This window comes from Quadrisphaera sp. DSM 44207, assembly GCF_900101335.1.
In the GTDB taxonomy this organism is placed as follows: domain Bacteria; phylum Actinomycetota; class Actinomycetes; order Actinomycetales; family Quadrisphaeraceae; genus DSM-44207.
In genome coordinates, this window is record NZ_FNKA01000004.1 from 1 (window position 1) to 110,565 (window position 110,565).

Annotated in this window: 116 protein-coding genes, 1 tRNA gene and 3 pseudogenes (1 of these 120 only partly in view); 49 read left to right on the plus strand and 71 right to left on the minus strand. The window is 76.4% G+C overall.

Going from position 1 to position 110,565, the window contains the following annotated elements; genetic code table 11:
- The 16 genes and pseudogenes from BLS82_RS16840 to BLS82_RS14000 form a co-directional block, all read right to left on the minus strand.
- Positions 1-132 (minus strand): annotated as a pseudogene (locus BLS82_RS16840) (lipoyl synthase); the annotation flags it as partial.
- Positions 129-797 carry a 2-oxo acid dehydrogenase subunit E2 gene (locus BLS82_RS13930; RefSeq protein WP_092867484.1) on the minus strand — a complete coding sequence of 223 codons (669 nt, stop codon included), beginning with the start codon at positions 795-797 and terminating at the stop codon, positions 129-131. The pseudogene BLS82_RS16840 and the gene BLS82_RS13930, both read right to left, overlap by 4 nt.
- Positions 794-1,651: a class II fructose-bisphosphate aldolase gene (locus tag BLS82_RS13935; RefSeq protein ID WP_092867114.1), complete on the minus strand. Its 858-nt coding sequence runs from the start codon at positions 1,649-1,651 to the stop codon at positions 794-796. Before BLS82_RS13935 ends, BLS82_RS13930 begins: the two co-directional genes overlap by 4 nt.
- Positions 1,652-1,664: 13 nt before the next feature.
- Positions 1,665-1,907, minus strand: coding sequence for a biotin/lipoyl-containing protein (locus BLS82_RS13940; protein ID WP_092867116.1), 243 nt, complete (start codon positions 1,905-1,907; stop codon positions 1,665-1,667).
- Between the two features lie 46 nt (positions 1,908-1,953).
- Entirely contained in the window at positions 1,954-3,018 is a 1,065-nt protein-coding gene (locus BLS82_RS13945) for an alpha-ketoacid dehydrogenase subunit beta (protein WP_092867118.1), read from the minus strand.
- Positions 3,018-4,001, minus strand: coding sequence for a thiamine pyrophosphate-dependent dehydrogenase E1 component subunit alpha (locus BLS82_RS13950; protein ID WP_218123959.1), 984 nt, complete (start codon positions 3,999-4,001; stop codon positions 3,018-3,020). The genes BLS82_RS13945 and BLS82_RS13950 overlap by 1 nt, the downstream gene beginning before the upstream one ends.
- Positions 4,002-4,097: 96 nt before the next feature.
- The gene (locus tag BLS82_RS13955; protein WP_143028868.1) at positions 4,098-5,618 is read right to left on the minus strand and encodes an FGGY family carbohydrate kinase; all 1,521 of its coding nucleotides are present in this window, start codon (positions 5,616-5,618) and stop codon (positions 4,098-4,100) included.
- Positions 5,615-7,288, minus strand: coding sequence for a glycerol-3-phosphate dehydrogenase (gene glpD, locus BLS82_RS13960; RefSeq protein WP_218123960.1), 1,674 nt, complete (start codon positions 7,286-7,288; stop codon positions 5,615-5,617). The genes BLS82_RS13955 and glpD overlap by 4 nt, the downstream gene beginning before the upstream one ends.
- Entirely contained in the window at positions 7,285-8,748 is a 1,464-nt protein-coding gene (pepD, locus tag BLS82_RS13965) for a beta-Ala-His dipeptidase (protein ID WP_092867122.1), read from the minus strand. The genes glpD and pepD overlap by 4 nt, the downstream gene beginning before the upstream one ends.
- Positions 8,745-9,830: a sugar-binding transcriptional regulator gene (locus tag BLS82_RS13970; RefSeq protein ID WP_092867124.1), complete on the minus strand. Its 1,086-nt coding sequence runs from the start codon at positions 9,828-9,830 to the stop codon at positions 8,745-8,747. Before BLS82_RS13970 ends, pepD begins: the two co-directional genes overlap by 4 nt.
- 46 nt (positions 9,831-9,876) lie before the next feature.
- Positions 9,877-10,887, minus strand: coding sequence for an ABC transporter permease (locus BLS82_RS13975; protein ID WP_092867126.1), 1,011 nt, complete (start codon positions 10,885-10,887; stop codon positions 9,877-9,879).
- Between the two features lie 15 nt (positions 10,888-10,902).
- A complete protein-coding gene (locus BLS82_RS13980; protein ID WP_218123961.1) occupies positions 10,903-12,453 on the minus strand; it encodes a sugar ABC transporter ATP-binding protein in 1,551 nt (516 codons plus the stop codon).
- A 44-nt stretch (positions 12,454-12,497) separates the two neighbouring features.
- Positions 12,498-13,517, minus strand: a complete 1,020-nt coding sequence (locus BLS82_RS13985; RefSeq protein WP_143028869.1) for a substrate-binding domain-containing protein — start codon at positions 13,515-13,517, stop codon at positions 12,498-12,500.
- Positions 13,518-13,637: 120 nt separating this feature from the next.
- Positions 13,638-14,507 (minus strand): HAD-IIA family hydrolase, encoded by an 870-nt coding sequence (locus BLS82_RS13990; RefSeq protein ID WP_092867132.1) that lies wholly within the window; start codon positions 14,505-14,507, stop codon positions 13,638-13,640.
- Positions 14,504-16,075 carry a xylulokinase gene (locus BLS82_RS13995; protein ID WP_092867134.1) on the minus strand — a complete coding sequence of 524 codons (1,572 nt, stop codon included), beginning with the start codon at positions 16,073-16,075 and terminating at the stop codon, positions 14,504-14,506. The genes BLS82_RS13990 and BLS82_RS13995 overlap by 4 nt, the downstream gene beginning before the upstream one ends.
- Complete coding sequence (locus tag BLS82_RS14000) at positions 16,065-17,555, minus strand: iron-containing alcohol dehydrogenase (protein WP_092867136.1); 1,491 nt, start codon at positions 17,553-17,555, stop codon at positions 16,065-16,067. Before BLS82_RS14000 ends, BLS82_RS13995 begins: the two co-directional genes overlap by 11 nt.
- A 303-nt stretch (positions 17,556-17,858) precedes the next feature.
- Between BLS82_RS14000 and BLS82_RS14005 the strand changes: the two genes are divergently transcribed.
- Entirely contained in the window at positions 17,859-18,818 is a 960-nt protein-coding gene (locus BLS82_RS14005) for a sugar-binding transcriptional regulator (RefSeq protein WP_176819116.1), read from the plus strand.
- A gap of 35 nt (positions 18,819-18,853) precedes the next feature.
- Here the strand turns inward: BLS82_RS14005 and BLS82_RS14010 are convergent, their stop codons facing one another.
- Positions 18,854-19,597, minus strand: a complete 744-nt coding sequence (locus tag BLS82_RS14010; protein ID WP_092867140.1) for a phosphoglyceromutase — start codon at positions 19,595-19,597, stop codon at positions 18,854-18,856.
- Positions 19,598-19,753: 156 nt separating this feature from the next.
- Here BLS82_RS14010 and BLS82_RS14015 point away from each other — a divergent pair, with 156 nt between their 5' ends.
- Positions 19,754-22,333: a helix-turn-helix transcriptional regulator gene (locus BLS82_RS14015; RefSeq protein ID WP_092867142.1), complete on the plus strand. Its 2,580-nt coding sequence runs from the start codon at positions 19,754-19,756 to the stop codon at positions 22,331-22,333.
- 59 nt (positions 22,334-22,392) lie between these two features.
- On the opposite strand, the gene mshA is transcribed toward BLS82_RS14015, so the two are convergent.
- On the minus strand, positions 22,393-23,697 hold the full coding sequence (gene mshA / locus BLS82_RS14020; RefSeq protein WP_092867144.1) for a D-inositol-3-phosphate glycosyltransferase: 1,305 nt from the start codon (positions 23,695-23,697) through the stop codon (positions 22,393-22,395).
- Between the two features lie 38 nt (positions 23,698-23,735).
- Here mshA and BLS82_RS14025 point away from each other — a divergent pair, with 38 nt between their 5' ends.
- Positions 23,736-24,560, plus strand: coding sequence for a class I SAM-dependent methyltransferase (locus BLS82_RS14025; RefSeq protein WP_092867146.1), 825 nt, complete (start codon positions 23,736-23,738; stop codon positions 24,558-24,560).
- 44 nt (positions 24,561-24,604) lie between these two features.
- Here the strand turns inward: BLS82_RS14025 and BLS82_RS14030 are convergent, their stop codons facing one another.
- The 3 genes from BLS82_RS14030 to BLS82_RS14040 form a co-directional block, all read right to left on the minus strand.
- The gene (locus BLS82_RS14030; RefSeq protein ID WP_218123962.1) at positions 24,605-24,943 is read right to left on the minus strand and encodes a DUF2516 family protein; all 339 of its coding nucleotides are present in this window, start codon (positions 24,941-24,943) and stop codon (positions 24,605-24,607) included.
- A gap of 82 nt (positions 24,944-25,025) precedes the next feature.
- Complete coding sequence (gene dtd / locus BLS82_RS14035; RefSeq protein ID WP_092867148.1) at positions 25,026-25,517, minus strand: D-aminoacyl-tRNA deacylase; 492 nt, start codon at positions 25,515-25,517, stop codon at positions 25,026-25,028.
- On the minus strand, positions 25,514-26,521 hold the full coding sequence (locus BLS82_RS14040) for an asparaginase (RefSeq protein ID WP_092867150.1): 1,008 nt from the start codon (positions 26,519-26,521) through the stop codon (positions 25,514-25,516). Before BLS82_RS14040 ends, dtd begins: the two co-directional genes overlap by 4 nt.
- Positions 26,522-26,712: 191 nt before the next feature.
- Between BLS82_RS14040 and BLS82_RS14045 the strand changes: the two genes are divergently transcribed.
- Positions 26,713-28,440: a putative bifunctional diguanylate cyclase/phosphodiesterase gene (locus BLS82_RS14045; RefSeq protein ID WP_092867152.1), complete on the plus strand. Its 1,728-nt coding sequence runs from the start codon at positions 26,713-26,715 to the stop codon at positions 28,438-28,440.
- Positions 28,441-28,472: 32 nt separating this feature from the next.
- Here the strand turns inward: BLS82_RS14045 and BLS82_RS14050 are convergent, their stop codons facing one another.
- From BLS82_RS14050 to BLS82_RS14075, 6 genes are all read right to left on the minus strand, one after another.
- Positions 28,473-29,024 (minus strand): RsiG family protein, encoded by a 552-nt coding sequence (locus BLS82_RS14050; protein ID WP_143028871.1) that lies wholly within the window; start codon positions 29,022-29,024, stop codon positions 28,473-28,475.
- Positions 29,025-29,034: 10 nt separating this feature from the next.
- Positions 29,035-30,345 carry a glycosyltransferase family 9 protein gene (locus BLS82_RS14055; RefSeq protein WP_092867156.1) on the minus strand — a complete coding sequence of 437 codons (1,311 nt, stop codon included), beginning with the start codon at positions 30,343-30,345 and terminating at the stop codon, positions 29,035-29,037.
- Positions 30,342-31,598: a glycosyltransferase gene (locus BLS82_RS16650; protein ID WP_218123963.1), complete on the minus strand. Its 1,257-nt coding sequence runs from the start codon at positions 31,596-31,598 to the stop codon at positions 30,342-30,344. Before BLS82_RS16650 ends, BLS82_RS14055 begins: the two co-directional genes overlap by 4 nt.
- A complete protein-coding gene (locus tag BLS82_RS14065) occupies positions 31,586-32,629 on the minus strand; it encodes a glycosyltransferase family 4 protein (RefSeq protein ID WP_092867158.1) in 1,044 nt (347 codons plus the stop codon). The genes BLS82_RS16650 and BLS82_RS14065 overlap by 13 nt, the downstream gene beginning before the upstream one ends.
- Positions 32,630-32,705: 76 nt before the next feature.
- A complete protein-coding gene (locus BLS82_RS14070; RefSeq protein WP_092867160.1) occupies positions 32,706-33,224 on the minus strand; it encodes a heme-binding beta-barrel domain-containing protein in 519 nt (172 codons plus the stop codon).
- A gap of 193 nt (positions 33,225-33,417) precedes the next feature.
- Positions 33,418-34,566 carry a CAF17-like 4Fe-4S cluster assembly/insertion protein YgfZ gene (locus BLS82_RS14075; RefSeq protein ID WP_143028872.1) on the minus strand — a complete coding sequence of 383 codons (1,149 nt, stop codon included), beginning with the start codon at positions 34,564-34,566 and terminating at the stop codon, positions 33,418-33,420.
- A 444-nt stretch (positions 34,567-35,010) separates the two neighbouring features.
- Here BLS82_RS14075 and BLS82_RS14085 point away from each other — a divergent pair, with 444 nt between their 5' ends.
- On the plus strand, positions 35,011-35,844 hold the full coding sequence (locus tag BLS82_RS14085; RefSeq protein WP_143028873.1) for a hypothetical protein: 834 nt from the start codon (positions 35,011-35,013) through the stop codon (positions 35,842-35,844).
- Positions 35,845-37,871: 2,027 nt separating this feature from the next.
- A complete protein-coding gene (locus BLS82_RS14095; RefSeq protein ID WP_092867168.1) occupies positions 37,872-38,516 on the plus strand; it encodes a LysE family translocator in 645 nt (214 codons plus the stop codon).
- 36 nt (positions 38,517-38,552) lie between these two features.
- Here BLS82_RS14095 and BLS82_RS15845 read toward each other — a convergent pair whose 3' ends face one another.
- Together BLS82_RS15845 and BLS82_RS14100 are read right to left on the minus strand one after the other, a co-directional pair.
- Positions 38,553-38,693, minus strand: a complete 141-nt coding sequence (locus BLS82_RS15845; protein ID WP_176819117.1) for a hypothetical protein — start codon at positions 38,691-38,693, stop codon at positions 38,553-38,555.
- A 165-nt stretch (positions 38,694-38,858) separates the two neighbouring features.
- Entirely contained in the window at positions 38,859-39,602 is a 744-nt protein-coding gene (locus tag BLS82_RS14100; protein WP_092867170.1) for a hypothetical protein, read from the minus strand.
- A 166-nt stretch (positions 39,603-39,768) separates the two neighbouring features.
- Here BLS82_RS14100 and BLS82_RS14105 point away from each other — a divergent pair, with 166 nt between their 5' ends.
- From BLS82_RS14105 to pstB, 8 genes are all read left to right on the plus strand, one after another.
- Positions 39,769-40,542, plus strand: coding sequence for a winged helix-turn-helix transcriptional regulator (locus BLS82_RS14105; protein WP_092867172.1), 774 nt, complete (start codon positions 39,769-39,771; stop codon positions 40,540-40,542).
- Between the two features lie 90 nt (positions 40,543-40,632).
- Positions 40,633-41,673 carry a mycothiol synthase gene (mshD, locus tag BLS82_RS14110; protein WP_218123964.1) on the plus strand — a complete coding sequence of 347 codons (1,041 nt, stop codon included), beginning with the start codon at positions 40,633-40,635 and terminating at the stop codon, positions 41,671-41,673.
- 76 nt (positions 41,674-41,749) lie between these two features.
- Entirely contained in the window at positions 41,750-44,020 is a 2,271-nt protein-coding gene (locus BLS82_RS14115; RefSeq protein WP_218123965.1) for an RNA degradosome polyphosphate kinase, read from the plus strand.
- Positions 44,021-44,048: 28 nt separating this feature from the next.
- Entirely contained in the window at positions 44,049-44,993 is a 945-nt protein-coding gene (locus BLS82_RS14120) for an NUDIX hydrolase (protein WP_092867178.1), read from the plus strand.
- 168 nt (positions 44,994-45,161) lie between these two features.
- On the plus strand, positions 45,162-46,286 hold the full coding sequence (gene pstS, locus BLS82_RS14125) for a phosphate ABC transporter substrate-binding protein PstS (protein WP_092867180.1): 1,125 nt from the start codon (positions 45,162-45,164) through the stop codon (positions 46,284-46,286).
- A 115-nt stretch (positions 46,287-46,401) separates the two neighbouring features.
- Complete coding sequence (pstC, locus tag BLS82_RS14130; RefSeq protein ID WP_092867182.1) at positions 46,402-47,343, plus strand: phosphate ABC transporter permease subunit PstC; 942 nt, start codon at positions 46,402-46,404, stop codon at positions 47,341-47,343.
- The gene (gene pstA, locus BLS82_RS14135; protein WP_092867184.1) at positions 47,343-48,416 is read left to right on the plus strand and encodes a phosphate ABC transporter permease PstA; all 1,074 of its coding nucleotides are present in this window, start codon (positions 47,343-47,345) and stop codon (positions 48,414-48,416) included. The genes pstC and pstA overlap by 1 nt, the downstream gene beginning before the upstream one ends.
- A 44-nt stretch (positions 48,417-48,460) precedes the next feature.
- On the plus strand, positions 48,461-49,240 hold the full coding sequence (pstB, locus tag BLS82_RS14140) for a phosphate ABC transporter ATP-binding protein PstB (RefSeq protein WP_092867186.1): 780 nt from the start codon (positions 48,461-48,463) through the stop codon (positions 49,238-49,240).
- 193 nt (positions 49,241-49,433) lie between these two features.
- On the opposite strand, the gene BLS82_RS15850 is transcribed toward pstB, so the two are convergent.
- Positions 49,434-49,577, minus strand: coding sequence for a hypothetical protein (locus BLS82_RS15850; protein ID WP_176819118.1), 144 nt, complete (start codon positions 49,575-49,577; stop codon positions 49,434-49,436).
- Positions 49,578-49,716: 139 nt separating this feature from the next.
- On the opposite strand from BLS82_RS15850, the gene BLS82_RS14145 reads away from it, so the two are divergent.
- Positions 49,717-50,409 (plus strand): HAD family hydrolase, encoded by a 693-nt coding sequence (locus tag BLS82_RS14145; protein WP_092867188.1) that lies wholly within the window; start codon positions 49,717-49,719, stop codon positions 50,407-50,409.
- A 4-nt stretch (positions 50,410-50,413) separates the two neighbouring features.
- Here the strand turns inward: BLS82_RS14145 and ppk2 are convergent, their stop codons facing one another.
- Positions 50,414-51,442 carry a polyphosphate kinase 2 gene (gene ppk2 / locus BLS82_RS14150; RefSeq protein ID WP_255378358.1) on the minus strand — a complete coding sequence of 343 codons (1,029 nt, stop codon included), beginning with the start codon at positions 51,440-51,442 and terminating at the stop codon, positions 50,414-50,416.
- A gap of 145 nt (positions 51,443-51,587) precedes the next feature.
- On the opposite strand from ppk2, the gene BLS82_RS14155 reads away from it, so the two are divergent.
- A complete protein-coding gene (locus BLS82_RS14155) occupies positions 51,588-52,223 on the plus strand; it encodes a winged helix-turn-helix domain-containing protein (RefSeq protein ID WP_176819119.1) in 636 nt (211 codons plus the stop codon).
- 271 nt (positions 52,224-52,494) lie between these two features.
- Here BLS82_RS14155 and BLS82_RS15855 read toward each other — a convergent pair whose 3' ends face one another.
- Positions 52,495-52,668, minus strand: coding sequence for a hypothetical protein (locus BLS82_RS15855; RefSeq protein WP_176819120.1), 174 nt, complete (start codon positions 52,666-52,668; stop codon positions 52,495-52,497).
- Between the two features lie 148 nt (positions 52,669-52,816).
- On the opposite strand from BLS82_RS15855, the gene BLS82_RS14160 reads away from it, so the two are divergent.
- Positions 52,817-53,848: a PHP domain-containing protein gene (locus BLS82_RS14160; protein WP_092867190.1), complete on the plus strand. Its 1,032-nt coding sequence runs from the start codon at positions 52,817-52,819 to the stop codon at positions 53,846-53,848.
- Here BLS82_RS14160 and BLS82_RS14165 read toward each other — a convergent pair.
- From BLS82_RS14165 to BLS82_RS14195, 7 genes are all read right to left on the minus strand, one after another.
- Positions 53,832-55,727 (minus strand): EAL domain-containing protein, encoded by a 1,896-nt coding sequence (locus BLS82_RS14165; RefSeq protein WP_092867192.1) that lies wholly within the window; start codon positions 55,725-55,727, stop codon positions 53,832-53,834. The two genes, BLS82_RS14160 and BLS82_RS14165, sit on opposite strands and share 17 nt — an antisense overlap.
- 147 nt (positions 55,728-55,874) lie before the next feature.
- A complete protein-coding gene (gene galE / locus BLS82_RS14170; RefSeq protein WP_092867194.1) occupies positions 55,875-56,894 on the minus strand; it encodes a UDP-glucose 4-epimerase GalE in 1,020 nt (339 codons plus the stop codon).
- An 11-nt stretch (positions 56,895-56,905) separates the two neighbouring features.
- Positions 56,906-57,106: a hypothetical protein gene (locus BLS82_RS14175; protein WP_143028875.1), complete on the minus strand. Its 201-nt coding sequence runs from the start codon at positions 57,104-57,106 to the stop codon at positions 56,906-56,908.
- A gap of 317 nt (positions 57,107-57,423) precedes the next feature.
- Positions 57,424-59,238, minus strand: a complete 1,815-nt coding sequence (locus tag BLS82_RS14180) for an IlvD/Edd family dehydratase (protein WP_176819121.1) — start codon at positions 59,236-59,238, stop codon at positions 57,424-57,426.
- A gap of 38 nt (positions 59,239-59,276) precedes the next feature.
- Positions 59,277-60,509: a fumarylacetoacetate hydrolase family protein gene (locus BLS82_RS14185; RefSeq protein ID WP_092867497.1), complete on the minus strand. Its 1,233-nt coding sequence runs from the start codon at positions 60,507-60,509 to the stop codon at positions 59,277-59,279.
- The gene (locus tag BLS82_RS14190; RefSeq protein WP_092867198.1) at positions 60,506-62,116 is read right to left on the minus strand and encodes an aldehyde dehydrogenase (NADP(+)); all 1,611 of its coding nucleotides are present in this window, start codon (positions 62,114-62,116) and stop codon (positions 60,506-60,508) included. Before BLS82_RS14190 ends, BLS82_RS14185 begins: the two co-directional genes overlap by 4 nt.
- The gene (locus tag BLS82_RS14195; protein WP_218123966.1) at positions 62,113-63,231 is read right to left on the minus strand and encodes an Ldh family oxidoreductase; all 1,119 of its coding nucleotides are present in this window, start codon (positions 63,229-63,231) and stop codon (positions 62,113-62,115) included. The genes BLS82_RS14190 and BLS82_RS14195 overlap by 4 nt, the downstream gene beginning before the upstream one ends.
- A gap of 202 nt (positions 63,232-63,433) precedes the next feature.
- Between BLS82_RS14195 and BLS82_RS14200 the strand changes: the two genes are divergently transcribed.
- From BLS82_RS14200 to BLS82_RS14215, 4 genes are read left to right on the plus strand one after another with little or no spacing between them, the layout of a single operon-like run.
- Complete coding sequence (locus BLS82_RS14200) at positions 63,434-64,888, plus strand: Nramp family divalent metal transporter (protein ID WP_092867202.1); 1,455 nt, start codon at positions 63,434-63,436, stop codon at positions 64,886-64,888.
- A 7-nt stretch (positions 64,889-64,895) separates the two neighbouring features.
- The gene (locus BLS82_RS14205; protein ID WP_092867204.1) at positions 64,896-65,876 is read left to right on the plus strand and encodes a sugar kinase; all 981 of its coding nucleotides are present in this window, start codon (positions 64,896-64,898) and stop codon (positions 65,874-65,876) included.
- A gap of 7 nt (positions 65,877-65,883) precedes the next feature.
- Positions 65,884-66,852 (plus strand): dihydrodipicolinate synthase family protein, encoded by a 969-nt coding sequence (locus BLS82_RS14210; RefSeq protein ID WP_092867206.1) that lies wholly within the window; start codon positions 65,884-65,886, stop codon positions 66,850-66,852.
- Complete coding sequence (locus BLS82_RS14215) at positions 66,833-67,789, plus strand: C-terminal binding protein (RefSeq protein WP_092867208.1); 957 nt, start codon at positions 66,833-66,835, stop codon at positions 67,787-67,789. Before BLS82_RS14210 ends, BLS82_RS14215 begins: the two co-directional genes overlap by 20 nt.
- Before the next feature lie 32 nt (positions 67,790-67,821).
- Here the strand turns inward: BLS82_RS14215 and BLS82_RS14220 are convergent, their stop codons facing one another.
- Positions 67,822-70,383 carry a DEAD/DEAH box helicase gene (locus BLS82_RS14220; protein ID WP_092867210.1) on the minus strand — a complete coding sequence of 854 codons (2,562 nt, stop codon included), beginning with the start codon at positions 70,381-70,383 and terminating at the stop codon, positions 67,822-67,824.
- A gap of 131 nt (positions 70,384-70,514) precedes the next feature.
- Between BLS82_RS14220 and BLS82_RS14225 the strand changes: the two genes are divergently transcribed.
- From BLS82_RS14225 to BLS82_RS14235, 3 genes are read left to right on the plus strand one after another with little or no spacing between them, the layout of a single operon-like run.
- Positions 70,515-71,399 carry an ABC transporter ATP-binding protein gene (locus BLS82_RS14225; RefSeq protein ID WP_092867212.1) on the plus strand — a complete coding sequence of 295 codons (885 nt, stop codon included), beginning with the start codon at positions 70,515-70,517 and terminating at the stop codon, positions 71,397-71,399.
- A 60-nt stretch (positions 71,400-71,459) separates the two neighbouring features.
- Positions 71,460-72,254, plus strand: a complete 795-nt coding sequence (locus tag BLS82_RS14230) for a hypothetical protein (protein ID WP_218123967.1) — start codon at positions 71,460-71,462, stop codon at positions 72,252-72,254.
- A gap of 48 nt (positions 72,255-72,302) precedes the next feature.
- The gene (locus BLS82_RS14235) at positions 72,303-72,977 is read left to right on the plus strand and encodes a DedA family protein (protein WP_092867214.1); all 675 of its coding nucleotides are present in this window, start codon (positions 72,303-72,305) and stop codon (positions 72,975-72,977) included.
- A gap of 311 nt (positions 72,978-73,288) precedes the next feature.
- On the opposite strand, the gene BLS82_RS16550 is transcribed toward BLS82_RS14235, so the two are convergent.
- The 6 genes and pseudogenes from BLS82_RS16550 to BLS82_RS16150 form a co-directional block, all read right to left on the minus strand.
- Positions 73,289-73,429, minus strand: a complete 141-nt coding sequence (locus BLS82_RS16550; RefSeq protein ID WP_255378359.1) for a hypothetical protein — start codon at positions 73,427-73,429, stop codon at positions 73,289-73,291.
- Positions 73,430-73,592: 163 nt separating this feature from the next.
- Positions 73,593-73,883: pseudogene (locus tag BLS82_RS16845) on the minus strand (VOC family protein); the annotation flags it as partial.
- A 72-nt stretch (positions 73,884-73,955) separates the two neighbouring features.
- Positions 73,956-74,365, minus strand: a pseudogene (locus tag BLS82_RS16850) (YchJ family protein).
- Positions 74,362-74,607 carry a DNA glycosylase AlkZ-like family protein gene (locus BLS82_RS16140; protein WP_218123968.1) on the minus strand — a complete coding sequence of 82 codons (246 nt, stop codon included), beginning with the start codon at positions 74,605-74,607 and terminating at the stop codon, positions 74,362-74,364. The pseudogene BLS82_RS16850 and the gene BLS82_RS16140 overlap by 4 nt, the downstream one beginning before the upstream one ends.
- A 27-nt stretch (positions 74,608-74,634) precedes the next feature.
- On the minus strand, positions 74,635-74,772 hold the full coding sequence (locus BLS82_RS16145) for a hypothetical protein (protein WP_218123969.1): 138 nt from the start codon (positions 74,770-74,772) through the stop codon (positions 74,635-74,637).
- Positions 74,769-75,167 (minus strand): DNA glycosylase AlkZ-like family protein, encoded by a 399-nt coding sequence (locus tag BLS82_RS16150; RefSeq protein WP_218123970.1) that lies wholly within the window; start codon positions 75,165-75,167, stop codon positions 74,769-74,771. The genes BLS82_RS16145 and BLS82_RS16150 overlap by 4 nt, the downstream gene beginning before the upstream one ends.
- A 164-nt stretch (positions 75,168-75,331) precedes the next feature.
- Here BLS82_RS16150 and BLS82_RS14255 point away from each other — a divergent pair.
- A tRNA-Lys gene (locus BLS82_RS14255) sits at positions 75,332-75,404 on the plus strand.
- A 354-nt stretch (positions 75,405-75,758) separates the two neighbouring features.
- On the opposite strand, the gene BLS82_RS14260 is transcribed toward BLS82_RS14255, so the two are convergent.
- Positions 75,759-76,187, minus strand: coding sequence for a nucleotidyltransferase domain-containing protein (locus tag BLS82_RS14260; RefSeq protein WP_092867216.1), 429 nt, complete (start codon positions 76,185-76,187; stop codon positions 75,759-75,761).
- Between the two features lie 15 nt (positions 76,188-76,202).
- Entirely contained in the window at positions 76,203-76,379 is a 177-nt protein-coding gene (locus tag BLS82_RS15860; protein ID WP_176819122.1) for a hypothetical protein, read from the minus strand.
- Between the two features lie 325 nt (positions 76,380-76,704).
- Here BLS82_RS15860 and BLS82_RS15865 point away from each other — a divergent pair, with 325 nt between their 5' ends.
- The 3 genes from BLS82_RS15865 (at position 76,705) to BLS82_RS14275 (ending at position 78,587) form a co-directional block, all read left to right on the plus strand.
- The gene (locus BLS82_RS15865; RefSeq protein WP_176819123.1) at positions 76,705-77,157 is read left to right on the plus strand and encodes a serine O-acetyltransferase; all 453 of its coding nucleotides are present in this window, start codon (positions 76,705-76,707) and stop codon (positions 77,155-77,157) included.
- Positions 77,158-77,230: 73 nt separating this feature from the next.
- Positions 77,231-77,737: a mycothiol transferase gene (locus tag BLS82_RS14270; RefSeq protein WP_092867220.1), complete on the plus strand. Its 507-nt coding sequence runs from the start codon at positions 77,231-77,233 to the stop codon at positions 77,735-77,737.
- A 37-nt stretch (positions 77,738-77,774) separates the two neighbouring features.
- Positions 77,775-78,587: a dienelactone hydrolase family protein gene (locus BLS82_RS14275; protein ID WP_176819137.1), complete on the plus strand. Its 813-nt coding sequence runs from the start codon at positions 77,775-77,777 to the stop codon at positions 78,585-78,587.
- On the opposite strand, the gene speB is transcribed toward BLS82_RS14275, so the two are convergent.
- Positions 78,559-79,536 carry an agmatinase gene (speB, locus tag BLS82_RS14280; protein WP_255378360.1) on the minus strand — a complete coding sequence of 326 codons (978 nt, stop codon included), beginning with the start codon at positions 79,534-79,536 and terminating at the stop codon, positions 78,559-78,561. The genes BLS82_RS14275 and speB overlap by 29 nt on opposite strands.
- 208 nt (positions 79,537-79,744) lie before the next feature.
- Between speB and BLS82_RS14285 the strand changes: the two genes are divergently transcribed.
- From BLS82_RS14285 to BLS82_RS14300, 4 genes are all read left to right on the plus strand, one after another.
- Positions 79,745-80,350 carry a helix-turn-helix domain-containing protein gene (locus tag BLS82_RS14285; RefSeq protein WP_255378361.1) on the plus strand — a complete coding sequence of 202 codons (606 nt, stop codon included), beginning with the start codon at positions 79,745-79,747 and terminating at the stop codon, positions 80,348-80,350.
- A gap of 114 nt (positions 80,351-80,464) precedes the next feature.
- Entirely contained in the window at positions 80,465-81,157 is a 693-nt protein-coding gene (locus BLS82_RS14290) for an SDR family NAD(P)-dependent oxidoreductase (RefSeq protein ID WP_092867226.1), read from the plus strand.
- Complete coding sequence (locus tag BLS82_RS14295; RefSeq protein ID WP_092867228.1) at positions 81,157-81,747, plus strand: SDR family oxidoreductase; 591 nt, start codon at positions 81,157-81,159, stop codon at positions 81,745-81,747. The genes BLS82_RS14290 and BLS82_RS14295 overlap by 1 nt, the downstream gene beginning before the upstream one ends.
- A gap of 19 nt (positions 81,748-81,766) precedes the next feature.
- Positions 81,767-82,594 (plus strand): DUF389 domain-containing protein, encoded by an 828-nt coding sequence (locus BLS82_RS14300; protein WP_092867230.1) that lies wholly within the window; start codon positions 81,767-81,769, stop codon positions 82,592-82,594.
- Between the two features lie 3 nt (positions 82,595-82,597).
- On the opposite strand, the gene BLS82_RS14305 is transcribed toward BLS82_RS14300, so the two are convergent.
- From BLS82_RS14305 to BLS82_RS14350, 12 genes are all read right to left on the minus strand, one after another.
- Positions 82,598-83,251 carry a cyclase family protein gene (locus BLS82_RS14305; RefSeq protein WP_092867232.1) on the minus strand — a complete coding sequence of 218 codons (654 nt, stop codon included), beginning with the start codon at positions 83,249-83,251 and terminating at the stop codon, positions 82,598-82,600.
- 10 nt (positions 83,252-83,261) lie between these two features.
- Complete coding sequence (locus BLS82_RS14310) at positions 83,262-84,626, minus strand: purine-cytosine permease family protein (RefSeq protein WP_092867234.1); 1,365 nt, start codon at positions 84,624-84,626, stop codon at positions 83,262-83,264.
- A gap of 71 nt (positions 84,627-84,697) precedes the next feature.
- Positions 84,698-86,131: a 4-aminobutyrate--2-oxoglutarate transaminase gene (gene gabT / locus BLS82_RS14315; RefSeq protein WP_092867236.1), complete on the minus strand. Its 1,434-nt coding sequence runs from the start codon at positions 86,129-86,131 to the stop codon at positions 84,698-84,700.
- 104 nt (positions 86,132-86,235) lie between these two features.
- Positions 86,236-86,394, minus strand: coding sequence for a hypothetical protein (locus BLS82_RS15870; protein ID WP_176819124.1), 159 nt, complete (start codon positions 86,392-86,394; stop codon positions 86,236-86,238).
- Between the two features lie 59 nt (positions 86,395-86,453).
- Positions 86,454-86,615, minus strand: coding sequence for a hypothetical protein (locus BLS82_RS15875; protein ID WP_176819115.1), 162 nt, complete (start codon positions 86,613-86,615; stop codon positions 86,454-86,456).
- 78 nt (positions 86,616-86,693) lie between these two features.
- Complete coding sequence (amaP, locus tag BLS82_RS14320) at positions 86,694-87,269, minus strand: alkaline shock response membrane anchor protein AmaP (RefSeq protein ID WP_092867238.1); 576 nt, start codon at positions 87,267-87,269, stop codon at positions 86,694-86,696.
- Positions 87,266-87,817 (minus strand): DUF6286 domain-containing protein, encoded by a 552-nt coding sequence (locus tag BLS82_RS14325; protein ID WP_218123972.1) that lies wholly within the window; start codon positions 87,815-87,817, stop codon positions 87,266-87,268. Before BLS82_RS14325 ends, amaP begins: the two co-directional genes overlap by 4 nt.
- On the minus strand, positions 87,814-88,233 hold the full coding sequence (locus BLS82_RS14330; protein WP_092867240.1) for an Asp23/Gls24 family envelope stress response protein: 420 nt from the start codon (positions 88,231-88,233) through the stop codon (positions 87,814-87,816). Before BLS82_RS14330 ends, BLS82_RS14325 begins: the two co-directional genes overlap by 4 nt.
- Positions 88,230-88,418: a hypothetical protein gene (locus tag BLS82_RS14335; protein ID WP_092867242.1), complete on the minus strand. Its 189-nt coding sequence runs from the start codon at positions 88,416-88,418 to the stop codon at positions 88,230-88,232. Before BLS82_RS14335 ends, BLS82_RS14330 begins: the two co-directional genes overlap by 4 nt.
- 32 nt (positions 88,419-88,450) lie before the next feature.
- Positions 88,451-88,723, minus strand: coding sequence for a hypothetical protein (locus tag BLS82_RS14340; protein ID WP_176819125.1), 273 nt, complete (start codon positions 88,721-88,723; stop codon positions 88,451-88,453).
- Between the two features lie 5 nt (positions 88,724-88,728).
- Positions 88,729-89,097 (minus strand): hypothetical protein, encoded by a 369-nt coding sequence (locus BLS82_RS14345; RefSeq protein WP_092867244.1) that lies wholly within the window; start codon positions 89,095-89,097, stop codon positions 88,729-88,731.
- Positions 89,094-89,555 (minus strand): Asp23/Gls24 family envelope stress response protein, encoded by a 462-nt coding sequence (locus BLS82_RS14350; protein ID WP_092867246.1) that lies wholly within the window; start codon positions 89,553-89,555, stop codon positions 89,094-89,096. Before BLS82_RS14350 ends, BLS82_RS14345 begins: the two co-directional genes overlap by 4 nt.
- Before the next feature lie 59 nt (positions 89,556-89,614).
- On the opposite strand from BLS82_RS14350, the gene BLS82_RS14355 reads away from it, so the two are divergent.
- From BLS82_RS14355 to BLS82_RS14375, 5 genes are all read left to right on the plus strand, one after another.
- The gene (locus BLS82_RS14355) at positions 89,615-90,268 is read left to right on the plus strand and encodes an RNA polymerase sigma factor (RefSeq protein ID WP_092867248.1); all 654 of its coding nucleotides are present in this window, start codon (positions 89,615-89,617) and stop codon (positions 90,266-90,268) included.
- Positions 90,265-90,939, plus strand: coding sequence for an Asp23/Gls24 family envelope stress response protein (locus tag BLS82_RS14360; protein ID WP_176819126.1), 675 nt, complete (start codon positions 90,265-90,267; stop codon positions 90,937-90,939). Before BLS82_RS14355 ends, BLS82_RS14360 begins: the two co-directional genes overlap by 4 nt.
- Before the next feature lie 118 nt (positions 90,940-91,057).
- A complete protein-coding gene (locus BLS82_RS14365) occupies positions 91,058-91,546 on the plus strand; it encodes a PGPGW domain-containing protein (RefSeq protein ID WP_176819127.1) in 489 nt (162 codons plus the stop codon).
- A gap of 120 nt (positions 91,547-91,666) precedes the next feature.
- A complete protein-coding gene (locus tag BLS82_RS14370; RefSeq protein ID WP_092867504.1) occupies positions 91,667-92,023 on the plus strand; it encodes an ankyrin repeat domain-containing protein in 357 nt (118 codons plus the stop codon).
- Positions 92,024-92,062: 39 nt separating this feature from the next.
- Positions 92,063-92,518 (plus strand): ATP-binding protein, encoded by a 456-nt coding sequence (locus tag BLS82_RS14375; protein ID WP_092867254.1) that lies wholly within the window; start codon positions 92,063-92,065, stop codon positions 92,516-92,518.
- Here BLS82_RS14375 and BLS82_RS14380 read toward each other — a convergent pair.
- Complete coding sequence (locus BLS82_RS14380; RefSeq protein ID WP_092867256.1) at positions 92,446-92,841, minus strand: DUF6941 family protein; 396 nt, start codon at positions 92,839-92,841, stop codon at positions 92,446-92,448. The two genes, BLS82_RS14375 and BLS82_RS14380, sit on opposite strands and share 73 nt — an antisense overlap.
- A 36-nt stretch (positions 92,842-92,877) precedes the next feature.
- On the opposite strand from BLS82_RS14380, the gene BLS82_RS14385 reads away from it, so the two are divergent.
- The gene (locus BLS82_RS14385) at positions 92,878-93,327 is read left to right on the plus strand and encodes a ChaB family protein (protein WP_092867258.1); all 450 of its coding nucleotides are present in this window, start codon (positions 92,878-92,880) and stop codon (positions 93,325-93,327) included.
- Between the two features lie 46 nt (positions 93,328-93,373).
- On the opposite strand, the gene BLS82_RS14390 is transcribed toward BLS82_RS14385, so the two are convergent.
- From BLS82_RS14390 to BLS82_RS14400, 3 genes are read right to left on the minus strand one after another with little or no spacing between them, the layout of a single operon-like run.
- Complete coding sequence (locus BLS82_RS14390; protein ID WP_092867260.1) at positions 93,374-93,556, minus strand: hypothetical protein; 183 nt, start codon at positions 93,554-93,556, stop codon at positions 93,374-93,376.
- Positions 93,557-93,608: 52 nt separating this feature from the next.
- Positions 93,609-94,547: an NAD(P)H-hydrate dehydratase gene (locus tag BLS82_RS14395; protein WP_092867262.1), complete on the minus strand. Its 939-nt coding sequence runs from the start codon at positions 94,545-94,547 to the stop codon at positions 93,609-93,611.
- On the minus strand, positions 94,522-95,316 hold the full coding sequence (locus BLS82_RS14400; protein WP_092867264.1) for a histidine phosphatase family protein: 795 nt from the start codon (positions 95,314-95,316) through the stop codon (positions 94,522-94,524). The genes BLS82_RS14395 and BLS82_RS14400 overlap by 26 nt, the downstream gene beginning before the upstream one ends.
- Positions 95,317-95,449: 133 nt before the next feature.
- Here BLS82_RS14400 and BLS82_RS14405 point away from each other — a divergent pair, with 133 nt between their 5' ends.
- The 3 genes from BLS82_RS14405 (at position 95,450) to BLS82_RS14415 (ending at position 98,564) form a co-directional block, all read left to right on the plus strand.
- Complete coding sequence (locus BLS82_RS14405; RefSeq protein WP_092867266.1) at positions 95,450-96,316, plus strand: hypothetical protein; 867 nt, start codon at positions 95,450-95,452, stop codon at positions 96,314-96,316.
- Between the two features lie 78 nt (positions 96,317-96,394).
- On the plus strand, positions 96,395-96,913 hold the full coding sequence (locus BLS82_RS14410) for a Fur family transcriptional regulator (RefSeq protein WP_092867268.1): 519 nt from the start codon (positions 96,395-96,397) through the stop codon (positions 96,911-96,913).
- On the plus strand, positions 96,906-98,564 hold the full coding sequence (locus BLS82_RS14415; RefSeq protein WP_092867270.1) for a catalase: 1,659 nt from the start codon (positions 96,906-96,908) through the stop codon (positions 98,562-98,564). Before BLS82_RS14410 ends, BLS82_RS14415 begins: the two co-directional genes overlap by 8 nt.
- Positions 98,565-98,737: 173 nt before the next feature.
- Here the strand turns inward: BLS82_RS14415 and BLS82_RS14420 are convergent, their stop codons facing one another.
- Positions 98,738-100,495, minus strand: coding sequence for a serine/threonine-protein kinase (locus tag BLS82_RS14420; RefSeq protein WP_176819128.1), 1,758 nt, complete (start codon positions 100,493-100,495; stop codon positions 98,738-98,740).
- A gap of 380 nt (positions 100,496-100,875) precedes the next feature.
- Between BLS82_RS14420 and BLS82_RS14425 the strand changes: the two genes are divergently transcribed.
- From BLS82_RS14425 to BLS82_RS14450, 6 genes are read left to right on the plus strand one after another with little or no spacing between them, the layout of a single operon-like run.
- Entirely contained in the window at positions 100,876-102,405 is a 1,530-nt protein-coding gene (locus tag BLS82_RS14425; RefSeq protein WP_092867274.1) for an MmgE/PrpD family protein, read from the plus strand.
- On the plus strand, positions 102,405-103,310 hold the full coding sequence (prpB, locus tag BLS82_RS14430) for a methylisocitrate lyase (RefSeq protein WP_092867276.1): 906 nt from the start codon (positions 102,405-102,407) through the stop codon (positions 103,308-103,310). The genes BLS82_RS14425 and prpB overlap by 1 nt, the downstream gene beginning before the upstream one ends.
- Positions 103,307-104,416 carry a bifunctional 2-methylcitrate synthase/citrate synthase gene (locus BLS82_RS14435; protein ID WP_092867279.1) on the plus strand — a complete coding sequence of 370 codons (1,110 nt, stop codon included), beginning with the start codon at positions 103,307-103,309 and terminating at the stop codon, positions 104,414-104,416. Before prpB ends, BLS82_RS14435 begins: the two co-directional genes overlap by 4 nt.
- Before the next feature lie 54 nt (positions 104,417-104,470).
- A complete protein-coding gene (locus BLS82_RS14440) occupies positions 104,471-105,274 on the plus strand; it encodes a LamB/YcsF family protein (protein WP_255378363.1) in 804 nt (267 codons plus the stop codon).
- Between the two features lies 1 nt (position 105,275).
- Positions 105,276-105,941 (plus strand): 5-oxoprolinase subunit B family protein, encoded by a 666-nt coding sequence (locus BLS82_RS14445; RefSeq protein WP_092867284.1) that lies wholly within the window; start codon positions 105,276-105,278, stop codon positions 105,939-105,941.
- Complete coding sequence (locus tag BLS82_RS14450) at positions 105,938-106,888, plus strand: 5-oxoprolinase subunit C family protein (RefSeq protein WP_092867286.1); 951 nt, start codon at positions 105,938-105,940, stop codon at positions 106,886-106,888. The genes BLS82_RS14445 and BLS82_RS14450 overlap by 4 nt, the downstream gene beginning before the upstream one ends.
- Here the strand turns inward: BLS82_RS14450 and BLS82_RS15880 are convergent.
- The 3 genes from BLS82_RS15880 to BLS82_RS14465 are packed head-to-tail and all read right to left on the minus strand — an operon-like array spanning position 106,818 to position 108,023.
- Positions 106,818-107,159: a DUF8129 domain-containing protein gene (locus BLS82_RS15880; protein WP_092867288.1), complete on the minus strand. Its 342-nt coding sequence runs from the start codon at positions 107,157-107,159 to the stop codon at positions 106,818-106,820. The genes BLS82_RS14450 and BLS82_RS15880 overlap by 71 nt on opposite strands.
- Before the next feature lie 38 nt (positions 107,160-107,197).
- Entirely contained in the window at positions 107,198-107,530 is a 333-nt protein-coding gene (locus tag BLS82_RS14460; RefSeq protein ID WP_092867290.1) for a DUF8129 domain-containing protein, read from the minus strand.
- Positions 107,531-107,585: 55 nt separating this feature from the next.
- Positions 107,586-108,023, minus strand: coding sequence for a hypothetical protein (locus BLS82_RS14465; protein ID WP_092867292.1), 438 nt, complete (start codon positions 108,021-108,023; stop codon positions 107,586-107,588).
- 138 nt (positions 108,024-108,161) lie between these two features.
- Between BLS82_RS14465 and BLS82_RS14470 the strand changes: the two genes are divergently transcribed.
- Both BLS82_RS14470 and BLS82_RS14475 read left to right on the plus strand, forming a co-directional pair.
- A complete protein-coding gene (locus BLS82_RS14470; protein ID WP_369811102.1) occupies positions 108,162-108,443 on the plus strand; it encodes a DUF3140 domain-containing protein in 282 nt (93 codons plus the stop codon).
- Positions 108,444-108,451: 8 nt separating this feature from the next.
- Complete coding sequence (locus tag BLS82_RS14475) at positions 108,452-109,498, plus strand: DNA topoisomerase IB (protein ID WP_092867296.1); 1,047 nt, start codon at positions 108,452-108,454, stop codon at positions 109,496-109,498.
- Positions 109,499-109,528: 30 nt separating this feature from the next.
- Here BLS82_RS14475 and BLS82_RS14480 read toward each other — a convergent pair whose 3' ends face one another.
- Together BLS82_RS14480 and BLS82_RS14485 are read right to left on the minus strand one after the other, a co-directional pair.
- Positions 109,529-109,894 (minus strand): metallopeptidase family protein, encoded by a 366-nt coding sequence (locus tag BLS82_RS14480; protein WP_092867298.1) that lies wholly within the window; start codon positions 109,892-109,894, stop codon positions 109,529-109,531.
- Between the two features lie 96 nt (positions 109,895-109,990).
- Positions 109,991-110,565 carry the 3' portion of an aldo/keto reductase gene (locus BLS82_RS14485; protein ID WP_092867300.1) on the minus strand. It continues 286 nt past the right edge of the window, so only the last 575 of its 861 coding nucleotides appear in the window; its start codon lies off the right edge, out of view; the stop codon is at positions 109,991-109,993.

Genomic DNA, 110,565 nt, shown 5'->3' on the forward strand with positions numbered 1-110,565 from the left:
GGACTTCAGCTCGGTGTACTCCGGGCCCATCCGCGCCCGCGTCTTGATCCACTCCGGCTTGCGCTCGATCGGAACGGCCGCGTTGCGCGCCTCGACGCGCAACAACCGCCGACCATCAGGAACCAGGGTCACCGACCGGACTCCAGCCGGTCGCGCAGCGCGGTGAGGAAGGCGGCTCCCGTGGCGCCGTCGATCGCCCGGTGGTCGCAGGTGAGGGTCATCTCCGCGACGGGTCGCCAGGCGGGGTCGCCGTCGTTCCACACCTGCCGCTGGCGGGTGCTGCCCACGGCGAGGATGGCCACCTGCGGCACGTTGAGGATGGCGTCGAACCGGTCGATCCCCAGCATCCCGAGGTTGGAGACGGTGAAGGTCCCCCCGGTGACGTCGGCCATGGCGAGCGCGCCGGTGCGGGCGCGCTCGACCACCTCCCGCCGCTTCGCGGCGATCCCGGCCAGGTCGAGCGCCTCGACGCCGTGGACCACCGGGACCACCAGGCCCGCGGGCGTGGCCACCGCGATGCCGAGGTTGGCCTGCTCGAAGGTGGTCACGGCCTCGTCGGCGTAGTGGGCGTTCAGCGCCGGGTGCTCCCGGAGCGCGCCGGCGCACGCGGCGAGCAGGGCGTCCGTGACCGTCGCGCCGGGCGCCCGGCCCTTGACCGCCACGGGCGTGGTCATGTCGACCTCGACCGCGAGGTGGAAGACGGGGGCCTCCCACGCGGCGACCATGCGCCGGGCCGCGGTGCGCCGGATCCCCTTCAGGGGGGTCGTGGTGCCGGCGGGCGTCGCGGTGGTGGTCATGCGGCCACCGCCGACCCGGCGCGCCCGGCGCACCCGTACAGGCGCATCTTGGCGACCGTCGCCTCGATCATGCGCGAGCGGCCCTCGGCCATCGCGTCCTCCAGCTGCCGGTCGCCCTGGGCCCACACGGCCTCGATCCCGGAGCGGAAGGCGTGGCGGAGGTCGGTGTCGGCGTTGAACTTGCGCACCCCGGCGTCGGTGGCGGCGCGGATCTCGTCGTCGGGGACGCCGGAGGCCCCGTGCAGCACCAGCGGGACGCCGGTGACCGCCTTGATCTCCTTGATCCGCGCGATGTCGAGCGGCTGCGGCTCGGACAGGGGCACGCCGTGGACGATGCCGACCGAGACGGCCAGCCAGTCGACGCCGGTCTCGGCGACGAACCGCTCCGCCTCGGCGACGTCCGTGTAGTACGACGCCCAGTCCACCTCCTGGTCGGCGTCGGGGATCTTCCCGAGCTCCGCCTCCACGGGGATGCCGAAGTCGTGCGCGACCTCGACGATGCGCTTCGTGGTGCGGATGTTCTCCTCGAAGGGCAGGTGCGCGCCGTCGTACATGATCGACCCGAAGCCCAGCCGGATGGCCTCGAAGACCTCGTCCCACGGGCCGTGGTCGAGGTGGATGACCATCTCGGCGTCGGACTCCTCCGCCACCCGCCGGGTCAGCTCGTACGCCCTGCGCAGGCCCATGTGGGGCACGATGGCGCGCCCGACCTGCAGGAACACGGGCGCCCCGGCCTGCTCGGCGGCTCGCACGAGGGCCTGGGTGGTCTCCTCGTTGTGCATGTTGAAGCCGCCGACGGCGTAGCCGCCGGCCTTCGCCTGCTCGACGACCCTCCTCGGGTCGGCCCAGACCACGGTCCCGCCCCCGTCAGTCGGTCTCGATGACGGCGACGACGGTGCGGACCTCGACGGTCTCGCCCTCGGGCACGACGATCTCCGAGAGCGTGCCGCTGGCCGGGGCCTCGAGGGTCTCCTCGACCTTCTCGGCCTCGACCTCCGCCAGGGGCTCGTCCTCGGAGACGGTGTCACCCACGGACTTCAGCCAGCTGCTGATGGTGCCCTCGCTCATGCCCATCCCCCACTGCGGGAGCAGGACCTCGACCCTCGCCATGTTCGCCCCATCTCTGTCGTCGGTGTGCTGCGGCCGTGCGGGTGGTTCAGCGCGGCGCGCTGGTGGAGAGCTCGTCGTCCGCGCGCTCCGGGGACGCCGGCAGCTGCACCCGCTCCCCCAGCACGCGGCGGACCGCGTCGGCGATGGAGGTGCGGCTCGGGTAGAGCTGCTTCTCCAGCGCCGGGCTGAAGGGGATCTGCGTGTCCGGGGTCGTCACGCGCACGATCGGCGCGCGCAGGGACTCGAACGCCTCCTCCGCGACGATCGCGGAGATCTCCGCGGCCGCGCCGCAGGTGCGGTGGGCGGGGTCGGCGACGACCAGGTGACCGGTGCGCTGGACCGACCGCACGACCGCCTCGGCGTCCAGGGGGACGAGGGTGCGGGGGTCGACGACCTCCACGGAGATCCCCTGCTCGGCCAGGGCGTCGGCGGCCTTGACCGCCTCCGGCACGGCGCTGGAGACGGCCACGACCGTGATGTCGGACCCCTGGCGGACGGTGCGCGCCTGTCCGAGGGGGATGCGGTACTCCTCCTCGGACACCTCCTCCTTGGTGCCCCAGAGCAGGCACGCCTCGAAGGTCAGCACCGGGTCGTCCGTGTCGATCGCCGTGCGCAGCAGCCCCTTGGCGTCGCTGGGGCACGCCGGAGCGATGATCTTCAGGCCCGGCACGTTCATGAACATCGGGTAGGGCCGGTCGGAGTGGTGGGCGCCGGTGTTCAGGCCGTAGAACATCGCGGAGCGGAAGACCACGGGGATCGAGGCCTGGCCCCCGAACATGTACCGGTTCTTGGCGGCCTGGTTCACGAACTGGTCCATGGCCATGTACAGGAAGCTGGAGTAGGACAGGTCCACGATCGGGCGCAGGCCGGTCATGGCCGCGCCGATCGCCACGCCGACGATCCCCTCCTCGGAGATGGGGGTGTTGCGGATGCGGTCGCGCCCGTACATCTGCAGGAAGTCGCCCTTCTCGGCACGGGACTTCCCGCTCCCTCCGGTGGTGCCGTAGACGTTGGCCTCGACGTCCTCCCCGATGATGACCACGCGCTCGTCGGCCTCCATGGCCTCGCGCTGGGCGGCGCCGATGGCTCCGAGGTAGCTCATGACGGTCATCAGCGGGCTCCGATCGGCTCGGTGTAGAGGTCCTGGAAGGCGATCGACGGGTCCGGGAACGGGCTCTCCTCGGTGAAGCGCACGGCCTCGTCGACCTCGGCGAGCACCTCGGCCTCGAGGGCGTCCATCTGCTCGGCGGTGGCGACGCCGTCGTCGACGAGCCGCTGCCGGAGGATCATGAGGGGGTCGCGCTCGACCCACTGCGCCTTCTCGTCCTTGTCCCGGTAGTCGACGCCGATCCGCAGGCCCTCGGAGTGCTCGTTGAAGCGGTAGGTCACGACCTCGACCAGGCTCGGGCCCTCCCCGCGGCGGGCGCGGTCGACGGCGGCCTTCACCGCCTCGTAGACCTCCAGGACGTCCTGGCCGTCCTCGACCCGCACCCCCGGCATGCCGAAGCCCGCCGCGCGCTCGGCGATGACGCCCGAGGTGACCGTGTGCGCCGGCGTGGACAGGGCGTACTGGTTGTTCTCGCACAGGAAGATCACGGGCAGGTCCCACGCGCCCGCCATGTTCATCGACTCGTACAGGCAGCCCTGGTTGGCGGCGCCGTCCCCGAAGAACGCCAGGGCCACCCGCCCGTTGCCGAGCACCTTGCTGGAGAACGCCGCGCCGGTGGCGATCGGGATCGAGGACCCCACGATGCCGGACTCGCCGAGGCTGCCGACCTTGAAGTCAGCCAGGTGCAGGGAGCCGCCCTTGCCGCCGCAGACACCGCCGGCCTTGCCCACCAGCTCGGCCATCAGCGGGCCCAGGGGGGAGCCCTTGCCGATCGGGTGGCCGTGGCTGCGGTGGTTGCCGCTCATGTAGTCCTGGTCGCCGAGGGCCATCGTGGCCCCGACCACCTGCGCCTCCTGGCCGATGCTCGTGTGCACCGTGCCGGGGATCGCTCCGCGCTTGACCATCTTCGAGGCCCGCTCGTCGAACCGGCGGATCCGCAGCATGCGCCGCTGCATCTCCACCAGGGTCTCGGGTGAGAGCTCCATCGCTCCTCCTCGCATATTCATTCGATGTCAGCATCACGATGCTAGTGGACCACGCAGGGAGCCACAAGGCCCGCGAGGGGCGGGCGGGCGGGAGGGCTAGGGCGCGGCGGCGGCCCCCACCGGGGTGCGCCCGCGCACGGACGCGACGGCGTCCTGCCACCCCGCGTACAGCTCCTCGCGCCGGTCGGCGGGCATGGAGGGCTCGAAGACGCGCTCGGCGCGCCAGCCGCCCTCGACGTCGTCCGGCACCCTCCACACCCCGGCGCCGGCGCCGGCCAGGTAGGCCACGCCCAGGGCCGTGCGCTCCAGCTGGTCGGGCCGGACGACGGGGATCCCGCTGATGTCGGCCTGGAACTGGCAGAGCAGGTCGTTGCGCGTGGCCCCGCCGTCGACCTTCAGCTCGGGCACGGGCACGCCGCCCCGCACGAGCGCGTCGATGTTGTCGCGGGTCTGGTAGGCCATCGCCTCCAGCCCGGCGCGCACGACGTGCTCGGCGCCGCTCTCCAGGGTCAGGCCCACGATGCTGGCCCGCGCCTGCCGGTCCCAGTGCGGTGCGCACAGGCCGGCGAAGGCCGGCACCAGGTACACCCCGCCGCTGTCCCCCGCGCGGCGCGCGAGGGCCTCGACGTCGTCCCCCGGGCCGAAGACGCCCAGCCGGTCCCGGAGCCACTGCAGGGTCTGCCCGCAGGAGAAGACGACGCCCTCGGCCTCGAAGTCGGTGCGCCCCTGCACCGTCCAGGCCACGCTCGAGGTCAGCCCCGGCAGGTCGACCGGCGCCTGGCCGCAGTTGGCGGTCAGCACCCCGGCGGTGCCGTAGGTGTTCTTCACGGAGCCGACGGTGAAGCACGCCTGGCCGAACATCCCCGCCTGCTGGTCGGCCAGCACGGCGGTGACCGGCACGGGCGGCCCTCCGGGGCCGCCGAGGACCGCGGGGTCGACCTCCCCGAAGCGGCTGTCCGAGGCGACGGCCGGCGCCAGGAGCTCCAGCGGCACGTCGCAGGCCGCGCACAGCTCCTCGTCCCAGGCCAGCTGCCCGAGGTTGAACAGCGCCGTCCGCGAGGCCTCGCTGTGGTCGGTCAGGTGGGACCGGCCGCCGGTGAGGTTCCACAGCAGCCACGTGTCGACCGTCCCCGCCGCGAGCTCCCCGCGCAGCGCCCGCTCCCGGGCGCCGGGCACGTTCTCCACCAGCCACGCCAGCTTGCCCGCGCTGAAGTAGGAGTCGTTGTTGACCCCGGTGCGCTCGCGCACGACCGGGTCCAGCCCCGCGGCGCTCCAGCGGCGGACGAGGGGGTCGGTCTGCTTCGACATCCACATCACCGCGTTGTGGACGGGCTCGCCGGTGCGCCGGTCCCAGACCATCGCCGACTCGCGGTGGGTCGTGATGCCGACCGCGGCGATGTCGGCCCCGCTCGCGCCGACCTGGGCCATCGCCTGGCGCATGCTGTCGTGCTGGGCGCGCCAGAGGGCGACCGGGTCGAACTCGACCCACCCGGGCCGCGGGAAGATCGGCACCAGCGGGTTGCGGGCCTCGCTGACGATCCGGCCCTCGGGGTCCACCAGCACCGTGCGGGCGCTGGTGGACCCCTCGTCCAGGGCCATCACGTACCGGGGGCTCATCGCCGTGCGCCCGCAGGGGCCGGGTCCGCCGCCCGACCCGGCACGGCCAGCCGCTCCAGCCACTGCCGGTAGCCGGCCACCTCGGCGCGCTGGCGCTCCTCGTCCCACCCGAGCCGGTCACCGAGGACCGCCGCCGCCCGGTCGACGGTCTCCAGGCCGTGCCCGGGCTGGAACGCCAGCAGGACGCGCCGCGCCATCACGTCGGCGAGGCTGACCGCCAGCTCGCGCCGGACGGCGAAGAGCAGCTCCGCGCCGATCGCCCCGGACTCCGGGTCGAAGACCTCCAGCAGCTCGGGGTCGCCCGCCGCGCAGGCCACGACGTCCGCGGCCCGGGCCCCGTACAGGCCGAGCAGGCGGTCGGCGGTGCGCTCGGACAGCCCGGCCCGGGACAGCAGCGCGGCGCGCACGGCGCCTCGGTCCCCGACCGCGCCCGGGAAGGGGATCTTCTGCGTCACGCAGGGCGGGGCCTTGCGCCCGAGCCTGGTGAAGACGTCGTCGACCGCGTCCTCGGCGAGCTGGCGGTAGGTCGACAGCTTCCCGCCCACCACCGTGACCAGGCCCTGCAGCTGCGGGCCGTGGTCGTGCAGGACGTGGGTGCGGGTGACCTTCGACTCCGGCACGCCGGGGGCGTAGGGCAGGGGCCGCACTCCGGAGTAGGTGTAGAGGACGTCGTCCTGGGTCAGGTTCGCCCCGGGCACCAGGCTGTTGACCTCGTTGAGCATGTAGGCCATCTCGTCCGCGTCGCAGCGGGCCTGCACCGGGTCCTCCTCGAACCGGATGTCCGTGGTCCCGATGAGGTAGCGCTGCATCCACGGGATGACGAGCACCAGGCGCCCGTCGCGGCGGGACTCGTAGTAGACGACGTCCGCGGGCGCCCCGGGGAAGGGGTCCACGACGAGGTGGCTGCCCTTGGTGCCCCCGTTCAGCCGCGGCTGCTCCGGGGCGCCGCGGCGGAAGACCCGGTCGATCCAGGGGCCCGCGACGTTGTAGACGACGGGCGCCCGGACCTCCCCGACCTCTCCGCTGCGGGTGTCGACGAAGCGGACGCCCTGGACCCTCCCGCCCTCGACGAGGACCTCCTCGACCCGCGCCCGGGTGCGGATGACCGCCCCGTCCCCGACGGCGGCCACCGCCAGCTCGACGCACAGCCGCTCGGCGGCCTCCACCTGGCCGTCGGTGAACAGCGCCGCCCCGCTGAGCCCGTCGCGGTTGATCCCGGTGAACCGCTCCACGGTCTCCCGCAGCGAGAGGATGCGGTGGCTCGGGGACTTCTTGTCGAAGGACAGGACGTCGTAGAGCACCATCCCGAGCCGGATCATCCAGCCGGGGCGCTTGTTGTGCCGGTAGAACGGCATCATCAGCCGCACCGGCTCCACCAGGTGCGGCGCCACGCGGAAGAGCAGCTCGCGCTCGCGCAGGGACTCGCGCACCAGGCCGACCTCGTAGTGCTCCAGGTAGCGCAGGCCGCCGTGGACCAGCCGCCCGGACCACGCCGAGACCCCGCTGCACAGGTCGTCCTGCTCCAGCAGCGCCACGCGCAGGCCCCGCAGGGCCGCGTCGCGGGCGATGCCCAGCCCGTTGATGCCCGCGCCGACGACGACGACGTCGAAGGGCGCGGACAGCTCGTCGACGGCGGGAGGGCGCGCTCCCGCGCCCGGTGCGGCGCTCACCGGCCCAGCCGCCCGACGACCTCGCGCACCAGCGGCCACACCTTCGCGACCGACCGGTGGCTGACGGTCTCCTTGGGGTTGTGCAGGTCGTGCAGCTCCGTGCCGATGGAGATGGTGTCCAGGCCCAGGGTGTTGCTGAAGATCCCCAGCTCGAGGCTGCACTGGGACACCTCCACCTCCGGCTCCTCGCCGATGACGTCGCGGTAGGCCTCGGAGGCGACCTTCAGCAGCGGCGAGTCCGGCTCGTAGGCGAACTCCGGCGCGTCCAGGCCGTACTGCTCGACGCCCACCCCGCCGCCGGCGAGGGCGGCCAGCGCGCGCACCCGGTCGAAGACCTCGTGCTTGCGCGAGGTCAGCGCCGAGGTGATCGTCGACATCAGCCGGGCGCCGTCGTCCGTGGTGCGGATCGTGCCGAGGTTGTTCGACGTCTCCACGCGCCCGGGCACCGCCAGGTTCCAGCTGATCACCCCGTTGGGGACCAGGGAGACCAGCCGGGCGAGGCGGGCGCCGGCCTCCGCCGAGAACACCCGCTCCGGCTGCTCGGCGGGCTCCAGCTCCAGGCGGATGCCGGGGTCGGCCCGCTCGTACTCCCGCTCCAGCTCGCCCTGCACGCGCGCGACCACCTCCTCCACGCCCGCGACGTCCTCGGGGCGCAGGGCGAGGACGACCTGGGCGTCGGCGGGGATGGCGTTGTTCTGGGCGCCGCCGGTGGGGTCGGCGATCCGCACGTCGAGCTCGTCGAGGGCCCGCGTCAGCACGCGCGCCAGCACCAGCAGGGCGTTCGCCCGCTCCAGGTGGATGTCGAACTCGCAGTGCCCGCCGGCGAGGCCCCGGACCTTCAGCAGCCGGGCCTCGGGATGGGTGGCGGGCGCGTCCTCCCACTGCGCGGGGACGTCGATGGTCATCGTGACGTCGCCGCTGCAGCCGGCGAGGATCTCCTTGTCGGTGATCCAGTTGAAGTCGATCATCCGCTTGCCGGTCAGCTGCGAGGTGTCGAAGCGCCCGGCGCCGTACTTGCCCTTCTCCTCCATCGCCGTCAGGACGGCCTCCAGCGGGGGGTGCGGGATGTCCTTCGAGTCCAGCAGGGCGAGGATGTAGGAGACGCCGATGCCGTTGTCGGCGCCGAGGGAGGTGCCGTCGGCGGTGATGTAGTCGCCCTCGACGACGAGCCTGATGGGGTCGTTCTCGAAGTCGATGCTGACCCCCTCCTCCTTCTCGCACACCATGTCCAGGTGCCCGTGGAGGATCAGGGGCGGGGCGTCCTCCAGGCCGCCTTGTCCCGGCTTCCTCACGAGCACGCAGTGCATGTCGTCCTTCACGGCCTCCAGGCCGCGCTCGCGGGCGAAGCGCACCACCCACTCGGCCACGCGCTCCTCGTTGCCCGAGCCGCGGGGGATGCCGGCGAGGGTCTCGAAGAACGAGAGGACCTCTCGCGGCTGCAGGGACTCCAGGACGGTCATCGGTGTGCTCCTTCTCGAGTCGTCAGGTGGTCAGCGGGTGGTCGTCGGGAGGTGGCGGTCAGGGGGTGGCCGGCGCGCGCGGCGGGCGCCCGCGGCGGCGGGCCGTCGCGGCGCGGCCCGGCCAGCAGGTGCCGGGCGGAGGCGGCGTCGGTGACGAGGACGTCGACCCAGCCGCCGGCGAGGGCGGCGGCCAGCGGCTCGTGCTTGCTGGCACCGCCCGCGACCGCGACCCGGCGCCGGGCCCCGCGCAGCTGCTCGAGGGTGGCGCCGACGACGAGGTCGTCCAGCGGCGTCGGCACGGCGCGGCCGCGGGCGTCGACCAGGCGCAGGTCCAGCTGGCCCACGGCGCCCCGCTCGCGGGCCGCGGCGAGCTGGTCCGCGCTGAAGAAGCCCTCGCCCGCCAGGCCGCTGTGGAAGTCCACCGGCCCGATCCCGACGAAGGCCACGTCGAGGCGGTCCAGCAGGTCCAGCGCGCGGCGCACGTGCGGGTCGCGCAGGCGCGCCCGGCGCAGGGCGGGCGTGGCCACGACGCCCGGGGTGCGCAGGAAGACGGGCTCGGCGCCCAGCGCCTCCGCCAGGCGCTGCGTGGCGCGGGCGGCCTCGTGCTGCAGCAGCGGCGGGCCCAGGTCGCCGAGCATCTCCACCACGTGCGCGGCGCCGGTGCGCCGCACGCCGTCCAGGGAGGCCGCCATCGCCCGCAGCGTGGAGCTCCAGGGCGTGAAGCCCACCACCGCCCGCTCCAGGGGGACGTCGGCGAGCAGCCGCGCGGCCGCCGGGCCGAGGGCGGTGGCGACCGCCCCGTCGCCACCGGGGACCTCCACGACGTGGACCTCGCTGAGGCCGTGCAGCTGCTCCAGCCTCTCCTCCAGGTCCGGGTGCAGCCCCTCGGGCACCGCGACGACGGTGCGCACGATGCCGTGGTCCTCGGCCTGGCGCAGCAGGCGCGAGACGCGCGCCTGGGACGTGGCCAGGCGCTCGGCGATGTCCCGCTGCCGCACGCCGTCGACGTGGTAGAGCCGGGCCGCGACGGTCATCGCGCGCAGCAGCTCCTGGCTGGGCCGGCTGGCCGGCGCCTCGCTCATGACGGTCCTCCTCGACGCGCCCGGGTGGCCCGTGCTGGCCCGACGCTCAGGCGCGGGTCCTCGCCCCGCGGCGGTCGGTGACGACCGCCGCGATGATGGCGACGCCGATGACGACCGGCTGCAGGTTCGGCGACACGTTGAGCAGCGCCATCCCGTTGTTGAGGACGCCGATGATCAGCAGGCCGATGAAGGTGCCGAGCATGCTGCCCGACCCGCCGGCGAGGCTCGCGCCGCCGATGACGACGACCGCGATGACGTTGAGCAGGTCCGCCGTGCCGGCCGTCGGCTGCGCGGAGTCGAGCCGGGACCCGACCACGACGCCGGCGACGGCGGCCAGGACGCCGGCGGTGACGTAGACGCGGATCGTCAGGGCCCGGACGCCGATCCCCGACAGGCGGGCGACCTCGGGGTTGCCCCCGATCGCGTACAGCGCCCGGCCGCTCGGGCGGTAGCGCAGCCAGAAGCCGGCGGCGAGGTAGATGGCGACGAGGATGACGCCCTCGATCGGGAACCCGAGCACCTCGGCGCTCGTCAGCGCGAGGTACCACGACGGGAAGCCGGTGATGGGGTTGCCGTCGGTGATGAACAGCGCCAGGCCGGCGGCGGCCGACATCGTCGCCAGCGTCGCCACGAACGCCTGGATCCGGCCGTGGGTGACGAGCAGCCCGTTGATCAGGCCGATGAGCGCGCCGACGCCCAGGCCGGCGAGCACCGCCACCCCGAAGGGGATGCCGTGGACCTCGTGCATCCAGGCGCTGGTCATCAGGCTCAGCGCCAGGGTCGACCCGACCGACAGGTCGATGCCCCCGATGATGATCACGAGGGCGGCGCCGACGGCCATGATGCCCACGTCGGAGACCTGGCTGACGATGTTGGTCAGGTTCCTCACCGTGAGGAAGTACGGCGACAGGAAGGACATCACCACGACGATCACCACCAGGCCCACCAGGGGGCCGGGCAGGGAGCGCAGGGCGCCCAGCGCCCGCTGCGCCGGCGACGGCGCGGTGGTCGTGGTCCCCGTCCCGGTGCCGCGGGGAGCGGTCTGCTGCATCGTCATGGGGTCCCCAGCTGCTCAGGTGCGGACGGCCGGCGCAGGGCCGGCGGACGGCTCGGAGCCGCCGGCGGCGGCGAGCGCGGAGCGGCTGACGGCGAGCGCCATCACCGCCTCGGGGGTGGCCTCGGCGCGGTCGAGGACCCCCTGCTGGCGCCCCGCGGACATCACGAGGACGCGGTGGCAGAGGCCCAGGACCTCCTCCAGCTCGGAGGAGACCACGATCACGGCGACGCCCTCGGCGGCGAGGGAGCGCAGGATCTCGTAGATCGCCTCCTTCGCCCCGACGTCGACGCCGCGGGTGGGCTCGTCGATGATGAAGACCCGCGGCCGCTCGACGAGCCACTTGGCGAGCAGGACCTTCTGCTGGTTGCCCCCGGACATGCTGGCCACCGGCAGGTGCATCCGGCCGCGGATGTCCAGCTCGGCGCTCTTGCGCTCGCCGACGGCGCGCACGGTCCGGCTGGTCAGGAGGCCCCGCACGGCCAGGGCCTTCTCCCACGGCAGGGTGATGTTCTCCGCCGCCGAGCGCGGGAGGTTCAGGCCCTGGCCCTTGCGGTCCTCGGGGACCATGACGATCCCGGAGGCGATGGCGGCCCGCGGGTTCCCCGGGGGCACCCGCCGGCCGCCGACGAGCACCTCGCCGCCGTCGAGGGCGTCCACGCCGGCGAGGGCGCGCACCACCTCGGTGCGCCCGGCGCCCACCAGGCCGGCGAAGCCGAGCACCTCCCCCGCGGAGACGGTGAAGTCGACGTCCGCGAAGGCCCCGCGGCGCCGCAGCCCCCGCGCCTGGAGCACGACCTCCTCGCGCCGGGGCCGGGGCGCCACGTGCTGGTAGCTGAACTCGCGCCCGACCATGGCGTTGACCAGCTCCTGCTTGGGCACGTCCCCGGTCTCCCAGGAGGCCACGCGCCGGCCGTCGCGCAGGCACACGACGCGGTCCGCCACCTCGCGCACCTCGTCGAGGCGGTGGGAGATGTAGACGACGCCCGACCCGGCGTCCCGCAGGGCGCGGATCTGCTCGATGACGCGCTCGGTCTCCGACTCCCCGAGCGCCGCGGAGGGCTCGTCGAAGACGACGTAGCGCGGCGCGCGGCTGATCGCCTTCGCGATCTCGATCTCCTGCTGCGCGGCGATCGACAGGCCCCGCACCGGCCGGCCGGGGTCGATCCCGACCCCGAGCCGGGCGAGCACCTCCGCCGCCTCGCGGTCGATCCGCCGCCGGTCCACGCGCCCGCCGCGCACCGGCAGGCGCCCGAGGAAGATGTTCTCCGCCACCGTGAGCTCCGGCAGCAGCCGGATCTCCTGGTGGATGAGGGCCACCCCCTGGTCGAGCGCGTCCGCGGGGGAGGACGGCGCGTACGGGCGCCCGTCGAGCGTCATCGTCCCGGAGTCCGGCTGCACGACGCCGGTGATGATCGAGCTCAGCGTCGACTTGCCGGCGCCGTTCTCCCCGATCAGCCCCACGACCGCCGCCGGGGGGACGTCGAAGCCCACCGACCTCAGCACCGGGACCCCGGAGTAGCTCTTCCCCACCTGCGAGCACACCAGCCCGCTGGGCTCCTGCCCCACCGCCGCCACCCTCGACACCGCCCCTCCCCTCGCGCCGACCGGGATCAGGAGGAGGCGGAACCGGCGTCGGGGCCGTAGAACTCGGTGACGTCCTCGCCGCCGACGGTCTCCGCGTCGATGCGCACGGTGTCCTGGTACTGCTCGGCGGGCAGCTCGGCGCCGTCCCGGACGTGCTCGATCGCCTGCTGGACCGCGAGCTGGCCCATCATGTAGGGCTGCTGGGCCATGGTGGCCTGGGTCAGCCCCTGCTCCACGGCCTCGAACATCGTCGGGAAGCCGTCGATGCCGACGAAGAGCATCCCCTCGTGGCGCCCGGCCTCCTGGGCCGCCTTGGCCGCGCCCATGGCCATCGCGTCGCTCTCGCCGAAGACGGCCTTCAGGTCCGGGTTCGCCGTCAGGATGTTCTGGGTCGCCTCGAACGCCTCGGCCTCGTCCCAGTTGGCCGTCTCCTCGGCCACGACCCGGATGCCCGGCGCGGCCTCGATCGCCTCCTGGCAGCCCTGCGTGCGCTGGATCTCGGCGGTCGAGCCCAGGACGCCGTGCAGGATCGCGATCTCGCCCTCCCCGCCCATCTGCTCGAACAGCCAGGTGCACAGGTCGCGCGCGGCCTTGACGCTGTCGGTGGCGATGTAGGTCGCCAGCTCGCCCTCGCCGCTCTCCGGGCGCTGGTCCACCGCGAGGACCGGCACGTCCGCCTCGTTGGCGGCGCGGACGCCGGCGGCGGCGGCGGTCGAGTCCTGCGAGGTGAAGATGAGCGCGTCGATCTGCTGGGTGAGCAGGTCGTCGACCTGGCCCACCTGGGCGTCGGAGTCGTTGTTCGCCGAGGTCACGAGGAGCTCGACGCCGGCCTCCTCCGCGGCGGCCTCCATGCCCTGGACGGCGGCCACGTAGAACAGGGACTTCTGGTCGGCCACGGACACCCCGAGCCGGACGTCCTCCCCGCCGCCGCCGCCCGCGGCGGCGGAGCCGCCGTCGCCGGTGCCGCAGCCCGTGGCACCGAGGGCCAGCAGGGCCGCGGCCGCCGAGCCGAGCAGGGCCTCGTGGGAGCGTCGTCCTCGCAGCATCGCGGTCTCCTCCACGCCGTCGTGGGTCGTCCTCGCCGGGCGTCGTCGGTGACGCCGCCGAGTAGGTATTCAAGCGTTGCTTGGGTAGTCAGTGCAGCGTGGCGCAGTTCCCCGGCCGCGTCAAGACCCGCCGATCACGGACCGGCGCCGTCCTGCGGCGCCGGCGGGCAGCAGCTCGTCGATGCGCTCGAGGACGTACCGCGGGCGGCGGTGCGGGGGCGCCTGCTCGACCGCGGCGCGCGTGCTCTCCCCGGTGAGCACGAGCGCGGAGTCCAGGCCGGCGTCGACGGCCATGGCGATGTCGGTGGACAGCCGGTCCCCGACCATGACGCAGTCCTGCGGCGCCAGCCCGAGGACGTCGAGGGCCGTGCTCAGCATCAGGGGGCTGGGCTTGCCGACGTTGACCTCGCAGCGCACGCCGGTGCACGCCTCGATGGCGGCCACGACGGCCGCGGCGTCCGGCTCGCCGCGCCCGCCCGGCATCGGGCAGTAGGCGTCGGGGTTCGTCGTCACCAGGCGGGCCCGCCGGTGCATCCACAGCGCGTCGAACGCGATCTGCAGCTTGCGGTACCCGAACGCGCGGTCGTAGCTGGCGACGACGACGTCGATCTCCTCGGGCCGCTCCGTCAGCCGCAGGCCCGCGGCCTCGACGGCGCGGCGCAGCGGCTCCTCGCCGATGACGAAGACCCCCGCGCCCGGCGCGTTGCGGGCCAGCCACGCCGCCATCGTCACGGTGGTGTTGACGATGTGGCTGGTGGGCGTCGGCAGCCCCAGGCGCTGCAGCTTCTCCGCGTACATCGCCGGGTCCCGGGTGGGGTTGTTCGACAGGAACAGGGTCGCCCGGCCCGTCTCCCGCAGCCCGGTGACCAGCTCGTGCGCGCCCGGCAGCAGCTGGTCCCCGAGGTAGATGGTGCCGTCGAGGTCGAACAGGTAGCCGTCGTACGGGCGCGGGCGGACGCCGGCGCCGTCGAGCGGCTGCGCAGCGCTCACCGGGAGGCCTCGGAGCGGGAGGCCTCGGAGCGGGAGGCCTCGGAGCGGGAGGCCTCGGAGCGGGAGGCCTCGGCCAGCCGCGGGAACAGGGCGCGCATCGCCGGGTAGATGTCGCGGTAGACCGCGTACAGCCGGTCGTAGGCCGCGCAGCGCTCCGCGTCCGGCTCGTACGAGCCCGCGGTCGCGCTCATCGCCTCGGCCGCGGCGGGGACGGAGTCGTGGACGCCGACCGCCGCAGCCGCCAGCATCCCGGCCCCCAGGCAGGTGCTCTCGGCCTCGCGCACGACGTCCACGCGGCGGCGCATGACGTCGGCGAGGATCTGGCACCACACGCGGCTGCGCGAGCCCCCGCCGAGCGCGACGAGGGTGCTCACCGGCTCCTGCAGCACCGCCTCGGCCCCGTCGGTGAGCAGCCGCTGCTCGTACGCGATGCCCTCCAGCAGGGCGCGGTAGACGTGGGACTTGCCGTGGGAGCCGGTGAGGCCGACGAGCACGCCGCGGGCGTGGTGGTCCCAGTAGGGCGTGAGGGCACCGGCCCAGTAGGGCAGGAGCAGCAGCCCGTCGGCGCCGGGCGGCAGCTGGGCGGCCGCGGTCTCGAGGATCTGCTCCGGGGTCAGCTCCAGGCCCAGGGCCCGGCTGTCCAGGCCGGAGAACTTCTCGACGAACCAGCTGAGGTTGTACGTCCCCCCGCCGATGAACGTCTCCAGCGCGTAGGCGCCGGGCACGGCGGCGAACAGCGTGCGGTACTGCGCGCCGTAGGAGTAGGTCTCGCTGTAGGTGCCGGAGACGACGCCCGTGCCCAGGTTGAGGTAGGCGCGCCCGGACGCCGTCACGCCCGTGCCCAGCTGGGCGGCCTGGCCGTCGCCGACCCCGGCCACCACGGGCAGGCCCCTGGGCAGGCCGAGCTCGCGCGCCACGTCGTCCGCGACCCTGCCGAGCACCGTGCCGGGCGGCCGCAGCTCGCCCAGCTGCTCGCGGCGCAGCCCGGCCGCCGCCAGCAGCCCGTCGTCGTAGTCGCACGTGGTCATGTCCACGAGGCCGAGCGGGTCGGCGCTGGCCCAGGAGGTGGCCCACTCGCCGGTGAGCCGGTGCACGAGGAACCCCTGGACGTCGACGACCTTGCCGGTGCGCGCCACCGTCTCCGGCTCGTGGCGGGCCAGCCACAGGAGCTTGTACCAGGCCGGCGTCGGGTTCGGCGGCTTGCCGGTGATCCGGTGCACCTCGGCGGTGCCGTGCTCCTCGACCTCCCGCACCGCGCGCCCGTCCAGCCAGAGCAGAGCCGGCCGCAGCGGGTTCCCGGCCGCGTCGAGGCAGACGAAGGTCTCGCGCTGGTGGGTGACGCACAGGGCCCCGACGCGGGAGGCGTCGACGGTCTGGACGGCGCGCCGCACGGCCGCCGCGGTCGCCGCCCACCAGTCCTCGGCGTTCTGCTCCCCCCACCCGGGCCGCGGGCGGCTGAGCTCGAACGTCGACCGGGCGGAGGAGACGGCGAGGCCGGCGGGGTTCCACACCACGGCCTTCGCGGCCGTGGTGGAGGAGTCGACGCCGATGACGTAGTCACCCGCCACGGCCGACCCCCGAGACCTCCGCCGCCGGGCCCACCGCGCGCGCGGCCCGCTCGAGCACGTCGTCGACCTCGGCGTCCCCCCACCAGCCGAGGAGCGTCAGCAGGTCGACCGCGGTGAACCTGTCGCGCATCAGCGCGCAGTGCTGCACGGCCCAGCGGGCCAGGTCGGCGTCCACGCTCGGGGACAGCTCCTCGAACGTCGCCGCGGCCCCCGCGGCGCGCAGCGCCGAGCCCATCTGCGCGCTCGGGCGCAGCAGGGAGCGCAGCTCGCCCTCGTGCTGGCGCCACGAGCGCAGGAAGCCGCGGAGCTGCTCCCGGTGCTGCGCCACGGCCGCGAGCTTCTTCGCGTAGTCGCTCCAGCACTCGCCCCCGATGCGGCCCGTGGGGTCCAGCGGCGCGAAGGCGCGCTCGACGCGCCGGCGCGCCGCGTCGGCGTCGAGGGCCCGAGCGAGCGCCGCCTCGGTGCGGGGGGTCTCGTGCTCGCCGGCCGCCAGGCGCTCGAGGAGCAGCTCCCACGCGGCGGCGGCGACGACCGCGGCCACCCCGACCTGGGCGCCGTGCAGGCCGATGGGCTCCCCGCGCTCCCCGTGGTGCAGGTCGAGCATGTGGCTGACCAGGTGCTCCACGCCCGACAGGGCGGCGGTGGTGCCGGCGACGCCGGTGGCGATGCCGCGCACGGCCAGGGCCCGGGTCAGCTGCTCGACGGCTTCCGGCTCGGCGGTGCGCAGGCCCGCGGACCACGTCCCGAGCTCCCCGCCCACCTCCTCCAGGAGGGCGATGGGGCCGCGGTGGAAGGTGGGGTCCACCCCGACCAGGGACGCCAGCCGCCAGTCGGCGGGAGCGGTGAACATCGAGGTCATCTCCCCGAAGCCCGCGCGGTTCATCCCGGGCGGGGCCCCGCCGATGACCTCCACGTCCGCGATCACCGCGTCGGGCCAGCGGGAGGGGACCGTGCGCTTGACGCCATCGCGCAGGACGACGGAGACGTCGTCCGTGTACCCGTCGACGGAGGCGGCCGTCTGCACGACCACGAGGGCGGCCGCGCCGGCGCGCGCGGTGGCGAGCTTGGCGATGTCGCTGATCGTCCCGCCGCCCACGGCGACGACGGCGTCGGCGCCGCGGGCGGCGTCGGTAGCGGCCTGCACGACCGCCTCGGACACGTGCAGCTCGCCGTGCCCGTCGTCGAGCACCTCCCGCCGCACGGCGGCCCGCTGCGCGAGCTGGTCCTGCACCAGGGCCTTGAGGTCGGCGCCGGCGCGCTCGATGCGGGTCCTGTCGACGAGCAGCAGGACGTCGGGGCGGCGCCCGGGCGAGGACCCGCCCGCGAGGAGGTCCTCCACGACGCCGCCCACCCGCTGGACCGCGTCCGCGCCGATGTGCAGCTGCGCGATCCCGCAGGGGACGAGCGAGCCGTCGGGGTCGGCGGCGGCGAGCCGGTCCCGGACGGCGGCGAGGGCGCCCGAGGCGGGCGGAGGGCTCATGGCAGGCCTCTCGTGGGAGCGGAGTCCTCGGTCAGCTGGCGCCCCGTGCGACGCCGCGGCGGTGCGGCGGTGCAGGAGTACGGCGGTGCAGGAGTACGGCGGTGCAGGAGTACGGCGGTGCAGGAGTGCGGCGGTGCAGGAATGCGGAATCAATATGCGTCATTTGACTCTCGATGCAGGAGCATCGTCCGCGCACCTGCTGCTGTCAAGGGCCGTCCTGCGGGCACCGAGGGTCACCGCGACGTAGGATCCGTGCGCCGCCACGGGCGCCGGCAGACGGCTCTAGGGCGGGGAGGGGTTCGCGTGGAGAACTTCGACGAGCTGCGGCTGATGACCAAGGTCGCGAGGCTCTACCACACCCACGGCCTGCGCCAGGTCGAGGTCGCGGAGAGGCTCCGCGTGTCCCAGTCCCGCGTCTCGCGGCTGCTCCAGCAGGCCGAGGCGGCGGGCATCATCCGCACGGTCGTGGCTCCGCCGCCCGGGCTGCACGCCGACCTCGAGGAGGGGCTGGAGAAGGCCTACGGCCTGTCCGAGGCCCACGTGGTCGACGCCGTCAGCCTCGACGAGGCCGGCCTGACGCGCGACCTCGGGCAGGCGATGGCCGCCGTGGTCGGCGACACGGCGCTGCAGGCGCGCACCGTCGGCTACACCTCCTGGAGCCGGACCCTGCGCGAGATGGTCGCCGCCCTCCAGCCGCGCCGCTCGGCCACGGAGCACGTGGTGGAGATGCTCGGCGACCTCGGGCCGCCGTCCCTGCAGCACGAGGCCGCCCGCTCCACGCAGCGGCTGGCCGACGTGCTGGGCAGCCAGCCGGTCTTCCTGCGCACGCCCGGGGTCGTCACCGCGCCCGAGATCCGCGAGGCCCTGCTCGAGCAGGACCCGTTCGCCCGGGAGGCGCTGCGGGTGCTCGACTCCCTCGACGTGGCCTTCGTCGGCATCGGCAACGGCCGGATCGTCCCGCCCCTGAGCTCGGGCGACAACTTCTTCACGGAGGAGCAGCTGGCGCAGGCCCGGGCCCTGGGAGCCGTCGGCGAGGTCTGCCTGCACTTCCTCGACCCCGAGGGGCGGGTCGTGCCGACCCCCCTGGACGACCTGGTCATCGGCGTGACCGCCGAGCAGCTGCGCTCCGCGCGCAGCCGGTGGGCGGTGGCGGGCGGCCCCAGCAAGCTCCCGGCCATCGCCGCGGCCCTGCGGGGCCGGTGGGTCGACGCCCTCGTGACCGACACCACCACGGCGAGCCAGCTGCTCGCCTCCGACGGCTGAGGTCGCGTCAGCGGCCCTGGTCCGCGACCGCGGCGTCAGCGGCCCTGGTTCGCGACCGCGGCGGCGGCGACGGCCGCGGCCTCGGCGTCCAGGTAGCGCCCGCCGCGGGTGACCGGCGCCACGGCGTCGTCCAGCTCGTACAGCAGCGGGATGCCGGTGGGGATGTTCAGGCCCGCGATGGCCTCGTCGGAGATGCCGTCGAGGTGCTTGACGAGCGCGCGCAGGGAGTTGCCGTGCGCGGCGAGCAGCACCGTGCGCCCCGCGCGCAGGTCCGGCACGATCGCGTCGTACCAGTGCGGCAGCATCCGGACGACGACGTCGGCCAGGCACTCGGTCAGCGGCGCCGCGGCGCCCAGGTCCGCGTAGCGGGGGTCGCCGGCCTGGCTGAACTCGTCCGCGGGGTCGATCGGCGGCGGCGGCACGTCGTAGGAGCGCCGCCACGTCCTGAACTGCTCCTCGCCGAACTCCGCGAGGGTCTGCTTCTTGTCCTTGCCCTGCAGCGCCCCGTAGTGCCGCTCGTTGAGCCGCCAGCTGCGCCGCACCGGGATCCAGTGCCGGTCGGCGGCGTCCAGGGCGATGTGCGCCGTCGTGATCGCCCGGCGCAGCAGCGAGGTGTGGACGACGTCGGGCAGCAGGCCCTCGTCGCGCAGCAGCTGCCCGCCGCGCAGCGCCTCCGCGCGGCCCTTCTCGGACAGCGGGACGTCCACCCACCCGGTGAACAGGTTCTTCGCGTTCCACTCGCTCTCGCCGTGGCGGAGCAGCACGAGGGTCGAGGTCATGCGCTCGACCCTAGCGACGGCGGGCCGCCCTCCGGGCCGGCGGCCCGCCCCCGGGACGCAGGACGTCAGGCCCTTGACGCCACCGGGCGGGCGGTGCCAGGAATGAGCGGGGACAGGACGGGGCGGGGGGCCGATGACGTCAGCCGGAGCGGGCTCGTGAGCACGACCCTGCGCGCGGTGGGCCCGCCCGGCGGGAGGGCGGTCGGCGCCGCGGCCCCGGAGGTGCCCCTGTGCCCGGTGGCCGCCCGCTTCTGCGGGGCGGTCGCCGCCGCCCCGGCCTCCCCGCTCGCCGTCGCCCTGGTCGGGCCGGACGGGCACGGCAGGTCCAGCGCGCTGCGCGCCCTGCGGCGGGCGTACGAGGCGGCCGGCGTGCCCGTCGCGGGCGCGGACGCCCTCGAGCGCCCGCCGGGGTGGGCCGGGGCGGCGGTGCTCGTCGACGACGCCCACCTGCTGCCCGAGCCGGTGCTCGAGCAGCTGCTGGCGGTCGCCCGGGCCCCCTCCAGCCGCCTGGTCATCGCCTACCGCCCGTGGCCGTCGTCCCCGGCGCTCGGCCGCCTCGCGGCGGCGCTGCGCTCGCGGCGGCGGCCGGTGGTCCTCGAGCCGCTCGACCGCGCCGGCGTGGAGCGCTACGCCCGCCAGCACCTCGGCGCCCGGGCCGGCACGGCCGTCGTGGACCTGCTCGTCGAGCACACCGGCGGCGTCCCCCTGCTCGTGCGCGACGTCGTGCGCGGCCTGCAGGACGCCGGCGGCGCGCCCGGCGCGGTCCCGCGCGTGCCGGCGCGCGTGCTGGAGCGGCTGCGCGACGACCTCGCGCAGGTCTCCCCCGCGCTGCGGCGGCTCCTGCTGGTGCTCGCGGCCGGGCACCCGCTCGACGAGCGCACCCTGCCCGACGCGCTCGAGCGGGACGGCGACGCGGTGCGCGAGCTGGTGGACGAGGCGCGGGCGCGCGGCCACCTGCTGCCCGACGGCGCGCTCGTGCCGCTGGTGCGCGCGGCGCTGCTGGAGAACACCCCGGCCGAGCGCCTCCTCGCGCTGCGCCACCACCTGCTCGACGTCGCCGCGCGGCGCGGCCAGGGGCTCGTCGAGCCCTCCCGCGCCCTCGCCCGCTCCGGCGTCCGGGACCACCGCGTCGCCGAGGCCCTCGCCGAGGCCGGCACCCGGGCGCTGCCGGAGGACCCGCAGCTGGCCGCGGCGCTGCTCGCGGAGGCGGTCGGCGCCGGCGCGCCGCCCGCGGCGACGGCGGCCCGGCGCGCCGAGGCCGCCGCCCTGACGGGCGACCTGGACACGGCGCTGGCGCTCACCGAGGAGCTGCTGGGCCTGGAGGACCCGCCGGACCTGCAGCGCGGCGTCCGGGTGGCCGCGGCGTGCCTGGCCCAGCGCGGCATGCTCGCCCGCAGCGCGGAGCTGTACCGCTGGCTCGGCCCGTCGAGGATCGCCGCGGCCGGACCGCTGGCGGCCGTGGCGATGGTCGGCACCGGGGACCGCGAGGGCGCCGAGGAGGTGCTCGCCGCGGCGCGGGCCGCGGCCGACCCGGCGCGCCCGCCCACCCTGGCCGCGACGGCGGCGGCGCTCATGGCCCAGGGGGTGCACGAGTCGCTGGAGCCGGCGTCCACGACGCTGCCGACGCTGATCTCCGCCGCGGCGGTGCTGCCGGCCGGCGGTCGCGCGACCCTGCTCCCGGACACCCCCGCCGCGCTGGCCGCCCTCGTGGCCATGCACACCGGCGAGCTGGGCGTGGCGGAGTCGGTGCTGCGGCGGGCGCTGGAGGCCGGGACCGGCGGCCGGTGCGCCGAGCCGCGCCACCGGCTGCTGCTGGCGTGGGTGGCGATGCTCGACGGCCGCTACGAGCAGGCCCGCGCGGAGGTCGCCGCCGCCGTGCCGCCGGGCGCGCGCGCCGAGCCGCGCGACGAGGTCTTCCTGCGGGCCCTGCAGGTGGGCCTGGCGCGGCGCACCAGCGACGCGTCCGCGCTCGTGCGCGCGTGGTCGCAGACGAGGCACCGGCTGCCGTTCCTGCCGGTGGACCTCTACGCCCTGCTGCCGCTGGGCGAGCTGTCCGTGGCCGCCGCGCGCCTGCGCGAGCAGGCGCTGGTCGAGCCCTACCTGGCGCGGGCGCGCGCCCTGCTGGAGCGCCTGGGCGAGCCGCTCCTGTGGGCGGCGCCCCTGCACTGGTGCGGCGCGCAGGCCGCGGTCCTGTCCGAGCGCCCCGACCAGCTGCGGCCGCACGCCGCCGCGCTCGCGCGGGCCGCCGGGCGCAGCCCCTGCGCCGGCGCCCTGGCGCGCGCCGCGCAGGCCTGGGCGGGCGTGCTCGCCGGGTCCTTCGACGCCGAGGCCGTCGCGGACGCCGCGCGCGGGCTGCGCTCGGCGGGGCTGGCGTGGGACGGTTCCCGCCTCGCGGGCCAGGCCGCCGCCCGCACCGCCGACCGCCGCGACACGGCCGTGCTGCTCCAGTGCGCCCGCACGCTGCACCCGGGAGCGCCCGACGCCTCGCCGCCCGCGCCCGCTCCGGCGCCGGCCGCGCCCCCCTCCCGCGCGGGAGTGCTCAGCCCGCGCGAGCAGGAGGTCGCCGCGCTGGTGCTCAGCGGCAACACCTACCGCGAGGTGGGAGCGCAGCTGTACCTGTCGCCGAAGACGGTCGAGCACCACGTGGCCCGCATCCGCCAGCGCCTCGGGGCCACCGGGCGCTCGGACCTCATGGCCCGCCTGCGCGCCCTCCTCGAGCAGCCGCCGCCCTCCTGAGCGGGCCCCGCCGCTCCTGAGCGGGCCCCGACCGGCCGGCCGGGATCCGTTCGCGCGCGTCAGCCCGCGGCGGGCAGGCGCTCGCCGCGCGCGGCCCGCAGGGCCGCGGCGTAGGAGGCCAGGACGCCGTCCGCCGTCGCGGCCCAGCCGAAGCGCTCGGCGTGGCGGCGGGCCCCGGCGCCCAGCCGCGCGCGCCGGGCGGGGTCGGCCAGCAGCTGCGCCAGCGCGCGCGCCCAGCGGTGCGGGTCGTGGCCGTCGACGAGCACGCCGGAGGTCCGCTCGTCCACGGCCGTGGGCAGGCCGCCCACGCGCGCGGCGACGACGGGCGTGCCGCAGGCCTGCGCCTCGAGCGCGACCAGCCCGAACGACTCGTTGTGGGACGGCACGGCGACGAGGTCGGCGGCGCGGTACCAGTCGGCGAGCACGGGGCGCGGCGCCGGCGGCTCGAAGCGGACGGCGTCGGGCACCCCCGGCACGTCGAGCAGGCCCAGGGAGCGGGCGAGGGCCTGCAGCTCGTGCGGGCGCTCCAGCCCGCTGCCCGAGGGCCCGCCGACCACGGCCACGAGCAGCCGGCCCCGCAGCGACGGGTCCTCCCGCAGCATCCGCGCGGCCGCGCGCACGAGCACGTCCGGGCCCTTCAGCGGCTGCACGCGACCGGCGAAGAGCAGCAGCGCGGCGTGCGCGGGCACGCCGATCCGGGCGCGGGCGGCGGCCGGCCCGCCCCGCCCCGGGGCGAACAGCGCCAGGTCGACGCCGGGCGGGACGACGTCGACGCGGCCCGGGTCGGCGCCGTAGCGCCCGACGAGGTCGCGGGCCTCGTCGGCGGTGTTCGCCACCAGGCGGTCGGCCGCGGCCACCACCTGCTCCTCCCCGATCACGCGCCCGGCCGGCTCGGGGGCGTCGCCGGCGGCCAGGTGGGCGTTCTTGACCTTCGCGAGCGTGTGCGCCGAGTGCACCAGCGGCACGCCCCACCGCTCGGCGGCCAGGTACCCCACCTGCCCGGAGAGCCAGTAGTGGGAGTGGACGAGGTCGTACCAGCCCGGCTCGTGGCGCGCCTCGGTGCGCATCACCCCGGCCGCGAAGGCGCACATCTGGCCGGGCAGGTCCGCCTTGGCGAGGCCCTCGAACGGCCCCGCCGGCACGTGGCGCACGAGGACGCCGTCCGCGACGGGGACGACCGGCTCCAGCGCGGAGGAGGTGGCGCGGGTGAAGACCTCGACCTCGGTGCCGCGGGCGGCCAGCTGGCGCGCCAGCTCGACGACGTAGACGTTCATGCCGCCGGCGTCCCCGGTGCCGGGCTGGTCGAGCGGGGAGGTGTGGAGGCTGATCACGGCCACGCGGCGCGGCTGCCAGAGGGCGCTCACGGCCGGACACGCTAACCGACGCCTGCGACCATCGCGCCGTGGCGCGTCCCGGGCACCGGCCCCTCGGCTCCCCCACCCGGGGCACCACCGGCGCCAACCGGCTGCGCCGGATCGACCGGTGGCTGGTGGGGGCGCAGGCGCGGCGGCTGCGCGCGGCGCCCGACCCGCTCGTGGTCGACCTCGGCTACGGCGCGGCGGGCACCACGGTGGTCGAGCTGGCCGACCGGCTGCGCGCCGTCCGCCCCGACGCGGAGGTCCTCGGCGTGGAGATCGACCCGCAGCGCGTCGCGGCCGCCCTGCCGCTGGCCCGCCCGGGGCTGCGCTTCGCCCGCGGCGGCTTCGAGCTGGGCGGGCCGGCGGTCCTGCGCGGGCGCCGTCCGGTGCTCGTGCGGGCGGCCAACGTGCTGCGCCAGTACCCCGAGGCGGCGGTGGCGCCGGCGTGGGCGGAGGTGGTCTCGCACCTGGCGCCGGGCGGGCTGCTCGTGGACGCCACGTGCGACGAGGTCGGCCGCCGGGCCGCGTGGCTCGCGGTGGAGGCGGGCGAGGACGGGCGCCCCCGGCCGCTGTCCCTGACGCTCTGCGTGCGCCTGGCGGGGCTGGAGCGGCCCGGCGCGGTCGCGGAGCGGCTGCCGAAGGCCCTGATCCACCGCAACACCCCCGGCGAGCCGGTGCACGCGTGGCTGTCGGCGCTGGACGCCGCGTGGGCGCGCAGCGCTCCCCTGGCCGCCTTCGGCGCGCGCCAGCGCTGGAGCGCGGCGTGCCGGGCGGTGCGCGACCAGGGCTGGCCCGTGCTCGGCGGCCCCGCGCGCTGGCGCCTGGGCGAGGTCACCGTGGCCGCGGCCGCGGTGGGCCTCCTCCCGTGATCATGCGCGTCCGGGGTCCTCCTCCACGGCCTGCGGCCGCGCGCTCACCAGCCGCCGTACGGGCCGCCGCTGGAGCCGCCCCGGCCCTGCACGGCGCGCAGCGCGGGGCGCACGCCGGCCATGAAGATCCCCGCGGCGGCCACGGAGAGGATGCTGAGGAAGCTCAGCACGCTGAGGAAGTTCGCGATCGGCAGCGCGAGGAAGCCCAGCGCCGTGGCGACGGCGAGCACGCCGACCCACAGGTTCTTGGTCTGCTTGCCCGCGGCGGTGTAGGAGCGGGCCCCGAAGCGCGAGGCCTCCACCAGCGCCCACAGCTCGAACGCGAAGGCGGCGATGCTGAGCAGCCAGAAGATCCCGGTCTGCCCGGCGCCGATGATGCCCACGGCGCGAATGCTAACCGCCGGCCGCGTCCAGGATGACGGTCACGGCGCTGGTGCTGTCCGCGGGCCGTGTCCAGGATGACGGTCACGGCGCTGGTGCTGTCCGCGGGCCGTGTCCAGGAGGACGGTCACGGCGCTGGTGCTGTCCGCGGGCCGTGTCCAGGAGGACGGTCACCGGGCCGTCGTTGACGACCTCGAGGGCCATGTCGGCGCCGAAGACCCCGGTGGCCACCCGCAGGCCGCGGGCGCGCAGGCCCGCCACGACCGCGTCGACGAGCGGCTCGGCCTCCTCCGCCCGCGCGGCGCCGGACCAGCTGGGCCGCCGCCCCCTGCGCGTGTCGGCGAGCAGCGTGAACTGGCTGACCACGAGCACGGGCGCTCCCGCGTCGACCGCGGAGACCTCCCCGCGCAGGATCCGCAGCTCGGCGACCTTGCGGACCACCTGCGCGACGTCGTCCGGGCCGTCGCCGACGGCGGCGCCGACGAGGACGGCGAGGCCGGGGGCGTCGAGCGCGCCCACCACCGCGCCGTCGACGGCGACGCTGGCGCGGCTGGCCCGCTGGACGACGGCCCTCACGCGAGCAGGTCCGGGGGCAGGACGGCGGTCAGGGCGCCGACCGGCCGGCCGTGGCCGAGCACGCGGACGTCGCCGACCTCGTCGAGCGCGGGGGCCGCGACGCCGAGGCGGCGCAGCACGGCGGCCAGCACGACCGGGCGGGCGCGCGCGGACCCGTCGAGCACCTTCAGCGCGACCGCGCGCCCGTCGTCCAGCGCGGCGGCGCAGACGCCCTCCGCGCCGTCCTTGGCGACCAGGCCGGGGACGCCGGCCACGAGCGCGGTGACGTCGCGCCCGGTGCCGCCGAGCAGGTGCGGGTGGGCGCGCACGGCCGCGGCGACCTGGCCGGGCGCCGTCCCCGCCGGCGCGGTGGCGATGCGCCCGTAGGCGCGCGCGAGCCCCGTCAGGGACGTCGCCAGCAGCGGCGTCCCGCAGCCGTCGACCGTCGTGGCCCGCTCGCGCTCGCCGGTCAGCTCGGCGACCGTCGCACGCACCTGCCGCTGCACGGGGTGGCCGAGGTCGAGGTAGCTGGCCGGGTCCCAGTCGGCGGCGGCGCTGGCGGCCAGCATCGCGGCGTGCTTGCCCGAGCAGTTCTGGGCCAGGGACGACGGGCCCCTGCCCTGCGCTCGCCAGGCGGCGGCGACGTCAGGGTCCAGCGGCAGGTCCGGGGTGTTGCGCAGCGCCGCCTCGTCCAGCCCGGCCCGGGCGAGCAGGCGGCGCACGCCCTCCAGGTGCGCCGGCTCGCCGCTGTGGCTGGCCGCCGCGAGCGCGAGCAGGTCGAGGTCGCCGGAGAGGTCGAGCCCCGCCTGCACCAGGGCCACGGCCTGCAGCGGCTTGAGCGCGGAGCGGGGCCACAGCAGCGCGGACGGGTCCCCGCGGGAGGCCAGCACCTCGCCGCCGGGCCCGGTGACGACCAGGTGGCCCAGGTGCACGGACTCCACCAGGGGCCCGCGCACGAGCGCCGCCAGCGGCTGCGCGGTGGCCGCCAGGCGCAGATCGGGCACGCGCGGCGCGGGGAACCTCATGGCCGGGAGGCTACGGCGTCCTCCCGGCGGGGCGGGTCACACTGGGGCGCGCGCGGACGGACCGCCCGAGCGCCCGTGCCGCAGCGGCGCCTCGCAGCGACGGCCCCGGCGGGTGCAGCAGCGGCGGGCCCAGCGGCGTCAGGGAGAGGAGGAGCGGTGGAGGGGCGGCGGGTGGAGCGGCGGCGGGGACGATGACGGGTGCGGCGGGGGACGAGCAGCCGGGCGCGGGGGCGTGCGAGCACGCGCGGGCGATGCGCTCCGGCCTCGACGGCTTCTGGTGCGTGGACGCGGACGACCGCGTGCAGCACCTCGACACCCGGGCCCTGCGGCAGGTCGGGCGCCCGGCGGAGCAGGTCCTCGGGCGCGACCTGTGGGAGCTGCTCCCCGCCGCCCGCAACCCGCTGGCGCGCCTGCTCGCGCAGGTGCGCACGACCGGCGAGGCCGCCCGCGCCGAGCGCGACCTGCACCTGTGCGGGCGCGCGTTCGAGGTCCACGCGGTGCCGTCCGACGGGCTGGTCGGGCTGTGGTGGCGCGACGTGGACGACCGGGTGCGCGAGGCCGCCGAGCGCGAGCGCGCCCTGCTCGTCGAGCGCCAGGCCCGCCGGGCCGCCGAGGACGCGCGGGCGGAGCTGGCGCGCCAGGCGTCGTCCGACGCGCTGACCGGGCTGGCCAACCGCACGGAGCTCGACCGCCGGCTGCGCGCCCACCTGACCCGCGACGGCCGCGCGGCGACGGTGCTGTTCCTCGACCTGGACCGCTTCAAGCCGATCAACGACAGCCTCGGGCACGCGGCCGGGGACGAGCTGCTGAGCCGGATCGCGGAGCGGCTGCGGCTGCTGGTGCGGGGCACCGACGTGGTGGCGCGCATCGGCGGCGACGAGTTCGTCGTCGCGCTCCTCGACGAGGACGTCACCAGCGCCGCCGCCGCGGCGGAGGACGTCGCCCGGCGCATCCTCGACGCCGTCCGCGAGCCGGTGCGGGTCGACGGCCACCGCCTGGCCGTCACCGCCAGCGTCGGCATCGCCGTCGGCGCGGCGCCGGGGGACGCCGACGCGCTCCTGCGCGACGCCGACGTCGCCCTGTACCGCACGAAGGACGCGGGCCGGGACGGCGTGACGTGGTTCGACGCCGTCCTGCGCCAGCAGGTGCAGGACCGGCACCAGCTCGAGTCCGACCTGCGCGGGGCGGTCAGGGCGGGCCAGCTCGCCCTGGCGTACCAGGCCGAGGTCGACCTGCGCAGCGGCGAGGTCGTCGGCGTCGAGGCGCTGCTGCGCTGGCACCACCCCACCCGCGGGCCGGTGGACCCCGGGCAGTCGGTGGACCTCGCCGAGCAGACCGGCCTGATCGTGCCCGTGGGGGCGTGGGTGCTCGACACCGCCCTGGCCGACGCCGCCCGGTGGGCGCACCTGGAGCCGTTCACGACCTGGGTGAACGTCTCGGCCCGCCAGCTCGCGCGCCGCGGCTTCGCCGACTCCCTGCTCTCCCGGCTGGCGGCGGCGGACCTGCCGCCGTGGCGCGTCGGCGTGGAGGTGGCGGAGTCCGCGCTGGCCGAGCCGGGACGGGTCGGCGCCGAGCTGGCGCAGCTGTCCGGCAGCGGGGTGCGGATCGGGATCGACGACTTCGGCACGGGCTACAGCTCCCTGGCCCACCTCTCGCGCTTCCCGGTGGACGTGCTCAAGGTCGACGCGGCCTTCACCGCCCGCGCCGCCACCGCGCGCGGCGCGGCCCTGCTCGAGGGGATCACCACCCTCGGGCACGCCATCGACGCCCAGGTGATCGGCGAGGGGGTGGAGACGCCCGAGCAGCTGCGGCGCCTGCGGGACGCCGGCTGCGACGCCGCGATGGGCTTCCTGCTCGCCCGCCCGGTGCCGGCGGCGCAGGTGCCCACGGCGCCCCTGCGCCCGGGCCTGCTCCGCTGAGCGCGCCGGGTCAGCGCCGGGTCAGTCCCGGGTCAGTCCCGGGCGACCTCGAAGCGGCGGGTCAGCTCCAGGGTCAGCGCCGCCTCGACGTCCTGGACGCGGCGGCGCAGGCCGGAGACCCTCCGCTCGAGCTCGCGCAGGTGGGTGACCGCGTCGGCGAGGTCGGCGTCGTCGAGCTGGGCCGGAGCGCTCAGGCGCACGTCCGCGACGGCCAGCTCCGCCTCGCGGCGGTGCTCGCCCACGCGGCTGGGCTGCGCCGAGAGGAAGCGGCCGCTGCCGCGCGTGGAGCGGGTGTCGTCGGCGAGGATCCGCGCGAGGGCCTCGGCGAGCTCCTCGTCGCTGCGGGCCTGGCCGCGCCCGGGCGCGGGGCGCTCGCCGGTGCGGTGCGCGCGCTCGGCCTCCAGCAGGTCCAGGCGCCCCTGCAGCAGCCGGCGGGTGTAGGACAGGTCCGTCTCCTCCTGCTGCGCGAGGTCGCGCCGCCGCCGCAGCGAGGAGTCGTCGAGGTCGCCCACGCCGGCCAGGAAGTCCGGTGAGAGCACCTGGTCGATCCGCCGACGTCCCCCGGGCCGGTACTCCACCGTCATGTCCGGCACGCTACCCGCGGGGACGGCGCGCCCGCAGGCCATCGGAGGACTCGCTGCCGAGCAGCTCCAGGCACTCGCCCAGCACGGCGGACGGCGCCAGGCGGGTGGCGCAGCGGAAGTCGATCGGGCAGTCCAGGTGCGGGCAGGGGCTGCACTCGACCTGGTGGCGGGCGACGCGGTGGCGCGAGGCGTCCGGGGCGGCCCAGCGCCGCGGGTCCCCGGAGAGGAAGACCACGACGCTCGGCACGGCGAGCGCGGAGGCGACGTGCGCGGCGCCGGTGTCGTTGCTGAGCAGCAGCGCCGCGCCCCGCAGCAGCGCGGCGAAGCCGCCCAGGCCGGTGCGCCCGCACACGTCGACCACGCCGGGGCCCGACGCCGTCGCCAGCGCCGGGGGCAGGGCGGCGAGGACGGCGTCGACGACGGGCTGCTCGGCGGGCACGCCCGTCAGCGCCACCCGCCACCCGGCGGCGACGAGGCCCGCGGCGACCTCGGCGAAGCGGGCGGGCGGCCAGCGGCGGCTGGAGCACGTGGCGCCGGCGTGCAGCGCGACGTAGCGGCCCGGCGCGAGGGCCGCCCCGGCGCGCACGGCGCCGGCCTCAGCCTCGTCGCGGGGGCCGACCGACAGCTCCAGGTGGCGCCCGGCGCCCGGCACGCCGAGGGCGGCGAACAGGTGCAGGTGCCGGTCGACCTCGTGCAGGTGGGCCGGGTAGGGCACGTGGGTGCTCAGGTCGACCAGGCCGGGCAGCTCCGGCGAGCCGAGGGCCGTGGTGGCGAAGAAGCCGCCCGTGCGGCGCGCGCCCACGGCCGCGGTGACGGCGTTGGCCACCGGGTTGGCGCCGTAGACCTGCAGGGCGAGGTCGAAGCGGCGCGCCCGGGCGTCGGCGACCCAGGCGTCCCAGCGCTCGGGCCGGGGCGGGCGCTCGGGGATGCCCGCGCGCCCGGGGAAGTCGAGCAGCTCGTCGACGTAGGCGCCCATGCGCTCGACGACGGGGCGCATCTCGGCCCACGTGACGAGGGTGGTCCGCACGTCCGGCCGCGCGCGCCGCAGCGCCCGCAGCGCCGGCACGGTGCACAGCAGGTCGCCCATGCCGGTGCGCAGGCGCAGCAGCGCCACGGAGCGGACCGCGGGGTCGGCCAGCACGGGGTCGGCCAGCACGTGGTCGGCCAGCACGGGGTCGGCCAGCACGGGGTCGGCCAGCACGTGGTCGGCCAGCACGGGGTCGGCCAGCACGGGGTCGGCCAGCACGGGGTCGGCCAGCACGGGGTCGGCCAGCACGGGGTCGGCCAGCACGGGGTCGCCCAGCGCGCCGGGCGCGCTCACGCGGCCCCGGTGGGGGGTGCCGGGGTGGCGCGGCGCTGGTCGCCGCCGGGGGTCACGGCGTCGCGGTAGACCCGCAGCACGCCCGCGGCGAGCGACGGCCAGGCGTGGCCGGCCACCGCGCGGCGGGCCCGCGCGCCCATCGCCGCGGCGCGCACGGGGTCGGCCAGCAGCTCGTCGAGCGCCGCGGCGAGCGCGGGCGCGTCGTCGACGGGCACGAGCCGGCCGGTCTCGCCGTCGCGCACGAGGCTGGGGATGCCGCCGGTGCGGGTGGCGACCACGGGCAGACCGGTGGCCATGGCCTCCACGACCGACGTGCCCATCTCCTCGTACCGGCTGGGCTGGACGGCGACCGCGGCGGTGCGCAGCGCGGCGGGCACGAGCCGGTGGTCGAGGTAGCCGGTCAGGCGCACGCGGCGCCCCGCGCCCAGCTGCGCCACGAGCGCCTCCAGCAAGGGCCGCTGCGGGCCCTCCCCGGCGAGGACGACGTCGGCGTCCTCGCGCATCAGCGCCGCGGCCCGCACGAGGGCGGGCAGGCCCTTCTGCTCCCCCAGCCGCCCGACGAAGAGCACCCGCGGGCGCGGCGGCCCGGGGGCCGGGTCGTCGGGGGCCAGCGGGTCGGGCCCGGGCGCGGCGGGCGGGGCGAACAGGTCGGGGTCGACGCCGGAGGGCAGCACGTGCACGCGCGCGGGAGCCGCGCCGTCGGCCAGGGCGGCCCGGGCGGCCCGCTCGGTGAGCACCAGCACGGCCGCGGCCTCGCGCACCGCGCCGAGCTCCAGGACCCCGCCGAGGCCGCGCATCAGGGCGGCGCGCGGACCGCGCCCGGGCAGGGTGTGGCGCAGGCTCAGGTGCACCGTGACCACGAGCGGGACGCCGCGGGCCCGGGCGGCGGCGCGGGCCATCGGGAGGACCGCGAGGTCCTCGCCGAGGTGGGCGTGCACGAGGTCCACCCCGGCGGACAGCCGCGGCAGCGCCGCCGCGGCCTGCGCCGCCCAGCCCTGGCGCAGCGCGGTGACCGGCCAGCCGAAGCGGTGCACCTCCGCGCCGGCGCCCAGCAGCTCCTCGCGCGGCTGGGACGGCGGCCACGACGTCACGACGCGCTGGCGCACGCCGAGGCGGTCGAGCGCCTGCACCAGGTGGCCGGTGTGGTTCTGCATGCCCCCGACGGCGTCGAAGCGCAGGTCCTCCGGCGGCACCGGCCGGTCGGGCACGCCGAAGACGGAGCACAGCCGCAGCACCCGCATCACGACCCCCACGCCGGGGCGAGGACCGCTGCCGTGCAGGCCGCCATCGCGGCGTCGGTGTGCGAGGCCAGCACCCGCTCGCGGCCGCAGCGGGCCAGCCGCGCGCGCAGGCCGGCGTCGGCGGCCAGGCGCGCCAGGGCCGCGGCCAGGGCCGCGGCGTCCCCGGGCTCGACGAGCAGCACGGCGCCGTCGAGGTGCTCGGGGACGTCCCCGACCCGCGTCGCGGCGCACGGCAGGCCCGCGCCGGCGGCCTCGAGCAGCGCCAGCGGCAGGGCGTCCTCGCGGGAGGGCTGCACGTACGCGTCGAGGTCGGCGAGGAAGCCGTGCACGTCGGCGGCGAACCCGCGGAAGACCACGGGCAGGTCGCGCGCGGCGGCGGCGAGCGCGGCGGCCTCGCGGCCCTCGCCCGCCACGACGACCTCGACGGTGCCCGCCGGCAGGGCCCGGACGGCGTCGAGGAGCACGTCGAGGCCCTTCTGCCGCGTCAGGCGCGCGAGGCAGCCGACGCGCAGCGGCGAGCCCGCCGGACGCTCGCGGAGCGCGACCGGCGGGGGCGGCGCCACCCCGTTGGGCACGTGGTGCACGCGGGCGGCCGGCACGCCGTGCTCGCGCACCAGGTGCTCGGCGATCGGCCGCGACGGCGCGACGACGCCCCCCAGGGCCGCGTAGACCGCGGGCAGGTCCGCCGCCGCGGGCGTGCGGGCGTAGCGGTCGGTCATGTGCACCGTGGCCGTCACCGGCAGGCCCGTGGCCAGCGCCGCGCGCAGCAGCGGCACCTCGGCCACCGGGTCGGTGCAGTTCACGTGCACGGCGCGGGCGCCGGTGGCGGCCACGGCGTCGGCGACCTGCTGCGGAGCCGGGCCCTGCGCCGTGCGCCGCGGCCGGCCGGTGGCCTCGGCCCCGGCCGCCAGCTGCGCGTCCACCGGGGGCAGGGCCACGAGGGCCGCGGGCAGGTGGCGGAGCAGGGAGAGCAGGTAGCGCTGGGCGCCGCCGAACGCCGCCGGCCCGCTCAGCAGCGCCACCGGGCGCGACGGGGTCTGCACGGCCGGAAGATAGCGCGCGCGACCGACGCCGCCTGCCCGGGCGCGCCCGCACGGACCAGCGCCCGCGCCGGGCGGGTCAGACGCGCTTGAGGCGGGCGGAGACGCGGGCGTGCAGCGGCTCGGTCGACGAGGCGACGTCCTGCACCCAGAGCAGGTCGCCCTCGACCTGGCCGTAGGTGCGCCTGGCGGCCGTGTAGTCCGGGCCGCCGGCGGTGCGGACGACGGCGTCCGTGACGAGCTCCGTCCGGGTGCCGACCGCGCGGCCGACGAAGACCTCCACCACCCCGGTCGGGTGGGCCAGCAGCAGCTCGACGTCCGCGCCCGGGCGCGTCGGCGCCGACTGCTCGGCCGCCAGGCGCCAGTAGCCGGCCTCGCTGTCGAGGGGCTCGGTGCGCTGCCCGTCGGCGTCCAGGCGCCACAGCTGCGAGCGGTGGTGCAGGAAGCCGCGCGGGTCGGCGGTCAGCTCCAGCTCCTGGCCGACCTGCGCCTCACCGGCCCGGGGGTCGGCGAGGACGCCGGCGCCCTCCCAGCGGCCCACCAGCCACGACAGCGGGACGAGGGAGGCCGGCAGGTCCGGGTCGATCTCGAGGGCCACGGCAGCGGCTCCCGCTCAGCGCTGGCCCTTGAACAGGCGGTAGACCACGAAGCCGGAGAACCACGTGATCACCACCGCGCTGAGGCCGAGCAGCCCGGTGTAGAACGCTTCCAGCACGCCGAGGTCCACGACCGCCAGCCTACCCGCCGCCTGCGCCGGGTCAGGGGGCGCGCCGGGTCAGGGGTGCGCCGGGTCAGGGGCGCGCCGGGTCCGGGCGGGCGCCGCCGCGCGCCGGGGGCGGCGCGAAGCCCGCGCGCGGGCGCGGCGCGGCGGTCCCGGCGTCCGGGGAGACGACGACCTCCTGGGCGGCCGCGATCCCGTCGGCCAGCAGGCGGGCGTCGACGGGGGTGGAGCGCCGCACGACGGCGAGCGCGACGGGGCCGAGCTCGTGGTGGCGCGCGGGCGTCGTCACGCGCCCCACGGGCCGCTGCGAGGCGGCGTCCACGACCTCCGCGCCCGGCGCGGGCAGCCCGGCGCCGCTGCCGTCGAGGTGCAGCAGCACCAGGCGGCGCGGCGGGCGACCGAGGTTGTGCACCTTGGCGACGGTCTCCTGGCCGCGGTAGCAGCCCTTGGCCAGGTGCACGGCGGTGCGCAGCCAGTCCAGCTCGTGCGGGATGGACCGCTCGTCGGTCTCGAAGCCCCAGCGGGGGCGCCACGCGGCCACGCGCAGCGCCTCGGACGCCCACGTGCCCGCCAGCGGCCGGTCGGCCGTGGCGGCCGCGAGGTCCGCGCGCGGCACGAGGACCTCGCGCCACGGGCGGTCGGCGCCCGGGTGGGCGGCGTCGGGCACCGCGGCGTAGGAGGCGGAGGTGGGCGCCGTGGCCGGCCAGCGGTCGACCCACGCCAGCGGCTCCCCCGCCGCGGACTCGCGGGCGACGGGCTCGCCGACCACCGCGAGGTCGGCCGTGGCGTCGCGCACCTCCACGCGGAGCAGGAAGCGCATCCGCTCCAGCCACGCCACCAGCGGCGCGACCTCGGCGGCCTCGACGACGAGGTGCGTGACCTGGCCGTCGTCGACGACGCGCAGCGCGTGCTCGATGCGGCCCTCGGGGCTGAGCACGAGGGACTCCGTGGACGTGCGCGGCGCCAGCCCGCTCAGGCGCTGGCTGGTCAGGGAGTCGAGCCAGCCCAGCCGGTCCGGTCCGCTGACCTGCACGACCCCGCGGGAGGAGAGGTCGACGAGCGCCAGGCCCTGCTCGAGCATCCGCTGCTCGCGCACGGGATCGCCGTAGTGCCAGGCGACGCCGGCGTCGGCGCCCTCGGCCTCGACGGCGCCGGGGCGCTCCAGCAGCGGGCTGCGCCGGGCGCGCGGGAAGGCGCCCGGGCTCGCGGTCGTGCTCATGACGAGCACAGCGCTCGGCGGCCGCTGCGCCTTCCCGGCCGTAGCCGGTCGTGGACCACACACAGTCGACCCCGGCGGGCTGGCAGGCCGATGCGGCCGCGGCATGTGCAGGAGGGCGCCGCGCCACAGAGCGCATGCATCCTCCACGACGACCGCGGTCAGGGGACGTCGGGGCTGTAGCGACCGGTGATGGCGTTGAGCACCTGAAACGTACGATGCACCTGCTCCGCATCAGGTGTTGACAAGACCACCGTTCGCTGCAGTTCAATGGTCAGGTCGGGCCTTCGGGACTGGCAAAGGCAGAGCAACGTCGCTTCGCCTCTCGTCACCACCTGATCCGGGCAGTCAATGAAGACAGCATCAGGCAGGCTCAGCCTCTTGACAGCAGCGGCAGTCATGGTAGCCACCGCGTCCCCCGCATACGCCTCGTTGGAACCAGCGACCGTGGACGAGACGCAGGATGTGGGGAAGGCGGGTATGCCGGACCTCGGACCCCAGGTCACACCTGAGGCATCGCTCACTGGAGCGCTGACAGCAGACTTAAACGAGTCGACCGCCCTCGCGGTCTCGGCCGACGACGGAACCGTTGAGCTCACCTCTGACGAGGCGCCCTCTTCGCTGAGCGTCACATTGCCTCCGGAGGTCGCAAGCGAGACTCCCGAGGTGTCGGAACAGGGAGCTATCGTCTTTCCGCCCAGCGGATCTACAGGGGTCACCACGGAAGTCCTCGCCCTCGCAGACGGCCGAGTCTCGATCCAAGCGACGCTGGCCGGTCCGCAAAGCCCTGACTCGTTCCGCTACGAGCTCGGCGACGGCCAGGTTCCTCACCTCCGGCCTGACGGCGGTATCGATCTCGTTTCGAGCGCGACGGGGTCGGTCATCGGAGCGATCGATCCACCATGGGCATTCGATGCGGACGGCCGAGCGGTGCCCACGTCGTACTCCATTGACGGCAGTACGGTGGTCCAGACCGTCAAGGCGCCGGACGATGCGACTTATCCAGTTGTGGCTGATCCCACGTTCGGTCACACGTACGGGATCCCGACTGCGTACCTCAACAAGAGAGAGTCTCGGCAAGCCGCTGACGCTGGCGACATCTCCGCGGTGTGCGGCGCCATCGGCCTTTGGAGCCCCCCTGCAGGAGTGATCTGCGGCCTTAACATCTCCATCATCGTACGAGGGTCTAAGCCCATCGTGGCCTCCGGTAAGTGCGTGAAGCTGCTCCTCAGCCCCGTCTCCGCTACCCCAGTGGCCTACACGGGAGGTAACTGTCGATAGACCGACCTGCATAGTTGCACTTGCAGTCGCTGCCGCCCGGAACTACTTGCCTCCAAGTGGTGGTGACGCATCGTGACACGACCGCCGCGGGCTGGGTGCCGGGCAACTACATGAACGGCCACAGGCCCGGGGAGTGGCGATCCTTTCAAGGAGGACAAAGGCACGATGCTGCTCCTCGGGCCTGCTAGTCCGCTGATGTCTCCGGCGAGCACCGCACCTGAGCGCAGACATGTCCTCCGCTCAGGTCGAGCGGCAGGCGCGGCTGACGGCGTCACGGCGGCTGGTGGTCAGGTAGCTCGTGACGAGTTTGCGCCACGAGGTCGTGTCGCCGCTGTCCTGTGCACAGAGGTAGTGACAGGGTGAGCTTCACGGGGAAACATTCACCCCTACGCATAATCCACTCACGTCCTCCGCCATCACCGTACGTGATGACAACGCCGCTAGTATCATCGTCGCAGTCAATCCAGACGGACGAGGGCGGTCTGACATGCGGGGCATGAGGTAGACTCATGGATGTGAACGCGTGGATTGCCGCGGTGGCGCTGAGTGCGGGCGCAGGCTTCGTCGGGGGATGGGTCTATCGGAGAGCCCTCGAGGACCGCAGTCTGCGGCTGCGCGTTATAGCCGCGCTGCTACTCGTCTTCGGCTTCGGGTTGGGCCTGAACTTGGGCTCGTACCTCGTACCTGCAATCTCTAGTTTCGCAATTTTTTGGTGCATCGGCTACTGGGGTATGATATCTCGCGCCTCCCGAGGCAGTGATGAGCAGCTCCAGCAGTAGAACGCCTATTGCTGCGCAGAGCCCTGCAGTAATCTATCGTGGTATGTGCGGTATCACGAGTGCAAGCGCAGCCGTAAACGGCATCGCGCGTCGCCAAGGCGTTCGGGATGTAATACTGCTCTGCTAGCGGGATGTGACCGCCTGAGCGAACGCACGGTGCCTGCTGGACAATTGGTACACCCTCGGTAGCACCGTAGTGCGCCCTCCGAATCATCGGCTGCAACTCGCAGCGCCTGGCTCGTCATGATCGGAGTAGGACAGCATCTTTGCTTGATCATTGCACATCGAGCACGATGTGTCATGGACCCGCGCGAGTAGTACCACCACCTTGTAAGTCAATCTTTCACCTTGAGAGCGCACCCGGATTGATCGATCGTGATCATGGGATGCGTTAGAGGTTACTAGGCGCATCAAAAGCGTCGGTTGTGCGGCGCTGTTGAAGACCCATACGGGTTGCACACCGACATGACAAAGCCGTGATTAATGTACCCGCGAGGGCCACTCTGTTCCGAACTCCTTGCCGGCGTAGCGTGCCCCTCGTAGGCCCGCTGTAACACTCCCACTTCGTGGGATGGGAGTCCGCCGCATTGCCGACCGTGTCGATGAGCAGCGCACAGCGGTACCGTCGTCGCCATGATTCACCACCGACGCACTGAGTTCCCGGGCCGAGGAGCCGGTTAGCGACTCCGATCACATGTTCCAGGCATTGATGAGTCGCCTCGCCCAGGGTTAGGCGTCGAGATGGAGCGAAATGGGCCGCGGCGCGAGCGAGGAGTAAACGAAGGACGCCCGGGCGACGGAGAGGCGGCATGCGGGACATGACCGCCGAGGTGCCTACCAGAGAGGGCGCAGGGCTACGGAATGCGTCGTTGAAGAAGCCGGTGATGGTGGTACTCCCGCTGCAGCTAGCAGAGGACGGGGTCCTAGGGCTCAGGACCCCGGCGCGATGCTGGCTGCCTTACCTGGCGGACCGGTAAATGCTGCGGTGGTTGATGGTCCATTAAGTGGTCTCGAGCCCGCCGGCCGGCCACTTGAGGGGCTGCGCCAACTCGCAGCCGCCCGCGCCAGACGCTCCTTATTGCGCCGGGCGACCGCTAGGCTCGTCGCGCCGGTCGAGGGGCGCTGCGACGGACCCGCTGCACGAGGCGTGCACGGGGTCCGCCACGCTCGGGCGGTCCCGTGGTCCAAGGGCGCCTCCGACGGCGGAGGAGCGGCCGCAGCGGCCCGCCCTCCGCGGGAAGGCGCCTCGTGGTCGCTCCCTCCGCAGTGCTCGGCATCGCCGCCGTCGCCCTGGGCCTGGTCCTCACGCCCGGCCCGAACATGCTCTACCTGGTCTCCCGCTCGGTCACCCAGGGCCGGCGCGCGGGGCTGGTCTCCCTCCTCGGCGTGGCCGCCGGCTTCGGGGTCTACCTGGCCGCGGCCACCGCCGGCCTGGCGACCGTCTTCGTCGCCGTCCCCGCCGCCTACACCGTCCTGAAGCTGGCCGGTGCCGCCTACCTGCTGCACCTGGCCTGGCAGGCGGTGCGCCCGGGCGGGGTCTCGGTGCTCGCGGTGCGGCAGCTGCCGGTGGACCCTCCGCGCCGGCTGTTCACGATGGGCCTGGTGACGAACCTGCTCAACCCCAAGATCGCCGTCCTGTACGTGAGCCTGCTGCCGCAGTTCGTCGACCCCGCGCGCGGCTCGGTCGCGCTGCAGTCCCTGGTGCTGGGCGCCACGCAGATCGCCGTCGCGCTGTCCGTCAACGCCGCGATCGTGGTCTTCGCCGGGTCGCTGGCGTCCTTCCTGGCCGCCCGGCCGCGGTGGCTCCGGGCGCAGCGGTGGGTCGTGGGCGGGGTGCTGGGCGCGCTGGCGGTGCACCTGCTCACCGACCGCTCCCGCCCCGCGCCGGCCTGAGCGCCCCAGGCCCCTGGGCGCAGGAGGGATCCGGCGTCAGGAGCCGGTGGCGGCGGCCGGCTCGGCGGGGGCCGCGCAGGGCGCCACCTGGCGCGCGGAGGGGTCGACCGCGAGCCGCGCGACGCGGACCGCGACGAAGACGAAGAGCAGGGCCAGGACCAGGGGCAGGATCTCCACGCCCCGGACGCTCCCAGCGCGCGGCGCCGGGCAGCGGGATGGCGCGCGGGACGAAACGGACGGTCGGGCGACCCAACCTCGGCCGATCGGACGACACGGCCTGGACCCGGCTGGCCAGACCACCCGGGCCGCCCGAACCGCCGGAGCCGCCCGGACCGCCCCGGGTCAGGCGGTGACGACCCGCCCGAGCACGTGCACGACGATCCCGCACGCCGCCACCGGCGCCGCTCCCATCGCGAGGGCCGCCACGGGCCGCGCGCGCGTCGGGAGGTGCACGAGCAGGCGGTGCAGCAGGACGACGACGGTCGCGACGGCGAGGCCGAGGACGGCGCCGGCCAGGGGCGCCACCCCGCCGGTCGCGCCGGCCAGCAGCGCCCCGCCCGCGGCGGCGGCCAGCAGCCCGAGGGCGCCGGTCGTGCGCACCGGGTACGGCAGCGCGGTGCTCGAGGACGCCAGGGCCACGCCCAGGGCGCCGACGAGCACCACCGAGCCGCCCGCGGGGCCGGCGAGCGCCGTCAGCCACCCGGCGCCCAGCCCGACGACGACGAGGCCCGTCACCGCGCCGCTGAGCCCGTCGGCCACCCGCGGGCGCAGGTCGCGCCGCAGCAGCTGGTGGGCGAAGGCGCCCAGCACGGCCAGCGCCAGCACGGGCGGCAGGCGGCTCAGGCGCGGGTCGGGAGCGCCCGCGACGGCGAGGACCGCCGCGACCGCGGTGCCCGCCACCACGGCGGCGCTGCCGCGCGGGCTGGGCAGGGACAGCAGCGCGGACCACCCGGCGCTGACCGCGCCGGCCACCACGAGCACCGCGGCGGCCGCCGTCCCCGGGGAGGCGAGCGCCCCCAGGGCCACGAGCCCGGCCAGCGCGGCGCCGGCGGCGGCGGGGGCGGTCCGGCTGGTCGCGGCGGTCACCGCGGCATCCTCCCAGAGCGCCCGCACGGCGCCCCGCGCGTCGCTCGCGCGCCGGAGGAGGCCGGATCACCTCCGGTCGCGGGGCGCCGTCGTCTACTCTTCATCCCGTCGTAAGCGACGGCGCGCCGGCGCGGCGACGTGCTGGCGCCAGCCCCTGGAGGCGGCATTGGCCCGGTTGCTCCTGCTCACGAACGCCCTCGCGCCGTCCGCGGAGGTGCTGCCCGCCCTCGGGCTGCTGCCCCACCACGTGCGCGTGCTGCCCGCCGAGCCGGCCGCGCTGGTCGACGCCCCGCCGGCGGACGCCGTCCTCGTCGATGCGCGCCGCGAGCTGGTGGCCGCCCGCTCCCTCGCCCGCCTGCTGCGCACGACGGGCGTCAGCTGTCCCCTCCTCCTCGTGCTCACCGAGGGCGGGCTGGCCGCGGTCGCGGCCGACTGGGGCGCGGACGACGTCCTGCTCGACACGGCCGGCCCCGCGGAGGTCGAGGCCCGGCTGCGCCTGGCCGCCGGGCGCGCCGCCCTGGCCGACAGCGGCGAGGAGGCGTCCGAGGAGATCCGCGCGGGCGACCTCGTCATCGACGAGTCCGCGTACACCGCCAGGGTGCGCGGGCGGGTCCTGGACCTGACCTACAAGGAGTTCGAGCTCCTCAAGCACCTCGCCCAGCACCCCGGCCGGGTCTTCAGCCGGGCGCAGCTGCTGCAGGAGGTGTGGGGGTACGACTACTTCGGCGGCACCCGCACGGTCGACGTCCACGTGCGCCGGCTGCGGGCGAAGCTGGGCGCCGACCACGAGCAGCTGATCGGGACGGTGCGCAACGTCGGCTACCGGTTCGTGCCGCAGGTGCGCGAGCGCCGCGAGATGGACCGCGACGCCGCGAGCACCGCCGAGCCGGCCGCCGAGCCGGCCGCCGAGCCGGCCGCCGAGCGAGCCGCCGACCGGTAGCGGCCGGGTGGCGGCCGGGTGACGGCCGGGCAGCGGCCTGCTGGCCCGTCGTCGGCGGAGCCGGAGCGGCGCGCTCCCTAGGGTGTGCCCGTGCGCGCCGAGCCGTCCGAGCCCGAGGTCCTGCCCCAGCTCGACCCGCTCGACGTCGGGCGGGTGCGCTCGCTGCTCGCCGCGGCCGCCGCGGCGGACGGCGCGGAGGCCGCGTCCGAGGACGCCCGGCTGGCGCTGACCGCTCCCGCCCGCCCGGGCCTCGCGCACGTGCTCCTGCGCGCCCGCGGCGACGGCACGGGCGCGGGCGACGGCACGGGCGCGGGCGACAGCACGGGCGACGGCGCGGGCGACGGCGGGGGCGACGGCGGGCTGCTCGGCTACGCCCAGGTGGCCGCCGACCCCGGGGTCAGCCCCGACGCGCCTCCCGGCGCTCCCGCCGCGCCCCCCGGCGCGACGGCCGAGCTGGTGGTGGCGCCGTCCGCGCGCGGTGCCGGCCTCGGCGGCCTGCTGGCCGGCGCCGTGGAGCGCACGGCCGCGGCCACCGCGCCCGGCCCGCTGCGCGCGTGGTCCCACGCGGACTCCCCGGCCGCCGCGGCGCTGGCCGCCCGGCGCGGCTACCGGCGCGCGCGCGAGCTGTGGCGCATGGCCCGCCCGCTGGGGGACGGCGCCCCGCCGCTGCCCGCCCTAGCCGTGCCCGAGGGCGTGCGGCTGCGCGCCTTCCGGGCCGGCCGCGACGAGGAGGCGTGGCTGGCGCTCAACGCGCGGGCCTTCGCCACGCACCCCGAGCAGGGCCGGTGGACCCTCGCCGACCTGCGCGCCCGCCAGGGCGAGCCCTGGTACGACCCCAGCGGCGTCGTCCTCGCCGAGGACGCCGCGGACGGCCGGCTGCTGGCCTCGCACTGGACCAAGGAGCCCGGGGACGGCACGGGCGAGGTGTACGTGGTGGGGGTCGACCCCGACGCGCAGGGCCGCGGCCTCGGCACGGCCGTCGTGCTCGCCGGGCTGCACCTGCTGGCCGCCCGCGGGCACCGCCTGGTGCGCCTGTACGTCGAGGGCGACAGCGCCGCGGCCCGGCGGCTGTACACCCGCCTGGGCTTCGAGCACGCGGGCAGCGACGTCCTCTACGAGCGGCGGGTCTGAGCCGCCCCGCTCGCAGGGCGCGCGCGGCGGGGGCGCCGCGGGCGCGGCGGGCCGCGCGGCTGCGATGATGCCGGGCATGGCCAGCACTGCGAGCACGACGGGCCCCGCGACCAGCACGGGAACCGGCCCGGCGGCCGCGGCGGCGCCGGGGGTCGACGCCCCCGAGCGCCCGGGGTCCCTCGCCGAGCACCTGCAGGAGCACCTCGCCGAGGAGGACGAGGCCCCCGCGCGCGCGGCCGCGGCCGGGACCGAGCCGCTGCCGGCCGACCGGTTCCTCGACCGCGAGCTGAGCTGGCTGGCGTTCAACGAGCGGGTGCTGGAGCTGGCGCAGGACGACTCGCTGCCGCTGCTGGAGCGCGCCCGCTTCCTGGCGATCTTCGCCAGCAACCTGGACGAGTTCTTCATGGTGCGGGTGGCGGGCCTGAAGCGCCGCATCGCCACGGGCCTGGCCGTCACGGCCGCCTCCGGCCTGCAGCCGCGCGAGGTCCTCGACGCCATCAGCGCCCGCGCCCACGAGCTCATGGCGCGCCACGCGGAGGTCTTCACGCGGGCCGTGCGCCCGGCCCTCGCCGAGGCGGGCGTCCGCCTGGTCGGCTGGAGCGAGCTGGCCGACACCGAGCAGGACCACCTGCACCGCTTCTTCCGCGACGCCGTCTTCCCCGTGCTCACGCCCCTGGCGGTGGACCCGGCGCACCCGTTCCCCTACATCTCCGGCCTCTCGCTGAACCTGGCGGTCGTCGTGCGCAACCCCGCGACGCAGAAGGAGCACTTCGCGCGCGTGAAGGTGCCGCCGCTGCTGCCGCGGCTGGTGCGCGCGGAGGCCGACGGCGCGGCCTCGGACCGCGAGGCGCGCTTCCTGCCCCTCGAGGACCTCATCGCCGTGCACCTGGAGATGCTCTTCCCGGGCATGGACGTGCTGGCGGCGCACACGTTCCGCGTCACCCGCAACGAGGACGTCGAGGTCGAGGAGGACGACGCGGAGAACCTGCTCCAGGCGCTGGAGAAGGAGCTGCTGCGCCGCCGCTTCGGCCCGCCCGTGCGCCTGGAGCTGGCGCAGGACGCCGACGTGCACCTGCGCTCCCTGCTGATCCGCGAGCTGGGGGTGAGCGAGGCCGAGACGTACGTGCTGCCGGTGCCCCTGGACCTGCGGGCCCTGCACCTGGTCGCCGACCTGGAGCGGCCGGAGCTGAGGTTCCCCCGCTTCGTGGCCGCCACCCACCGGCACCTGACGGACGGGCGCGAGAGCTCCCAGCCGCGCGACGTCTTCGCGGCGGTCGCCCAGCGCGATGTGCTGCTGCACCACCCGTACGACTCCTTCTCCACGAGCGTGCAGGCCTTCCTCGAGCAGGCGGCCGCCGACCCGCAGGTGCTGGCGATCAAGCAGACGCTGTACCGCACGTCCGGGGACTCCCCCATCGTCGACGCCCTCATCGACGCCGCCGACGCCGGCAAGCAGGTGCTCGCGCTCGTGGAGATCAAGGCGCGCTTCGACGAGGAGGCGAACATCTCCTGGGCGCGCAAGCTCGAGCAGGCCGGCGTCCACGTCGTCTACGGCATCGTCGGCCTGAAGACCCACGCGAAGCTGAGCCTGGTGGTGCGCCAGGAGGGCGAGGCGCTGCACCGCTACTGCCACGTCGGCACGGGCAACTACAACCCCAAGACCGCCCGCGTCTACGAGGACCTGGGGCTGCTCACCTGCGACGACGAGGTCGCCGAGGACCTGACGAAGCTGTTCAACCAGCTCTCCGGCTACGCCCCGCAGACGCGCTACCGGCGCCTGCTCGTGGCCCCGCGCAGCCTGCGCCGCGGCCTGGTCGAGCGGATCGAGCGCGAGGCCGAGCACGCCCGCGCCGGCCGCCCGTGCGGGGTGCGCATCAAGGTGAACTCGATGGTCGACGAGGCCGTCATCGACGCCCTCTACCGCGCCAGCCGGGCCGGGGTGCCCGTGGACGTCGTCGTGCGCGGCATCTGCGCGCTGCGCCCGGGCGTGCCGGGCCTGAGCGAGACGGTGCGCGTGCGCTCGATCCTCGGCCGCTTCCTCGAGCACTCGCGGGTCTTCGCCTTCGAGGACGGCGGCTCCCCGTCGGTGTGGATCGGCAGCGCCGACATGATGCACCGCAACCTCGACCGGCGCGTGGAGTGCCTCGTGCGCCTGCGCGACCCCGAGCACGTCGCCGAGCTGCGGGCCCTGCTCGACCTGTCGATGGATGACGGCACGGCCAGCTGGCACCTGGACGCGCAGGGGTGCTGGACCCGGCACGCGGTCGGCGAGGACGGCCGCCCCCTGCTGGACCTGCAGGAGCACCTGATCGCCGAGCGCTCGCCGCGGCGCCCCCGTCGCCGGTGAGGCGGGGGGAGGCGGCGGGGGGCCGCCCGTGAGCGGCGCGGCGGACGGCGCCCTGGTGCGCGCCGCGGGAGCGGTGTGCTGGCACCGGGGGGACGACGGGCTGAGGGTGCTGCTCGTGCACCGGCCCAGGTACCAGGACTGGTCGTGGCCGAAGGGCAAGCTGGAGGGTCCCGAGCCCGTGGTGGCGGCCGCCGTCCGCGAGCTCGCCGAGGAGACCGGCCTGGTGCGCCCGCTCGGCGTGCCGCTGCCGAGCGCCCGCTACCCGCTGGGCACCGACGCCACCAAGCACGTCTCCTACTGGGCGGCGCACGTGCCCGGCCCGGCGCTGCCGCCGCCGCCGCGCCCGGACGAGGTGGACGAGACCGCCTGGGTCACCCCCGAGGAGGCGGACCGGCGCCTGACCCGGCGCGCGGACCGCGTGCAGCTGCGGGCCCTGCTCGACGCCGACGCCGGCGGCGCGCTGGACACCTGGCCCCTGGTGGTGCTGCGCCACGCCCACGCCCACCCGCGCACCGGCTGGGACGGCACGGACGCCGACCGCCCTCTCGCGCCGCCCGGCATGGCGCAGGCGCGGGCCCTGCCCGAGCTGCTGACCGCGTGGTCGCCGCTGCGGGTGGTCTCCAGCCCGTGGGAGCGCTGCGTGCAGACGCTCGAGCCGTACCTGTACGCCACGGGCACGCGCCTGCGCACCAAGCGGCGCCTGAGCGAGGACGGGCACCGCACCGGCAGCGCCGCGGTGGCCCACTACGTCTCCGGCCTGCTGGCCAAGGCCCGGCCCGTGCTGGTGTGCACCCACCGGCCCGTGCTGCCCACCCTGCTGGGCACCCTGGCGGGTCACGCGGGCGCGGGCGTCGCGGAGGCCGTGCCGCGCGCGGACCCCTACCTGCAGCCCGGGGAGGTGCTCGTCGCGCACGTCGCGCGCCGCTCCGGGCGGGTGGTGGCGGTGGAGCGGCACAGCCCCGTCCCCCGGTGAGCGGATCGCGGTGGCGCAGTGTGACGGATTGTCAAGGCCCGCGCGCGGTGCGACCGGGGCTGTTCACCCGCGGTTCACCCGACCCGGGCCGGGCCTTCACCTGCCCTCCCTAGCGTCCTCGTCGTCCTGGGACCGGACCCTCCGGCCCCGACCGATGAGGAGTCGCACGTGAAGCGCAGCACCCGGAGCCGCACCGCCCTCCCCGCGGCCGCCGTGCTCACCCTGGCCCTGTCCGCCTGCAGCGCGGCCAACGAGGCCAGCACCGAGCCCGCCGCGAGCGGCTCGGCGTCCGAGGGCGGCACCGCGACCGCGGTCTCGGGCACGCTGGACGGCGCGGGCGCCAGCTCCCAGCAGGCGGCGATGCAGGCCTGGCAGGCGGGCTTCACCGGCGCCAACCCCGACGCGACGGTCAACTACGACCCCGCGGGCTCCGGCGCCGGGCGCGAGCAGTTCCTCGCCGGGGCGGTCGACCTCGCCGGCTCCGACGCCTACCTGGACGACGAGGAGCTCGCCGCGGCGCAGGAGCGCTGCAGCGGCGGGACCGCCCTGGACCTGCCGGTCTACGTCTCCCCGATCGCCGTGCTCTACAACCTCGAGGGCGTGGACTCCCTGCAGCTGTCCCCCGCCACGATCGCGGGGATCTTCGACCAGCGGATCACCTCCTGGGACGACCCGGCCGTCGCCGCGGACAACCCCGGCGTCACGCTGCCCGCGCGGCCGATCACCCCGGTCAACCGCGCCGACGACTCGGGGACGACGGAGAACTTCACCGAGTACCTGGCCGCCGCGGCCCCCGAGGCGTGGCCGCACGAGCCGGACGGCGAGTGGCCGGTCGCCGGCGGCGAGGCCGCCCAGGGCACCTCCGGCGTCGTCTCCGCGGTCGGGGCGGGCGACGGGACCATCGGGTACGCGGACGCCTCCCAGGCCGGTGACCTGGGCGTCGCCACCGTGAGGGTGGGCGAGGAGTTCGTCGGCCCCACCCCGGAGGCCGCGGCCGCCGTCCTCGACACCGCCAGCCCCGTCGAGGGCCGGCCGGACGGCGACATCGCGCTGGAGGTCGACCGCGCCACCACCGAGAGCGGCGTCTACCCGATCGTCCTGGCGAGCTACCACATCGCCTGCAGCACCTACGAGGACGCCGAGACCGCCGACCTCGTCAAGGCGTTCCTCGCCTACGTCGTCAGCGAGGAGGGCCAGCAGGCGGCGGCGGACAACGCCGGCTCGGCGCCCATCTCCGACGACCTCCGCTCGCAGGTCGAGTCCTCCATCGGGATGATCGCCGCGGCCGGTTGAGCCGGACGCGCCGGTGCGGCGCCCGCCGCCGCACCGGCGCGGTGCATCATCTGCCACGGCTCCGGGCACCCGGAGCCACCCGAGCGGCACCCCGAGCGGCACCCGAGAGGACCCGGTGACCACCACCACTGCAGCACCCCGCCGGAGCGCCCGGCAGCGCCCGGGCGACCGGGTCTTCCGCGGCACCACGCAGGCCGCGGGCGTGCTCATCCTCCTCGTGCTGGCGGGCGTCGCCCTCTTCCTCACGGTCGAGGCCCTGCCCGCGCTGACCGCCCCCGCCGAGGAGGTCATCGGCGGGCGGGGCCTGGCCGCGTACGTCGCGCCGCTGCTGTTCGGCACGGTGCTCGCCGCGCTCATCGCGCTGCTGGTCGGCGCGCCGCTCGGCGTCGCCATCGCGCTCTTCCTGTCGCACTACGCCCCGCGGCGGCTGGCCGCGCCGCTCGGCTACGTCGTCGACCTGCTGGCGGCCATCCCCAGCATCGTCTACGGCCTGTGGGGCGCCGTGACGCTCTCGCAGGCCCTCGTGCCGGTCTACCGGTGGCTCGAGGCGAACCTCGGCTTCATCCCGTTCTTCGCGGGCCCGACCTCCGCCACCGGGCGCACGATCCTCACCGCGGGCCTCGTGCTGGCCGTGATGATCCTGCCGGTGGTCACGGCGATCAGCCGCGAGATCTTCCGCCAGACCCCGCGCCTGCACCAGGAGGCGGCGCTGGCCCTGGGGGCCACGCGCTGGGAGATGATCCGCTACGCCGTCATCCCCTACGGCCGCTCCGGGGTCGTCTCGGCGTCCATGCTGGGCCTGGGCCGCGCCCTGGGCGAGACGATGGCGGTGGCCCTGGTGCTCTCGGCGTCCGGCGGGGTGACGCTCAACCTCATCGGCACGGGCAACCCCGGCACCATCGCCGCGAACATCGCGCTCGACTTCCCCGAGGCCACGGGCGTGGAGACCAGCACGCTGATCGCGGGCGGCCTCGTGCTCTTCGTCATCACCTTCGCCGTCAACTTCGCCGCCCGCTGGATCGTCAACCGCCGCGCCGAGTTCTCCGGAGCCAACTGATGACCGACCTCGGCACGCGCCCGCGCCCCGTCGCGGTGCCCCTCGCGGTGAGCGCCTCCGCCCGCCGCCTGCCCCGGTGGGCGCCGCTGGCCGCGCTCGCGGCCGCCGCCGCCCTGGCCGGCGGCCTGCTCGCCGTCCTCGGGTGGTCCACCGCCGGCTTCGCCGTCCTGGTGGCGCTGCTGTCCGTCGTCCTGCTCGTCGGCGCCTCGCGGGCGGTCGAGGGCAGCCGCAAGGCCACGGACCGGCTGGTCACGGCGCTCGTCACGGGCGCCTTCCTCGTGGCGCTGCTGCCCCTGATGTCCCTGGTCTGGACGGTGGTCCGCCAGGGCGCCGCCCGCTTCGACCCGGAGTTCTTCACGTGGTCCATGGCGGGCGTCGTCGGGGCGGGCGGCGGCGCCTACCACGCCATCCTCGGCACCCTCGTCGTCACGGCGCTGGCGACGGTGATCTCCGTGCCGGTGGGGCTGCTGACCGCCGTCTACCTCGTGGAGTACGGGCGCGGGCGCCTCGCGCGCGGCATCACCTTCCTCGTCGACGTGATGACGGGCATCCCCTCGATCGTGGCGGGCCTGTTCGCCTACGCGCTGTTCACGCTCGTCCTGGGCCCGGGCACGCGGCTGGGCATCATGGGCGCCGTCGCCCTGTCGGTGCTGATGATCCCGCTGGTGGTCCGCTCGACGGAGGAGATGCTCAAGCTCGTGCCGAACGAGCTGCGCGAGGCCGCCTACGCACTGGGCGTCCCCAAGTGGCTGACCGTCGTGAAGGTCGTGCTGCGCACGGCCGTGGGCGGGATCGCCACCGGCATCACGCTGGCCATCGCGCGCGTCATCGGCGAGACCGCCCCGCTGCTGGTCACGCTCGGGATCACCACGGGCACGAACCTCAACCCGTTCGCCGAGCGCATGGCGACGCTGCCCGTGTTCTCCTACTACCAGTACACCCAGCCGGGCGTTCCCCCGGAGCCGGCGATCGACCGGGCCTGGACAGCGGCGCTGGTCCTCATCATCCTCGTGATGCTGTTCAACCTGCTGGCCAGGCTGATCTCGCGCTGGTTCTCCCCCCGCGCGCACTGACCAGCACCCCGCCGCAGCACCGAGACGGAGCCCGAGGAACGACCATGGCCAAACGCATCGACGTGTCCGACCTGGACATCTACTACGGCGACTTCCTCGCGGTCGAAGCGGTCACGATGACCATCGAGCCGCGCACGGTCACCGCGCTCATCGGACCGTCCGGCTGCGGCAAGTCCACCTTCCTGCGCTCCCTGAACCGCATGCACGAGGTGATCCCGGGCGCTCGCGTGGAGGGCAAGGTCGTCATGGACGGGCAGGACCTCTACGCCCCCGAGGTCGACCCCGTCGACGTGCGGCGCTCGGTCGGCATGGTCTTCCAGCGCCCCAACCCGTTCCCCACCATGTCGATCGCCGAGAACGTCCTCGCCGGCGTGCGGCTGAACAACGCGCGCATGCGCAAGGCGGACGCCGAGGAGCTGGTCGAGCGCTCGCTGCGCGGCGCCAACCTGTGGAACGAGGTCAAGGACCGGCTCGGGCGCCCCGGCTCCAGCCTGTCCGGCGGCCAGCAGCAGCGCCTGTGCATCGCCCGCGCGATCGCCGTGCAGCCGCAGGTGCTCCTCATGGACGAGCCGGCCTCGGCGCTGGACCCGATCTCCACGCTGGCGATCGAGGACCTCATCGCCGAGCTGAAGCAGGACTACACGATCGTCATCGTCACCCACAACATGCAGCAGGCCGCCCGCGTCAGCGACACCACGGCGTTCTTCAACATCGCCGGCACCGGCAAGCCGGGCAAGCTCATCGAGATGTCCGACACCACGACGATCTTCTCCAAGCCGGCGCAGAAGGCCACGGAGGACTACGTCTCCGGCCGCTTCGGGTGAGCTGCGGGGTGCGAGCGGGCGGCCTGCTGACGCGGTGCGGTGCGCGGTCCGCACCCGGAGGCGAGGGGGTCCTCGCCGAGCGAGAGCACACCTCCTGCTCGCCGGTGGCGGCGCGTCGGGCGCGGGAGCGGGGCCGGGGCGGGGTGCGGACGGATCCGTGGTGCGAGGCGGCGGGGCCGGGCGTGCCGGCCGGTCAGTCGCGGCGGATGCCGAGGAGGCGGTCGATCTCCTCCTGGGGCAGCGCCTCGTCGGCCTCCGACGCGGCCACGACCAGGTCTCCGTACAGCTCGATCTCCTCGGCCAGCTCGTCGTCGTCGAGGCGCCGTCTGGGCTCCATGTCGCCACGGTAGCGGTCAGCACCCGGGCGCCACGCGAGCTTCACGGCTCCGAGCCGCTGTGTCACGCAGCGTGATCGGTGGTCGGCGTGTCGCCCGCCGAGTCGCCGCCCGCACCCTCGCGTGCTAACCCTTCCGGACGTGACCACTCCGAACGGCTCCGGCCGGCCGGGCGTCCTCTTCGACGTCGACGGCACCCTGCTCGACACCAACTACCTGCAGGTCCTCGCCTGGTGGCAGGGGCTGCGGGACGCCGGGCACGAGGGGATCTCGATGTCGGCCCTGCACCGGGCCATCGGGATCGGCAGCGGCGAGCTGGTCCGGCGCGTCACCGGCCAGGACGACGAGGCGGCCCTGACGGCCAAGGCGGAGCGCTACGAGCCCCTGCGCGAGCAGGTCGTCGCCTTCCCCCGGGTCGCGGACCTGCTGCGCGCGTGCGACGAGCGCGGCCTGGCGGTCGTGCTGGCCACCAGCGGCGAGCCCTCCGACCTGGAGTGGATGGTCCCGGCCACCGGCTCGCAGGACCTGCTGGCCGGTGCGACGACGTCCGGGGACGTGGAGTCGGCCAAGCCGGCGCCGGACCTGCTCACCACCGCGGTCGAGCAGCACGGCCTCGACCCGGCGCGCACGGTGGTCGTGGGCGACACGGTCTGGGACGTCGAGGCCGCCCGCAGGGCCGGGTTGCCGTGCGTCGCGCTGCTGTGCGGAGGCGTCTCCCGCGGCGAGCTGGAGGAGGCCGGCGCGACGGAGGTGCACGAGGACCCGGCGGACCTGCTGGAGCACCTCGACGGCTCCGTGATCGCGCGCGCCGCGCGGGGTCCGCTGGCGGGCTGAGCGCCTACAGCTTCGGGAACAGGCGGCCGGCGCCCTCGCCCTCCTCCCACATCTGCGCCGCCGGCCCGATCCCGACGACGAGCGGGTCCGGCGTGCCGACGACGTCCTCGTCCTTGCCGTCGTAGGGCAGGGACGAGAGCACGTAGCGCATCGCCTCGATGCGGGCGCGCTTCTTGTCGTTGGAGCGCACGATCGTCCAGGGCGCGTCGGCGGTGTCGGTGTAGAAGAACATCGCCTCCTTGGCCTCGGTGTACTCGTCCCACTTGTCGAGGGACTCCAGGTCCATCGGCGAGAGCTTCCACCGCCGCACCGGGTCGGTGCCGCGCAGCGCGAAGCGCGTGCGCTGCTCGGCGCGCGAGACGGAGAACCACATCTTGCGCAGGTGGATGCCGCTGCGCACCCACATGCGCTCCAGGTCCGGAGCCTGGCGCATGAACTCCAGGTACTCGCGCGGGGTGGCGAAGCCCATCACCCGCTCGACGCCCGCGCGGTTGTACCAGGAGCGGTCGAACAGGACGATCTCCCCGCCGCTGGGCAGCGCCTGAACGTAGCGCTGGAAGTACCACTGGGTGCGCTCGCGCTCGGTCGGCTTCTCCAGCGCGACCACGCGCGCGCCGCGGGGGTTGAGGTTCTCGGTGAAGCGCTTGATGGTGCCGCCCTTGCCGGCGGCGTCGCGGCCCTCGAAGACGAGCACGACCTTGGCCTCGGTGCGCCTGACCCAGCCCTGCATCTTCAGCAGCTCGATCTGCAGGCCGCGCTTGAGCCCCTCGTACTCCTTGCGCGTCATCTTCGTGTCGTACGGGTAGTCCTCGCGCCACGTCTCGCCCGCCTGCGGGCCGACGTGCTCGAGCAGGCGGGGCGCCAGGTCGCCGACGGCGTCGCGCACGTCCTCGACGTCCTCGTCGGCGAGCGCGACGGGCTGCCGCGGCTGCTCGGGCTGCGCGGCGGCCTGCTGCTCCGGCTGCGGGTCCTTCGCGGCGTCGCGGCGGGCGCGGGTGCGGGCCTTCTCGCGGGGCTGCGCATCGGTGCTCATGCCACCGTCGTACCCCGTCGCGTCTGACCGGACGCCGGTAGAGCGGGAACAGCCCCACAGCGCTGGCCACGTACAGGCCCACGGGCACCACCTCGTCCTGAGGACGGGACCGTCCCGTGTCGTGAGCACCCGATATCGTGTGCGTATGACACGAAAGCCGTCAGCACTGCTGCCGGTGCTGCGCAGTGAGACCCAGGCTCGGCTGCTGGCGGCCACGCTGCTGCATCCTGAGCACGAGGCTTCCATCGCTGGACTGGCTCGCGCCGTCGGCGCCGATGCCGCCAACCTGCACAGCGAGGTCGCTCGACTGCTGGATGCCGGGATCCTGGTCGACCGGCGGGTGGGCCGGGCCCGGTTGGTGCGCGCCGGCGACAGCCCGCTGATCCGGCCCCTGCAGGACCTGCTGCTGCTCGCCCACGGACCCAAGGTGCTGCTCGAGGAGGCCTTGGCCGGCGTCCCGGGCATCGACCGGGCGGTGATCGTCGGATCTTGGGCCGCCCGCTACACCGGCACTCCCGGGCCGCTACCTCGTGACGTCGACCTGGTCGTCATCGGCACCCCGGACCGCGACCAGGTGATCGAGACGACGGGCGAGGTCGCCGCGCGCCTGGGCCGCGAGGTGCAGGCGGTCTTCCGCAGCCCTCAGGCTTGGGAGCAGGCGGCGGACTCCTTCACCGCCACCGTGCGCGCAGCCGCGCACGTGGACCTGGATCTGAGCACCAGCCACGACGCCGACAGGACCGCACCCGGTGACAGCCGGATCGATGGGGTTCTGGCGTGACCTGGCCCACCGGACAGGACGCCATCCGGGCACTGCTGGCCAGCGGTGATCTGCAGCAGGTGAGCGCCACCCGCGAGGACGCTGCGGCCCAGGTGAACGCCGCCGCCCGGCACCTGCACTCAGCACGCTCCCTGGCTGCCCGCGATCCCGAGGGCGCCTACAGCCTGCTCTACGACGCCGCCCGCAAGTCCCCGGCCGCCGTGCTGCAGGGCCAAGGGCTGCGTGCCACCAGCCGCGGCGGGCACTACGCCCTCGAACGAGCGATCCGCGCTCAGTTCACCGCGCCCCCGCCCTCGGAGCCTTCCGCCCCTTCGGACGGCTGCGACGAACGCGCAACCGCGTCGAGTGCGAACCGGCCACTGCGATCCTGTCCGAGGACGTCGAAGCCGACCTGGACAACGACTCCCGCCTGCACTCCACCGCCGCAACTCTGCTCGACCAGCACGGCGAAGTGGACACCTCGTCGGCCCGAGGCACCGGGTGCCCGCGGCCCAGCGGGTCGTCGGTGTGCACCTCCTCCCCTGCGCCACCAGTAGGCGCTCCACCGCCGCGCGCGCCGCGCCGACCGCGCACGCGCGTGGTGGACTTCCGCCGTGCACCCGGTCGACGCGCTGCGCCGCATCGCGTTCGTCCTCGAGCGGGACGACGCCCCGACCTACCGCGTGCGCGCCTTCCGGACGGCGGCCGCCGCCCTCGCCGCCCTCGACGAGGAGGAGCTGGCCGCGCGCGTGCGCGAGGGCACCCTGACGGAGCTGCCCGGCGTCGGGGCCCGCACGAGCGAGGTCGCGACCCAGGCCACCGCGGGCGCCGTCCCGGACTACCTCGCCCGCCTGGAGCGCGACGCCGCGCCGCTGGTGCGGCTCACCGAGGAGGCCACCGCGCTGCGCGACGCGCTGCGCGGGGACCTGCACGCGCACACCGACTGGAGCGACGGCGGCAGCCCCGTGGAGGAGATGGCGCTCGCGGCCCTGGAGCTGGGCCACGACTACCTGGCGATCACCGACCACTCCCCGCGCCTGGTGGTCGCGAACGGCCTCACCCCGCAGCGCCTGGAGCGCCAGCTGGACCTGCTCGAGCACCTGGCGGGTCAGCTGGCGCCGCTGCACCTGCTCTCCGGCATCGAGGTCGACGTGCGCGGCGACGGCACCCTCGACCAGGAGGACGAGCTGCTGGACCGGCTCGACGTCGTCGTCGCCTCCGTGCACTCCGGGCTCGGCGGCAGGCAGAGCCCGGAGAAGATGACGCACCGGATGCTCACCGCCGTCGCGGACCCTCGCGTCGACGTCCTCGGGCACTGCACCGGGCGGCTGCTGCGCGGCGGGCGCGGCACCCGCCCCGAGGCGCCCTTCGACGCCGAGGCCGTCTTCGCCGCGTGCGCCGAGCACGGCGTGGCCGTGGAGGTCAACAGCCGGCCCGAGCGCCTCGACCCCCCGCGCCGCCTGCTGCGCCTCGCCGTGGAGGCGGGCTGCCTGTTCAGCATCGACAGCGACGCGCACGCGCCGGGGCAGCTGGCGTGGCTGGAGCACGGGGTGGCGCGGGCGGCCGAGTGCGGCGTGCCCGGCGACCGCGTCGTCACCACGTGGGACGCCGAGCGGCTGCTCGGCTGGCTCAGGCGAGCAGCGTGAGGCGCCGCGCGCCCTCCCGCCCCGGCTGCTGACCGGCCGGCTGGCCCGCCACCTGACCGACCGGCTGACCGACCGGCTGACCGACCGGCTGACCGGCCGGCTGACCGGCCGGCTGACCCGGCTGCTGCGCGCGCTGCCGGCCGAAGCCGACCTCGGTGGCGCGCTGCTGCCAGGTCAGGACGGCGGCGGGCAGCGCCGCCTCGGTCGCCGGACGGCCGAACCACCAGCCCTGGCCGTGGTCGCAGCCGAGGTCGGCCAGCAGCTCGGCCTGCGCCTGCGTCTCGACGCCCTCGGCGATCACCGTGAGGCCGTGGGCGTGCCCGAGGTCGACGATCGCCCGCACGACGGCGGCGGCGGCGGCGTCCGAGCCCAGGCGCGCGACGAAGGCGCGGTCGACCTTGAGGAAGCCGAGGTCCAGGCCCGACAGGTACGACAGCGCGGACCAGCCGGTGCCGAAGTCGTCGACGCCGACGCTGACCGACAGGCGGTCCAGCGAGCGCAGCGTCGCGCTCACGGTGCCGCCGGGGCCGAGCAGCGAGTGCTCGGTGATCTCCACGAGCAGGCGGCTGCCCGCCGCACCGGCCCGCTCGAGGGCGTCGCGCACGAGGTCGGCGAGGTCCGGGCGCGCGAGCGTGCGCGGCGACATGTTGACGGCGACGGTCACGGGCGCGCGCGTGGGCAGGTCCCACCGCGCGGCGCGGGCGGTGGCGGTGCGCAGCACCCACTCGTCGAGCTCGACGACGAGGCCCGTCTCCTCCGCGACGTCCATGAACACCGCCGGGGACAGCGGCCCCAGCTCGGGGTCGACGACGCGCCCGAGGGCCTCGACGCCGATCACGTCGCCGGTGCGAAGGTCCACGACCGGCTGGTAGAGCACCTGGAGGCGCTCGGCGGCCAGCGCGGAGCGCAGCACGGCCTCGCTGCGCACGCGCGCCTCGGCCTGCTCGCGCAGCTGCGGGCCGAAGGCGACCCACCGGTCGGGGCCCGAGCATCGGCCGCGCTGCAGCGCCAGCTCGGCGTGGCGCACGAGGTCCTCGCCGTCGAGGGCGCCTCCGGGAGCGGGCGTGCCGTCGGCCAGGGCGAGGCCGACGACGGCGGTCACGGCGATCGGGCCCGGCACGCCGTCCAGGTGCAGGGGCTCGCGCACGGCCGACAGCACCGCCTCGGCGGCGGACCCGGCGGCCGCGGCGTCCGGCAGGTCGGTCAGCAGGACGCCGAACTGGCCGCCCTCGAGGCGGGCGAGCGTGCCGCCCGCCGGCAGCGCGGTGCGCAGCCGGGCGGCGACGGCGACGAGGACGGCGTCGCCCGCGCGGCGCCCGAGGGCGGCGTTGACGGAGCCGAAGCGGTCGAGGTCGACCAGCAGCAGCGCGCTCGCGCGCGCCGGGGCCGCGCCCGGGACGGCCGCGGCGGCGCGGGCCTCCAGCGCGGCGCGCCCCACGAGCCCGGTCAGCGGGTCGCGAGCGGGCGGCCGCCCGGCGCCGGCCACGTCGACGGCGGCGCCGAACATCCGCACCGCCCGCCCCTGCTCGTCCGCCTGCACCTCGGTCCACGCGTGGACGGCGCGCTCGACGCCGTCGTGGCCGACCAGGCGGTACTGCTCCTGGTAGCCGCGGCACGACTCGCGCGCCAGCAGCCAGCTCGCGCGGCAGCGCGGGCGGTCGGCCGGGTGGACGAGCGCGAGCCAGGCCTCCAGGGAGGGCCGCAGCGCCCCGGGCTCGGAGCCCACGAGCCGGTAGGCGCCGTCGGACCACGAGACCTCGCCGGTGCGCAGGTCGATCTCCCAGGCGGCGACGGCGGTCAGCCCGCCGACGCCCCGGCCGCCCGGTGCCCGCTGCACCGGCAGGGCCGGGGAGGCGGGAGGGGACCAGGGCTCGGGCACCGCCCTACCGTGCCACGCAGCGTCACCGCGTGCGGCGCAATCGGCGCAGACACGCCGCGGCGGTGACGGACCGGCACGACGCGGGCGCGGGCGCCGGGCGCGCCGTCACCGACCGTCGCCGGCACCCGGCGCCACCCGGCGTCGGCGTCACCCGGCGTCGCCGTACCCGTGCGGGTTCGCCTGCTGCCACCGCCACGTGTCGGCGCACATCTGCGCCAGGTCGCGCCGCGCCTCCCAGCCCAGCTCCTCGCGGGCGCGGGCGGGGTCGGCGTAGGAGACCGCGACGTCCCCGGGACGGCGCGGGAGGACCGTGACGGGGATCGTCCGGCCGCTGGCCTCCTCGAAGGCCTTGACGACATCGAGCACGGACGAGCCGCGCCCGGTGCCGAGGTTCCACGCGTGCGCGCCGCCGACCTCGCGGACGCGGCGCAGGGCGGCCAGGTGGCCCTCGGCGAGGTCCATCACGTGGATGTAGTCGCGCACGCCGGTGCCGTCGGGGGTGTCGTAGTCGTTCCCGTACACCGACAGCTCCTCGCGGCGCCCGACCGCGACCTGCGCGATGAAGGGGACGAGGTTGTTCGGCACGCCCTGCGGGTCCTCGCCGATGCGCCCCGACGGGTGCGCGCCGACGGGGTTGAAGTAGCGCAGCAGCGCCACCGCCCAGCGCTCGTCGGCGGCGGCCACGTCACGCAGGACCTGCTCGATCATGAACTTCGTCCAGCCGTACGGGTTCGTCGCCCCGCGCGGGGAGTCCTCCGTCAGCGGCACCCGGGTCGCCGCGCCGTAGACGGTGGCGGAGGAGCTGAAGACGATCGTGCGGCAGTCGACCCCCGCCATGGCGCGCACGAGGTTCAGGGTGCCGACGACGTTCGTGCGGTAGTAGCGCTCGGGCTGGGCGACGGACTCCCCGACCGCCTTCAGCCCGGCGAAGTGGACGACGGCCTCGGGGCGGGTCAGCTCGAAGACGCCGGTCAGGCCCGGCTCGTCGAGCAGGTCGACCTGGTGCAGGTCCACCGGGCGCCCGGTGATCTCCGTGACGCGCCGCAGGGCCTCGCGCCTGCTGTTGGACAGGTCGTCCACGACGACGACGTCGTGCCCGTCCTCGAGCAGCGAGACCACGGTGTGGCTGCCGATGTACCCCGCCCCGCCGGTGACCAGGATGCGCATGTCCGGCGACGCTACACGCGCGACGCCTCCCGGGGGGCCTCCTCGCCGGTCCTCCAGCGCGGCACCGCGGTGATGGCGCACCGCAGGCCCGGCGCCCGGCTCATCCGCGCGTCCGCCGTGACCGCACCGCAGCCGAGGGCCTCGGCGAGCGCGACGCACGAAGCGTCGTGAGCGGTGACGTCCGCCCGCAGCTGCCAGACGCGGCCCAGCACCGGCAGGACCGGGTGCCGCCTGAGGCCGAGACGCACGGCCAGGCCGAGCCCGAGCCTGCACGGGTCGCCGCCGGCGGGGGCGTCGTCGCGTGCTCCGCCCGGCAGCGCAGGGCGCGCCGTCAGGGGCGGCGGGGCTGCGGCGGGCTGGTACCCACGGTCCCGCGTCGATCTTGAGGTCGGTGCGCGCGACACGCCGCGGCTGCTCGCACCGACCCCCATGCCGATGCCTCGCGGGCGCACCAGCACCGCGGCGACCGGAGCGCGAGGTGGCAGCGGCGCGCCCGGTGCGCGCGGCGCTCCCGGCCGGGCGGGCCCGCTCAGTGGTTGTGGCGCGGCACGCCCCTGCTCGCCACCCGCTGGTGGGCCACCGCCGGCTCGAGCACCATGCCGTCGGCGAGCTGGGAGACCATCGAGCGCTGGATCTCCTGCCACGGCGTCTGCGAGGGCGGCACCGGGTAGCCGCCGGCGGCGGCCAGGGCCTCGTGCCGCGCTCGCAGCTCGGCCTCGGACAGCAGCGCGTCCACCCGGCCCGCGGCCAGGTCGACGCGCACGACGTCCCCGGTGCGCAGCACCGCCAGCCCACCGCCGGCCGCGGCCTCGGGGGAGGCGTTGAGGATCGACGGGGACCCCGACGTCCCGGACTGCCGGCCGTCGCCCACGCACGGCAGGGCGTGCACGCCGCGCTTGATCAGCGCGGCCGGCGGCTGCATGTTCACGACCTCCGCCCCGCCGGGGTAGCCCAGCGGCCCGGTCCCGCGCACGAACAGCACGCACCCCTCGTCGACGCCGAGGTCGGGGTCGTCGATGCGCCGGTGGTAGTCCTCCGGCCCGTCGAAGACGATCGCCCGGCCCTCGAAGCAGTCCGGGTGCTCGGGGTCGGAGAGGTACCGCGCCCGGAACTCGGCCGAGATCACGCTCCTCTTCATGATCGCGCTGTCGAAGAGGTTGCCGCGCAGGACGAGGAAGCCGGCCTCGCCCTTGAGGGGGTCCTCGACCGGGCGGATCACCGCGCGGTCGGTGGACGGCGTGTCCCGGCAGTTCTCCCCGATCGTGCGGCCGGTGACCGTGAGGGCGTCCTCGTGCAGCAGCCCGGAGCGCAGGAGCTCGTGCACGACCGCGGGCACGCCCCCGGCGCGGTGGTACTCCTCCCCCAGGTACTCCCCCGCCGGCTGCAGGTTCACCAGCAGCGGCACGTCCAGGCCGATCGTCTGCCAGTCCTGGATCTCGAGGGGCACCCCGACGTGCCGCGCGATCGCCCCGAGGTGGACGGGCGCGTTGGTGGACCCGCCGATGGCGGAGTTGACGACGATCGCGTTCTCGAACGCCTCCCGCGTGAGGACGTCGGAGGGCTTGAGGTCCTCGTGGACCATCTCCACGATGCGCCGTCCGGTCAGGTACGCCGCCTTCGCGCGGTCGCGGTGCACCGCGGGGATCGCCGCCGACCCGGGCAGGCTCATCCCGAGGGCCTCCGCGAGGGAGTTCATCGTCGAGGCGGTGCCCATGGTGTTGCAGTGGCCCGGCGAGGGCGCCGAGGAGGCGACGAGGTCGACGAACCCGGCCTCGTCGATCTCCCCCGCGGCGAGCATCTCGCGGGCGCGCCAGATGATCGTCCCCGACCCGGTGCGCACGCCCTGGTACCAGCCGTTGAGCATCGGGCCGCCCGAGAGCACGATCGCCGGCAGGTCGACGGTGGCGGCGGCCATGAGGCACGCGGGCGTCGTCTTGTCGCAGCCGGTGGTGAGCACGACGCCGTCGAGGGGGTAGCCGTGGAGGACCTCGACGAGCCCGAGGTAGGCGAGGTTGCGGTCCAGGGCGGCCGTGGGGCGCCGCCCCGTCTCCTGGATCGGGTGGACCGGGAACTCGAACGCCAGGCCGCCGGCGTCGCGGATCCCCTCGCGCACCCGCTCGGCGAGGACGAGGTGGTGGCGGTTGCAGGGCGCGAGGTCGGAGCCGGTCTGCGCGATGCCGATGACCGGCCGGCCCGACTGCAGCTCCTGGCGCGTGATGCCCCAGTTCATGTACCGCTCGATGTACAGGGCCGTCATGCCGGGGTCCGCGGGGTCGTCGAACCACTGCTGGCTGCGCAGCGGGCGCCCCGCGGCGCCGTCCTCGGCGTGCTCCTGGGTGTGCACGGGAGACCTCTCTGGAAGTGCGGGTCAGGGAGTGCGGGTCATGGGGTGCGGGCGCCGGGTGCGCCGGCGCCCGCCCGGGCGACCAGGTAGTCGGCGAGGGCGCCCACGCCGAAGTCCCACGGCGGCAGGCCCTCGGTGGGCGCGACCTCGTTGCTCAGCGCCCCGAGGCGGGGGCTGCTGATGGTGACCCGGTCGCCGGTCCGGTGGGTGAAGCCCATCCCGGGTGCGCCGCGGTCCTGGATCGGGGCGAACAGCGTGCCGGTGTAGAGCGCGAAGCCGTCCGGGTACTGGTGGTGAGGGCCGAAGGCGGCCGCCACGAGGCGCTCGAAGGAGCGGCTCAGCCTGCTCACGTCGTTGGCGCCCTCGAGCAGGTAGCCGTCGTCCGCGCCCTCGACCCGCAGGGTGATCCGCTCGGCGCGCACGGCGTCCAGCCCGAACCCGTCGGAGCCGTCGGAGCCGTCTGAGCCGTCTGAGCCGTCTGAGCCGTCGGTGAAGAGGCGCACGAACGGGCCGAGCGCGCTGGAGGCCGTGTTGTCCTTCGCCATGCCGAGCAGCAGGGCGCTGCGCCCCTCCACGTCGCGCAGGTTCACGTCGTTGCCGAGGGTGGCGCCGCGCGGGCGGCCCGCGGAGTCCACCACGAGCACCAGCTCCGGCTCGGGGTTGTTCCACGACGAGAACGCCGGCACGCCGACCTGCGCGCCCCAGCCGACCGAGGACAGCACGGGCGCCTTCGTGAACACCTCCGGGTCCGGGCCGAGACCGACCTCCAGGTACGGCGACCACAGCCCCTGCCCGAGCAGCGCCTCCTTGAGGGCGGCGGCCTCGGCCGAGCCGGGCTCCACGGTCCCGGCGCTGGTCCCGAGCGCCTCCTGGACGACGGCGCGCACCTGCGCGGCCCGGGCGGGGTCGCCCGCGCACCGCTCCTCGATCACCCGCTCGACCATGCTGTCGGCGAAGGTGACGCCGCAGGCCTTCACGACCTGCAGGTCGACCGGGGCGAGCAGGTGCGGGCGCTCGCGCGTGCGGGCCAGCGACCCCTCGAGCAGGTCCTCCAGGCGCCAGCGCCGCCCGGCCGGCGCCGCCGCGACGCGCGCGGGCGCGTCGTCCGCCTCCAGCAGCGCGGAGACCGTCGGCGCGACGTCGAAGAGGTCGACGACCTCGTCGCCGCGGACGGCGACCGGCCGCGGGCCGCCCGTCTCGACGTCCCAGACCCGGCCGACGAGGACGGCGCGCTCGGCGTCGACCGGCAGGACGTCCTCCAGGGCCGTCACCGCGAGCCCCGCGGGCCCTGGCCGGGCTCGACCCACGCGCCGTCCACGCGCCGGCGCACCCCCCACGGGTTCGCCTCCTGCAGCGGCGGCGGCAGCCGGTCGTCGGGGAAGCCCTGGTAGGCCACCGGCCGCAGCCACCGCCGCACGGCCGCGGTGCCCACGGACGTCGCCCCGGGCGTCGTCGTGGCCGGGTAGGGGCCGCCGTGCTGCTGCGCGTGGGTGACGCTCACGCCGGTCGGCCAGCCGTTCCACACCACGCGCCCGCAGCGCTCCTGCAGCACCCGCACCAGCGCGTCGGGGGACTCGCCGGGCTCGGCGTGCACGGTGGTGGTCAGCTGCCCCTCGACGAGGGCGGCGACCCGCAGCAGCTCGGCCTCGCCGGCGTAGCGGACCACGACGCTGGCCGGCCCGAACACCTCCTGCGCCAGCACCTCGGGACGGCGCAGCACGGCCTGCGCCGTCGTGGTGAGCACGGTGGGGCCCGGGGCCTGCCCGCCGCCGCCGGCGACGAGGACGTCGACGCCCTCGGCACCGGCCAGCTCGGCCAGCCCGCCGGCGAAGCCCTCGGCGATGCGGTCGGTGAGCATCGGGGTCGGCTCCACCTGCGCGAGGGCCTCGCGCAGCGCCGCCAGGTCGTCCCCGCCGTCCGCACCGCCCCCGCCGTCCCCGTTGTCCGCGGCGTCCCCGCCGCCCTGCGGCACGAACAGGAGCCCGGGCTTGGTGCAGAACTGGCCCGCCCCGAGGGTGAAGGACCCGGCGTACCCGGTGAGGACCTCGTCGCGGCGCGCCGCCCAGGCCCGCTCGGTGACGAGGACCGGGTTGACGCTGCCCAGCTCGCCGTAGAAGGGGATCGGCACCTCGCGGCGGGTGGCCCGCTCCAGCAGCAGCCGGCCCACGCGCGTGGAGCCGGTGAACCCGACCGCCCGCACGAGGGGGTGGTCCACGAGCGCCTCGCCCGCCTCCCGGCCGGTCACGGCGGCGAAGAGCCCCGCGGGGGCGCCCGCACCGGCCAGGGCCGCCACGACGAGCTCCGCGGTCCGGACGCCGAGGCGCTCGTGGGCCTCGTGGACCTTGTGGACGACGGCGCACCCGGCCGCCAGGGCCGACGCGCTGTCCCCGCCCACGACGCTGAAGGCGAAGGGGAAGTTGGAGGCGCCGAAGACCCCGACCACCCCCAGCGGCACGGCGACGCGGCGCAGGTCGGGCCGCGGGCCCGTGCCCCAGGTCTCGTCCGCGTGGTCGATCGTGGCGTCCAGGTGCTCGCCGCGCACGACCTCGCGGGTGAGCAGGCGCAGCTGGAACGTCGTGCGCACCACCTCCCGCCGCAGCTGCGCCTCGGCGAGGTGCGTCTCGGTGCGGGCCAGGGCGACCAGCTCGTCGGCGTGCTCGTCGAGGACGCCGGCCACGGCCTCCAGCCAGGAGGCCCGGCGGCGCAGGTCGACCCCGGCGGACTCCTCGCCCGCCGCGGCGGCCGCGCGCACGAGCCGGTCGAGCTCCTCGACGCCGGTCGGCGCCGGCGCGCCGCCCCCGGTCGTCCCGGTCGTCCCGGTCGTCCCGGTCGTCCCGGTCGTCCCGGTCACCTGGGTCGTCTGGGTCGTCTGGGTCATGTCGGTCCTCCTGCGGACGGCGCGGCAGTGGTGGGCGGCGTCCCGGCGCCGGGGGTGGCCGGGTCCGGCAGCGGGTCGGGCAGCGGGAGACCGAGCTGGCGGGCGAGCTGCTCGAGCTGCTCGACGGTGGAGCGGGCCAGGGCCACGGCCGCGACCCGGGCGTGGGCCCGCGCGGCCTCGACGTCGCCCGGGGCGTGGACGACGGCACCCGCGCGCCCGGAGGAGCGCACCGCCTCCTGCAGCTGCGCCACCCGCCGCTCGGTGTGCTCGCGGCCGGTGAAGGCCGCGGTGTCGACCGCGACGAGCAGGTGGCCGGTGTCCATCCTCGAGGCCGGGTCGGTCCAGATGTCCACGGTCTGGGCGGCGAACGTCGCCTCGGTCAGGGACGCCGCGAGCGCCTCGAGGACGACGGCCAGCGCGGAGCCCTTGTGCCCCCCGAAGGGCACCAGGGCGCCGGCCGCGGCCTGGGCCGGGTCCGTGGTCGGGCGGCCCTGCGGGTCCACGGCCCAGCCGGCGGGGATCGGCGCGCCCTCGTCGCGCGCGGCCACCACCTTGCCGTAGGCCCCGGCGCTGGTGGCCATGTCCGCGGTCAGCGGGACGTCGCCGGCGCTGGGGATCCCCACGGTGAGCGGGTTGGTGCCGAGCACCTTCGCGGCGCCGCCGTACGGGGCCACGGTCGGGCCGGTCGTCGAGGTGAGGACGCCGATGACGCCCTCGGCCGCCAGCTGGTCGGTCCAGAACGCGCCCGCCCCGTAGTGGGTGCTGCGCTGCACCGCGACGACCGCCGCGCCGGAGGAGCGCGCCAGCTGCAGCGCCCGCCGCACCGCGGCGGCGACGGCGACCTGCCCCAGGCCGCCGTCGGCGTCGAGGACGGCGGTGCAGCCGACCTCGCGCACCCACCGCAGCCGCGGGCGCGCGGTGATGCCGCCGGCGCGCAGGGCCGCCGCGTACAGCGGCAGCCGCAGCACCCCGTGGGAGTGCACCCCGCGCCGGTCGGCCTCGACCAGCGACGTGCTGGTGAGCTTCGCGTCCTCCTCGGGCACGCCGAGGACCTGCAGCGCCGCGGACCCGAAGTCCACGAGCGCGTGCGGTGCGAACCGCGGCCCCTCCGACACGGCCACCCCTCCTGGTGGGAGTCGCCGGGACGGTACGCACGGTGCCCGGCGCGTGGCAAGGCTCCCGGCACGCGCGGTGAGGCTCCCGGCGCCCGCGGCGAGGCTCCCGGCGCCCGCGTCGGTCTTGACCGGCGCGACCGCGCCGGGAGTAGCGTGCTGACACGCGCCGCGGACCAGCGCGGACGCGGTCGAGGGGGATCGCATGACCGAGCTCGAGTTCCCCGGCGGGGGTCCGTCGTCCGGGTCGGCGGCGGCCCGGTTCCCGAGCAGGCACCTGGCTCCGCCGGTGGTGCGCGACCTGCCGCCGGCGCCGCGCAGCATCTGGCCGATCATCGGGCCCGGCGTCGTCGCCGCCGGCGTCGGGCTGGCGAGCGGGGAGTTCATCCTCTACCCCTACATCGCCTCCCAGGTGGGCCTGGTCTTCGTCTGGGCCGCCTTCGTGGGGCTGATCACCCAGTTCTTCATCAACATGGAGATCGAGCGGTACACCCTGGCCACCGGGGAGACCGCGCTGACCGGGTTCAGCCGCTTCTGGCGGCACTGGGGCCTGGTCTTCGCCCTGATGGCGTACTTCGCCAACCTCTGGCCCGGGTGGGCGACCAGCTCGGCGACCCTGGTCACCTACCTCGTCGGCGGCGAGGTGACGCCCATCGCGATCGGGATGCTGCTGTCCATCGGCGTCATCCTCACCCTCGCGCCCGTGGTGTACGTGGCGCTGGAGCGGATCGAGATGGGCAAGGTCGTCGCGGTGCTCCTGCTGCTGGTCATCGGCCTGACCACCGCCATCGACGCGCAGGCGTGGGGCGACGTCCCGCAGATCGTCACGAACGCCGCGATCCCCTCCGAGCAGCTCGGGTTCGCGCTCCTCATGGGCGCGCTCGCCTTCGCCGGAGCCGGCGGCGGGCAGAACCTGTGCCAGAGCAACTGGATCCGCGACAAGGGCTTCGGCATGGGCACCTACGTGCCGCGCATCGTCAGCCCGGTCACCGGCGAGCCGGAGGCGGCGCCGTCCACCGGCTACGTCTTCGAGCCCACCCAGCGCAACCTGGCCCAGTGGCGGCAGTGGTGGAAGATGGCGAACGTCGAGCAGCTCGTCACGTTCGTGGCCATCACGTTCCTGACCATCCTCTTCACCTCCCTCCTGGCCTACGCCACGGTGTTCGGGCGGCCGGGCCTGGCCAGCGACATCACCTTCATCCAGGCCGAGGGCGAGGCGCTGTCGGCCGCCGTGGGCGGCTGGTTCGGCACGCTGTTCTGGGTGGTCGGCGCCTTCTCCCTCTACGCCGCCGCCGTCGGGATCGTGGACTACACCAGCCGCCTGGGGGCCGACGTCCTCAAGGTCGGGTACCTGCGCCGCGCCACCGAGAGCAAGATCTACTTCGTCCTCGTCTGGGGCCTGGTGCTCTTCGGCTGCGTGATCCTCCTCGTGGGCGTGACCCAGCCGATCGTGCTGCTGGTCATCTCGGCCGTCGTCGGCGGCTTCATGATGTTCATCTACTCCGGCCTGCTGGCGGTGCTGAACCGCAGGGTGCTGCCGGAGGCGATCCGCCCCGGCGCCCTGCGGGTCGGCGCGCTGGTGTGGGCGGTGCTGCTCTTCGGCGTCCTGTCGGCGCTGACCTTCGACCAGCAGATCCGCAACCTCCTCGGCGCGGAGTGAGCCGCCGGTGACGACGCCGGCCAGCCCGCCCACCGCGCCGCCCACCCCGCCGCGGGTGGTCACCGCCGGGGAGACCCTCGCGCTCCTCGCGCCCTCCGGCCCCGGGCGGCTGCGGCACGCGCGCGACCTGGCGCTGTCGATCGGGGGCGCGGAGTCGAACGTGGCGATCGGCCTGGCCCGCCTCGGGGTGCCGGTCTCCTGGGTCAGCGCGCTGGGCGAGGACGAGCTCGGCGAGCTGGTCCTGGCCCGCGTGCGCGCCGAGGGCGTCGACACGTCCGCGGTGCGCCGCGTGCCGGGCCGGCCCACCGGCCTGTACCTGCGCGAGCAGGTGCTCGGCGGGGTGCGGGTGCACTACTACCGGGCGGGCTCCGCGGCGTCCACCCTCGCCCCCGGGGCGCTGCCGCCGGCGGTCCTGGACGGCGCCGCCCTCCTGCACCTGACCGGCGTCACACCCGCGCTGTCGGACAGCTGCGCCGAGTTCGTCCTGGACGCGGCGCGCAGCGCGCGCGAGCGCGGGGCGGCCGTCAGCTACGACGTCAACTTCCGCGGCAAGCTGTGGTCGGCGTCGGCCGCGCGGGCCTTCACCGAGCGCGTGCTGCCCCTGGTCGACGTCCTCTTCGTCGGGGACGACGAGGCGCAGGCGCTGTGGGGGTGGACGGGCGAGGAGCCGCTGGAGCGGCTGGCCGGCACCGGCCCGCGCGAGGTGGTGCTCAAGCGCGGCGCGCGGGGCAGCGCCGCGCTCGTGGACGGCGAGCGGCTGGAGGAGCCGGCCCTGCCCGTCCCCGTGCTCGACCCGATCGGGGCGGGCGACGCGTTCGCCGCCGGCTACCTCGCGGCGTGCCTGGAGGGGCGCCCGCCCGCCGAGCGCCTGGCCACGGGCAACGCCGTGGGCGCCTGCTGCGTGCGCAGCAGCGGCGACTACGAGGGCCTGCCCGGCCGCGAGGAGCTGCGGGCCCTGCTGGAGGGGACGACCGTCCTCGGGAGGTGAGGAGCGCATGAGCACCGGCACGAGCACCGGCACGAGCACCGGCCAGCCGGAGATCACCGGCGTCCACGTCGCGAACGTGACCCCGTTCCGCGACGACGCCGACTCCTCCGTGGACGTCGAGGCGTACCTGGGCCACGTGCGCTGGCTGGCCGCCGCCGGCGTCGCGGGCGTCATCCCGTTCGGGACCAACGGGGAGGGCCCCTCGGTGGCGGTGCGCGAGAAGCGCGCCGTCCTCGACGCGCTCCTCGCGGAGGCGCCGGCGGGCCCCGCGGGAGCGCTGCAGGTCATCCCCGCCGTGACCGAGGCCAACCTGACCGACGCGCTGGACCTGCTGCGGCACCTGGAGGACCTGCCCGTCACCGCGGTGCTGGTGCTGCCGCCGTACTACTTCCCCGCCGAGGCGGCGGGGCTGCGCGCCTTCTACGAGCGCGTGCTGGCCGCCACGCGGCACCGCGTGATCGTGTACCACATCCCCAAGTACGCCGTGCCCGTCCCGCACGAGCTGGTCACCGACCTGCCGGTGTGGGGCGTGAAGGACTCCGGCGGCGAGCCGGGCTACGCCGAGGCCGTGCGCGCCGGCGGCCGCGGGGTGCTCCTGGGCACCGAGGACGACCTGCCGCGCCGGCTGCTGACCGCGCAGGGCTCGATCTCCGCGCTCGCCAACATCGTCCCCGAGCAGGTCCTCGCCCTCTACGGGCACGTCCACCGCGGGGAGGCGGAGGAGGCGCAGCGGCTGTCAGCGCACCTGCAGCAGGTGCGGGCGATGACGAAGGAGCACACCTCCGCCGCCGTCCTCAAGGCCGTGGCCCAGGCCCGGCACGGCGTGCCCCTGGGCACGGTGCGCCCGCCGCTGGTGCCCCTGCCGGCCGGCTACGACGCCGCCGCGGCCGCGGCGCGCGCCACCGCGGTGCCCGGCGCGCCCGCGCCGGGCCCGGCCGACGGCGGAGGGGGCGCCCGTGCGGGTGCTGGTCACTGACGCGGAGTACGAGCCGCTGGACCTGGAGGCCGCCGTGCTCGCCGAGGGCGGGCACGAGCTGGTCGTGGCGCACTGCCGCACGGCGGCCGAGGTCGCGCAGGCGGCCCGGGGCGCGGACGCCCTGCTCGTGCAGTACGCGCCGGTGACCGAGGAGGTCTTCGCCGCCGCGCCGTCGGTGCGGCTGGTCAGCCGCTACGGCGTCGGCGTCGACGGCGTCGACCTGGACGCCGCCCGCCGGCACGGGGTGTGGGTCGCGAACGTGCCGGACTACGGCGTCGCCGAGGTCGCGCTGCACGCGGTGGCGATGCTGCTGGCGCTGCTGCGCGACCTGCCCGGCCGCGACCGCGCCGTGCGCGAGCACCGGTGGCACTACGCCGCCGGCGCGCCGCTGCACCGGCCGAGCACGAGGGTCCTGGGCGTGGTGGGGCTGGGCCGGATCGGGCGGCTGGCCGCCGAGCGGGCCGCGCCGTGGTTCGGCGCCTGCGTCGGCCACGACCCCGCCCTGCCGGACGACGCGTGGCCGCCGTCCGTGGAGCGGGCCGGGCTGGAGGAGGTCTTCGCCCGCGCCTACGCCGTCACGCTGCACCTGCCCCTGACGGCGCGGACCCAGGGGCTGGTCGGCGACGCCCTGCTGGCCCGCCTGCCCGTCGGCAGCCACCTGGTGAACACCTCCCGCGGCGGCCTGGTCGACCTCGACGCCGTCCTGCGGGCCCTGGAGTCGGGACGGCTCGCCGGCGTCGCCCTCGACGTCCTGCCCAGCGAGCCGCCGGACTGGGACCACCCGCTCGTCGGGCACCCGCGCGCGCTGATCACCCCGCACGCGGCCTGGTACTCGCAGGAGTCCGAGGCCGAGCTGCGGCGCAAGGCCGCCCGCAACGTGCTGGAGTGGGCGCGCACCGGCGAGCCCCTCCACCCGGTGGTGCGCGGGCGCTCCTGAGGGCGTGCGCGGCGGCAGCGCAGGGGAGTCGCCTACAGCCGGTCGACCGAGAGCACCCGCACCACGGCGGTGCCGGCCTCGTCCGACGCCGCGAGGTCGACCTCGGCGCTGATGCCCCAGTCGTGGTCGCCCGCCGGGTCGTCGAAGACCTGCCGCACGCGCCAGCGCTCGCGCTCCTCCTCCACGAGCAGCAGCGACGGCCCGCGCGCGTCCGGGCCCGTGCCGAGGTCGGCGTGCTCGGCGGAGTAGCCGGCCATCGCCTCCGCCCAGCGCTGCGCGTCCCAGCCGGCCTCGGCGTCGAGCTCGCCGAGGTCGGCCCAGCGGCGGCGCGCGGCGAGCTCGACGCGGCGGAAGAGGGCGTTGCGCACCAGCACCCGGAAGGCGCGGCGGTTGGCGGTGACGCCGCGCGGCGGCGGGGGCGGTGCGGCCGGTGAGCCGGCGTCCTCGGGGTGGGTCAGGGCCTCCCACTCGTCGAGGAGGCTGGAGTCGGTCTGGCGCACGGTCTCCCCGAGCCACTCCAGGACGTCGGTCAGCTCCTCGGTGCGCTGGGCCTCGGGCACGGTCTGGCGCAGCGCGCGGTAGGCGTCGGAGAGGTAGCGCAGCACCAGGCCCTCGGAGCGGGCGAGGCCGTAGCGGCGCACGAGGTCGCCGAAGCCCATGGCCTGCTCCCACATGTCCCGCACCACCGACTTCGGCGAGAGCATCTCCGGTGCCAGCCACGGGTGGGTCTGGCGGTAGGTCTCGAACGCGGCCTCGAGGAGCTCGGCCAGCGGCCGGGGCCAGGTGACCTCCTCGAGCAGCTCCATCCGCTCGTCGTACTCGACGCCCTCGGCCTTCATCGCCGCGACGGCCTCGCCGCGGGCGGCGTGCGCTTGCGCCAGCAGCACCGGGCGGGGGTCGTCCAGGGTCGCCTCGACGACGGACAGGACGTCGAGGGCGTGCGTCGGGGAGTCCGGGTCGAGCAGGTCCAGGGCGGCGAGCGCGAACGTCGACAGCGGCTGGTTGAGCGCGAAGTCGGCCTGCAGGTCGACCGTCAGGCGCACGATCCGCCCGGTCTCGTCCGGCTCCGCGAGGCGCTCGACGACGCCGGCGGCGAGCAGGTCGCGGTAGATGGCGATGGCCCGCTTGACCAGGCGCACCTGCGCGGGCCGCTCCTCGTGGTTGTCCAGCAGCAGGTGCTTCAGGTGCAGGTAGGCGTCGCCGGGGCGGGCGATGACGTTGAGCACCATCGCGTGCGTGATCCGCATGCGGCTGACCAGCGGCTCCGGCGGGGCGGCGACGAGCCGCTCGAAGGTGTTCTGGTCCCAGCTGACCGTGCCCTCTGGCGGCTTCTTGCGCACCACCCTGCGCCGCTTCTTGGGGTCCTCCCCCGCCTTCGCCAGGGCGCGGGCGTTCTCGATCGCGTGCTCGGGCGCCTGGACGACGACGGTGCCGGCGGTGTCGAACCCGGCGCGGCCGGCGCGCCCGGCGACCTGGTGGAACTCGCGGGCGGAGAGCAGGCGGGTGCGCCGTCCGTCGTACTTGCTCAGCGAGGTCATCAGCACGGTGCGGATCGGCACGTTGATGCCGACGCCGAGGGTGTCGGTGCCGCAGATGACGCGCAGCAGGCCGGCCTGGGCGAGGGTCTCCACCAGGCGGCGGTACTTGGGCAGCATGCCCGCGTGGTGCACGCCGATGCCGGCGCGCACGAGCTTGGAGAGCACGCGGCCGAAGCCGGCGGCGAAGCGGAAGTCGCCGATGGTCGCGGCGATGGCGTCCCTGGTGGCCCGGTCGGCGACCGGCGTGCTCAGCAGCGCCTGCGCGCGCTCCAGGGCCAGCGCCTGCGTCGGGTGGACGACGTAGACCGGCGCCTCCCTCGCCTCCAGCAGCTCGTCGATCGTCTCGTGCACCGGCGTCGTCGCCCACCGGTGGTGCAAGGGCACGGGCCGCTCCACCGACGTCACGAGCGCCGTGGGCCTCCCCGTGCGGCGGGTGAGGTCCTCCCGAAAGCGCGTGACGTCCCCGAGCGTGGCGGACATGAGGAGGAACTGCGCCTGCGGCAGCTCCAGCAGCGGCACCTGCCACGCCCAGCCGCGGTCGCGGTCGGCGTAGTAGTGGAACTCGTCCATCACGACCTGGCGGAGGTCGCAGCCCGCGCCCTCGCGCAGCGCCCGGTTGGCGAGGACCTCCGCGGTGCAGCAGACGATCGGCGCGTCGGCGTTCACGCTCGCGTCGCCGGTGACCATGCCGACGGTGGCGGCGCCGAAGACCTCGACGAGGGCGAAGAACTTCTCCGAGACCAGGGCCTTCAGGGGCGCGGTGTAGACGGTGCGCTCCCCGCGGGCGAGGGCCGCGAAGTGCGCGCCCGTGGCCACCAGCGACTTGCCCGACCCGGTGGGCGTGGCGAGGACGACGTTGGCGCCCGTGACGACCTCGATGAGGGCCTCGGCCTGCGCGGGGTACAGCTCCAGGCCCCGCTGGCCCGCCCACGCGGAGAAGGCGTCGAAGAGGGCGTCGGGGTCCGCGCCGGCGCCGTCCGGGCTGCCGGTCGGGCTGCCGGTCGGGTTGCCGGTCGGGGGGGCGGCGGGCGGCAGCAGGCTGGTCAGGACGCTCATGAGGCCTCCCATCCTCCCCCGCTGCGACCGTGGGCGTGCACGTCCGGCGCGCCCGACCCGCCTTTCGTCGGAGGCGGCCCGCGACGCCCGGGCGATCCGCGGGCGCCCCGCACCCGAGCACGCTGGACCGCGTGATCGAGATCCGGGACCTGACCAAGCGCTACGCCCGCGCGACCGCCGTCGACCGCGCGTCCTTCTCGTGCCGTCCGGGCACGATCACGGGCTTCCTCGGCCCCAACGGGGCGGGCAAGTCCACGACCCTGCGCATGCTCACCGGGCTGACGCCGCCCACCTCGGGCACCGCCACCGTGGACGGCGTCCCCTACCGGGACCTGCCGAGCCCGGGCCGGGTCGTCGGCGTCCTGCTCGACGCCGCCGCCCAGCACCCCGGCCGCACGGGGCGGGAGTCGCTGCGCCTGAGCGCCGCGGTGCTCGGCGTCCCGGTCCGCTGCGCCGACGCCTCGCTCGAGCGCGTCGGGCTCGCGGGCGCGGCCGGCCAGCGCGTGGGCCGCTACTCCCTCGGCATGCGCCAGCGCCTGGGGATCGCGCAGGCGCTGCTCGGGGACCCGGCCGTGCTGGTGCTCGACGAGCCGGCCAACGGGCTCGACCCGGAGGGCATCCGCTGGATGCGCCGCCTGCTGCGCGAGTTCGCCGACGGCGGCGGCACGGTGCTCCTGTCCAGCCACCTGCTGCGCGAGGTCCAGGCCACCGCCGACCGGCTCGTCGTCATCGGCTCGGGGCGGATCGCCGCCGAGGGCGACCTGGCGGCCCTGCTCGGGCGCGGCGGCGTCCTCGTCCGCGGCACCGACCCGGACGCGCTGCTCGCCGCGCTGCGCGCCGCCGGCCTGCCGGTCTCCTCCACCGGCGGCGGGGAGCTGCGGGTGGACGCGGACGCCGAGTCCGTCGGCCGGGCGGCCGCCGCGGCCGGCGTCGTCCTGACCGGCCTGCGCCCGGCCGAGGACGACGCCCTCGAGGAGTTCTTCCTCGCCCTCACCGCCGGCGAGCGCGCCGCGTGACCCCGTGGTGACCCCGCCGTGACCCCGTCCCCACCCCGTCTCCTCCCGGAAGGACCTGCCATGACCAGTCCCGCGACGTCCCCGGCCGCACCGCCGAGCCGCACCCGCGCGACGGCCCCGGCGACGGCCCGCCCGTCCCTGGCCGTCCTCACCGGCGTCGAGCTGCGCAAGACCGTCGACACCCGCGCCGGGCGCTGGCTGCTCGCCGTCATCGCGCTGCTGGCCGCGGCGGCGCTCGGCTTCCTGGTCCTCCGGGACGTGGGGGGGCCGGTGGAGTACGGGACGTTCGCCGGCGTCGCGCTCTTCCCCGTGCAGCAGCTGCTGCCCGTCCTCGGCGTCCTCGCGATGACGAGCGAGTGGACCCAGCGCACGGCGCTGACCACCTTCACCCTCGTGCCCCAGCGCGGGCGCGTGGTGGCCGCCAAGCTCGCCGCCGCGCTCGTGCTCACCCTCGCCGTCGTGGGGCTCGTCGCCGCGGCGTCCGCGCTCGCCGTCCTGGCCGCCGCCGCGACGACGGGCGGGGACGCGGTGTGGGGGGAGGTCGCGCGCCTGCTCGGCGGCGCCGCCGCCGGCTCGGTGCTCATGATGCTCATGGGCGCCGCGTTCGGGGCGCTGCTGCAGCAGAGCGCTCTGGCCCTCGTGGCCTGGTTCGTGGCGCCGGCCCTGTGGACCGCCGCGTCCACCGCGCTCTGGGCGCAGGGCGCGCGCTGGCTGGACCCGCTGGGCGCGCTCGGCAGCGTCTCCGAGCTCGACCTCTCCGGCGCCGTCGGGCCGACGCTGGTGGCCCTGGCCGCCTGGGTCGTCCTGCCGCTGGCGGCGGGCACCGCCCGCACGCTGCGCCGGGAGGTGAGCTGACCTGCGTGAGCGCTCCCCGCACCGCGCGACTTCCGTAGGGTCGCCCCCATGACGCCCGTGTCCGTCCTGGCCGCCGCCGACCCGTCGGGGGCTCCCGTCGACGGGGTGGCCGGGTGGGCCGTGGACCTCATGGAGCGCCTCGGCGGGCCCGGCGCCGGGCTCGCGATCGCGCTGGAGAACCTCTTCCCGCCCCTGCCCAGCGAGGTGATCCTCCCCCTCGCCGGCTTCACCGCCAGCCGCGGCACCTTCACCGTCGGCGGGGCGCTGTTCTGGACGACGCTCGGCTCCGTCGTCGGGGCGCTGGCCCTCTACGCCGTCGGCGCGGCGTTCGGGCTCCGCCGCACCCGCGCGATCGCGATGCGGATGCCGCTGGTGAAGGTCGAGGACGTCGACCGCACCGAGGCCTGGTTCCACCGGCACGGCGCCAAGGCCGTCTTCTTCGGCCGGATGATCCCGATCTTCCGCAGCTTCATCTCGATCCCCGCGGGCGTCGAGCGGATGCCGCTGCTGAAGTTCGTCGCGCTGACGACCGCGGGGTCGCTGATCTGGAACTCCGTCTTCGTCACGGCCGGCTACGTGCTCGGGGAGAACTGGCACCGCGTCGAGGGGTACGCGGGCACGTTCCAGCGCGTCGTGATCGTCGTCGTCGTGCTCGCGGTGGCGTGGTTCGTCGTCGACCGCGTGCGCGCCGTCCGGGTGCGGCGCCGCTCGGACGGCGCGTGATCATGGCCGGGGTGCAGGTCCGTCACCCGACGAGCTGCACCTCGCCCATGATCACCGCGGGGGTGCGCCCGGTGCCAGGCGCTGCAGCGCTGCCGTGGTGAGCAGGAGGAACGCCTGGGCCTCCACCGACCTGCCCGGCCGGTGGGAGCGCGGTGCCCCGCACACGGGGGTGAGCAGGCCGCCGGCGTCCGCGTGGCGTCCAGCTCGTGAGGTCCGCGCGCCATGACGCCCAGCCCGCGTCGATCACGAGGTCGTCGCTCCGACACGCCGGTCGGCGCCGCACCAACCTCATGATCGACGCGCAGGAGGGGTCAGCAGGCGCAGGACTTCGCGGCGTCGTTCAACGGCACGGAGCGCTCGATCACCCGGCCGTCCGCGGCCAGGATCGTCACGAGCTCGACGCCGTCCACGACGCCCTCGCTGACCAGCTGCACCGGCACGTCGATGCTCACGCCGACGAGGATGCCAGTCGTGCGGCTGCTCGGGCACGAACAGGCGGCTGCTCGGGCACGAACAGGCGGCTGCTCGGGCACGAACAGGCGGCTGCTCGGGCACGAACAGGCAGAACGGGTGCCCGGCGGGGTCGAGGCAGACGCGGACGTCGTCCTGCGGCTGGTGCTCGGCCAGCACCGCACCCGCGCGCACCGCGTGCTCGACGGCCGCCTCGAGGTCGTCGACGGCGAGGTCGAGGTGCAGCATCATCTGCTGGTCACCCGGGCCGGCGGGCCAGGTCGGACGCGCGTACGCGGGCTCGGTCTGGAACGACAGCCCCGTGCCGCCGCCCGGAGGAGTGAGCACGACCCACTCCGGCTCGTCCTGCGCCGCCTCCCAGCCGAGCAGGCGGCGGTAGAACGCCGCGAGGTCGCGAGCGTCGGGCGCGTCCAGCACGACGCCGGAGAGCACCATCCTCGGCTCCTGCACTCCGCCACCCTCCTCCTCGCGCGCGGTCGCACGCGCGGTGCGGCCACCGTGCCGCGCTCAGCGCGACGGCGCGAGGGGACCGACGTAGGCCCACCGACCGGCCTCGCGCACGAAGCGGCTGCGCTCGGCGACGACCCCCGACCGACCGCGCAGCGAGGAGCGCGCGCGGAACTCGACGACGCCCTCGGCGTCGAGGAACCCGCCGCCGCTCGTGCCACCACCTCCAGGCCCGTCCAGCGCAGGCCGTCCTCGAGGACGACGCGCGGCGGCCTCGTGCTCGGGTGCCAGGTGGCCAGGAGGTAGGGCTCGTCGCGCACGGCGTACGCGCTGTAGCGCGAGCGCATCAGGCGCTCGGCGGTCGGCGCAGCGGCGTCACCGCGGTGGAAGCGGCCGCAGCAGGCGTCGTAGGGCTCACCGAGGCCGCACGGGCACGCCGTGCCCCCGCCGGGCGGCGCAGGAGGCGTCACGGCAGCGCCACGCCGGCCAGGCGCACGCCCCGGGAGGCGGCGAGGCGCTCGGCCTGCTCGGTCAGGGCGGCGCGGACGGCGGCCGAGGGCTCGGCCCACGGCTGCACCTGCACGGTGAGCCGGCCGCCGGACTGGCGCGGGCGCCACGTGCCGGCCACCTCGCCGTCCACGAGCACCGCACCGGGGCGGCCGAGCACGGGCCACAGCGCCGCGGCGCGCGCCGGGCCGTCGACGAGCAGCATGCGGTCGCGGGCCTGGAGGAACAGGTCTTACGGGCCGAGGAGGCGGGTGGTGCTCACGGGCCCGGCGGCGAGGCGGTCGACGTCCTCGGCCAGCACCCAGCGGATCTCGCCCTCGACCTCGACCGCCACGGCGTCGTCCGGCCAGCGGGCCTGCACCTCCTTCACAGGGGCGTCGAGGTGGGCGGCGACGTGCTCGCACGTGGCGGGCCCGAGCAGGCGCAGGTACCCGCGGACGACGTCGCAGCGCGGGTCGGGCCGCTCGGGGCGGGCGGCGGGGTCGAGGTGCGGAATGCGCGCAGGTGCGGCGGATCGAGCAGGGCCGTCAGCCGCGAGGACACCTCGCCCTTGACGGTCGGCTGCGTGACGACGGACCGCATGGTGGCGGCGCTGGTGTCGAGGGCCTCGAGGGGGGTGATGCCGGCGGCCTTCAGCGGCTTGGCCGCGTCGTGGACGCGCTTGCCCGCGTCGGCGTCGGAGAACGGCGCGACGGCGGCGGCCACGGAGGGCAGGTCGGCGCGGCGGTGCAGGTGCGGGGCGCCGCGGACCGTCCACAGCAGCACGAGGTCGTGCTGCTCGAGGCTCGTCGTGTCGAGGCCGCGCCGGGCCGGGGGCGCACCTCCACGGCCGACCCGCGCGACATGTCACCAGACGGGGTTCTGGAGCCGCCAGAACCCCACCTGCTGCCACCTCGCCGGCCGAGCGGCGCCGCTACGGTGGATGCTCGGGGCCTCTAGCTCAACTGGCAGAGCAGCGGACTTTTAATCCGCGGGTTGTGGGTTCGATCCCCACGGGGCCCACAAGACATCGACCTCGACCTGCGACGACGCTTCGTGGCTTCCCTCGAGCATGACGGCGACCTCGAGGTCCCATGACGAGCCGCGCGAGCGGTCGTCCCCGAGCACGTCCTCGCTCGAGGACGCGGTCACGGGCCGGCCAGCACCGCCTCCATCGCCTCGACGAGGCGGCCGGCCCACCGAACCGCGTCCTCGGCGGCCGCTGCGAACATCGCGATCGGGCTGTAGGAGGAGTTCGTCGTCACCGCCAGCAGCCGGCGGAGGTCGTCGGCGCAGCGCGACCGGCACTGGCCACGGAGGCCAGGAGTCGGGGCGCCTCGTCGTGGGCCTCTCCACGGGCACTGACCCCGCCGCCCCTCACCTCACCGGCTCTCCCACCGGGCGCCCGCCCTCGTCTACCGGCTGCGTCCTGGGCCGCCCGGCTGCCGGCTCGCTCAACAGGTGCTTCAGGGCCGGGCCAGCCAGGGTGAGCGCGTCGCTGGACCAGGAGCGCGCCAGCGGGTCACCCGCCGCCACCATGCGAGCCAGTCCTGCGCGGTCGACCACGAGGACCTGCGCGGTGTTGCCGGTGCGGGACCGCACGTGGTCGACGAGCTCGTCGACCACGGCGTCGCGCTGCTCGGTGCTGACCTCCTCGGGCAGGACCAGGGCGAGGTCGACGTCGCTGTCAGCGGTGGGCTGCCCGCGCGCCACCGACCTGAACAGCGCCACCGTGGCTCGCTCTCCCGAGCGGCTGGCGACCAGCTGGCCGACCGCCGCCTGCACCCGGGCCCTGGCGGTCAGCACCTGCTCGACCGGCGCTCACAGGGCGTGCTCGCGCTGCAGCTCGTACAGGCGCGCGTGGGAGGAGTCGTGGGAGGACACCAGACCGATGTGCTGCAGGCGCAGCAGAGCCCTGCGCGTCGAGGACGGGCTCGTGGGTGCCCTCGGGCGGCGGGTCCGCGCTCCGGCGGCCAGCCGGTCGTCCGCCACGAGCATCGCTCCACCTGCAGCCGACGCTCGGTCCGGCGCGGAAGGGGCCCGTGCCGGGCTGGATCGTCCCCATCCGGGCATTCCGGACGTTCCCGGCACCATCCACCCGGACTACGGTCGGTGCGGCGGTGTCGAACTCCACCGATACGACCACAGGACGGATAAATCTAGTCACGGAGAGGGAACGCCCATGGTCTCTCGCAAACGCACAGCACCCCATCAGTCACGGATCGCAGCCGCACGGGGGCGGACCGGCGACCGGGGCGCTTCGACGCTGGACCTCATCCGCGAGGACGTCCGGACGCACCGGGGCAGCAGGGTCTCAGCCGGGGTGCACGCGCTCGCGGTGCACCGGCTCGGAACGGCTCTGCACGGCAGCAGCAGGCCGGCCGCGCGCCTCGCCCGCCCGCTGTACCGGATGGCCCGCGCGCTCGTCGTCAGCGTCTACCACGTCGAGCTGCCGGCCACCGCCCGCATCGGCCGCCGCCTGTTCATGCCCCACCCCCACGGCATCGTCGTCGTGCCCGGGGCGACCCTCGGCGACGACTGCATGATCCGCCACAACGTCACCGTCGGAGCCGGCTCGGACACGCGCGGCGGCACCCCCACGATCGGCGACCGCGTGCAGTTCGGGCCCGGCTCGATCGTGATGGGCGACGTCCACGTCGGAGACGACGTCCTCATCGGCCCGGGAGCCGTCGTCATCCACGACGTCCCCGCGGGCAGCCGGGTGCTCGCGCCGGCCGCGACGGCCCGCCCCGCGAAGAGCCGGCGCGCGGCCTAGGCAGCACCACCGCGCCCGGGCGGGGCCCGGCCGCCGACGGGCCCGGCCGCCGCGGCGTCGCTAGCGTGGCGCGATGGACTCCCCCGCCGTGCTCGCCGACGCCTTCGGCCGCGTCCGCGAGGCCGTCCACGAGGCCGTGGAGGGCCTGGGCCGCGAGGAGCTGGCGCACCGCCCCGGCGGCGGCGCGAACTCCATCGCCTGGCTGGTCTGGCACCTCACCCGCGTCCAGGACGACCACGTCGCCGAGGCCGCCGGCCGCGAGCAGGTGTGGACGGCGCAGGGCTGGGCGCAGCGCTTCGCCCTGCCCTTCGACGACGCCGCGACCGGCTACGGGCAGTCCAGCACCGAGGTCGGCGCGGTGCGGGCCGACGCCGAGGCGCTGCTCGGCTACCACGACGCCGTGCACGAGCAGACCGTGGACGTCCTGCGCTCGACGGGCGAGGCGGACCTCGACCGCGTCGTCGACGACTCCTACGACCCGCCGGTCACCCTCGGCGTCCGGCTCGTCAGCGTGGTCGGCGACGACCTGCAGCACGCCGGCCAGGCCGCCTACGCGCGCGGGCTCTTCGACCGTGGCTGACGGCGCGGCTGACGGCGCGGCTGACGGCGCGGCGGGGCTGCGCGACGTCGCCGTCCCCACCCCGGACGGCGGCACGCCGGGCCTGCGCGGGGTGCTCGGGGTGCCCGCCGGGACCGGCCCGTGGCCGGGGGTCGTCGTCGTCCACGAGGCGTTCGGCGTCGACGACGTGATGCGGCGCCAGGTGGCGCGCGTGGCGAGCGCCGGCTACCTGGCGCTGATGCCGGACCTGTTCACCGCCGGCGGGCCGCGCCGGTGCCTGGTGACCGCGTTCCGCGCCCTGGCCGCCGGGCACGGGCGCGCCGTCACCGACGTCCAGGCCGCCCGCTCGCTGCTGCTGGAGCGCGAGGACTGCACCGGGCGGGTCGGCGTGCTCGGCTTCTGCATGGGCGGCGCCTTCGCGCTCGTGATGGCCTCGCGGGGGTTCGACGCCTCCTCGGTGAACTACGGCGCCCTGCCGCGCGACCTCGACGCCGCCGTGGCGGGCGCGTGCCCGGTCGTGGCCAGCTACGGGGAGCGCGACGCGTTCCTGCGCCGCGCGCCGGCCCGGCTGGAGGCGGCGCTGGAGCGGGCCGGCGTCCCCTGCGACGTCCGCTCGTACCCCACGGCCGGGCACAGCTTCCTCAACGACGCCGAGGTCGGCCCCCGCCCGCTGCGGCCGGTGATGCGCCGCGTGCTGGGCGTGGGGCCGGACCCGGTGGCGGCCGCCGACGCGTGGCGGCGCATCGAGGCCTTCTTCGCCGAGCATCTGCGCGACGAGCCGGCCGGCCCCGACCCGCTCGGCCCCGGCCCGCTCGGCCCGGACCCGCTCAGCTCCGACCCGCTCAGCCCCGGGGAGCCATCGCCGAGATGAGCTCGTAGACCGCGTGCGAGGCCGCCACGCCGGTGATCTGCGCGTGGTCGTAGGCCGGGGCGACCTCGACGACGTCGGCGCCGACCAGGCGCAGGTCGGCGAAGGAGCGCAGCACCTGCAGCAGCTCGCGGCTGGTCAGCCCCCCGGCCTCCGGCGTGCCCGTGCCGGGGGCGAACGCGGGGTCGAGGACGTCGATGTCGAGGGAGACGTAGACCGGCCGGTCGCCCACCCGGGCGCGCACGCGCTCGACGACGCCGCGCCAGCCGATGTCCTCGGTCTCCTCGGCGCCGACGACCTGGAAGCCGAGCACCCCGTCCTCCACCAGGTCCTGGTCGGAGTACAGCGGGCCGCGGATGCCCACGTGCGCGCACGCGCTCGTGTCGAGCAGCCCCTCCTCGCTCGCGCGGCGGAACGGCGTCCCGTGGGTGTAGGGCTCGCCGAAGTAGGTGTCCCACGTGTCCAGGTGGGCGTCGAAGTGGACGACGGCCACCGGGCCGTGCCGCTCGGCCACCGCGCGCAGCAGCGGCAGCGCGATCGTGTGGTCGCCGCCGATGGTCACCAGGCGCCCGCCGCCGCTGGTGAGGTCGAGCGCCGCGGCCTGCACCTCGCGCACGGCCGACGGGATGTCGAAGGGGTTGACGGCGACGTCGGAGGCGTCGACGACCTGCTGGGCGGCGAAGGGCAGCACGCCCTGCACCGGGTTGTACGGGCGCAGCAGGCGCGAGGACTCGCGCACGTGCGAGGGGCCGAAGCGGGCGCCGGGGCGGAAGGAGACGCCGGAGTCGAACGGCACGCCGAGCACCGCGACGTCGAAGCGGTCGACCTGGTCCAGGCGCGGCAGGCGGGCGAAGGTGGCGGGTCCCGCGTAGCGGGGCACGCGGGTGGCGTCGACGGGGCCGGTCGGCTCGGTCAACGGCTCGATCGTCGGCTCGGTCGACGGCTCGGTCACGTCGGGCTCCTCGGTCGGCGGGTGGGCAGCAGCGCCCTGCGACGCAGCGGCCTGCGACGAGGACCGTACGGGCACCCGCCGGTCCCGGCGAGCGCCGTCGCGCCAGGTCGGGACCTACGGCCCGTTTCAGGGCCCTCCTCCCGTGGTTACCTCCCTCGCGCGGCGCTGTCGGCTCCCGGCGGCGCCGTCCGCGACCTCGGAGGTGACCGTGCACCGGCAGACGTCCCTCGCGGCCGACGCCGCCGAGGCCGCCGTGGGCGCGCGGCTGAGGGCGGCGCGGCTCGCGCAGCGCCGCAGCCTCACCGACGTCGCGGCGGCGGCGCGCCTGACCAAGGGGTTCCTCTCCCGGCTCGAGCGCGGGCAGACGAACGCGTCCGTCGCCGCCCTCGTGCGCCTGTGCGACGCCCTGGACATCCCGCCCGGCCGCCTCTTCGAGGCCCCGCCCGTGGGGGAGGTCGTGCGCGCCGGCGCCTACCCGCCGTTCAGCTTCGGCGGCGACGGCCTCGTCGAGCACCTGCTCACCCCCCGCGGGGAGCGGCGCCTGCAGGCGATCATCAGCCAGATCGAGCCGGGCGGCGGCAGCGGCGAGGAGCAGTACGCCCTCACCAGCGACGTCGAGTTCGTCTTCGTCCTGGCCGGCCGGCTCGAGATCACCTTCGAGCACGAGGTGACGCAGCTGGGCCCCGGCGACGCCTTCACCTACCCCCCGGGGACGCGGCACAGCTTCCGGTCGCTGGAGCAGGACGGGCCCACGCGCGTGCTGTGGGTGGTCTCCCCCGCGCTGCGGGACGACGGCGCCGCCGAGCTGCGCTGAGGCCCCGGCGCCGCGCTGCGCGGCCGGGGGCTCCGGCCGCGCGTCGGTAGGGTGGACGGCGGACGCCGCGCCGGGGCGCCGTCCTCCCCACCCGCCGTCCGACCGGGAGCGCCGATGCCGAACTCCGTGGCCGTGGTCACCGGGGCCGCCCGCGGGCTGGGCGCCGCCGTCGCCGCGCACCTCGCCGAGCACGGCTGGGCCGTCGCGGGGATGGACCTGCAGCCCTCGCGCACCGCGCTGCCGCTGCGGGTCGACGTCACGGACGCCGAGGCCCTGGGCGCGGCGGTCACGCGCGCGGAGGGCGAGCTGGGGCCGGTCACGGGCCTGGTCACGGCCGCCGGGGTCTACGAGGCGGTCCCCGTGGGGGAGATCACCGACGCGCAGTGGGAGCGGGTGCTGCGCGTGAACCTCGCCGGCACCGCCAACGCCTGCGCGGCGGTGGTGCCCGGCATGGTCGCGCGCGGGCGCGGCGCGGTCGTCACCGTCTCCTCCGACCTCGGCCTGGGCGGCAGCGAGGGCGACGCGCACTACGCGGCGAGCAAGGGCGCCGTCGTCGGGCTCACCCGCAGCCTCGCGGAGGAGGTCGCCGACGCGGGGGTGCGGGTCAACAGCGTCGCACCCGGCGCGGCGGACACCCCCATGATCGGGCCGGACTCCCCGTGGCGGGCCGCCGCGTTCCTCGACGCGCTGCCGCTGCCGCGCCTGGTGCGCCCCGACGAGGTCGCCGCCGCGTGCCGCTTCCTCCTGGAGGCGCGCGGGGCGTTCGTCGGCCAGGTGCTCAGCCCCAACGCCGGAGCGACGATCTGATGGCCGCGGCGTCCGGCAGCGCCGCCGCGCTCGTCGCGGGCCCGGACGACGCGCTCGCCCGCGCGCTCGTGCAGCGCCTCGGCGCCGGCGGGGCGCGCGTGCGCACCCTCGCCGAGGACGGCGACCCCGCCGCGGCGCTGGCGGACCCGGGCGGGGTGCGCGTGCTCGTCGTGCGCGTCGGGCTCCTGCCCGGCGGGCGCTTCCCCGACGCGGACCCGGCGGCGTGGTTCGAGGCCGTCGACGCCGAGCTGCTGCGCCTGCACCGGCTCGTGCGCGCCGCGCTGCCGGGCCTGCGCGCCTGCGGGGACGGGCGCGTCGTCGTCCTCGGCGCGGGCTGGGACGCCGCGGACCTGCCGCGCTCCACCGCCGCGGGCGCCCTGCACGGCGGCGTCGTGGCGTACGTGAAGACCCTCGCCCGCGAGCTCGGGAGGGACGGCACCTGCGTCAACGAGGTCGTCATCCCCCCCGACGCCGAGGCGGTCGGCGTCGACGACGTCGCGGACGCCGTGGCGCTGCTGGCCGGCCCGCACGGCGGCGCCGTCACGGGCCAGCTGCTGCGGTGCGGCCGCGGTGGCGACCTGCGGCCCTGAGCGCCCGTAGCCTCCTGGCGTGCTGCACCTGCGCGTCATCAGCCCGCCCGCGCTGACCGACGCCGCCGTCGCGGTCCTGGCGGGCCGCTCCTCGTGCACCAACCTCGTCGTCCTGCCCGGCGCGGGGCAGCGCCCGCAGGGCGACCTCGTGCTCGCAGACGTCGCGCGCGAGGGCGCCGACGCGGTGCTGCGCGACCTGCAGGGCCTCGGGCTCGCCGAGCGGGGGTCGATCGCCGTGGAATCGGTGGACCTCTCGCTGTCGGCGGCGGCCGAGCGCGCGCAGGCGCAGGCCCCCGGCCACGGCAGCGACGCGGTGGTGTGGGAGGACCTCGTCGCCCGCACCCGCGAGGAGTCCGCGCTGTCGGGCGCCTACCTGGTCCTCTTCGCGGTCGCCACGGCGCTGGCCGGCGTCGCCGTCCTGACCGACTCGGCGATCCTCGTCATCGGCGCGATGATCGTCGGCCCGGAGTACGGCGCGCTCGCCGCGATCTGCGCGGGCGTCGTCCTGCGGCGCGGGGCCGCGGTGCGCCGGGCGGCCGCGGCGCTGGCGGTCGGCTTCCCCGTGGGCGTCGTCGCCACCGTGCTGTCCACGTGGGGCCTGGACGCCCTCGGGCTCGTCAGCGCCGCCGTCGCGCTGGCGTACGCCGTCAGCGCCGACGCGGCCGCCACCCGGCCCGAGCTCCTCGGCCAGGCGTGGACCTCGGTGGAGCAGCTGCTGCTGAACCTGCTCGGGATCCTGCTCGCGGGCACCCTGACGCTGTGGGCGCAGCAGCGGCTGTGGCGCCGCTGGGGCGGCCGGCCGGCCCGGGCCCGCCGGCGACCCGGCAGCGGCGCGTCCCGGCGCTGAGCGTCACAGGTCCAGCAGCGCCACCGCGCGCACCGGGGCGCCGTCCGCGTGCGCCAGGGCCAGCGGCAGCATGCTCACCAGCGGCTCGCGCACGCCGTCCAGGGCCGCCAGGTTCGTGAGGTTCTCGGCGATGACGCCGCCGGCGCCGAGCACGGCCTCGTGGACGGGCAGGCCCGCGCCGCCGTCGAGGACGGTCTCGTCGGGGTTGAGGGTGTCCACGCCGAGGGTGGGCACGCCCGTGGCGAGGACCCGCTCGGCCGCCTCGGCGTCGAGGTAGGGGTGCTGCAGGTAGCGCTCGGAGCGGAAGTGCACCGACCAGCCGGTGTGCAGCAGCACCATCCGCCCCGGCCCCATCCGCTCCGCGGACGGCTGCAGGTCGGCCCACGTGATGCGCTCGCGCGGGCCGCGGCCGCGCACGTCGACGACGACGGCGGGGCCGGCGAACAGCGCGAGGTCGCACTCGTCGACGCGCGCGCCGTCCGCGACGACGTGGAACGGCGCGTCCACGTGCGTGCCCGTGTGCGTGCCCATCGCCACGTGGGCGACGTTGAACCCGTCGGCGTCCAGGGTGGCCGCCGGGGACGTCGTGAAGACGGGGTCGCCCGGGTAGACCTGGACGGTCTCGTCGAGGCGGTGCGACAGGTCGACGATCCTCATCGCCCCAGTCTCACGCCCGGCCGCCCACCTGCACAGGGCGCCGCGGCGCGCCGTCGACGGGGCCGCGCCCGAGCGCGAGGCCGAGGTAGAGGACGGCGGTGACCGCGAAGACGGGGACCGTGGCCCCGACGGGCAGCGGGCTCACGCTCGTCCAGTAGTAGGCCAGGCCCGCGCCGACGGCGAAGGCGGCGATCGCCTCGGGGTTGACGCCGCCGGAGGACCAGTAGGCGCCGCCGCGCTCCGCGAGCAGGTCCGGCACGGAGTACCGGCGCCGGCGCAGGACGTAGTGGTCCACGACCATGATCGCGAAGACGGGGACGAAGAGGGCGCTGATGAGGAACAGGAAGCCCACGAAGCTGCCGAGGACGCCCTGCCAGAGCGCCCCGAGGATCGAGGTCGCCCCGAGCACGAGCACGACCCGCAGGAAGTCGGCGCGGGGCCGGATGCCCAGGTACGACATGACCATGCCGTAGACCACGAGCGTGTTCGTCGCCATCACGGAGACGACGATGACGAGCGCGAGCGGCAGGCCGAAGCCGGAGACGACCACGGTGGGGTCGAAGCTGACCGCCTCGCCGCCGGTGAGCGCGACGTGGCCGAGGGCCGTGGCCCCCAGCGCCATCGCGATCGTCGTGGACGCCGTGTAGCCGATCGCGGTGCCGAGCACCCCGGCGCGCTGGGAGCGCGCGTGCCGGTTGAAGTCGGCGGACAGCACGGTCCAGGAGATGGCGGTGGCCACGACGACGTCGAAGGCCACGGCCGTCGTCATCACGGCCGGGTCGGCCGGCAGCGAGGCGAAGCCGGACAGGCCGACGTCCGCGAAGGCGGTGACCAGGACGACGGCGGCCACTGCCAGCATCACGACCGCCAGCCACGGCTCCACGCGGGAGATGCCGGCGTGCCCGAACAGGGCGAGGGCCACGACGACCGCCTGGCACAGCACCGAGAACAGCACGGGGCTGGAGAAGCCGGTGGCCTGCTGCACGACGTGGTCCACGGTGATGCCGGCGAGGATCGCCTGCACCCAGCTCCACCCCATGAGCACGACGAGGTTGAACGCCGCGGGCAGGTACCCGCCGCGCCGGCCGAACGAGGCGCGCGCGAGCACCATCGTGGGCAGCCCCGTGCGCGTTCCCATGGCGCCGACGGCGACGAGCACGCTGCCGCCGACGAGGGTGCCGAGGAGGATGACCAGCAGCGCCCGGCCGTAGGGCAGGCCCGGCACGAACAGCGTGCCGGTGAGCAGCGTGGTGACGACCATGTTCGCCGCCAGCCACACCATCGCGGTGCGGCCGAGCGACATCGTGCCGGTGGCGGGCCCGTCGTCCAGGGAGTCCGCGCGGGCGGCGGCGGACAGGCGCTGCCTGAGGCTCATGGGGTGCCTTTCGAGGTGGGCGCTGCGGCGCCGCCCGGCGGGCGGAGGCGGGCGGGGGGCGGGGGGCGGGGTCAGACGGTCGACTGCTGCTGCACCGGCGCCTGCTGCGCGGGCGCGGCCGGCGCCTGCACCCCCGCGGGCGCCGGGCCCTGCGCCACGGCGTCGAACGCCTCGTCGAGCACGTCCAGGCCCTCGAGCAGCAGGTGCTCGGGCATCACGAGCGGCGGCAGGAAGCGCAGGACGTCGCCGTGGGTGCCGGCGGTGAGGACCACCAGGCCGCGGGCGTGGCACGCCTTCGCGACCGCGGACGTCGTCGCCGGGTCGGGCTCGGTGGTGCCGGGGCGCACCAGCTCCACGGCGAGCATCGCGCCGCGCCCGCGCACGTCGCCGACCACCGGGTGCCGCTGCGCCAGGGCGCGCAGCCGCGGCACGAAGACCTCCTCGATCCGGCGGGCCGCGCCCGCGAGGTCCAGCTCGCGCATGGTCTCGATGGACGCCAGGGCCGCGGCGCACGCGACGGGGTTGCCGCCGTAGGTGCCGCCCAGGCCGCCGGTGTGGACGGCGTCCACCACCTCGGCCCGGCCCGTGACCGCGGCCAGCGGCAGGCCGCCGGCGATGCCCTTGGCCGTGACGATCAGGTCCGGGACGACGCCCTCGGCCTCGCACGCGAACCAGGCGCCGGTGCGGCAGAAGCCGGTCTGCACCTCGTCGGCCACGAACAGGGCGCCGGAGCGCCGGCACCACTCGGCCAGGGCCGGCAGGAACCCCGGCGCGGGCACGATGAAGCCGCCCTCGCCCTGCACCGGCTCGACGAGCACGGCGGCGACGCGCTCGGCGCCGACGGCGGACTCGATCGCGGCGATCGCGCGGGCGGCCGCCTGCTCGCCGGTCAGGCCCGGCTCGTCGCGGTAGGGGTAGGACATCGGCACGCGGTGCACGTCGGGCGCGAAGGGCCCGAAGCCGCGCTTGTAGGGCATGTCCTTGGCCGTCAGGGCCATCGTGAGGTTGGTGCGGCCGTGGTAGGCGTGGTCGAAGACGACCACCGCGCTGCGCCCGGTGGCGTGCCGGGCGATCTTCACGGCGTTCTCCACCGCCTCGGCGCCGGAGTTGAACAGCGCCGACTTCTTCGCGTGGTCGCCCGGCGTCAGCTCCGCGAGGCGCTCGCACACCCGCACGTACGGCTCGTACGGGGTGACCATGAAGCAGGTGTGCGTGAAGGCGGCGACCTGCTGCTGCACGGCCTCCACGACGCGCGGGGCGGAGGCGCCGACGGAGGTGACGGCGATGCCGGAGCCGAAGTCGATGAGGGAGTTGCCGTCGACGTCGAGCAGGACGCCGCCCCCGGCGCGCTCGACGAAGACGGGGAAGGTGGTGCCCACGCCGTCGGAGACCGCGGCGCGGCGGCGCTCCAGGAGCTCGCGCGAGCGCGGGCCCGGCAGCTCGGTGAGCAGGCGGCGCTCCTGCGCCAGGTCGCTCGGGCGCGCCAGCGCGCTGGTACCGGTCACGTTCCCTCCAGGCTCGAGGCGCCGGCGGGCGCCGGCACCGGGACGAGCCTGCCACCCCGGGCGGGCGCGGCACGAGGGGCCGGCGCCCCGCGCGGTCGAGGCGCTCAGTCCAGGGGGTCGACGACCCGGTCCCGCACCGCGGGGGCGCCGGTCACCACCGGCATCGAGGAGGGGGCGCGCAGCACGACGCCGCGCCGGCGACGGCGGGCCGCGGCGAGCTGGCGCTCCTGGATCAGGTGGGCGCGCCGGACGGCGCGGGCCACCCGCGAGGCCTCGTCGGGCTCCGCGGGCGGGTCCGCGCCGTCCGGCGCCGTGCCGCGGCTCAGAGCCCCAGCCCCGCCTCGTCGACCTCGCGGTGGAACCGCGTGCCGGCCAGGCCGCCGAGGACGGCCCCGACCGGGCTCGCGGCGGCGGCCACGGCCGCGACGAGACCACCGGTGCCGGCCCCGTCCCCGGGAGCGCCCAGGCCGTCCGCGGTGCTCATGCCGCAGCGCTACCCGCTGCCGCGCCGGTCAACCGGCCGGCAGGTCTCGATCGGATCACGTCCGCAGCGGCCCGCCGCTCACCTCAGGTTGCGGGAGGCGGAGCGCGTCGCGGCGGGGCGCAGCTGGACGTCGACCGGCAGGTCCGGGTCGTCGAGCGCCTGGCGCACGTGCGGCACCGTCTGCTCCTCCAGGTGGTCGCGCACCGCGGCCAGGTCGGCCCGGTCGCTGAGCTCCACCACCAGGGAGAGCCGGTGCGCGCCCTCCCCGTGCAGCGACGCGGACGCGCCGGCGACGCCCCGCACCGCGGAGACCTCGTGCTCGACGGCGTCGGCGACGGCTCCGGCGTGCAGGGTGGTCACCCCGTCGCGCTCGTCCTCGGTCAGGTCGATGCGGCTGGTGCGGTCGGTGCGCAGCTGCGCCGCCAGCCACCGCAGCGCGAGCAGCGCCACGAGCAGGCACACGGCCGCCAGGGCCCACCAGGCCCACGGCTGCGTCGAGAAGAGGTCCCGCAGGGGCTGCCACAGCACGGGGCCGCCGGCGGCCCGGGCCCCGAAGGCGCCGAGGCCGAGGGCGAGCCCCAGGCCGCCGGCGGCGAGCAGCAGCAGGGCGAGCAGGGCCAGCAGCGTGCGGTTGAGGCCGTTGACGCGCTTCATCGGGACTCCTCACGGGTGAGCGAGACCTGCGGGCGCAGGGTGCCCGAGAGGCCGAGCTCCTCGAGCCGCTGGGCGACGTTCGCGGTGACGCGCTGCTGCAGGTCGCCCTCCGAGCGCAGCGCCGTGCGCGCCCGCACGACCGCCTTGCGGCGGCTGACGCGGGCGTCGGCGCGGCTGACGCCCGGCGCGCGGCGCGCCGCCGCGGCGAGGGTGCGCTCGATGCCGCGGCGGGAGGCCGTCACGCGCACACCGGCCGGGGTGCCTCCGCCGCGCGCGGCCAGCGGCAGCGACGAGGGGCGGCCGCGGCGCAGCGCGGCGAGCAGCAGGAGCAGCCCGAGCACGACGAGGCCGGCGAGGACGGCCTGCACCACGGGCTGGTCCCAGGTCCGCTGGTCCAGCCAGCTCGCCCACTGCTCGTGCGGCACGAGCCAGGAGGGCCGCCCCAGCTGGGCGAGCACGACCTCGACGACGGCCAGCAGGCCGCCGAGCAGGAGGGCGAGCGCCAGCAGCGCCGACAGCACGCGGTTGAGGACCGCCACGGGGCTCACCGCACCCTCGGGCCGCGGCGGACGGGGACGTCGAGGCTGGTGACCTCGAGGTCGACGTGGTCGACGCGCACGCCCGTGGTGGCGGCGACCTCCTCGCGCACGACCCGGCGCACCTGGTCGGCGACCGCCCTGACGGACGCGGGCCAGCGCACGGCGACGGTCGCCTCGACGGTGGCGGTGCCGCCGTGGACGGAGGCGCTCACGGACGCCTCGTCCTCGGTGCGGGAGGAGCCGACGTTGACGCCCAGCACGCGGCGCGGCGCGGCGGTGGCCTCGGGAACGAGCGTGACCGCGTACCCGGCCACCCGCTCGACGACCCGGTCGGCCACCTCGAGGGTGCCGCGGTCCGCCGGGGAGGGCAGGTCCGAGGGCAGGTCCTGGGCGAGCTGCAGCGCCGTCCCGGCCGCGGCGCTCACGGCGAGCCGCGGCGGGCGCCGCCGCCGAGGTACTGGGTCAGGTCGAGCTGGCCGGCGGCGACCTTGCCGACGACGTAGCCGACGGCACCGAGCAGGGCGACGCCGCAGAAGGCGTCGAACCCGCCGATGACCCAGGCGATGCCGAGGAGCAGGCCGGTGAGCAGGCCCACCGTGGTGGGGGGCATGGGGAACCTCCGGGAGGAACGGGACGGGGCTCTCAGAGCACCCGGGGCGGACGGCGCCCGCGACCCCGGGCGAGCCGGGGCAGCAGGCGGGAGGAGCGGCGAAGCAGGAGCCGGAGCGGCGGAGCGAGCCGGCGCAGGCCGCGCGGGCGCCGGACGAAGACGACCTCACCGGCGCCGCGCGGGGCCCGCTGGAGCTCCTGCAGGGCCCGGACCAGCTCGGCGGGGTCGCCGCCGAGGTCCGGGTGGTGGGCCCGGAGCAGCGCGCGCCGGCGGCGGCGCTGCTCCGGGTCCTCGGGGGCGGGCACGGCGCTCAGGCCGGGCCGGAGGGCAGCGCCGCCGGCCCGGCCGCGGCGCTCGCGGCCTCCTCGGCGGGCAGCCTCACGTCGGCGACGAGGACGTCGACGGGACGGCCGCCCACGAGCGGCGCGACGGCGGCGCGCACCTGCCCGGCCACCACGGCCGCGGGCACGCCCCAGGCGGCGACGACGGCGACCTCCACGGGCCCCTCGCCGTCCACCCGCACGCCCGCCACGCGGCGGCCGGGCAGGTACGTGGCGACCTGGCGCAGGCCGCCGGAGTGCAGGTCGGCGACGGCCGGGCAGGCGCGCACCGCAGCGGCGACGGCGTCGGCCCGCGCCGCTCCCGCCCCGGTGCGCGCAGGGCTCGTCGGGGTGCTCACCGGACGCGCGCCGGCTCCGGCTGCTGGGCGTCGTCGGTCGGCAGGTGGATGTCGTTGACCGCGATGTTGACCTCGGTCACCTGCAGGCCGGTCATGCCCTCGACCTGGCCGATCACGTTGCGGCGCACCGCGCGGGCGACCTCGGCGATGGACACGCCGTACTCGGTGACCAGGTCGAGGTCGATGGCGGCCTGCCGCTCGCCGACCTCGACGGAGACGCCCTGGCCCGTGGACTGCGAGGAGCCGGGGATGCGCTCGCGCAGGGCGCCGAGCGCGCGGGCGGCGCCGCCGCCCATCTCGTAGACGCCGGCGACCTCGCGGGCCGCCAGGCCGGCGATCTTCTGCACGACGCCGTCGGCGATGGAGGTGCGGCCCTCGCTGGTCTGCAGGCCGGACGGCGCGGCCTGGGCCACGGCGCTCGTCTGGTTGGAGGTGCTGGAGGTGGTGGGGCTGCTCATGGTGCTCTCCTTCGCGGGGTGGACCCGGGTGGACGCGTCCGGGTGGATACGTTCGGGGCGTGCCGCTCCCCTCCGCCGAGCGCGGGACCGACCCGTCGTCGGCGGGCCGCGGGAGCGGTCCACCCCCTTGGACCCCGTCCGGCGCGGATGGTTACAGCCCTCTTCCACCCGATCCGGCGCCCGAGCTCGAGGCCGCCCTCGTCGAGCACGCGCGCGAGGGCGACGAGGACGCGTTCGCGCAGCTCGTGCGCCTGCACCAGGACCGCGCCTACGCGGTGGCGCTGCGGATGACGGGGCGCCCGCAGGACGCCCAGGACGTCGTCCAGGAGGCGCTGCTGTACGCGTGGCGGGGGCTGCCGCGCTACCGCGGGGAGGCCCGCTTCGGCACGTGGCTGATCCGCATCGTCATCAACCGGTGCCACGACCTGCGCCGCCGGGCGCGCGAGGCGCTCCCGCTGCCCGAGGACGACGGCGCGGCGGGCACGGCGCCCGGCGCGGACGCCGTGGTCGTCGCGGCGGGCCGGCGCGACGCGGCGATCGAGGCCATCGCGCGGCTGCCGTTCGACCAGCGGGCCGCCCTGGTGCTGCACACCTTCGGCGGGTGGTCGCACGCGGAGGTGGCGCGCACCCTGGGGACCACGGAGGGAGCGGTCAAGGTCCGGGTGCACCGAGCACGACGGGCCCTGCTGGAGCAGCTGGAGGAGTGGCGGTGAGCGTCGGCGCGGCACCCGGGGAGCAGGAGCGCCTGCCCTGCGGCACGGACCACGAGGAGCTGGTGGCCCAGGTGGTCGACGGCGCCCCGGCGCGCGACCCCGCGCACCAGGGCGCCTGCCCGCACTGCCGGGCGGTGCTGGCGCAGCTGCGCCAGGCATGGGCCCCGGTCCTGCAGCTGCAGCGCGAGCACGTGCGCGCTCCCGCGCAGCTGCTCGCGGACGTCGTGGCGCGCGTGCGGGCGCTGCCGCGCAGCACCTGGTACGCGGTGCTGCCCACCGAGGACGGCGAGACGCGCATCTCCGCGCGCGTGGTCGGCGCGGTGGCGCGGCTGGCCGCGCAGGAGGTCCCGTCGGTCTCCCTGGCGCTCGGGCGCGGCCGCGCGGCCGCCGGGGGGACCGACGGGGCGGCGGGCGCGGACGGCGCGGAGGCGACGCACGTCGGCGTGGCGGGCTCGAGCGTCGTCGTCGACGTGCGCGTCGTCGTCACGATGGGCACGCACCTGCCGAGCGCCGCGCAGCGCGTGCGGGAGGTCGTCACCCGCCGGCTGGCGCAGGTGACGGGCCTGTCGGCCAGCGCGGTCGACGTCACCGTCGTCGACGTCGCCCTCGACGGCTTGGGCGAGGTGCGGGCGGACGATGCTGGGGAGCCCCGTTCCGGGCCCGCCGGGTGAGACGCCTCACACCGCGCTCGCAACGGGGTTCCCCGACGCCGGCACGGGGTATCGCCGCCCTCCGGGCGCACCTGCGCCCGCGGGAGCGACCGCTGGTGGCGGCGGAGAGGACGGGCCCATGGCCAAGCGCATCGCGGTGACGGTCGTCGGAGCGGTGCTGCTGCTCATCGGCGTGGCCCTCATGGTCCTGCCCGGCCCCGGCATCCTGCTCATCGTCGCCGGCCTCGCCGTGCTCGCCTCCGAGTACGCCTGGGCGCGCCGGCTGCTGCGCCGGGCGCGGGCGCGCGCCGAGCAGGCGCAGCGCGCCGCGGTGAGCAGCCCCATGCGCACGGCGGCCAGCGTGGTCTTCGCCCTCGGCATGGTGGGCCTCGGCATCGCGATGCAGGTGGTGCCGGACGTCGCCTGGCCGGTGCGGGACGACCTGCTCGACGCCGTGTGGCGCTCGCTGACCGGCTGGGTGCTCATCGTCACCGGGCTGATCCTGCTGGTCACCACGGCCGTGGCGCTGCGCGACGGGCGCCGCGCCGCCCGGGCCGGAGCGGGCCGCTCCGCCGCGGACGGCGGTGCGCACCAGCCCGTCGGCACCGGCGCGCGCCCGCTCGGCTGAGGCCCGCGCACCCTCACCCACCGCTCACCCACCGCTCACCCACGGCACCCACTGCGTACCTACGCTGGTGGCGTGAGCGCTGAGGACCTGGACGAGGAGACCCTCGCCTTCGCCTCCCGGATGTTCGACCTGGCGCGCTCCGGTGCGGCCGAGGAGCTCGCCGGGTACGTGGACGCCGGCCTGCCGGTGGACCTGACCAACGACAGAGGCGACACCCTCCTGCTGCTCGCGGCCTACCACGCGCACCCGGACGCCGTCCGGGTGCTGCTCGCGCGGGGCGCGGACACCTCCCGGACCAACGACCGCGGCCAGACGCCCCTGGCGGCCGCGGTCTTCCGGCGATCGAGCGAGGTCGTGACCGCCCTGCTGGCGGCCGGGGCGGACCCGGACGCCGGCTCGTCGTCCGCCCGCGAGACCGCCCGCTTCTTCGAGCTGCCCGAGATGGAGGCGCTGCTCCCCCGCGACCCGCGCGGCTGAGGAGCGCTGAGCCTCCCCGCACGGGGTAGTGCCCCCCGCATGACCCCGCTGCTGTCCGCGGCGCTGCCCCGCAGCCCCGCCTCCGCTCGCGAGGCCCGGCGCCTGCTCGACCGGGCCCTGCGCGAGCTGGGCCGGGCAGCGGCGCCGCGGGCGCCCGTCGCGGAGCTGCTCGTCTCGGAGCTGGCCACCAACGCCATCCGCTACGGGTCCGGGGAGAGCTTCGGGTGCACGCTGAGCGCGTCCGGCGACCTGCTGCGCGTGGAGGTCTGCGACGCCAACCCCGCCCTGCCCACGCCCCGGTGCTCGCGGCCCTCGGACGTCGGCGGCCGCGGGCTGGAGCTCGTGGCGATGCTGTCCGCCGACTGGGGCGCCGCACCGGTCGACGGCGGCAAGGTGGTCTGGTGCGAGGTGGCGCTGGACGCTCAGCCCGAGGCCGCGACCGTGAAGGGCAGGGTGCGGGCGACGTCCCCGTTCACGGACAGCACCAGCCCGTAGCCGCCGGGCACCGGCAACGGGGCCACCACGGTGACGGCGAAGCTGGCCGAGGAGCGCCCGGTGCCCTCCAGCTGCTCCGGGCCGGGCTCGAGCAGCCACTCGGCGACCACGGGGATGTCGCCGTCCGGGGTCATCGCCCCCAGGGAGAGCTGCGCGGCGGGCTCGCGGCGCCCCATCCAGACCCGGCCGGCCACGGACAGCACCTGCTGGGCGGGCAGCGCGGGGGCGAGGACGACGGCGCGGTGCGCGCCGACGACGGTGAGGGTCCCGTCCCCGTCGACGCGGGCGAAGTCGGCCAGCACCGCGTAGTCCAGCTCCGCCATGGTGTGCGCAGTCTAGGGGGCGGGTACCAGCACGCCGTGCCGAAGACGACGGACGACCGGCAGGACGGCTCGCGGGAAGACCCGCCCGAGGACCTGCCCAGCACGCTGGAGCGCTCCGACGGGCACGCGCAGCGCACGTTCGCGGCCGCGCGCGCCTCGGCCGAGGAGACCTACCACGACGCCCAGCGCGCCAACCGCGTCGCGTGGGCCGCGGTCGAGCACGGGCACGAGAAGGTCGGCGACCACTGGGAGCCCAAGGAGGGCGGGCGCCGCGGGCCGTCCGACGCCCAGGCCGAGGGCGGGGCCGGCACCGACCGGCCCACGGCCGGCGGCGTGGACGCGGGCGCGACGAAGGCGCACCTGCAGGACGTCGCCCGCCGCCTCGGCGTCCCGGGCCGCTCGCGGATGTCGAAGGAGGAGCTCGTCGAGGCGATCGGACGGGCGAACGACCGGGCGACGCGGCAGGCGCGCGAGCGCTCCTCCTGACCCGGTCCTGAACCGGTCCTGAGCCGCGCCTGGTCCGGTCGGCGGCTCAGTGGCCGAGCATCTCCGGGTCGCCGTCCGGGTCGTCCTCGTCGTCCGGGTCGTCCTGCACCGACGCGGTCTCCGCGACGCCGTCGACCGGTGGCGTGCCGCTCGTGTCGGGCGGGGAGGGCAGGTTGCCGGGGTCGGCGTCCGGGTCGAGCGGGGCGTCGGGCTCGGTGTTCTCGCTCATGCCCCGAACCTGCCACGGGAGGGGTGGCCCCACACCTCGAGCGGGCGCCGGCTCAGCCCTCGACCTCGGTGAGCACGCGGGGCACCTGCGGCAGCAGCTCGCGGGCGAGGAAGCCCAGCGGCCCGACGCCGGCGGCCAGGCGGTCCCCGGCGCGCCCGTGCAGGTGGGCGCCCCAGACCGCCGCCTGGGCCGGCTCCGCCCCGCGGGCGGCCAGGCCCGTGACGATCCCGGCGAGCACGTCGCCGCTGCCGGAGACGCCCAGGCCCGTCCCGCCGGTCCGGTCGCACCAGGTCCGCCCGTCCGGGGCGGCGATCCACGACTCGCCGCCGCCGCACGAGACGACCGCGCCCGCGGCGCGGGCGAGCGCCAGCGCGTGCGCCGCGGGCTCGCGCACCACCGCCTCGCGCTCGACGCCCAGGGTGAGCGCGAGCTCGGTGGGGTTCGGGGTCAGCAGCGCCCGCCCGCGCAGGGAGCCCAGGCCGCTCCCGCCGTCCCGCAGCCGCGCGCCGACCCAGGCGTGCGCGGCGGCGTCGAGGACGACGGTGCCGACGGCGTCCGGGCCCAGCTGCGGGACGAGCGCGTCGAGCAGCTCGCGCACGGCGTCGACGTCCCGAACGCCCGGGCCCAGCAGCACCGCGGAGCTGCCCTGCGCGGCCTCCGCCACCCGCTGCGCGGCGGAGGGCGCGACGTCGCCGTCCGGCGTCTCCGGCAGGGGCAGCACGAGGGCCTCCGGCAGCGCCACGGCCACCGCCCGGGCCACCGAGGCGGCCGTGGCGACCTGCAGCTTGCCCGCGCCGGAGCGCAGGGCCGCCTCGGCCGCCAGCATCACCGCGCCCGGGGTCTGGTCGCTGCCGCCGACGACGAGGACCCTGCCGCGCGCGTCCTTGCCGACGCCCGGCGGCGGAAGGCGCCAGGCCCGCAGGACCGCCGGGGTGACGGGGGTGGCGCTGGCGGGCGCGGCGCCCTCAGGCGGGGGTGGCGACGTCGGCATCGGGCTCCTCGGTGACGGCCTCGGCGGAGCGGTCCACCGCCGTGGTGTCGGCGTACGCCTCCAGCACCACCCCGGCGGGCGTGCGGGCGTAGCGCGTGACGGCGCAGTTGGCCTGCGGGGTGATCGCGTCGACCTCGAGCGCCGTGGCCTCGTCGAGGCCCTCGAGGACGATGCGGAAGGACATGATCACCGCCTGGTGCGCGACGAGGAGCAGGCGCTCGCCGTCGTGCTGCGGCAGGGTCAGCCCGACGGCGCTGCGCACCCGCAGCGCGACGTCGGCCCAGCTCTCCCCGCCCGACGGGCGGTACCACATCTTGCCCACGCGGCGCCGGCGCTCGGCCTCGGCGGGGAGGTCCTCGCGGACGCCGCGGCCGGTCAGGCCGTCGAGGACGCCCAGGTCGCGCTCGCGCAGCCGCTCGTCGCTGCTGACGGGCACCCGCAGGCCGCTCGCGCGCAGCACGCCCTCGGTCGTCTCGACCGCGCGGCGGTACGGCGAGGTGATCACGGCGGTGGGCCGCTCGGCCTCGGGCAGGTCGGCGATCCAGCGACCCACGGCCTCGGCCTGGCGGCGCCCGCGCGGCGTCAGGGGCACGTCGGCGTCGCGCAGCGCCAGCTCCAGGCGCGCGGCGCCGGCGCGGTGGGCGGCCGCGCTGGCCACGTTGCCCTCGCTCTCCCCGTGCCGCAGCAGCCACAGCGCGGCGGGGAAGGGGGCCCCGGCGCGGACGGCGGGCGCCGGGGCCAGGGAGCTGACGGGCCGGTCGGCGTCCATGGCCCGGGACGCTAGCCGAGCCCCTCGGCAGCGGCTCGGGGTGCCGCCGGCAGGGTGTCGCGAGCGCTGCGGACGGGGGGAGGCGCGGGGGTGCGGGTGGCCGCGCCGGCCCGGGAGCGCCAGGATTCGGCCCGTGAAGCGATCCGCAGACCGAGCCGCCGACCGCGCCGCCCGCCGCGCCGCCGACCTGGCCGCCGCCCGCGCCGCCGAGCGGGAGGCCGAGCGCGAGGCGGCGCGCGAAGCCGGCCGCGCCGCCATCGCCGCCTACCTGGCCGACCGGGCCGACCGGGCCGCTCGCCGCGGCGCCGGCTGGGGCGCCGACGGGGACGCCGACGGGGGTCCCGAGCGGGCTGCGGGCCGCTCGGCCTCCCGCGCGGCGCGCGCCGCCGAGCGGGCGGACCGCGCCGCGCGCAGCGCCGTGGATGCCACCGCCGAACGCCTCGAGCGCCTCGAGGAGAGCGGGAGCGAGGACCGGGAGGGCGAGGAGCGCCGCGGCTCCGGCGGCCTGCTGCCGCTCGCGCTCGGGCTGGGGGCCGGCGTGCTCGCGGCCGTGGCGCTCGCCGCGCGCTCGCGCCTGCCGCAGCCGCTGCCGGCGAACCCGACCGGCCGCGTCGGGGAGCCGGGGCCGCAGTGGACCGTCGAGGAGTCGGTGGTGATCCACCAGCCCGCCGGCACGATCGCCGCGCACCTGCACGAGCACGGCGGCCTGCCTGGCCTGCGCGGCCCCCTCGACGGCCCGCCCATGGACCGGATCGACTGGGAGGTGCCCGGCGAGGGCCTGTGGCGCGTCGTCGTCCACGGCCTGCCCGGCGCCGACCACACCGAGGTGTCGCTGTCCTTCGCGCCGCAGGCCCCGGAGCCCGACGAGCGCCTCCGTGCCGCGGTGGCCACGCTGGCCGGCGCGAACCACGCCGTGCGGGCCCGGGCTCGGGAGGCCCTCGAGGACCTCAGGCGCACCCTGGAGCGCCGCGGCACGAGCCGGCGTCCCGGCGAGCGCTGAGCCGCCCGGCCCGCGGGCCCGCGCCGTCCCCGGGCCCCTTCTTTTGACTCGTTCCAGAGAACGGGGTCGAATGGGGGCGTGGCCACCTCCTCGCCGGACGCCGACGCGCTGCGCGCGGCCGGGCTGAGGGTCACGCGCCCCCGGCTGGCCGTGCTGGCGACGCTGCGCGAGGCCCGCTCCCGCGGCGAGCACCTCGCCGCCGCCGACGTGGCCGCGAGGGCCCGCCGGCGGATCGGCGCGCTCTCGACCCAGGCCGCCTACGACTGCCTGGACGCCCTCGTCGGCGCGGGCCTGGCCCGCCGCACCCGCCCGGCCGACGCCGCGAGCGCGACGTACGAGGCGCGCGTCGGCGACAACCACCACCACCTGGTCTGCCGCCGCTGCGGCACGACGGCGGACGTCGACTGCACCGTCGGCGCCGCGCCCTGCCTGCTGCCCGCGCCCGCCGCGCTGCCGCCCGGCTTCGTCCTCGACGAGGCCGAGGTGACGTTCTGGGGCACATGCGCCGCCTGCGCGCCACCCGCTGCCGCCCCGCCGGGCGACCCGACCAGCCAGACCCCCGCCCACCGCACCAGCCAGGAGGAGACCCGTGACTGACGTCGCCAGCCAGCCGCCCGCCGAGGGCGATCCGCGCCGCGTGCTGACCAACCGCCAGGGCCACCCGGTCTACGACAACCAGAACCAGCGCACGGTCGGGGCCCGCGGCCCGGCGACCCTGGAGAACTACCAGTTCCTGGAGAAGATCAGCCACTTCGACCGCGAGCGGATCCCCGAGCGCGTCGTCCACGCGCGCGGCTTCGTCGCGTACGGCTACTTCGAGGCCACCGGGCAGTGGGGCGACGAGCCGATCGAGCGCTACACCCGCGCGAAGCTGTTCGACACCCCCGGCAAGCGCACCGACCTCGCGATCCGCTTCTCCAGCGTCATCGGCGGCCGCGACTCCTCCGAGGCCGCCCGCGACCCGCGCGGCTTCGCGATCAAGTTCTACACCGAGGACGGCAACTGGGACCTCGTCGGCAACAACCTCGGCGTCTTCTTCATCCGCGACGCCATCAAGTTCCCCGACGTCATCCACTCCCTCAAGCCGGACCCGGTCACCTTCCGCCAGGAGCCCGCGCGCATCTTCGACTTCATGTCGCAGACGCCCGAGGCGATGCACATGCTGGTGAACCTGTTCAGCCCCCGCGGCATCCCGGCGAACTACCGCACCCAGCAGGGCTTCGGCGTCAACACCTACAAGTGGGTCAACGCCGAGGGCGAGACCAAGCTCGTCAAGTACCACTGGATGCCCAGGCAGGGCGTGAAGTCCCTGACCGAGGAGGACGCCGCCAACATCCAGGCGACCGACCTCGGGCACGCCTCCAAGGACCTCTACGAGGCCATCGAGCGCGGCGACTTCCCCGAGTGGGACCTGGTCGTGCAGCTGATGGACGACCACGACCACCCCGAGCTGGACTTCGACCCGCTCGACGACACCAAGCTGTGGCCGGAGAACGAGTTCCCGCCGAAGAAGGTCGGCACGATGGTGCTGGACCGCAACGTGCGCCACCACTTCGCCGAGAACGAGCAGATCGCCTTCGGCACCGGCGTCCTCGTCGACGGCCTGGACTTCTCCGACGACAAGATGCTCGTGGGCCGCACGTTCTCCTACTCCGACACGCAGCGCTACCGCGTCGGGCCGAACTACCTGCAGCTGCCGGTGAACCGGGCGAAGAACGCCCGCGTGGCCACCAACCAGCAGGGCGGCCAGATGATGTACTCCGTCGACGACCCGGGCGAGAACCCGCACGTGAACTACGAGCCGTCGATCACGGGCGGGCTGCGCGAGGCGCAGTACCCGACGCACGACGAGCAGGGCCCCGTCATCACCGGCCGGCTCACCCGCAAGCGGATCCCGCGCACGAACGACTACACCCAGGCCGGCCAGCGGTTCCTGCTCATGGAGCCGTGGGAGCAGGACGACCTGGTGGCGAACCTCGTCGCCAACATCTCCCAGGCCGTCCGGCCGGTGCAGGAGCGCATGGTCTGGCACTTCTTCATGTGCGAGGACTCCCTGGGCCAGCGCGTCGGCGAGGGCCTGGGCATCTCCGCGGACGACGTCCGGCACCTGCCGCCGCTGGCGAGCCAGACGCTGTCCGAGGCCGAGCTCGAGCGCGCCGCGAACCTCGGCAAGAACGGCCCCCGGGACGTCGAGGGCCTGCAGATGACGCACTGCGTGCCGAACGAGCACGTCGTCGTGACCCGCTGACCGCGCGCCCGCGCCCGCCGGCGCGGCCGGCACCGCAGGGCCCCGTCCTCCTCGGAGGGCGGGGCCCTGCGCCGTCCGCCCCCTCGCGCTCACTCCCGCCTCTCCTCCGTGATCTTGCGCCTCCGGACCGGACCTGGTCCGGAGGCGCAAGATCACGGAGGAGGGGAAGCGGGTCAGGCGGCGGGGCGGAAGGTCGGGGCGATCCGGTCGAACAGCGCCCGGTCCTCCTCCCACGCCCCCTCGCGCCCGGAGAAGTACAGCGCGTACGCCTGCGCGTCGTCGACGAGCAGGTTGCGGTTGACCACGCGCGTGCTCTGCCCGTGGCGGAACTCCCACTCGGCGCCGTCCTGGTACCCCTCGAGGGCGATGCGCTCGAGGCGGATCCGCTCGTAGCCGTCGAGGCGCTCGGCGACGCTCGGCTCCTGGGCCCGCCAGTCCGCCAGCGCGTCGGGCTGCGGGGTGTCGGTCTGGTCGACGAGCAGGTAGCGGGAGGTGTCGGGGTCGCGGAAGTACACCCGGGGCCCCTCCCGCTCCGCCTGCCAGCCGGCGGGCACCGCGACGCGGAAGCCGGTCTCGTCGGTGTACGGCTCGAAGCCGTCGGGCACCTCCGCAACGGGCGTGGAGAGCTCCTCGACCGGGGACGACGCGGCGGACGGCGCTCCCGAGGACGGCGCCGCGGCCGACGGGGCCGACGGGGCCGTCGGCGCGACAGGAGCGGCCTGCGCCGGCTGCTCCTGCGAGGCGCTCGAGGTGGCCGCCGGCTCCTGCGGCGCCGCGCTGGACGCCGGCGCGGACGGCGCCGCGCCGGCGGTGTCCCGCTCGTCGTCGGCGAGCAGCGAGGCGCCGAGCACGGCGCCCAGAGCCAGCACCCCGGCGCCCGCGGCGAGCAGCGCGCCGCGCCGCCCGGTCCGTCCGGGACGCTCGGGTCGACCGGCGGGCCCGGGTCGTCCGGCGGGCTCGGGGCTCGCGGGGCGGGACGGCGGGGGCGGCGGGGGCGTCCAGCGCGGCGGTGGCGCCGCGGCGCCGGTCGCTGCGGCCCCGGTCGCCCGAGCCCCGGTCGCTGCGGCCTCCGCCTGCCTGGCGGCGGGCGCTGCGGCGACGTCGCCCGTCCACCGCGCGGCGCGCTCGAGCAGGGGGCGCGCCTGCGCCGCGGTCAGGCGCTCGTCGGGGTCCTTGCGCAGCAGCCCCTCGATCACGGGCGCCAGCGGGCCCGCGCGCGGGGCGGGCGGCACGTCGTCGGCGACCACCGCGGTGAGCACGGCCAGCGCGCCGGGCCCGTCGAAGGGGGGCCGGCCCTCCACGGCGGCGTAGAGGGTGGCCCCGAGCCCCCACAGGTCGGACGCCGGCCGGGCGGGCCCGCCGTGCGCCCGCTCCGGCGCCAGGTACGCGGGCGAGCCGAGGACGACGCCGACCTCCGTCAGCGCCGCCTCACCGGGGGCCTGGGCGATGCCGAAGTCCGCGAGCACCACCCGGCCCCCGGGGCCGCGCATGACGTTGCCCGGCTTGACGTCGCGGTGCAGCACCCCGACCGCGTGGGCGGCCTCCAGGGCGTCGAGCACCCCGAGCCCGATGCGCGCGGCCTCCTGCGGCGGCAGCGAGCCGCGCTCGTCGATGACGTCGGCGAGCGTGAGCTCCTCGAGGCGCTCCATGACGATCCACGTGCGCTCGCCCTCCTCGACGACGTCGTAGACCGTCATCACGGCGGGCGAGGCGATGGCCGCCGCGGCGCGCGCCTCGCGGCGGGTGCGCTCGACGACCACCGCCCGCTCCTGCGCCGGCAGGCCCGCCGGCGGGAGGACCTCCTTGAGGGCGACGTCGCGGCGCAGGACGTCGTCCCGGGCGGCCCACACGGTGCCCATGCCCCCGGAGCCCAGGCGCGAGGAGATCCGGTAGCGCCCCGCGACCACGCGTCCGGCGCCCTCGGTGACCACCCTGCATGCAAGCACCCGCCGCGCCGCGGTGCACATCGGCCCACGGGGACCGCCGCGGGACCGGCGGGGTCGTGCGCAGGACGGGCGGCAGGAGCACTCAGGAGCCGTCTTCGGGCCCGGTTCGCACGCAGGAGCGGCCCGGAGGCGTAGCGTTCCCGCCGTGCTGGTGAGCGAGCGCGTGTACGCGTCGCTGCGCGACGAGGTCGTCGCGGGCCACCCGCTGCCCGGCGACGACCTCGGCGGGGTCGAGCAGCCGTCCACCTGCGGGCGAGCCTGCGCAGCGTCCTCGCCGGCCTGCGCCGCGCCGAGCCCGGGACGACGCCCCCGCCCGCGCCGTCACCAGCACCCCGGCCCGCACCCCGACCTCCCGGAGCCCGCCCGTGATCCGCCACCCCGTGCGCGTGCACCCCAGCGCCGAGCCCCTGCCCCGCGAGGAGCAGCTGGCCTGGAGGATCGCCGAGCTGGCCGCCGACCGCACCGCCCCCGTGCCGGACGAGGTCGCCGACATGGTCGTCAACCGGGTGATCGACAACGCCGCCGTCGCGACGGCGGCCCTGGCCCGCGAGCCCGTGGCCGCCGCCCGCGCCCAGGCGCTCGCCCACCCGTACGACCCCGGCGCCACCGTCCTCGGTGTCCCGCAGCAGCAGCGCACCAGCCCCGAGTGGGCGGCGTGGGCCAACGGCGTCGCCGTGCGCGAGCTGGACTTCCACGACACCTTCCTCGCCGCGGACTACTCCCACCCCGGCGACAACATCCCGCCCGTGCTCGCCGTCGCCCAGCACCTGGCGCGCCGCCGGGGCCTGACCGGCGCGGACGTCGTCCGGGCCGTCGCCACCGCCTACGAGGTGCAGGTCGCGCTCGTGCGGGCGATCAGCCTGCACCGGCACAAGATCGACCACGTCGCCCACCTCGGGCCCTCCGCGGCGGCGGGCGTCGGGGCGCTGCTGGGCCTGGACGCCGCCACCACCTTCCAGGCCGTCGGGCAGGCGCTGCACACGACGACGGCGACGCGGCAGTCGCGCAAGGGCGAGATCTCCACGTGGAAGGCGCACGCGCCCGCCTTCGCCGGCAAGGTCGCCGTCGAGGCCGTGGACCGCGCGATGCGCGGGCAGACCTCCCCCACCCCGATCTACGAGGGCGAGGACGGCGTCATCGCGTGGCTGCTCGACGGGCCCGGCGCCCGCTACGAGGTGGAGCTGCCCGGCCCCGGCGAGCCGCGGCGGGCGATCCTCGACACCTACACCAAGGAGCACTCCGCCGAGTACCAGGCGCAGGCGATCATCGACCTCGCGCGGCGCCTGCGCGCGCAGCACCCGGAGGCCGCCGACCCCGACCGCGTGGCCTCGATCGTGCTGGCCACGAGCCACCACACCCACACCGTCATCGGCTCGGGCGCGAACGACCCGCAGAAGTACGACCCGAGCGCGTCGCGGGAGACCCTGGACCACTCGATCCCCTACATCCTCGCCGTCGCCCTGCAGGACGGCGCGTGGCACCACGTCGACTCCTACGCCCCCGCGCGGGCGGCCCGCCCCGACACGGTGGCGCTGTGGCGGAAGGTCACCACGACCGAGGACCCGGAGTGGACCCGCCGCTACCACTCCCCCGACCCGGCCGAGAAGGCGTTCGGGGGCCGGGTGGAGGTCACCCTCGTCGACGGCACCCGGATCGTCGACGAGATCGCCGTCGCCGACGCGCACCCGCTCGGCGCGCGCCCGTTCGCCCGGGAGCAGTACGCGGCGAAGCTGCGCGCGCTCGCGGCCGGCGTGCTCGAGGACGCCGAGGTCGAGCGCTTCCTCGACGTCGCGCAGCGCCTGCCGTCGCTCGGCCCGGACGAGCTCGCCGACCTGACCGTCACGGCGCCGCCGGGCGTCCTGGACGCCGTGCGCACCCCCGAGGGGATCTTCTGATGCTCTACTCGACGACCCCGCCGTCCGCCAAGCGCGCCGCGCTGCGCCGGCGCCTGGCGAGCGGGGAGCTGCTGCGCTTCCCCGGCGCGTTCAACCCGCTCTCGGCGCGGCTGGTGCAGGAGAAGGGCTTCGAGGGCGTCTACGTCTCCGGCGCCGTGCTGGCGGCCGACCTGGGCCTGCCCGACATCGGGCTGACGACGGCCACCGAGGTCGCCGGGCGCAGCCAGCAGATCGCCCGCGTGACCGACCTGCCGGCGCTCGTGGACGCCGACACCGGGTTCGGGGAGCCGATGAACGTCGCGCGCACCGTGCAGGCCCTCGAGGACGCCGGCGCGGCGGGCCTGCACGTCGAGGACCAGGTCAACCCCAAGCGGTGCGGGCACCTGGACGGCAAGGCCGTCGTCGACACCGCCACGGCGGTCAAGCGCATCCGCGCCGCGGTCGACGCCCGGCGCGACCCCGACCTGCTCCTCATGGCGCGCACCGACGTCCGCGGCGTGGAGGGCCTGGACGCGGCGCTGGACCGGATGAGGGCGCTCGTCGACGCCGGCGCCGACGCGATCTTCGCCGAGGCGATGGCCGACCTGCGCGAGTTCGAGGCCGTGCGCGCCGCCGTCGACGTGCCCGTGCTCGCCAACATGACCGAGTTCGGGCGCTCGGCGCTGTTCACCACCGCCCAGCTCGCGGACGTCGGCGTCAACATCGTCATCTTCCCGGTCTCGCTGCTGCGGATCGCCATGGGCGCGGCCGAGCGCGCCCTCGACGTCCTCGCCGCCGAGGGCACCCTGGAGCCGGTGGTGCCGGCGATGCAGACGCGGGCGCGCCTGTACGAGCTGGTCGACTACGGCGGCTACGAGCGCTTCGACTCCTCGGTCTTCGACTTCCCCGTCCCGGGGGCGTCGTGAGCGAGATCCGCAAGGGCCTGGCCGGCGTCGTCGTCGACACGACGGCGATCTCGAAGGTCGACCCCGAGACCAACTCGCTGCTCTACCGCGGCTACCCCGTGCAGGAGCTCGCCGCCCGCCGCGGGTTCGAGGAGGTCGCGCACCTGCTCTGGCACGGGGAGCTGCCGACGCCGGGCGAGCTGGCCGCGCTGCAGGCGGCCGAGCGCTCCTCTCGGGCGCTGCCGGACGCCGTCCGGGCCGTCGTCGACGCCCTGCCCGCGAGCGCCCACCCGATGGACGTCGTGCGCACCGCCGTCAGCGTGCTCGGCGCGAGCGACCCCACCGCCGGGGACTCCTCGGCCGAGGCCAACACCGCCAAGGCGGTGCGGCTGCTCGCGCAGCTGCCGACCGTCGTCGCGCACGTGCAGCGGCGGCGGCGCGGGCTGGAGCCGGTGCCGCCGCGCGACGACCTCGACCACGCGGCGAACTTCCTGCACATGGCGTTCGGGGCGGTGCCCGACCCGGTCGTCGTCGACGCCTTCCGCACCTCCCTCGTCCTCTACGCCGAGCACTCCTTCAACGCCTCCACGTTCACCGCGCGCGTGATCACCTCGACGCTGTCGGACCTGCACTCCGCCGTCGTCGGCGCCATCGGCGCCCTCAAGGGCCCCCTGCACGGCGGCGCGAACGAGGCCGTGATGCACGTGCTGGAGGAGGTCGGCGACGCCTCGCGCGCCGAGGCGTGGCTGGACGACGCGCTGGCCGCCGGGCGCAGGGTGATGGGCTTCGGGCACCGCGTGTACAAGCACGGCGACTCCCGCGTGCCGACGATGAAGGCGGCGCTGGACCGCCTCGTGGCCCACTACGACCGGCCCGACCTCGCGGCCCGCTACGACGCGCTGGAGCGGGCGGTGGGAGCGCGCAAGGGCATCGAGCCGAACCTGGACTACCCCTCCGGCCCGGCGTACCACCTCATGGGCTTCGACACCGAGGTCTTCACGCCGATCTTCGTCGCGGCCCGGGTGACCGGGTGGACGGCGCACGTCATGGAGCAGCTGTCGGCCAACGCCCTGATCCGCCCGCTCAGCGAGTACGTCGGGCCGGAGGAGCGCTCCCTGCCGGCGTGAGGCGCCCGCCGCTCGGTGAGCCGGACCCCGACGCCGTGCCCGAGGATGGGCGACGTGCCGGTCCCGCGCGAACCCGCCCGCGACGCCGCTGCCGAGCCCGCCGTCGACCTCAACGCCGACCTCGGCGAGGGGCTGGGGGTGTGGCGCCTGGGGGACGACGCGGCGCTGCTCGACCTGGTCAGCAGCGCCAACGTCGCCTGCGGCTTCCACGCCGGTGACGCGGCCACCCTGCTCGCCGCGTGCGAGGGCGCCGCGCGGCGCGGCGTCGCGGTGGGGGCGCAGGTCTCCTACCGCGACCTCGTCGGCTTCGGCCGCCGGTTCGTGGACTACGAGCCCGCCGACCTGACCGCCGACGTCCTCTACCAGCTGGGGGCCCTCGACGGCCTGGCCCGCGCCGCCGGCACCCGGGTGCGCTACCTCAAGCCGCACGGCGCCCTCTACCACGCCGTGGTGCACCACGAGGCGCAGGCCGCCGCCGTCGTCGAGGCGGTCCGGCGCTACGACGCGGCGCTGCCCGTGCTCGGCCCGCCCGGCTCCGCGCTGCTGCGCGCCGCGCAGGGGGCGGGGCTGCGCGCCGCGCCCGAGGCGTTCGCCGACCGCGGGTACACCCCGGCCGGCACCCTCGTGCCGCGCGGGGAGCCCGGCGCGCTGCTCGCGGACGCCGGCGAGGTCGCGGCGCGCGTGCTCGCCCTCGTCACCGAGGGCGTCGTGCGCGCCGTGGACGGCACGCCCGTGGCCGTGGCCGCCGAGTCGGTGTGCCTGCACGGCGACACCCCGGGCGCCGTGGCGATGGCGCGGGCGGTGCGCGAGCGCCTGCAGGAGGCCGGCGTTGCCGTGCGCCCCTTCGCGGGCGGCTGACGTGCGCGTCCTGCCCGTCGGCGACGCCGCGCTGCTCGTCGAGCTCGACGACCTGGCCGCCGTGCTCGCCGTCCACCGCGCGCTGAGCGCGGCGCCGCCGACCGGGGCGGTCGACCTCGTGCCCGCCGCCCGCACGGTGCTCGTGCGCGCCGGCGCGCCGGGAGCGCTCGACGCCGCCGCCGTGGCCGCCGCCGCGGGCGCCGCCCTGGCCGCGGCGGACGGCGCGGACGCCGGGGCGGACGGCGGGGCCCGCGACGTCGGCGCGGACGGCGGCGAGGTCGTGGAGGTGGTCGAGGTCCCCGTCGTCTACGACGGGGAGGACCTGGCGGAGGTGGCGCGCCGAACCGGCCTGAGCACCGCCGGCGTCGTCGCCGCGCACACCGGCTCGACGTGGACGGTCGCCTTCTCCGGGTTCGCTCCCGGCTTCGGCTACCTCGTCGGCGGCGACGAGCGGCTGCGCGTGCCCCGCCGCGCCGAGCCGCGCACCCGCGTGCCCGCCGGCGCGGTCGCCCTGGCCGGGGAGTTCACCGGTGTCTACCCGCGCCCCTCCCCCGGCGGCTGGCAGCTGATCGGGCGCACGTCCCTGCCGGTCTGGGACGCCGAGCGCGACCCGCCGGCCCTGCTGCGCCCCGGCGTCCGCGTGCGGTTCACGGCGGTGGGCGCGTGAGCGCGCCTGCCCCCACCGGCGCCCGGGCGCTGCACGTCCTGGCACCCGGCCCGCACGCCGCGGTGCAGGACCTCGGGCGCCCGGGGCGCGCGGCGCTCGGCGTGGGGGCCTCCGGCGCGGCCGACCGCGCGGCGCTGCGCCGGGCGAACCGGCTGCTGGGCGACCCGGAGGGCACCGCGGCGGTGGAGACCACGCTCGGCGGGCTGCGCGTGCGCGCGGAGGGCGACCTGCTGGTCGCGGTCACCGGCGCCCCGGTGCCCGTGATGGTCAGCGGGCGCGGGAGCGTGCGCACCGCGGGCACCGAGGAGGTGCTGCGCCTGCGCGCCGGCGAGGAGCTGGCCCTCGGCACGCCGACCAGCGGGCTGCGCGGCTACGTCGCCGTGCGCGGCGGGATCGCCGTCCCGCCGGTGCTGGGCAGCCGGTCCACCGACGTCCTGGCCGGGCTCGGTCCGCCGCTCCTGGCCGCCGGGACGGTGCTGCCGGTGGGTCCCGCGCCCGCCGCGCCGCCCGTGCTCGACGCGCTGCCGGTGCCGGCGCCGCCCGCGGGCGACCTCGTGCTGCGCGTGGTGCTCGGGCCGCGCGACGACTGGTTCACCCCCGAGGCCGTGCGCGCGCTGCTGGGCGCGGCGTGGACCGTGGGGCCGGCCAGCGACCGCGTCGGCATGCGCCTGCTCGGGCCGGCGCTGGCGCGCACCCGTGCGCAGGAGCTGCCCAGCGAGGGCCTCGTGCGCGGCGCGCTGCAGGTGGCCGCCGGCGGGGCGCCCACGCTCATGCTCGCCGACCACCCCGTCACGGGCGGCTACCCGGTGATCGCCGTCGTGCTCGACGCCGACACCGACGCGGCCGCGCAGGCGCGCCCGGGGCAGCGGCTGCGCTTCACGCGCGCGGCGGGGTCGTCTCCGGCGCGCTCTGCGGGGACGGCGCGAGCGTCCCCGACCCCTCGGTAGCGGCGCGCCCGCCGCTCTCCCCGCGGCTGGCGAGGGCGTCGTCGCGGGCGCCGCCGGGCCCCTCGGTCGTCCCGGGGACCTCCGTCGCCCCGGCCCCGAGGGCCTCCCGCCGCTCGTAGAGCGCCTCGAGCACCGGCATCCGCCGGCCGTGCAGCTCCTCCTCGGCGATGAGGGCGTCCACCTGGCTGGCCGGCAGGTCGGCGACCCGGGCGACCACCTCCTCGGTGGACAGGCGGTCGACGTCGGGGATCGGCGAGTCGCTGGTGCTCATGGCGCCTTCCTACCCGATCGACCGCCCGCCCGCCGCGCTCAGCGGGGCTGGGCGGGGTTGGTGGGGTCGCCCTGCGACGGCGGGTTGATCTTCGGGCCCTCGGTGGCGGGGCTCGCGACGGAACCGCCGCCGGGCGCCGGCGGCGCCTGCAGGTCGATCGCGGCGGCGTCCCCGCCGCTGGGGGTGGCACCGGCGTCCAGCTGCTCGCGGCGCGCGCGCAGCACCTGCAGGACGGGCGCCCGACCGCCGTGCTGCTCCTCGAACGCGATCAGGGCGTCGACCTGCGGCGCGCTCAGGCTGCGGATGCGCGCCGTCACGTCACCCAGCGGCAGGTGGTCGAAGTCCGGGATCGGCAGGTCGCTCGTGCTCATGACCGGCTCCTACCCCGCGGGCGCGGCGGCTCACCGGGGCGGGGCGCCCGGCGGGTCAGCGGCGCAGCAGCCGGACGGCGAGGGCGGCCAGCCCCGCGGCGACGAGGAGCTCCTGCGGCCAGCGGCGCGGGGACTCGCGCTGCAGCCGCTTGTGGAAGGCGTCGAAGCGGGCCGGGTACGGCGAGGCGCCGAAGAACAGCTGCGACGGCTTGTCGAGGTCCGGCGCCGCCGCCCCGGCCATGCCGGCGAGCACGGCGAGGCGGCGCGGGCGCGGCGCCAGCGCCGTCCCGGCCGCCAGGGCGGCCAGCCCTGCCAGGCCGTCGACGACGGCGACGCGCAGGAACACGTGCTCGCGCTCGTCCCCCCAGTGCGGCGCGGCGTCGAGGAGCAGGTGGCTGACGGCGCCCGCGACGAAGGCGGCCGCGGGACGGCGCCCGAGCGGCCCCGCGGCGGCCAGGACGGCGCCCGAGAGGACGTGGTTGGTCACCAGCACGGGCCCAGCATGCCGCCGTCCGGGCGGTCGCGGGGCGCTCGACGTGCGGGGACGCCGCCGGCGGCCGACGATGCGCCGGTGGCGAACCACCCGCAGGGCCTGGACGACGTCCGCGACGACTGGCGGTCGGCGGTCAACATGACGCCGGAGGAGCTGGAGGACTGGCTGTCCACCGAGCAGTCCCAGTCGGTCGGTGACACGTCCGGGGACGGCGAGTCCACCGGGCACCGCTCGGGCCGCCGGATCGTGGAGGTCCTGCGCACGAAGCAGGCCGACCTCACCGACGACGACGTCGCGCACATGCGCAAGGTCGTCGGCTACGTGCACCGCCACCTCGCGCAGCGCCCGTCCGGGGACGTCACCGAGACGAAGTGGCGCTACTCCCTGATGAACTGGGGCCACGACCCCCTGAAGGACTGACCCGCACCGTGCCCCGCCTGCGCACCGTCTCGCCCGACACCAGGGGCTGGACCCGCCGCCGCTCCGGCCGCGGCTTCACCTACCTCGACGCCGTCGGCGACCGCCTGCCCCCCGCGGACGCCGAGCGCTGCCGGGCGCTCGTCATCCCGCCGGCGTGGAAGGAGGTGTGGATCTGCCCCGCGCCCAACGGCCACATCCAGGCCGTCGGCACCGACGACGCCGGGCGCCGCCAGTACCTGTACCACCCGCTGTGGCGCGAGCAGCGCGACCGCGCCAAGCACGAGCGCATCCTCGAGGTCGCCGAGCGCCTGCCGGCGGCGCGCACGCTGGTCTCCGAGCACATCGCGCTGCCCGGCATGCCGCGCGAGCGCACCCTGGCCACGGCGTTCCGCCTCCTCGACCTCGGCTTCTTCCGCGTCGGCGGCGAGGGGTACGTCGAGTCCGGCGGCAGCTACGGGCTGGCGACGATCGAGAAGAAGCACGTGCGCCTGGACGGGTCGCTCGTCGTCTTCGACTACGTCGCCAAGCACGGCAAGCAGCGCGTCCTGGCGCTGGCCGACGAGTCGGTGCACGACGTCGTCGGCACGCTGCTGCGCCGCCGCGGCGGGGACGACGACCTGCTGGCCTACAAGGACGCCGGCGGCTGGCACGACATCACCAGCAGCGACATCAACGCCTACGTCAAGGACGTCGTCGGCGGCGACGTGTCGGCCAAGGACTTCCGCACCTGGCACGCGACCGTGCTCGCCGCCGTGGCGCTCGCGGTCTCCACGCACGCCGCGGAGAGCCCGACCGCGCGCAAGCGCGCGGTCTCGCGCGCCATGACGGAGGTCTCCGAGTACCTGGGCAACACGCCGACCGTGGCGCGGGCCTCCTACGTCGACCCGCGCGTGGTCGACCTCTTCGAGGACGGCACGACGATCGAGCCGGCCCTGAGCGAGCTCGGGCTCGAGGCCTCCTTCGGGCAGCCCGCCACGCACGGGGCGATCGAGCGCGCCGTGCTGGACCTGCTGCGCACGCCGCCGCCGAGCGTGCGGCGGGCCCGGCGCCGCTGAGGGCCGCCGGCCGCTGCCGAGGGCGGCGCCTCAGCCCCAGCCCAGCTCGTGCAGGCGCTCGTCGTCGATGCCGAAGTGGTGGGCGACCTCGTGCACGACCGTGACGGCGACCTCGTCGGCGACCTCCTCGCGGCTGCCGCACGCGCGCAGCGTCGGGCCGCGGAAGACCGTGATGCGGTCGGGCAGCGCCCCGGCGGCCCACCACTCCCCGCGCTCGGTGAGCGGGGTGCCCTCGTAGAGGCCGAGCAGGTCGTCCGGCTGGTCCTCCGGCGGCTCCTCCTCGACGAGGACGACGACGTTGGACATCATCCGGGCCAGCTCCTGCGGCAGCTGGTCCAGCCCGTCGGCGACCGCCTCCTCGAACTCACCCTCGGTCATCTCCACCACGGCGACCATCGTGCCGCCCGCGCCGGCGTCCGGTGTCAGGGCGACGACGCCCTCGCGCCCGCCGACGTGCTGACACGCGCTGGCAGGACGCCGGCGGGCGGGCGGTCAGGCGGCGCTGAGGCGGGCGACCTCGTCGGCGCTCAGCTGCAGGTCGGCGGCCTCGGCGGAGGCCCGCGCCGTCTCCGGGCGGCTGGAGCCCGGGATCGGGACGACGCGCTCGCCCAGCGCCAGCATCCACGCGATCGTGACCTGCTGGGGGCTGACCCCGCGCGCCCGCGCCACCTCGGCGAAGGCCGCGTGCCGGCTGCCGAGCTCGGAGGCGCTGGAGATCCCGCCGAGCGGGCTCCACGGCAGGAAGGCGACGCCCATCTCCTCGCACAGGCGCAGCTCGGGCTCGCTGGAGCGGAACGCCGGCGAGAACTGGTTCTGCACGCTCACCAGCCGCCCGCCGAGCACCTCCTGCGCCTGCCGGATCTGCTCGGGGCTCGCGTTGGAGATCCCGGCCATCCGGATCGTGCCGGCGTCCAGCAGCTCGGCGAGCGCGCCGAGCGACTCCGCGTAGGGCACCTGCGGGTCGGGCCGGTGCAGCTGGTACAGCCCGATGGCGTCGACGCCCAGGCGCTGCGCGGACGCCTGGGCGGCCTCCTTCAGGTGGCCCGGGCTGGAGTCGATGGTCCACG

Coding starts and splice junctions, on each gene's coding strand:
- BLS82_RS13930 (WP_092867484.1), bottom strand. CDS start 797: ATGACCACCACCGCGACGCCCGCCGGCACCACGACCCCCCTGAAGGGG.
- BLS82_RS13940 (WP_092867116.1), bottom strand. CDS start 1,907: ATGGCGAGGGTCGAGGTCCTGCTCCCGCAGTGGGGGATGGGCATGAGC.
- BLS82_RS13945 (WP_092867118.1), bottom strand. CDS start 3,018: ATGACCGTCATGAGCTACCTCGGAGCCATCGGCGCCGCCCAGCGCGAG.
- BLS82_RS13950 (WP_218123959.1), bottom strand. CDS start 4,001: ATGGAGCTCTCACCCGAGACCCTGGTGGAGATGCAGCGGCGCATGCTG.
- BLS82_RS13955 (WP_143028868.1), bottom strand. CDS start 5,618: ATGAGCCCCCGGTACGTGATGGCCCTGGACGAGGGGTCCACCAGCGCC.
- pepD (WP_092867122.1), bottom strand. CDS start 8,748: ATGACCGTCCTGGAGTCCCTGCAGCCGCGAGAGGTCCTCTCGTTCTTC.
- BLS82_RS13970 (WP_092867124.1), bottom strand. CDS start 9,830: ATGAGCGAGGCGCCGGCCAGCCGGCCCAGCCAGGAGCTGCTGCGCGCG.
- BLS82_RS13975 (WP_092867126.1), bottom strand. CDS start 10,887: ATGACGATGCAGCAGACCGCTCCCCGCGGCACCGGGACGGGGACCACG.
- BLS82_RS13985 (WP_143028869.1), bottom strand. CDS start 13,517: ATGCTGCGAGGACGACGCTCCCACGAGGCCCTGCTCGGCTCGGCGGCC.
- BLS82_RS14000 (WP_092867136.1), bottom strand. CDS start 17,555: ATGAGCCCTCCGCCCGCCTCGGGCGCCCTCGCCGCCGTCCGGGACCGG.
- BLS82_RS14010 (WP_092867140.1), bottom strand. CDS start 19,597: ATGACCTCGACCCTCGTGCTGCTCCGCCACGGCGAGAGCGAGTGGAAC.
- BLS82_RS14040 (WP_092867150.1), bottom strand. CDS start 26,521: ATGAGGTTCCCCGCGCCGCGCGTGCCCGATCTGCGCCTGGCGGCCACC.
- BLS82_RS14045 (WP_092867152.1), top strand. CDS start 26,713: ATGACGGGTGCGGCGGGGGACGAGCAGCCGGGCGCGGGGGCGTGCGAG.
- BLS82_RS14050 (WP_143028871.1), bottom strand. CDS start 29,024: ATGACGGTGGAGTACCGGCCCGGGGGACGTCGGCGGATCGACCAGGTG.
- BLS82_RS14075 (WP_143028872.1), bottom strand. CDS start 34,566: ATGAGCACGACCGCGAGCCCGGGCGCCTTCCCGCGCGCCCGGCGCAGC.
- BLS82_RS14115 (WP_218123965.1), top strand. CDS start 41,750: ATGGCCAGCACTGCGAGCACGACGGGCCCCGCGACCAGCACGGGAACC.
- pstA (WP_092867184.1), top strand. CDS start 47,343: ATGACCGACCTCGGCACGCGCCCGCGCCCCGTCGCGGTGCCCCTCGCG.
- pstB (WP_092867186.1), top strand. CDS start 48,461: ATGGCCAAACGCATCGACGTGTCCGACCTGGACATCTACTACGGCGAC.
- BLS82_RS15850 (WP_176819118.1), bottom strand. CDS start 49,577: ATGGAGCCCAGACGGCGCCTCGACGACGACGAGCTGGCCGAGGAGATC.
- ppk2 (WP_255378358.1), bottom strand. CDS start 51,442: ATGAGCACCGATGCGCAGCCCCGCGAGAAGGCCCGCACCCGCGCCCGC.
- BLS82_RS14155 (WP_176819119.1), top strand. CDS start 51,588: ATGACACGAAAGCCGTCAGCACTGCTGCCGGTGCTGCGCAGTGAGACC.
- galE (WP_092867194.1), bottom strand. CDS start 56,894: ATGCGCATCCTGGTCACCGGCGGGGCGGGGTACATCGGCAGCCACACC.
- BLS82_RS14190 (WP_092867198.1), bottom strand. CDS start 62,116: ATGACCCAGACGACCCAGACGACCCAGGTGACCGGGACGACCGGGACG.
- BLS82_RS14200 (WP_092867202.1), top strand. CDS start 63,434: ATGACCGAGCTCGAGTTCCCCGGCGGGGGTCCGTCGTCCGGGTCGGCG.
- BLS82_RS14210 (WP_092867206.1), top strand. CDS start 65,884: ATGAGCACCGGCACGAGCACCGGCACGAGCACCGGCCAGCCGGAGATC.
- BLS82_RS14220 (WP_092867210.1), bottom strand. CDS start 70,383: ATGAGCGTCCTGACCAGCCTGCTGCCGCCCGCCGCCCCCCCGACCGGC.
- BLS82_RS14230 (WP_218123967.1), top strand. CDS start 71,460: ATGACCAGTCCCGCGACGTCCCCGGCCGCACCGCCGAGCCGCACCCGC.
- BLS82_RS14235 (WP_092867214.1), top strand. CDS start 72,303: ATGACGCCCGTGTCCGTCCTGGCCGCCGCCGACCCGTCGGGGGCTCCC.
- BLS82_RS16140 (WP_218123968.1), bottom strand. CDS start 74,607: ATGCTGCTCGTCGACGGCCCGGCGCGCGCCGCGGCGCTGTGGCCCGTG.
- BLS82_RS15860 (WP_176819122.1), bottom strand. CDS start 76,379: ATGCTCGTGGCGGACGACCGGCTGGCCGCCGGAGCGCGGACCCGCCGC.
- BLS82_RS14270 (WP_092867220.1), top strand. CDS start 77,231: ATGGACTCCCCCGCCGTGCTCGCCGACGCCTTCGGCCGCGTCCGCGAG.
- BLS82_RS14290 (WP_092867226.1), top strand. CDS start 80,465: ATGCCGAACTCCGTGGCCGTGGTCACCGGGGCCGCCCGCGGGCTGGGC.
- BLS82_RS14295 (WP_092867228.1), top strand. CDS start 81,157: ATGGCCGCGGCGTCCGGCAGCGCCGCCGCGCTCGTCGCGGGCCCGGAC.
- BLS82_RS14305 (WP_092867232.1), bottom strand. CDS start 83,251: ATGAGGATCGTCGACCTGTCGCACCGCCTCGACGAGACCGTCCAGGTC.
- BLS82_RS14310 (WP_092867234.1), bottom strand. CDS start 84,626: ATGAGCCTCAGGCAGCGCCTGTCCGCCGCCGCCCGCGCGGACTCCCTG.
- BLS82_RS15875 (WP_176819115.1), bottom strand. CDS start 86,615: ATGAGCACCGCGGACGGCCTGGGCGCTCCCGGGGACGGGGCCGGCACC.
- amaP (WP_092867238.1), bottom strand. CDS start 87,269: ATGAAGCGCGTCAACGGCCTCAACCGCACGCTGCTGGCCCTGCTCGCC.
- BLS82_RS14335 (WP_092867242.1), bottom strand. CDS start 88,418: ATGCCCCCCACCACGGTGGGCCTGCTCACCGGCCTGCTCCTCGGCATC.
- BLS82_RS14350 (WP_092867246.1), bottom strand. CDS start 89,555: ATGAGCAGCCCCACCACCTCCAGCACCTCCAACCAGACGAGCGCCGTG.
- BLS82_RS14365 (WP_176819127.1), top strand. CDS start 91,058: ATGGCCAAGCGCATCGCGGTGACGGTCGTCGGAGCGGTGCTGCTGCTC.
- BLS82_RS14370 (WP_092867504.1), top strand. CDS start 91,667: ATGTTCGACCTGGCGCGCTCCGGTGCGGCCGAGGAGCTCGCCGGGTAC.
- BLS82_RS14375 (WP_092867254.1), top strand. CDS start 92,063: ATGACCCCGCTGCTGTCCGCGGCGCTGCCCCGCAGCCCCGCCTCCGCT.
- BLS82_RS14380 (WP_092867256.1), bottom strand. CDS start 92,841: ATGGCGGAGCTGGACTACGCGGTGCTGGCCGACTTCGCCCGCGTCGAC.
- BLS82_RS14390 (WP_092867260.1), bottom strand. CDS start 93,556: ATGAGCGAGAACACCGAGCCCGACGCCCCGCTCGACCCGGACGCCGAC.
- BLS82_RS14395 (WP_092867262.1), bottom strand. CDS start 94,547: ATGCCGACGTCGCCACCCCCGCCTGAGGGCGCCGCGCCCGCCAGCGCC.
- BLS82_RS14400 (WP_092867264.1), bottom strand. CDS start 95,316: ATGGACGCCGACCGGCCCGTCAGCTCCCTGGCCCCGGCGCCCGCCGTC.
- prpB (WP_092867276.1), top strand. CDS start 102,405: ATGCTCTACTCGACGACCCCGCCGTCCGCCAAGCGCGCCGCGCTGCGC.
- BLS82_RS15880 (WP_092867288.1), bottom strand. CDS start 107,159: ATGAGCACCAGCGACTCGCCGATCCCCGACGTCGACCGCCTGTCCACC.
- BLS82_RS14460 (WP_092867290.1), bottom strand. CDS start 107,530: ATGAGCACGAGCGACCTGCCGATCCCGGACTTCGACCACCTGCCGCTG.
- BLS82_RS14470 (WP_369811102.1), top strand. CDS start 108,162: ATGACGCCGGAGGAGCTGGAGGACTGGCTGTCCACCGAGCAGTCCCAG.
- BLS82_RS14480 (WP_092867298.1), bottom strand. CDS start 109,894: ATGGTCGCCGTGGTGGAGATGACCGAGGGTGAGTTCGAGGAGGCGGTC.